The following is a 115,343-nucleotide window of genomic DNA, read 5'->3' on the forward strand; positions in this document are numbered from 1 at the left end:
GATCGTGCCATCGGCCATCACCAGTGCGAACGGCGCCAGCATCTTGAGCGACTGCTGATGCACGCGGTCCACGATGACCATGTCGGTGAGATGCTGCTGATCGACTTTCCAGCTCGCCTCGATCGCGGCATTGCCGAAACGGTCGGCACCCGACTGCTCGACAAAGGCCGGTGCGCCGGGATGAAGTACCAGCTTGCTGTTGTCGACGACGCTGTCAGCGTGGGCCATGCCGACGCCGAGCAACGTGGTCAGCAGGCATGCGGTGAGCCACGAAGCACGCAATGGAACCCCGTTTGCGGCTGGTGTCTTTATCACCGATGGATTGAAACGAATACGAGACATGGAAAACCTTCCTCTGTTGGTTCGACAACTGCCGCTCGCAGCTACCACGAGCGACAGGTTTTGCTGACCTTCCACAACATGCCGTCCGGAGTCGATCCGGACGGCAGCCATCATCAGAACTTCTGCTGGTAGCGCACATAGACATAGCGGCCGATGTCGTACGACGCGTTGTAGTTGTACGGCGTGTCGCTGCCCGATCCGTAGTAGCCGTAGACGATCGGCCCCTTGCGATTGAATACGTTGTTGGCACCCAGCGAGATGGTCGCGTTCCACGGAGCCTTCCAATACACCTGCACGTCGTTGAAGCTGACCGAGGGTACCTGCGTCTGCGGTTCGATGCCCACGCCTGGCGCGTAGTAATCAGGCAGCGTGCAGGGGAACTGGGTGGTCGTGGTAGGCGGCGGATAAGCGCAGGCGGCCTTGTACGGCGAGAAGTAACGCAGCGTCCAGCTGGCACCCACCTGGCGCCAGTCCCAGTTCAAGGTCACGCTGGAGCGCAAGCGCCACGCTGTGTAGAAATTGGCCGTGTTGCCCGCCGCGTAAATGACGTTCGAACCGACCGTCGGCAACTCGTTGAACATCGAAATGTAGGTGCCGTTCAAGCCCAGCTTGAACTTGCCGAACGCGGTCTCCGGCAACGCATAGCTGAAGGCGAAGTCGTAGCCGTGCTCCTTCTGCCAGCCGGCATTGGTTTCCAGGTTCAGCAGGTTGTAGATCTGGCCGGTACCGGCCTGACGCTGGAACTGGCCGCAGGCCGACGTGATGCTGTACTGGTAGCAATCCGCCAGCACCTGGTCGTTGCTGATGCCGGTGATCAGGTTGCGGATGTTGTAGCTCCACCAGTCGACCGAGGCATTGAAACCGGGCAGCCAGGACGGGCTGTACACCAGTCCGAGATCGCCGTTGTAGGAATGCTCAGGCCGCAGGTTGGGATTGCCGCCGGTGAAGTTGGTATTCGGCAAGGCACCGCTGCCGCCGGGGCCGGTGACCGGCACACCATTGCTGTCGGTCTGACGGAAATCGGCTGCGACGCCAGGGATGCCGCCATAGCCGCTCAGACATCGCTGCGCGACCACGGCACTGCCGCCGTAGGCACCCGATCCATACACGCTGTCGCAGGGGTCGGTGAACGTGCCAGCCAGGTAGCGTCCCTGATAGAGGTCGTTGACCGTGGGTGCGCGAAAGCCGGTACCGTAACTGGCGCGAACCAATACATCCGTGACCGGTTGCCAGGTCAGCTTGTACGAATCGTTGAGCGTGCTGCCGAAGTTGCTGTAATGGGAATAGCGTCGCGCCGCATCGATGCTGAGGCTCTGGATAGCGGGAAGATCCTTCAGCAGCGGCGCGTTGACCTCGACATACGCTTCGTTCAGATCGTAGCCGCCGCTGTTCGGCCCCACGCCACCGTCGGTGGAATAACCCGAATAGGCAAAGGCATCCGGATTGTCGTAACCGGACTCATCGCGATGCTGCACGCCGGTGGCGAAGGTCAGGTCGCCGCCGGGCAGTTCAAACAGGTTGCCGCCGAAATCGGCCACATAGGCCCGCTCGTCGCTGCCGTAAGTCTCGACACTGTTGATCAACAGGTACTTGAGCATCTGTGGTGTGATGCCGCCCGGACCGGCAAGCGGATTGAACGGAACGCAGCCGGCAATGACATTGCCTGGCGTACCGCACTGGACCACGCCATTGGAGCCCATGAACGATGGCCCCAGTGCGTTCGCCACGTTGATCAGGTTGAAATAACCCGTACGCGTGTTGACGCCCTTGATCTTGCTGTCGTACGTGTAGACGTCCCAGTTGAACACGTGGTCACCCACGCTGAAGTTGCCATCCAGGCCAAAGCTGTAGTGATAGTTCTTGGGATTGTTGTAACTGCGGTAGCTTGTTTCGGTGATCAGCCGCGCGACACTCAGCGCCTGCTGGCCGTACAACGGGTTGTAATAGCTGTACTCGGAAAGCATCGAAGGGAAATCACCATTCGATCCCATTCCGCTGTAGAACAGCGGTGAACCCGATTGCGCGGTCTCGTTGTCGATGTTGTAGCCAAGATTCATCTTGGCCGTGATGTTCGGCGTGATGTTGTAGTGGGCATCCAGATACAGGTTCTTGGTCTTGTCCGCCGTCTGCAGCATGTTGTTCTGACCGGCGTAGCTGTTGTAGTTCTGGTCGCCCGCATTCGCCAGGCTGGTCACGTCGCCGTTCGCGGCGTAGGTCGGACGCACGTAAGGGTGATAGTCGTTGATGTCGCGCGAGTTGCCGCCTGCATCGAGCACCAGCGGCCGCTGGCTGCCATCCGGATAGGTCACTCCGGCGGCATTGCGGATCATGCCGTTGGGACCGTACGAACTCAGCCCGAAATACGGATGTTGATCGGTCCACGGATAGGCGGAGAAATCGCGGTCGCCGGTCCACACCGCTGCCTGGTTCTGGTACGAGGCACTGAACACGATGCCACCCTTGTCCGTGCTCTTGCCGACCGTGAAGCTGTACTGGTTCTGCTGGCCGTCGCCATGCGGCATGTACTCGCCGTTGTAGGTGTCGATCTCGGCGCCGTTGTAGTTCTTCTTGGTGATGATGTTGATCACGCCGGCAATCGCGTCGGAGCCGTACACCGCCGAGGCACCACTGGCCAGTACGTCGATGCGTTCGACGATGGAAGTCGGAATCACGTTGATATTGGTGTAGCCGCCGTGGGCGGCGCCAATGCGCTGGCCATCGACCAGCACCAAGGTGCGCATCGCACCGAGTCCGCGCAGGTCGATGAAGGAGCCACCCTGGTTCGGACCAAGATCGCCGGGTGCCGACCGGCTCAGGTCAGGTGGTGCCATCGCCGACACGTTCTGCAACAGCTGTCCCACCGTGGCAAAGCCCTGCTTCTGGATGTCCGCGGCGGTGATGGTGATCACCGGCTGTGCAGCTTCCACATCCACACTGCGGATATTCGAGCCGGTGACGGTAACCTGCTTGAGGCTCACGGCCTTGTCCGGCACCGGTTGTTTTTCCACAGGCGTCTTGGTGGCCGTGGTATCCACGACGGTTGGTGAAGTATCGGTCTGCGCAAGCGCACACCCCGCAAACGCCAGGCTGCCCACCGCAAAGGCCACTTGCATCGCCATCAATGACTTGCCGATGGACGAAGCCAGCAACTTTCTGTTCCTGTCATCGGCAGTAAAAAATGTACTTTTCCCAGTTCGCATTAAACACCTCACCCGTATTCGCCATGGCACTGCACAGAAATGACCTCTCCCCTCTGTCGCAGGCCGGTCATGGATACCCGTGGAAAACTCCTGATTCCCACGAACTTGTTCGCACCTTCACCAAATTTCAGACGCAGTACTCCGTGCCGGACCAGATAAGGGTCCGGTTTGACTCCCTGCTTTTCAGTCAAGCCAGGCGGTGCACTCGAACCTGCGAGAGCAACGCCTCAACCGCCCGCCGTTCGACGAAACCGGTTTCCTCACCTTGCGCATTGGCTGCGCCGCAAGCGACGCCCAGACGCAAGGTCTCTTCCAAATTCATGCTCCGCGCCATGCCCACCGTCATGCCGGCCAGCAGGCAGTCGCCCGAGCCCACGGTGTTGTGCACTTGCGCCAGCTCGATCGCGGCGTGCCAGATGCCACTCGCATCGGCAGCCACCGCGCCCAGCGCACCCATCGTCACTACCGGCATTGCGACGCCACGCGCATGCAGTTCGCGAACCGCAGCCACCGCCGCAGCGAGATCGCCAATCGGGCGATCGAGCAATTCGGTGATCTCGTCGCGATTGGGTTTGACCAGAAAAGGTTGGGCCTGCACGGCGTGCTGCAGCAGCTCGCCACCGGCGTCGACCAGGCAACGTTTGTCGGCATCGCGCACATGCGCGGCCAGTTCGGCATAGGTGGTCGGCGAAAAGCCGCGTGGCAGGCTGCCGGACAGCACGATCAGGTCACTGTCATCGACGCCACGACGGAACGCGCGCAGCAGTGCTTCCTGCTGCGTACTGTCCAGCAGCGGCCCCTGCCCGAGGATTTCGGTGATCTGGCCGTTCGCGTCCTGCAGTGCGATGCAGGTGCGCAGGTTGTCGGCGACCTCGATGCCGTGGAACAGCACGCCGCGCTCGCACATCTGCCGACCGATCATGTTGCGATGTGCAGGATCGACCAGGCCGACCAGCTGCACGCGCTCACCCAGCGCGGCGATCGTCTGCGCCACGTGCAGGCCCTTGCCGCCGGGGCAGACCTGTTCGTCGAGTGCACGACTGACTTCGCCGGGACGCAGCGAGTCCAGCCGGATGAACCGGTCGATCGCCGTATTGAAACCGATGACCGTGATCACGGCACGTTCGCCAGCAAGGTGTGCACTTCCGACACGCTGGCCTGGCCGACCGTTCCGCCCGTGCGTCGCGTGGAAAGGCTGCCGCAGGCACTGCCCCAGCGCATGCAGTCATGCAGCGTCTGGCCGCGCAGCCACGCATGCAGAAAACCGGCGTCGAACGAATCGCCGGCGCCGGTACTGTCGACCGGATTGACGGCGAACGCTGGCACTTCGAGCAACTGCTCCTGATCCAGGCTGGCGCAGCCAAGCTGTCCGCGCTTCACCACGGTTTGCGTGCGTCCGTTGTCGAGCGCACGCAGACCGGCAAGCACGCTGTCGTGTCCGGTGATGGCCGCCAATTCCAGCTCGTTCGGCAGGAACAGGTCGACCTCGGTCAGCGTATCGAGCAGGTCGGACGCCCACGTCTGTTCTGGATCGAAGCCGGGATCGAGCGAAGTGCTCAGACCGGCGGCATGCGCACGCGCGAAGAGCGTGCGGCAGTCGGGCCGCAGCGCACGCTGCAGGTAGTACGAAGAAACATGCAGGTGATCGGCGCCGGCCAGCAACGCGTCATCCACTTCGTCCGCACGCAGCGCGGCGATCGCGCCGGGGAACGTCACCAAGGCGCGATCCTGCGGCGTCGACAGCGAGACGGTGACGCCGGTGCGCAAGGTCGCGTCCGGCTGCACCGCGGCGACGTCGATGCCCGCGGCGCGCAGTGCGTCGAGACAATAGGTACCCCAGCTGTCGGCTCCGAGTTTGCCGCGAAATGCAACCGGATTGCCCAGCCTGGCCAGCCCCATCGCACAGATCATCGAGGAGCTGCCTGGCGTCATGCAGAAGTCGCCGGCCAGCACTTCGCGACCAGGCGCGGGCAACGCATGGCAATGCTTGAAGACCAGATCGACGTTGATTTCGCCGACGACCAGGATGCGCTTCATGCGCCCTCTCCATGCCCATTTTTCGAGCTGCGCTCGCTGTGCATCGGAAAGTGCCCGACCACGCGTGTGAGCACACCCTGCGACGGCGTATCGGGCCTGCCGCCCAGCTCCAGGCAGCGGAAGAACGCGAGCAGTTGCCCGACGGCCACATCCGCCAGCAATGGCAGTGCATCGTCTGTCGTACCAAGCCCCGCCAACTCCACCGCTACGTCGTTCGGACCCAGCACATCAGCCGGGATGTGTTCGCCCACCAGCACCCGGGTTAGGCCCAGCTGTTTGCGCGACAGTTCGCGCAGCAGGTCGAGTTCGTACGCACGCACCGCCGGATCCGGCGACAGGAAGCCGACCACCAGGCTCTGCCCGTCGAGGCTGGACATCGGCCCATGGCGCAGGCCGAGATAAGTCTCCGCCATCGTGACCACCGCGCCACCGCTCATTTCCAGCATCTTCAACGCGGACTCATGAGCCGCGCCAAGCGCGCCGCCGCTGCCCAGATAGACGACGTTGCTGAATTCACCACGGGCAACCGCCGCGAGCGCATCCGCCTGCTCGTCGAAGACGTGCTGGACGCTGCGTGCCAGCCGGTTCACCGCGGCGATGGCGTCACTGTCTTGGTGCTGGACCAGACCTGCGCCGGCCAGCAACAGATTGGTGAAGCTGCTGGTCATCACCAGGCTGCGGTCATTGGTGCGTTCGTCGAGCACCAGAACGGTCACCCGGGGATCATCGCGGTAACTGGTGGCGAGCCTGCCATTGGCATTGCAGGTGATGACCAGATGGCGATAGTCAGGCGCATCCGCCAACAGGCGATCCACTACGCCGCAGCTTTCCGGGCTGTCGCCCGAACGCGCCAGCGAAATCAGCAAGCCGGCACCGGGCGGGAGCACACTGCGCCAATGCGTAAGCAAGGTGCCGGCTGCGATGGCCTGTGCCGGGATGCCCAGGCCGAGCTGCAGGGTGGGTGCAAGGCATTCGCCGATATACATCGAACTGCCCGAGCCGGTCAGCACGATATGGCTCGGCGGTGGCGTCAACGCAGCCTGCAACTGCTCCCGCCGTTGTGGACTGCGCAGCAAGTCGGCCGTAGCCACCCATGTCGCCGGTTGCTGCAGAATCTCGCGCAGGGTGTCGGCGTAGCCGCGCTCCTGCTGTTCTGCCAGAGGAAGCGACAGCAGCTCCCGCAGTCCGATCGAATCTTTCGTTTTATTTCTTAATTTTGACATTTTGCCAAATTCGATTGAATATGAAAGCATGTAGCTTCTGAACCGAGAGTATTCGAAATGAAACAAAGCTTGCAAGAGGTTTCGAACACTGGCAGCCAACTTTCCCGGCTCGCCCTGTCCCACGGCAAGCGCACCCGCCTGTGGCGGTTGCTGTACGGCCACGGCCCGCGCAACGGCAGCTTGCTGGTGCTGCCGCTGGATCAGGGACTGGAGCATGGTCCCACCGATTTCTTTCCCCACCCACCGGCCGTCGATCCGGGCTACCAGTTTGAGCTCGCCGCGGCCGGGGGCTTTTCTGCCATCGCGCTGGGCATTGGCCTGGCCGAGAAGTACATGGCCGAGTACTGCGGCCAGGTGCCGCTGATCCTCAAGCTCAACGGCAAGACCAATATCGCCAGCGACGCCGAGGCCACCTCGCCGCTGTTTGCCTCGGTCGAGGATGCCGTGCGCCTCGGTGCCGACGCAGTCGGCTACACCATGTATGTGGGTTCGCCGCGCCAGCATGACGAGTTCCGTCAGTTCGAGAAGGTGCGCCAGGATTGCGAGCGCTACGGCATGCCGCTGGTCATGTGGGCATATCCGCGTGGCAGCGCCGTCAATGCCAAGGGCGGCACCAACACGCTGTACGCGCAGGATTACGCTGCCCGCGTCGCGCTGGAGCTGGGCGCCGACATCGTCAAGCTGCACGAGCCCAACGACAGCGTGGCCAATGTGCCGGCGCCCTACGACAAGCTGCAGGAAGATGCTGGCGCCCGTTGCGCCCGCGTGGTGCGTTCGGCCGGCCGCACAATGGTGCTGTTCTCCGGCGGCGAGAAGAACGACGACGACGCGGCGGTGCTGCGCAAGGTCGAGTTCTACATGCAGTCCGGCGCCAACGGCGTGATGTTCGGCCGCAACATGTGGCTGCGGCCGTTTGATCAGGCGGTGGCGCTGACGCGGCAGGTGCATGACATCATGGCGAAATATCCGCGCTGACTTCCCCCTCTCTCCTTTGGGGAGAGGGCTGGGGTGAGGGGCCGATATGGCGAAAGCTCTCATCGAAAAGTGCTTTGATCTAGGGTTTTCGCGAGCACCCGCCCCTCACCTCAATCCTCTCCCCAGAGGGGAGAGGAAGAAAACCGAGACGACGCCATGACCCACCAAAAATCCTGCCTCTGCTGCGCGCCCCCCACAGGAGCTGGCACGGTTCGCATCGAAAGCAGCAAAAACCCGCTGCAGACCCAGCCGGATGCCGGCAAGAGCGGGCTGCGCCTGAAGGACTTCCAGCCGCGCAGCATGCTGCATGTGCCGAAGACGCACATCGAACGGCCGCGCTTCCCGGTGATCGACGTGCACGCGCACCTGACCTGGTCCAGCAACGTGCGCAACGGCATCTCGGTCGGCGAAGAGGTCACCCTGTTCGCCCAGCCCGAAGACTTGCTGCCTGTGATGGACCGCAAAGGCGTGCGCACCCTGGTGAACCTCACCGGTGGCGTCGGTGCCGGGCTGGAAAAGAGCATCCGCAGCTTCGACAAGGCTGCGCCGGGGCGTTTCCTCACCTTGACCGAACCGTCCTACGAACACTTCCCCGAGCCGAACTACGCGCAGTTGCAGGGTGACGCGATCGCGCATGCCAAACGTGTCGGCGCGCGTGGGCTGAAACTGCTGAAGACGCTGGGGCTGTATCTGCGCGAGCGGATCGACGAAGGTCCGTTGGTGGCGGTGGATGACCGTCGCTTTGATCCGATGTGGGAGGCATGTGCAGCGCACGACATGCCCGTGTTCCTGCATGTGTCGGATCCGGAGGCGTTCTTCCTGCCCACCGACGCGACCAATGAGCGCTACGAGGAACTGGCCAACCATCCGGACTGGTCGTTCTACGGTCCGGAGTTTCCCAGCAATGCGGAGCTGCTCGCTGCGCGCGACCGCCTGATCGCGCGCCACCCGAAGACCACCTTCGCGCTGCTGCACGTGGGCAACAACGCCGAGAACCTGACAGCCGTCGCAGCCTGCCTGGACCGTTTCCCGAATACCGTGATCGACATCAGCGCCCGCGTCGGCGAGCTGGGCCGCCAGCCGCGCATCGCGCAACGCTTCTTCGACCGCTACCAGGACCGCATCCTTTTCGGCACCGACGCCGTGCCGTCGCCGTATGGCGACGACGTGCCGCAGCAGCTGTTCGGCGACGAGCTGTACGAGATCTATTACCGCTTTCTGGAAACCGAAGACGAATACTTCGATTACGCACCGGCGCCATCGCCGCCACAGGGCCGCTGGTCGATCTATGGGCTGGGATTGTCGGACACGATTCTTCGCAAGATATACCATGACAATGCCGCCCGACTCCTGCATATCGACTCATGACCCAAGCCCCCATCGTTTCGCGCCGACTGCTGGTTGAAGAACGCCGCCGCCTGATCGTCGAACTGGTGGAACAACAGGGCCGCGCCACGGTGGAAGAACTGGCGACGCGCTTCAACACATCCACCGTGACGATCCGCGGCGACCTGGAAGCGCTCGCGCGCAGTTCGGCGATCGCCCGTTCGCATGGCGGTGCGTTGCCGGTTTCAGCGGCCACGAATGACACGCCGCTCAATATCAAGGAGACCCGCTGGCATGCGCAGAAGCTGCGCATCGGTCAGGCCGCGTCGAAGATGATCCAGGATGGCGAGACGATCATCCTCGACTCCGGCTCGACCACGGTGGAGATCGCCCGGCAGATCCGCCAGATGAAATTCGAATCGCTGACCGTGATCACCAATGCGCTGAACATCGCGATGGAATTGTCCGGCTTGCCGCAGATTCGCGTGATGATGCTCGGTGGCCTGTTGCGACAGACCTCGTATTCGCTGGTGGGGCCAGATGCCGAGCAGGCACTGGCGAAGCTCTCCGCCGACCGGCTGTTCCTCGGCGTCGACGGACTCGATCCCGAAGTGGGCGTGACCACGCCGGATCCGCTCGAGGCGGCGCTGAATGCGCTGATGATCCGCGTCTCACGGCAGACCATCGCCGTGCTCGATGCCAGCAAGCTGGGCCAGCGCAGCCTGTCGGTGATCACACCCGTACAGAACCTGCACATGGTGATCAGCGACAGCAGTGCGCCTGCCGAGACGGTCGAAATCCTGCGTGCCGCCGGCGTGCAGGTCATGCTGGTGTGACACTCGCGCGCGTGGATGGCAAGGATGGCTGACTGCCACCCCGCATCCCCTGCGCAGCCGTCGACAACATCTCGCGATCAGAACGTCAGCTTGTAACTGACCATGGCCATGTTTCCATCCTGGTACTGGTCGTAGTCCTTTTCGACATCCAGTTGCAGGCTGGATGTCGGCGAGAAACTCCAGTTGAGCGAAGTCGCGGCTACGCCGCCGTAGCGTGACAGGCCGATACCGCCCACCGGCGCCCATTGCGTCAGCCCGGTGAAGCTGGCGTCCGGTATCTCGCCGTGCATGGCGAGCGCCCGCTGCCACAGCAGCCGGGTCTGCCACGTCAAGGTGGTGCCACCATCGAGCGACCAGCGATGCATGGCACGCATACCCACGCCAGCCTGCCAGCGTTCGATGTTCTGCACATCGGACATCAGGCCGAAGCCATCCGCACCACCCTCGTTGAAGCCGTCACTCTGGATCTGCGCGTACTGGAGGTTCACGTAAGGAGTCAGCTGCGTGCCGCCCAGCGTGAGGCGATACCCGCTCTCGCCATAGGCCAGACCGTAGTGGCCGTTGCTGTCGCTGAACACCCTGGAAAAATCATTGCCGAGCTCGAGTTCGCGCTGCATGTTCTCGCGATAGCTGCCGATGCCGAAACGCCCCATCGTGTACCAGTTGCCGTCGACTACACCACCGTAGAGCATCCCTTCCAGTGCGTGGCTGTAGCCCTGATCGGCACTTTCGGCAAGCCGGCCCAGGCCCTGGGTTTGGCTCACGGCATAACCCATCACACCATTCACCCCGAAGCGGCTGTCCGCGCCGACCATGATGCCACTCAGGTCGTAGCCGACATCGCTATAGCCACTGCGCGACATGCTGCCCTGGGCGCCCAGGTGCTGGGTCCAGCCACCCGGCGCGGGTGCGTCGAGCAACTGGTCGAAACGACTGGACAGTGCCTCGGTGCCTGCATCGATAGCCTCGAACGTCATCGCCGCACTGGCCGCATGCAACTGCCCCGAAAGGCTGCTGAGCGAATTCTGCGCGGCAGCCAGCGTGGCCGATTGCTGCAGGCTCGCTGCGCCCGCGAAGAAACCGCTGGCGACTGCCTTGGAAGTCGTCGTCAGCGTGCCCTGCGTGAGCTGGCTGTCGAGCTGACCGAACGCGCTCTGCACGCGCTGCGCGGCGCCGTAGGAGGCCGCCGTGTAACTCGCGCCCTGTATCGCGGTGACATTCACCTGCTGCACATCGAGCCACGCATCGTTGGCGTCGTAATTGAGCGTGGAGGTCAGCATCACATTGGATGCCGTGTTCAATGCCGTGAACGTGCCGGTGAGACCTCCGTCGGCGGTCAGCACATTGGTATGCGAGCTGACCACATAGCCCGGATTGGTGCCGGTCACGTACAGATCACCGCCGCTCAGGCTGGCCGTGCCGGCGACATTCAGCGCCGAACCCAGCGACACCGCCAGCCGGCCGTTGCCCTGCTGCACATAGTTGCCTGCGACGTTGACATTGCTGCCGCTGATACCCAGCACACCGGCATTGGTCACGCTGCCGCCGACAGTCTGGGTGCCGCTCAGCGTGGCGCCGGCGCTGATGCTCACACTTGAGGCCAGCGAAACGGCGGTGAGCGTGCCACCCTGCACCTGGGTCAGACCGGCATAGCTCGATGGCTGGGTCAGGTTGAGCGTGCCGGTGCCCTGCTTGATCAACCCACCGGCGCCGGAGATCGGGTTGTTCCAGTTGGAGTTGCCGCTGAAACTGACCGTGACATCACCCCAGTTGAATTGCTCGGGACCGTTCACCGCCTTGCCGACATCCAGCTCGCCATAGCCGAAGGTCGGATTCGGTTGCGAACCACCAAGGGGGTCGGCGGTACCGAGCAGGGTCTGGCGCACCAGGTCATTGGTGAAATACGGGTAGGCCTGCCACACCAGTGCTGCCGCACCGGATACCTGCGGCGCCGCGAGTGACGTGCCCTCCACGATGTAATAGGTCGGGTTGGTGGTGCTGGCGAGGGTGTCCTTGTCCAGGACAATCACGTCGCCCGGCGCCGCCAGGCAGTAATTCATCGCAATGCCGCACTTGTCGGAATAACTCTCCAGTTGGGTCGGGTTGTTGCTGTTGACCGCCACCACGGTCAGCCAGCCTTTCGCCAGATCCGGCGCAAGACTGGGCAGCGCGGCAATCGTGCTGGGATTGGCTTGCGAGTCGTTGCCTGCAGCAAACACCACCAGGCCGCCCCAGGAATTGATGTAAGTGCTGTAGGCCGCATCGAAGAGTTGGGTGGTGGCTGTATCGGTGGAGCTCCAGGTGATGCCACCCCATGAGTTGTTCATCACCTTGGCGCCATTCGCGATCAGATCCGCGCTGACCTGGGGCAGCGGATCGGCCGAAGTGACCTGCGTCGGTGGCGTGGAACCGTTGTCGTCGCCAGCGTTGTCGGCGATGATCCGCGCCGACACCAGGTCGGCCCCCGGCGCAATGCCTCCCGGGAACTGGCCGAACGGTGCGCCCGCGGCGATTTCCGACACCCAGGTACCGTGGCCGACAACGTCATCGATGCTCAGGTTGTTCGTGCTCGGATCCACATAGGTCAACTCCTTCAGCACCCGTCCGGCCAGCGCCGGATTGCTGGCCATGATGCCGGTATCGACCACGCCGATGATTACGCCAGCGCCGGTATAGCCCTGGTTGTGTGCGACATAGGTATGGGTGATCGAAAGCTGCGCGTCGAGCGGCGGCTGCGGCACGCTCGACGACGACGGCGGTGCCGGCGCGGAAGGTGTCGGCTTGACGTTGCTGCTGCCCCCTCCGCCGCATCCACCGAGGCTCAACGCGACGCCGATCAACAACACCAGTTCGCGACAGTGCAGCTCATGCACGCCCGTATCCGCATGCGGCTTCATTGGCAACCTCACCCCAGCGCCGACTACCCCGCGAAGCCCACCGTGGCGCCTGACGCCGGTGAGGCCCTGTTCCCGCCAGTTTCGCACAACACCATCGCAACAATACGCGGCGCAGACGTTGCCCTGCCTCGTTTCCATCCCGGTTTGCCGTGCTTCGTGGCCGGCTGCGATAATCAGGCGGATATTTGCCGGGCGCTTGCGCCTTTTTCGCTACTTGAATTCTTGATCTTGCGGAGACCCCCATGTCGGATGTCAGCGTCGTCATTGCCGGTGCCAAGCGCACAGCCATCGGCTCCTTCCTCGGCCAGTTCACCGGCGTGCCTACGCCAAAGCTGGGCGCCACAGCGATCCGTGCCGCACTGGAGCAGTCCGGCGTAGTGCCCGCCGATGTCAGCGAAGTGATCATGGGCTGCGTGCTGCCTGCCAACCTGGGCCAGGCACCGGCACGCCAGGCGGCACTGGCAGCCGACCTGCCGGCCAGTGTCGGTTGCACCACGATCAACAAGGTGTGCGGTTCGGGCATGAAGGCCATCATGCTGGGTCACGACCTGATCAAGGCTGGCTCGGCGACCATCGTGGTGGCCGGCGGCATGGAGTCGATGACCAACGCGCCACACATGGTCAATGCACGTACCGGCATCCGTTACGGCGACGGCCAGCTGGTCGATCACATGGCGTGGGACGGCCTCACCAATCCGTACGATGGCAAGTCGATGGGTGTGTTCGGTGAGCTCTGTGCCGACAAGTATCACTTCACCCGCGAAGATCAGGATGCGTTCGCGATCGAATCGGTCAAGCGCGCGCAAGCTGCTCAGCAGAATGGTGCATTCGCGGGTGAAATCGTTCCCGTCACCGTGAGCGGCCGCAAGGGTGATGTACAGGTGGACACCGACGAACAACCCGGTCGTTCCGACATCGCCAAAATCCCGACGTTGAAGCCGGCGTTCCGCAAGGAGAACGGCACCATCACCGCGGCCAGCTCGTCCAGCATCTCCGACGGCGCTGCCGCACTGATACTGCTGTCGGCAGATGATGCAAACAAACGCGGCCTGCAGCCCTTGGCTCGCATCGTCGCCCACGCCACCCATGCGCAGGAGCCGCAGTGGTTCACCACTGCTCCGGTCGGTGCCATCCAGAAAGTGCTGGACAAGGCCGGCTGGAAGGTTGGCGATGTCGACCTGTTCGAGATCAACGAGGCATTCGCCGTGGTCGCGATGACACCGATGAAGGAGCTCGGCATTGCGCACGACAAGCTCAACGTCAATGGCGGAGCGTGTGCGCTGGGACACCCGATCGGCGCCAGCGGCGCCCGCCTGGTGGTGACCCTGCTCAATGCCCTCAAGACGCGTGGCCTCAAGCGCGGCGTGGCCAGTCTGTGCATCGGCGGCGGTGAAGCCACGGCGATCGCGGTGGAATGCATCGGCTGATGCGTCTATGACGCACGTCCCTTCCTGCGTCTATCATGACAGCCGGTTAAACCGGCTTGTCATGGGTACCGCGGCGTTACCATAAAGAAGTGGCGCAATTTCCACGAAAGCGTTATTAATACACGGCCAAATGGCATTCCACGGCATAGGAGATCCACCATGAAGTTTACGCGTACCCTTCTCGCCTCCGCGCTCGTCGCGTTGCTGGCGGCTTGCAGCAACGGCGCGCAGGATTCCGCGCAGGACGCCCAGAAGTCGGCTGATACCGCTCAGCAGGCTGCTGATACGGCTCAGCAGGCTGCTGCGGCTACGACCGCTGCAACCCCTGCTGCTGCTCCGGCTTCGACGGCTGCTGCTCCGGCCTCGACCGCCGCTGCTCCGGCTGCCGCCGGCACCGCTCCGAGTGCTGCTGACAGCATGAAGAGCGCCGCCAACAACGCTGCTGACGCCGCCGGCAAGGCTGCCGATGCTGCGAAAGATGCCGCTAGCGCTGCAAAGGCTGCCAGCGCGGGTCACTGATCCCGTCAGGCTTCCTAGAGAAACCAAACCGGCCGCGATCTGCGGCCGGTTTTTTTTCGTCCGGAGCAAAGCCACACCGATATTTCGGATCTCCAATGTCCGCCGCTATCATCGGTGGTTTGTTCATGCCTGCAGAGCTGCCCATGAGTGCCATCGTTTCGCAGATCGACCCGCGCTCGCCCGACTTCCAGGCCAGCAGTGCGCAGCTACGCAGCATGGTCGACGACCTGCAGCGTGAATTGATCCGCAGTGCGGAAGGTGGTGGCGCCAAGGCCCGCGAGAAGCACACCGCACGCGGCAAGCTGCTGCCGCGCGAACGCATCCGTGCCCTGCTCGATCCGGGCTCGCCGTTCCTGGAACTGTCCGCACTGGCCGCACATGGCATGTACGACGATGCAGCACCGGCTGCCGGCCTGATCACCGGCATTGGCCGGGTCAATGGCATCGAGGTGGTGGTGGTGGCCAACGACGCCACGGTCAAGGGTGGCACTTATTTCCCGATCACCGTAAAGAAGCACCTGCGTGCGCAGGAAGTGGCACTGGAGAACCGCCTGCCCTGCGTCTATCTGGTCGACTCCGGCGGCGCCTTCCTGCCGCTGCAGGACGAGGTGTTTCCGGACAAGGAGCACTTTGGCCGCATCTTCTACAACCAGGCACGCATGTCGGGCCTCGGCATCCCGCAGATCGCGGTGGTGATGGGTTCTTGCACGGCCGGCGGGGCCTACGTACCGGCCATGAGCGACGAGACGATCATCGTGCGTGAACAGGGCACGATCTTCCTCGGCGGCCCGCCGCTGGTGAAGGCCGCTACCGGCGAAGTGGTGGATGCGGAGACATTGGGTGGCGCGGATGTGCACACCTCCATCTCCGGCGTGGCTGACCATTACGCCGAGAACGATGCGCATGCACTCAGCATCGCACGCGATATCGTGGCCAGCCTCAACCGCAAGAAGGACATGCCGCTGGCGCTGCGTACGCCGGTCGAGCCTAAGTATCCGGCCGAGGAGCTTTACGGCGTGATCCCGCAGGACACGCGTCGCCCATTCGATATCCGCGAAGTGATCGCGCGCATCGTCGACGGCTCGGAGTTCCATGAATTCAAGGCGCGCTACGGCAAGACCCTGGTCACCGGCTTCGCGCATATCCATGGCTACCCGGTAGGCATCATCGCCAACAACGGCATCCTGTTCGCCGAGAGCGCGCTCAAGGGCGCGCACTTCATCGAGCTGTGCAACCAGCGCAACGTGCCGCTGGTGTTCCTGCAGAACATCACCGGCTTCATGGTCGGCAAGAAGTACGAGCAGGCCGGCATCGCCAAGGACGGCGCGAAGATGGTCACCGCCGTGGCCTGTTCGCACGTACCGAAGTTCACCGTGGTGATCGGCGGCAGTTTCGGCGCCGGCAACTACGCGATGTGCGGGCGTGCCTACGGTGCGCGCTTCCTGTGGATGTGGCCGAACGCGCGGATCAGCGTGATGGGCGGCGAGCAGGCCTCGTCGGTGCTGGCCACGGTGAAGCGCGACGGTATCGAAGCCGCTGGCAAGACGTGGAGCGCGGAAGAAGAAGAGGCCTTCAAGGCGCCGATCCGCGATCAGTACGAACGCCAGGGTCATCCGTATTACGCCAGCGCGCGACTATGGGACGACGGCATCATTGATCCGGTCGACACTCGCCGCGTATTGGGCCTGGCGATCTCCGCGTCGCTCAACACGCCGATCGAGCCGCAACGTTACGGCGTGTTCCGCATGTAGGCTGGCATGAGGTTGCGGTGAATCCTCTCACCGCAACCCTGCTTCAGGCTTGCGGATCCTGGCCACGCAGCCGCACATCGCCAGGCAGCATTTCGACTCGCTCGACGCTGGCTTCGCGCTGCGACTCGAAGAACCGCTGCACTTGCTGGCACACCGCCATGGTGTTCTCGCGGGCAATCGCCGAAACCAGGAACCACGGCTGGGTCCAGCCGAGTTCGGCAATGACCTTCTCTGCGGTCGCAGCGCGCTCATCCTCGGCCAGCATGTCGGCCTTGTTCAGCACCAGCCAGCGCGGGCGTTCGAGCAACTCCGGATTGAATTTCTCCAGCTCCAGCTCGATCGCGCGTACTTGCGCGGCCACGTCGGAACCGTCGATCGGTGCGATATCGACCAGGTGCAACAGCAGGCTGGTGCGCGCCACATGGCGTAGAAACTGGATACCCAGACCGGCGCCCTCGGAGGCACCCTCGATCAGGCCGGGAATGTCGGCGATCACGAAACTCTGGTCGGTACCCAGGCTGACCACGCCCAGATTCGGAACCAGGGTGGTGAACGGATAATCCGCTACCCGTGGGGTGGCCGCGGAAACCGCGCGGATGAAGGTGGATTTGCCGGCATTCGGAAACCCGAGCAGTCCCACATCGGCGAGCAATCGCAGCTCGAGCTTCAGCTCGCGCGCCTCGCCCGGCGTACCCGGCGTAGCCTTGCGTGGCGCACGGTTCACCGAGGTCTTGAAATGAATGTTGCCCAAGCCGCCCTTGCCGCCCTGCGCGACCAGCATGCGCTGGCCGTGGCCAGTGAGATCACCGATCACCTCGTCGGTATCGACGTTGGTGACCATGGTGCCGACCGGTACGCGAACGATGGTGTCTTCGCCACCTTTGCCGTACATCTGGCTACCCATGCCGTTCTGTCCGCGCTGCGCCTTGAAGCTGCGCTGATGGCGGAAATCGACCAGGGTATTGAGGCCTTCGTCGGCGACCAGCCAGACCGAGCCGCCAAAGCCGCCATCACCGCCATCCGGGCCACCGAACGGGATGAATTTCTCGCGGCGGAAGCTGATGCAGCCATTGCCGCCATCGCCAGCCTGGATCTTGATATTGGCTTCGTCGACAAATTTCATGGTGTGGATCCGGCGCTCTGGAATAACTGAAGAAGAATAACCGAGTGGTTCCTTCACAAAACAAAAGCCCCGCCGAAGCGGGGCCTTCGCTATCGCATCGCGAAAGGCTTACGCCTGCACGACGTCGACGAAACGGCGATTCTTGTCGCCGCGAACTGCAAACTGGACGGTACCGTCGACCAGCGCGAACAGCGTGTGGTCACGACCCAGACCCACGCCGGTACCCGGATGGAACTGGGTGCCGCGCTGACGCACGATGATGTTGCCGGCTTCGATTGCCTGGCCACCGTAGATCTTCACGCCCAGGTATTTCGGGTTCGAATCGCGACCGTTGCGGCTGGAACCTACGCCTTTTTTATGTGCCATGACTCAATGCTCCAGTGCTCAGGCGTTGATGCCTGTGATCTCGATTTCGGTGAAATGCTGACGGTGACCCTGCTGACGCTTGTAATGCTTGCGGCGGCGGAATTTGATGATGCGGATCTTGTCGGCACGGCCGTGCTTGCGCACGGTGGCGCTGACGGTGGCGCCTGCCACGATCGGTGCACCAACGGTGACCGACTCGCCGGAACCGACCAGCAACACCTGGTCAAAGCTCACGCTGGCGCCTTCTTCGGCGGTCAACAGCTCCACACGCAGGACGTCGCCCTGCATGACACGGTACTGCTTGCCACCGGTCTTGATGACTGCGTAACTCATGGGAATGCCCTTCTGTCGTTATTCTCTTGGGTATCGCCAGACCTTGAACGTGGTTGGCGAACCGCAGATTATAGCGACCATCCTTTGCACTGGTCAAATACTGACCAGCTCACAATCCCGCCGGAAGGCATCAGCAGCTAGTGCGCCGGCTTCGCCACTGGTGCCGGCGGGGTGGCTGCCGGAGTGGCAGGGCAGCGTCCATTGGCGTCCAGAGTGCCCTTCTGCTGCAGGCTCTTGATCATGACTTGACCTCGTTCACGCATCCATTGTTGACCGATTTTTGCACTCTCGGCCACCGTCAGCGGCATCTGCATGACCACTTTCTGACCCAATGGCGACTGGTAAAACTTCAGCAACCCTGCAATGTCCTCGGCAGTGAAATGGCTCTGATAGATTGGCACCATGCGGCTCAGCAACTGCTGTGCACCGCTGGTATCGATGAAATTCTGCCAATACGAGGCCGATACACAGGGCACTGCTTGCGCCATCACTCCAGCCATCTGGGAGTTCATCTGGCCATAGGTCTGGGCCAAGTGCATCACCTCGAACAACTGGCGTACCTGCTGCTCACTTGGCTGCGCAGCCATAGCCGGGCCCATCGAACCACAAGCCAGCAGCAAGCCCGCTGCAACCCCGATCCATTTACGCATGACAATCTCCTTTCGTCCCCGGTGGTCATGGCCGCCATGGCCCGAACCGTCATTTAGCCATAGCCGTTGCGACAAGGGAAAGCGGCGATTGCACCCGGCGATCACGGTTCATCCATGAACTATCCAAACTCCTTGGTATAGTAAAGGTTCCCCCCCACATCATGGCGTCATGGACACCATACGCATCCGCGGCGCGCGCACGCACAACCTCAAGAACATCGACCTCGACCTGCCGCGCGACCGGCTGATCGTGATCACCGGCCTGTCCGGCTCAGGCAAGTCCTCGCTGGCGTTCGACACGATCTATGCCGAGGGCCAGCGCCGCTATGTCGAGTCGCTCTCGGCGTATGCGCGACAGTTCCTGTCGATGATGGAGAAACCCGACGTCGATCATATCGAGGGTTTGTCGCCTGCGATCTCGATCGAGCAGAAATCCACCTCGCACAACCCGCGTTCCACCGTGGGCACGATCACCGAGGTGTACGACTACCTGCGCCTGCTGTACGCCCGCGTCGGTACGCCGCGTTGCCCGGACCACGGGATTCCGCTGGAGGCACAGACGGTGACCCAGATGGTCGACGCCACGCTGGCGCTGGATCCGGAAAAGCGTTTCATGCTGCTGGCGCCAGTGATCCGCGAGCGCAAGGGCGAGCATGTGCAGGTCTTCGACCAGCTGCGTGCGCAGGGTTTCGTGCGTGCGCGTGTCGACGGCACCGTGTTCGATCTCGACGCCGTGCCGCCGCTGACGCTGCGCCAGAAGCACACCATCGAGGTGGTGATCGATCGTTTCCGTCCGCGCGACGACATCAAGCAGCGGCTGGCCGAATCGTTCGAGACTGCGCTGCGACTCGGCGACGGGCTGGTGATCGTGGTCGACATGGATGACGCGAAGGCTCCGGAACAGCTGCTGTCCTCGCGTTACTCCTGCCCCGTATGCGATTACTCGCTGCCGGAGCTGGAGCCACGCCTGTTCTCGTTCAACTCGCCGGTGGGCGCCTGCCCTTCATGCGATGGTCTTGGCGTGACCCAGGTATTCGATGCCTCGCGCGTGGTCGGCCATCCGGAGCTGCCGCTGTCCGGCGGCGCCGTGCGCGGATGGGACCGGCGCAATGCGCACTACTTCCAGCTGATCCTGTCGCTGGCGGCGCATTACGGTTTCGACGTCGACACACCGTGGCAGAAGCTTCCAGCAGACGTCCAGAAGGCCGTGCTGCATGGCAGCGGCAAGGACAAGATCGCGTTCCGCTACATCACCGAGCGCGGCGGCAAGGTCACCCGCGAGCACGCGTTCGAAGGCATCCTGCCGAACCTGGAACGGCGCTACAAGGAAACCGAATCGCCGGCGGTGCGCGAGGAGCTGGCGAAGTACATCAGCGACCAGCCCTGCCCGACCTGCGATGGCCAGCGGTTAAACCGCTCGGCACGCAATGTGTTCGTCGCCGACCACGCACTACCCTCGCTCACCCATCGCTCGATCGACGACGCGCTGGCGTTCTTCGACACCTTGAAGCTTACTGGCTGGCGCGGCGAGATCGCAGTGAAGATCGTCAAGGAAATTCGCGAGCGGCTGAGCTTCCTCAACGATGTGGGCTTGAACTACCTCACCCTGGACCGGCAGGCCGATTCACTGTCCGGCGGCGAGGCGCAACGCATCCGCCTGGCTTCGCAGATCGGTGCAGGTCTGGTCGGCGTAATGTACGTGCTGGACGAACCCTCGATCGGTCTGCACCAGCGCGACAACGAACGCCTGCTCGGCACCCTGACTCGTCTGCGCGACCTCGGCAACACGGTGATCGTGGTCGAGCACGACGAGGATGCGATCCGCATGGCCGACCATGTGCTCGACATCGGCCCCGGTGCCGGCGTGCATGGCGGTGAAATCGTCGCGCAGGGCACGGTGAAGGACATCCTCGCTGCGCCGCGTTCGATCACAGGCCAGTTCCTCTCCGGCAAGCGCGCGATCGAAGTGCCGACCGAGCGACGCCAACCGAGCGACGCCGATTCGTGGCTGCATCTGAAAGGCGCCAGCGGCAACAACCTGAAGAACGTCGACCTGGCAATCCCGGCCAGGCTATTCACCTGTGTCACCGGCGTCTCCGGCTCCGGCAAGTCGACCCTGGTCAACGACACCTTGTTTCGCCTCGCCGCCACCGAATTGAACGGCGCCAGCACACAGCCGGCCGCGTACAAGTCGGTCAAGGGCATGGACCTGTTCGACAAGGTGGTCGACATCGACCAATCGCCGATCGGCCGTACCCCTCGCTCCAACCCCGCCACCTACACCGGCCTGTTCACCCCGCTGCGCGAAATGTATGCGCAGGTGCCGGAGGCGCGTTCGCGCGGCTACACGCCGGGCCGCTTCAGCTTCAACGTGCGCGGCGGCCGCTGCGAGGCCTGCGAGGGCGACGGCATGATCAAGGTGGAGATGCATTTCCTGCCCGACGTCTACGTGCCCTGCGACCTCTGCCACGGCAAGCGCTACAACCGCGAAACCCTGGAGATCCACTACAAGGGCCACACGATTGCCGACGTGCTCGACATGACGGTGGAGGATGCGCTGAAGCTGTTCGAGAACGTGCCAACGATCGCGCGCAAGCTCGATACGCTGCGCGCGGTAGGCCTGGACTACATCAAGCTTGGCCAGAGCGCGACCACGCTGTCCGGCGGCGAGGCGCAGCGCGTGAAGCTGTCCAAGGAGCTGTCCAAGCGCGATACCGGTCGCACGCTCTACATCCTCGACGAGCCGACCACCGGCCTGCACTTCCACGACATCGAACAGCTGCTCGATGTGCTGCACCAGCTGGTCGACCAGGGCAATACGGTCGTAGTGATCGAGCACAACCTCGACGTGATCAAGACCGCCGACTGGATCGTCGATCTCGGCCCGGAAGGCGGTGCCGGTGGCGGCCGCATCCTGGTTTCGGGCACACCGGAAACCGTGGCCGCCACGGCAGGTTCGCATACCGGCCATTTCCTCGCTCCGCATCTGAAGGTCACCAAGGCAGGCAAGGCTGCCCGCGCCCCGGAGGCCGAAAAGCGGGTCAAGGCGGCGACCAAGCATATTGCCTCCGCCGACAAGCACAGGCCTGTGCCACGGAAAAAGCGTTCATGAGTCCCCGCAAGTCATCCTCCAAGATTGTCGATGCACCTGCGGCGGATTCGATCGCTTCCGTCGATGGGCAGTCGCAGACAACTCTCGGTACGCTGCTGCACGTCGCATCGATCGGCGTGCGCTGGCGCGACCTTGACGCGTTCAATCACGTCAACACGCCAAAATAACCTCACCTACCTGGAAGAGTCGCGCCTGCAATGGCTGAGTCACGTGCCGGGACCGTGGTTCGACGAGCAGGCGATGCCGGTGATGGCTGCCAGCGAGGTGAATTACCGCCGCCCGATCGAATGGCCGGCGCAGCTTGAGGTGCAACTGTCCTGCGCACGTCTCGGCAACAGCTCGCTCACGATCGCCCATCGCATTGTCGATACCGCCAATACCAACCGGCTGTATTGCGATGGTCACGTGGTCATGGTGTGGATGAATCCGGCCACCGGCAAACCAGTGCCACTTCCGGCTTGCATCCGTGCGTCGGCCACGAGCAATCAGTGAACGAATGACGGTGGCATTGACGTAAGCATATGACGGCATCGACACCCGTCATGCCTGTGGGATGGCTATGATGGCTTCCTGCCCTTCGACGGAGTTCGACCGATGACGGCATTACACCACTCCAGCGCTCTCGCCATCGCCTGTGTCGCTGCCCTGGCTGGTATGACGCAGGCACATGCGGCAGACACCACCTCGCTCACCCTCTACCGCAGCGACAGTGCTGCGCTGTATGCCAGCAAGGGCGACGGCAGCGTGGATGAGGGTTACGCGGTAGCGCGCGAGCAGCGTGCACTCAATCTGACCACCGGCATTCACGACGTGGTGATCGGGGATCTGCCCGATTCTCTCGACCCCGAGGCACTCGCCCTCAGCTTCCCCGGCGGTGATGCCAGGGTGATCTCGCAACGTCTGCTGTTGGCACAGGGTGAAAACGCGGCGCTGACCGGACTGATCGGTCGCAGCGTGGATGTACTTGGCAATGATGGCCAGCCACTGGCCAGTGGCCACTTGCTGCGCGTCAGTGACGGCCTGCTGGTACGCAATGACCGCGGCGACACCACCCTGGTCAACCACTACGCAGCCGTACGCACCTCCGCTGGCGACTTCCCTGCCGGCTCCAGCCTGAGCCTGCGCGTGGATGCTGCCCACACCGGCCAGACCAGTGCCGTACTCAGCTATCCCACTTCGGGTCTGGGCTGGCGCGCGGCCTATGTGGCGACGCTGCAACCCGGTGGCGCATGCCGCATGCAGTTCGAATCACGCGCCAGTATCGCCAACCGCAGCGGACGAGACTGGCATGACCTGCAGCTCACCCTGATCGCCGGCGAACCGAACATGGCCAAGGCTTCGGCACCGCGGCCGATGATGGCGATGGCGCGCGGCTTCAACGCCAAAGCCGAAAGCGCCGAACTGCCGCAGCAGACTGGCCTCGCCGATTACCGCAGCTACACGCTGCCGGCTGCCGTCGACCTGCCCGATGGCAGCGTCAGCCAGGTACCGCTGTATGCCACTCGCGCGCTGGATTGCGAGCGCACCGCACTGTACGAGAACGGCAGTGCGTGGATGCCGCCGCAGCCGATGCTGAATCGTGATTTCAACCCCGGTGGCGGCAGCAGCATCATCAGCACCCTGAAACTGCAGGCGTTCGACAGCCTGCCGGCCGGCTATCTGCGCGTACTCACCGCCGACCGCAACGGCACCGCGCAATTCATCGGTGAAGGCCGCATCGACGACACCCCGAAAGGCAGCGACGCCACCATCACGCTGGGCACCGCGTTCGACCTGCGTGCCGAGCGCACGCGCACCAGCTTCAGCGTTGACAAGAACGGGCGCACACTGGACGAGGCGTTCCACATCAACCTGAGCAATGCCGGTGGCAGCACCCGCACTGTGACCGTACGCGAACATCCCAATCGCTGGCGCCAGTGGACGCTGGTGTCATCCAGCAACAAGCCCAGCCAGCAAACGCTGGACACGCTGGAGTTCCGCGTCGAGATACCAGCCAACGGCAAAGCCGTGCTGGACTACGCAGTGCGCTACCGCTGGACTGCCGACGAAAACCCACAGCCGTGAATCACCGAGCCGGAGCCACATCATGCTCAACCTGACCAACCACGAAAACATCCGCGAAATCCAGCTGGCCCGCCCGCCGGTCAACGCATTGAACCTGGAGCTGCTGCTCGCTCTGCGGGCCGCGATCGACGACAGCGTGCGCGACGGCGTGGGCGGCGTCGTGCTGTCAGGTGCGCAGGGATTGTTCTCTGCCGGCGTCGACGTGCCGGCCCTGCTCGGCCGCGACCGCGCCGGTGTGCGCGAATACTGGCGCGAATTCTTTGCACTCTGCGCCACTCTGGCTCGTTCGCCGATCCCGCTGGTGGCTGCCATCAGCGGCCACAGCCCAGCTGGCGGAGCAGTACTGGCGTTGTTCTGCGACTACCGGGTGATGGCCGAAGGCCCGTACCGGATCGGACTGAACGAGGTGCAGGTGGGGTTGATCGTGCCCGAAGCGATTCAGCTGGCGCTGCGCCGCGTGGTCGGTACCTATCGCGCCGAACGGTTGCTCGTCGCGGGCGCCATGATCGAATCGGCCGAAGCCCTGGCATGTGGCTTCGTCGACGAACTCACCGGTGTCGACCAGGTGGCCGTACGCGCCAGGCACTGGCTGGGTGAACTGCTGACGCTGCCAGCGCATGCCATGCTCGCTACCCGTACGCTGGCGCGGGCCGACTTGGCCGTGGCATATGCCGATCCGGACAAGCTGCCACTGGATGATTTCGTCGAGGCGTTCTTCCATCCGCAGACGCAGGCGGTGCTGCATCAGTTGGTGGCGCGACTCAAGAGCAAGAGCTGATCAGTTGTTGCGTGCCGGGTCAGCCCTTGGCCACCGGTCGTGCCGGGTCACTGATCCAGCCGCTCCATGACGGTGCGTACAGCCGCGAACCGTGCAGCCCGGCATGCTCCATCGCCAGCAAGTTGTGGCAGGCGGTGACACCGGAGCCACACATGTGTACCACTTGCGATGCTGCAGTGGCACCCAGCACGGCAACGAATTCGTCATGCAGCTGGGTGACCGACTTGAAGCGACCGTCGCTGCCCAGGTTGTCGGCAAACGGCCTGTTCAAGGCACCAGGTACATGGCCACCGACCCGATCCAGCGGCTCGACGTCGCCGCGATAGCGCGGTGCGGCACGTGCATCCAGCAACTTGCCCGCGGCGCCAGCGCGCACGGCGGCATGATCCAGCAAGACCTGCCCCGCGTCGAAGCCCAGTGACACCTGACTTGGAGTCCGCGCGGCCGACTCACCGGACTCGACCGGCAGGCCCGCCGCCAACCATGCGGCATAGCCGCCATCCAGCACGGCAACATGGCGCATACCCACCAACCGCAACAACCACCACAATCGTGCCGCAGCCAGCGCACCGCCGGCCGTGTCATAGCAGACCACCTGCAGGTCAGGCTGCCAGCCCCAGCGCGACAACAGCGCGCTGAACGCCTGCTCCAATGGCAGCGGGTGCCGACCCAGACCCTCAGTCTGGCGCGACAGATCGGACAGATCGTGATCGAGACTGGCGTACACCGCGCCCGGAATATGGCCGTCCCGATAGTCACGTGCACCCTTGTCAGGATCAGCCAGGTCGAAACGGCAATCGACGATCAGCACCTGCTGCGATGGCAGCGCCGCGAGGCTGGCAGCATCAATGAGCGTGGTGTACCTGGTCATGCGCAACCCATCCTCTGCAGCAGGTTGAACAGCATCGCGGCGGTGGCGCCCCAGATGCGGTGACCACCGTGGATGAACTCGACCATCGGTCGATGGTGGCCGCGAAATTCCATCGTATAGCGACGCAGGTTGGCCGGCTCCAGGAAGAACGCCAGCGGCACCTCGAACACTTCAGCCACTTCATCCGGCGCCGGATACAGCTGTGCGCCGGCGGCAATCTGCGCCACCACCGGCGTGATGCAATAGCCGCTGATCGTCTCGAAACAATCCAGGTAACCCAGCGGCGTCACCAGCGCACGATCGAGGCCGATTTCCTCTTCGCTCTCGCGCAATGCCGTGGTCAGTGCATCGCCGCCATCGGCGGGGTCGCTGCGCCCACCGGGAAATGCTACCTGGCCGGCGTGCGACTGCAGGTGGTCGGTCCGCACGGTGAGTACCAGCCTGGGCTGCACGCCTTCGCGCAAACCGACCAGCACGGCAGCCGGCTGACGCTGCGTGGTGCCGAGCAGTTCGGTCATGTCAGCATGGTTCCAGCCTGGCGCCATCGGTGGTGCCGATAGCGGGTGGAGCGCCTTGATGAGCGCCTCCATCATGACAACTCGCGGGCAGGCAGAATCACCTGCATGACATAACGCCTCTCGGCATCACTCATCACGCGCCAGCGACCGATTTCCTCGCCGGTGCGCCAGCAACCCACGCAATAGCCGCGCTCATCCAGCCGGCAGATGCCGATGCAGGGGGTTAGTGGAGGTGTTTCGGCAGGGCTCGGATCGTTCGGCATGCCCTGCCATGTTACCACCGCAGGATTCAGGGCCTGGCCGAATCAGGCTTGATCTCGAGCAGCTGAATTTCGAATACAAGCGCCTCGTTCGGGCCAATCCGCGGAAGCTGGCCGTCTTCGCCATAGGCCAGTTGCGGCGGAATCACCACCTTCCAGCGATCCCCCACATGCATGCGCGGGATCACGTCGCGCCAACCGGAAATGACTCCGTCCACCTCGAAACTCACCGGCGCGCCATGCGCCCAGGTGCTGTCAAACTCGGTACCGTCGACCAGCATGCCGCGATAGTTCACCACTACCCTGCTGGTCACGGTCGGGCTGACCGTGCCTGTGCCCTTGCTCAGCACCGCGTACTGGATGCCTGAGGGCAGTTGCACCACGCCCGGCTGTTGTCCGTTGCGCGCCATGAACTCGGCGCTCTTGCGTGCATTGGCTTCGGCAATCCGCTTGAATTCGGCCAGCGCATTCGCATGCATCTGCCGCTCGAGACTGCGCAGCTGCTCATGCATTTCCGGTACAGGTACCGTAGGCTGTCGCTTGGCATAGGCATCCTGGATCGCACGCATCAGGACCGCAACATCCACATCCGGTCGGCCATCGGCAAACTGGCTGCCGATCTGGTAGCCAATCGCATAAGAAAGCTTGGACTTGTCCAGCTTCACAGGCGCGCTGGCCATTGCTGCGCGATTCTGCGCATGCGCCATCCCACCCAGCAGCAAGGTGCCGAGCAGTACGCAACGCAGATATGTCATGCCTTTCTCCATCGGGCCGTTCTCTATCGCGACTGGCAATTCAGACGGTTCATCCTAAGCGGTTCGCGGGATTCGTGCAGCGGTCGCTGCTTCTGGCTTGAGAAACCCGCTGGCGACAAAGGTTCCCGCTGCTACCATCGCGCCCTTGCATCCATCAGGAGCCGTTCATGGCCTATCGCAACCTGGAAACCAGCAACCGCGGGGCGGTGCGCACTATCACGGTCAATCGACCGGACAAGCTCAACGCGCTGAATCGCGACACCCTCAACGAGCTGACCCTCGCCTTTGCGCAGGCCGCGCAGGACGATGCCGTGCGTGTGGTGGTGCTGGCCGGCGCAGGCGAAAAGGCATTCGTCGCCGGTGCCGACATTGCCGAGATGAACGGCTACACGCCGGTGCAGGCGCAAGGTTTCTCACGTACCGGACAGCGCCTGATGAGTTCGATCGAGCGCCTCGGCAAGCCGGTGATCGCACGCATCCAGGGCTTCGCCCTCGGCGGAGGCATGGAACTGGCGATGGCCTGCCACCTGCGCGTGGCCGGCGAAAAAGCGAAATTCGGCCAGCCCGAGATCAACCTCGGCCTGATCCCGGGCTTCGGCGGCACCCAGCGGCTGTTGCGCCTGGCCGGTCGCGGCGCAGCGCTGGAGCTGTGCCTTACTGGTGCCGTGATCAATGCACAACGCGCGTACGAACTGGGCATCATCACTCGCGTGGTCGCGCCCGAAGCGCTGGACGATGCCGTGAACACCTTGGCTGACCAGCTGGCGGCCAGCGCACCACTGGCCGCCGCCAGCATCCTCGACGCCGTACTGCAGGGCGGCGAGACCTCGATCGATCAGGGGCTGGAGTTCGAGACCCAGGGTTTCGCGCTGGCGTTCTCCACCGAGGACATGCGCGAGGGCACCTCGGCGTTCCTGGAAAAGCGCAAGGCGGAGTTCAAGGGACGCTGAACCTGCCAGAGCCAGAGCTGCATATCTGACCTGATCGCTGCGGGACGCAGCGATCAGTGCTCCCCGCGATACTTCTTCTCGCCCGCCGTGATGCGCAGATCGAGCCGGTTCTCGGGTGGCGCCAGCGGACAGGTGGCGAACGGCGTGAACGCGCACGGTGGGTTGTAGGCCTCGTTGAAGTCAAGGATCACCTTGCCATCCTTCGGCAACGCGGCGTACAGGAAACGTGCGGCGCCATAGGTCTCCTTGCCTGAAGTGCGATCGGCGATCACAAAGAACAGATCGCCACCAGGCTCCTCCTGATACGGCAGCAGCTCGTAGGTGTGGCCGTCGTGCTGGAACACTGCCTTGCCCGGCACGTCGACCTTGTCGATCGTGCCGATCACCGAACCGATCTCCAGCTTGTGCGGCGGGTCGAACGGCACCCAGGTGGCCACGATGTGCCAGGACGGATCGATCGGAAAATAGTCGATGCCGAGAAAATTTTTCCGCGTGATCGCGTCGCTGTCCTTGACGCGCAGCGCTTTGCGGCCGTCACGATCAATCACGTAGAAGTTCGCCGCGCCGAAACTCACCAGGGTCGGCGACGCGTCACCGGTGACATGTGCATCGTCGATCAACGCCGCTTCGGCCACGGCCTTGCCGTCGATCGTGGCCGCACTCCCTGTGGCCAGCACGATGTGCAGGGAGCCATCCTTCGCCAACTTCACCGTGCCGAGATGCGCCGGACCCGCCTTCAGTACGATGTCGTTGTTGGCCGCGCTGCCGACATGGTTGTCACCTTCTTTCAACCACTCCAGACCGGTCAGGCTCAGCCAGCCGTTCGGCGCAGTGAGCCGTTCCAGACGACCGCTCCGCCATTGCTGGATCTGCTGTTCGTAGGTCGCCACAGGGGTTGCGGCAGGTGTTTCAGCGTGCACGGCTACAACTCCGGAAAACAGGGCAATGGCAACAATGGCATGACGCAACATGGGCAGCGATCCGCGCGAGGCAGGAACTCCGAGTATGGCCGTCCGTTTGCTCACAGGGCAAGTCGTGTCGTCAGCGACCACGCATGAACAGTTTGTCGAGTTCGGCCACGCTCAGCTGAATCCAGGTCGGGCGGCCGTGGTTGCATTGACCGGAGCGTTCGGTCACTTCCATCTCGCGCAACAGGGCATTCATTTCGGGGATCGTCAGGCGCCGTCCGGCGCGCACCGAACCGTGGCAGGCCATGGTCGAGAGCAGCTCGTTCTCCAGCTCCTGCAGACGACGCGAACTGCCGTGCTGGGCCAGTTCGGACAGCACGTCACGGCTGAGCTGGCCGACATCCGCGCCTTCCAGCAGCGCCGGAATCCGTCGTACCACGATCGTCGCCGGACCACTGCGCGACAGCTCCAGGCCCCACTCGGCCAGCGCCTCCGCATGTTCCTCGGCCGCCGCGGCCTCCTTCGCACTGACCGCGACACTCATCGGCACCAACAACATCTGCGAACGCAAGTTGCTGCCAACCCGACCTGATTTCAGCTTCTCGTAGGTGATCCGCTCATGCGCCGCATGCATGTCCACCAGCACCAGGCCGTGCGCATTTTCGGCCAGCACGAAGATGCTTTTCAGCTGTGCGATCGCGAATCCGAGCGGCGGCGTTTCGCCCTCTTCCGTCGCCGGCATCGGCACATGCGCCACCGATGATCCCGGCGATTCACCAAGCAGAGCGGCATAACCGGCCAGTGGCGCATCGCGCACGCCCAAGCTCAGCCGACTCTGGCTGAACTGGCCGGACCACGCCGGCGTGCTGGATGGTGCAGGCGCCGTGGCGACGTATGGCTCATGCGAACCGTGTGCCGGTTCGGTTGTCGGCAACGTGTTCAGGCCCGCACGTGTCTGCGCCAACGCCTCATGCAGGGTGCGGAACAGGAAATCATGCACCAGCCGCTGCTCGCGGAAACGCACTTCGTGCTTGGCCGGATGCACGTTCACGTCCACACCAGCCGGATCGAGTTCCAGATACAGCACGAACGCGGCGTGCCGGCCGTGGAACAACACATCGGCATACGCCTGACGCACGGCGTGAGCCACGATGCGATCACGCACCAGCCGGCCGTTGACGTAGAAATACTGCGAGTCGGCCTGCGCGCGTGACGCCGTCGGCAAACCGACCCAGCCGGACAGATGCAGGCCGGCCATGGCGTGATCGATGCGCAGGCTCTGCGCCGGGAATTCCTCGCCCAGCACCTCAGCCACCCGCTGCAGCTCGGCCTGCTCATCGCGGGCAGCTTTCCACACGCGCACCGGCTTGCCGTTGTGGCTGAGCCGGAACTCCACTGCCCCGCGCGCCAGCGCCAGCGAATTCAGCAGGTCGTCGATATGCGCGAACTCGGTGCGCTCGGCGCGCATGAATTTCCGCCGCGCCGGCACGTTGTAGAACAGGTCGCGCACTTCGACGCTGGTGCCTTGCGGATGCTGCGCCGGGCGTGCTGCCTGAAGCTTGCCGCTGTCGACCTCGATGCGGAACGCAGCATCCTGCCCGCGTGTCCGCGAGGTCAGCGCGAAACGCGATACCGACGACACCGAGGCCAGTGCCTCGCCGCGAAACCCCATGCTGGCGACATGTTCCAGGTCGTCGAAGCTGCCGATCTTGCTGGTCGCGTGCGAGGCCACTGCGAGGGGTAATTCGTCGACATGGATGCCGTCGCCGTCGTCCCGCACGCGGATCAATCGCGCACCGCCGGCTTCGATATCCACTTCGATGCGGCTGGCACCGGCGTCGAGGCTGTTCTCGACCAGTTCTTTCACCACCGACGACGGCCGTTCGATGACTTCGCCGGCGGCGATCTGGTTGATGAGTTCGGGGGGTAGTACACGGATCACGTTCATCCGCGAACTTTAGCAGCGAACGCCAAGCGCACTGCGCCAACGAACGCGATCAGCTCGCCGGAATGGTCAGCATGGTGCCGGCGTGCACGGTATCCGTACTCAGCTGGTTGGCATTCTTCAGCGCACCGACACTGATGCCGTATTGGCGAGCGATGCTGCGCAGGCTTTCACCGCGGCCGACCCGGTGCAGGTCGCGCACACCGGCATCCGCGGGGGACGAGGGATTGCTGGCCAGCGTGGTTCCGGTCGCCTTGGCTGGCGTGCCACTGTCGTCGTCGTTGCCTGACTTGCCTGACGCCAACTGGATACCGTTGCGGCGCGCCGCCTGTGCCGCAAACCAGGTGCCTGGCGGCGGCGTGGACTCGAAATAGTTCTTCACGCCATCCATCACCGCCCCGGCCAGTTGCTTCTGGTGCGCCGGGTCGCGCAGCTTGCGCTCTTCGTCCGGATTGCTGATGAATGCCGTCTCGACCAGGATCGACGGTACATCCGGCGAACGCAGCACCACGAAGTTGGCACGTTCGACATAGCCGCGATGGGTCGGACCAAGCTGGCCCAACGCCTTGAGCACATTGCCGGCGACCACCTCGCTGGCCTGCATCGCCCAGCCCTGCTGCAGATCCAGCAGCACCTTGGCCAGTCCATCATCCTTGTCGTCAAGCGTGGTGCCACCGATCAGGTCGGCACGGTTTTCACGATCAGCCAGCCAGCGCGCCGCTTCATTGGTCTTGCCGCGCGGCGACAGTACCCAAACGGACGAACCCCTGGCGTCATCGCTGGTGAAGGAATCCGCGTGGATCGCCACGAACAGATCGGCATTGTTCTCGCGGGCGATCTCATAGCGCCGTTTGAGGTCAATGAAATAATCACCGTCGCGCGTCAGCACGGCCTTCATGCCCGGCTGACTGTTGATCTGTGCCGCCAAGTCGCGCGCCACGGCAAGCGTGACGTTCTTTTCCAGCGTGCCATCGGGACCATGCGCGCCCTGGTCCTTGCCACCATGACCGGCGTCGATCGCCACGATCACCTGACGCTGGCCATTCAGCATGGCTGCCGCCTGCTCGGTGACCGCCCGGCTGCTGTGCGAGGAACTGCTGCGACGCCGGGGCTCGGCCAGCACCGAACTGGACGAATCTGTCTGCCCACCATCAGTGTCTGGTTCAGCAGCCTTTGCAGGCACCTCCGGCTTCACCATGACCACCGCTTTCGTGGGGTTGCCGTTGCCCGGATAAAGATCGAGCACCAGCCGATAGTCCGTGCCATTGACCGGTTTCAGTACAAAACTCTTCAGACTGCTACCCGCTGCGACCTTCGCGGTCAGCTGGAGCCGGTCACCGATTCGGGCATGGCTCAGGCCACGCAACAACCCCTGGGCAACGGGATCGGCAAAGCCCCGCGCTGCCTCACTGCCTGGCAGATCCACCACGATCTGGTCATTGGCCTGACTGATGGTGTATTGCAGGGAATCGGTGATATCGAGCACCACACGGGTGTAGTCCGGGCCCGCCCAGACACGGGCACCTTTCAGCTCGGCCGCCTGCGCCGCCGACAGCGACACACCCGCCAGAACTGCGACGACGGCCCATCCACCCAGTTTGTTCAGGTAACCCCTCATGCGCCGCATTGAAGCGCAGACATTCGCCGAATGCAAGGCCATTTTCCCTTGTATATCCATAACCTGCGCTGCATTTGTCAGGTTGTATCAAGTTATTGAACGCAAGCCACGCATTTCGAACGGATCCTTGATGGCCTTTTGTGCGAAGAATTTCCCAGACTGAACAACTACTTGGCGATTATTCCGGTAGCCGTTGGAGTAGTCGCTCTCCGCGGACGGTAAAGGCCTGCAGCAAGGCACAGCGGCCGCTTCCGAAATAATCGAGCTGCAACTCCAGATCGGCGAGTGGCAGCGCACCCGTGCCGCGTTCGGGCCACTCCACCAGCACCAGCGCACTCGGATCACCCAGTGCATCCAATCCCAGCCATTCCAGCTCGCCGGGATCAGCAATCCGGTACAGGTCCAGATGCCAGGCTGCCTGCTGCCGCACCGTGTAGCCCTCGATCAGGCTGTAGGTCGGACTCTTGATGCGCTCACCCACTCCCATCGCGGTCAGCAAGGCCCGCGCAAAACTGGTCTTGCCAGCGCCGAGCGGACCATGCAGGTAAAGCACCAGGCCATCATCCAGCTCTGCTGCCAAGTGCGTGGCCAATGCGGTGGTGGCGGCCTCATCGGGCAGCGTCCAGCGCCGTTCGAGATCGAAACGGTCAGTCATGCAGATGCCCTGACAAGTTATTGCCGAGTGTACGCAACGGTGCCAGCAAGTCGCTGGCCAGCAATCCGCGTTCGCCCTGCTGCGCAGCCAGATCGCCGGCGCGCGCGTGCAGACCCACGCCGAGGCAGGCTGCCTGCCATGCCGTGCAGCCCTGCGCCAGCAACGCCGCGATGACACCGGTGAGCAGATCGCCCATGCCGCCCGAAGCCATCCCCGGATTGCCCCACGGACAGACGTCCAGACGTCCATCCGGATCAGCGATCAGACTGCCCGAACCTTTCAATACAACCGTGGCCGAATAACAGCGTGCCAGTTCGCGCACCGCCGAAAAGCGATCCCGTTCGACATCTGCCGTCGACACACCCAGCAGACGGCCTGCCTCACCGGGGTGCGGGGTCAGCACCGTCGGCACGGTGAACGTGCATGGTCTTTGCGCCAGCAGGTTCAGGCCATCGGCATCGAGCACCAGCGGCTTGTTTGCACCCAGTGTGGCCTGCCACAACGCATGCGCCCAGGTGTGCTGCCCCAATCCAGGCCCGAGTGCGAGTACGTTGGCTCGCTCCAGCAACGGCGCCAGGGCCTGCGTTTCATCGACGGCATGCACCATCAATTCCGGACGCGTGGCATTCAGCGCCAGCACGTGGTCGGCGCGGGTCGCCACACTGACCAGTCCAGCGCCAGCACGCAGCGCGGCCTCGCCGGCAAGGCGCACGGCACCCGCCATGCCGTGATCGCCGCCAATCACCAGTACATGGCCGTTGGAACCCTTGTTGGCATACCGTTCACGCGACGGCATCGCTTCGGCGACCAGCAATTGCGCATCGGGTTGAACACCAGCGTAGATGCTCTCAGGCACGCCAAGACCGGCCAGCTCCAGTACACCGACATGATCGGCAGCACGCCCGCTATGCAGGCCGCGTTTGTTGGCGATGAACGTCAGCGTGACATCCGCGCGAACCGCAGCACCCAGGCAATGACCACTGTCCGCATTCAATCCGCTGGGCACATCCAGTGCGAGCAACGGCTTGCCACTGGCATGCATGCTGTCGATCAAGCGCGCCACGGATGGCTCGAGAGCACGGTTGAAGCCAATCCCATATAGCGCGTCGACCAGCACCTCCACCACTGGCAGCCTCGATTCGGCATTCCACAGATGCACCTGGCCGCCAGCGGTTTCCCATTCATTGCGCGCCATGGCGGCGGCGCCATGGGATGCCGTGCCAATCGCCACGATCTCCACCTGCAGTCCCGCTTCGCGCGCCAGCACGCCCAGCAGGAAACCGTCGCCACCGTTGTTGCCAGGACCGCAGCAGATGCCGAGATGGCGAACCTGCGGCCAGTGCCGGCGCAGAATGAGCAGCGCCGCGCTGGCAGCCCGGCGCATCAGCTCATGGCTGGAGATACCCATGGCCGCGAGCGCAGCGCCTTCCATCTCACGCACCTGTTCGATGGTATAGAGCGCGCGGTTGTGCGAATGGGCTGGCATGCGCGAATTATAGGCATGACACACCTCTACAATAGACGGATGCCCATGGCTGATCTCCGCACCATTCCCGACTACGTCGCACTGGCCGGCGACATCAAGCGCTGGGCCGTCGAGCTCGGCTTTGCCGAAGCCGGCATCAGCGGCACCGATCTGGGCGAGGACGAGGAGCATCTGAAGCGCTGGCTCGACCAGGGCCATCACGGCGAGATGGAGTACATGGCCCGGCATGGCACCCGGCGCAGCCGTCCGGCCGAGCTGGAGCCGGGCACGCAACGCGTCATTTCGGTGCGCATGGACTACATCCCGCCAGGTACCGCGAACGCCTGGGGCGTGCTGGAAGATGGCGAGGCCGGCTACGTGTCGCGTTATGCGCTTGGCCGCGACTATCACAAGTTGATGCGCAACCGGCTGCAGAAGCTGGCCGAGCGCATCCACGCCGTGGTCGGCGACTTCGGCTATCGCGCCTATGTGGATTCCGCGCCGGTGCTGGAGAAGGCGCTGGCACGCAACGCGGGGCTCGGTTGGATCGGCAAGCACACTGTGCTGATCAATCGCCGCGCCGGTTCGTATTTCTTTCTCGGCGAGCTGTTCACCGATCTGCCTTTGCCGGTCGACGAGCCAGCCAGCGCGCACTGCGGCAGCTGCACCCGCTGCATCGAAATCTGCCCGACCCAGGCCATCCTGGGTCCTTACCGGCTGGATGCAAAACGCTGCATTTCCTATCTCACCATCGAACTCAAGGGCAGCATTCCGGAGGATCTGCGCGCGCCCATGGGCAACCGCATCTTCGGCTGCGACGACTGTCAGTTGATCTGCCCGTGGAACAAGTTCGCGCAAGACACCACCGAGCCTGACTTCGCCCCACGGCACAGCCTCGATGGCGCGAAACTGGTCGAGCTGTTCGCGTGGAGCGAGCAGGAATTCCTCAGCCGTACGGAAGGCATGGCGATCCGCCGCACCGGTTACGAAGGCTGGCTACGCAATATCGCGGTGGCACTGGGCAACGCGCCATCATCCGCCGAGGTGACTGGCGCGTTGCAGTCCCGTCAGGGAGATGCCTCCGACGTGGTGCGCGAACATGTGCAGTGGGCGCTGGACAGACATCGAAGCTGATGCGACCGCGCCGGATCGGGCGCAACGACGACGGCTCGGCGGAAGCGGATCAGGCGGTCGCCATCTGCTTGGGAATCGAGCGGTTGGTGTGCGAGATGCGATTGTCGGCATCCGCGTAGACCAGCGTCGGCTGGAACTGTTCCAGCTCCGCTTCCGACAGCTGCGCAAACGCAGCGATAATGATCAGATCGCCCGGCTTCGCGCGATGCGCGGCACTGCCGTTGACCGAGATGATGCCGGAGCCTTCTTCGGCACGCAGCGCATAGGTGACGAAGCGCTTGCCGTTGTTGATGTTCCAGGCGTGGATCTGCTCGTACTCGCGGATACCCGAGGCATCCAGCAGCAAGCCGTCGATCGCGATCGAGCCTTCGTAGTGCAGCTCGGCATGGGTCACCGTCGCGCGGTGGATCTTGGCCTTGAGCATGTTCAGGTGCATGACGTTCTTTCCAGCAGGGACAGCCCGCAGAGTTGGCAATTATCGAACCGATGACGTTGCACCGCAACATCATCGATGCCGATACCAATATGCGGCTGCCTCAATCGAACAGCAAGTTGTCGATCAGCCGGGTATTGCCCAGGCGTGCCGCGATCAGGGCGATCAGGCCGTCGCGCTGGCCTTCGGCCGGCTCGGCCAGGTCCTCGGCACGGCGAATTACCGCGTAATCGGGTACGAAACCGGCACGCATCAGGCGTGCCGCGGCAACCTGTTCAAGCGCACGCCAGGCATGGCCCTTGCCGAGCAATTCACGCATTTTCAGCAAGGTATCGTGGATCAGCGGCGCGCGCAGGCGTTCCTCGGCAGACAGATACTGGTTGCGCGAACTCAGCGCCAGGCCATCGTCGGCACGCAAGGTCGCTGCAGCCATCACCTTCACCGGCAACGCAAGGTCACGCACCATCCGTTCGATCACCTTCAGCTGCTGGAAGTCCTTCTGACCGAACACCGCCAGGTCTGGTTGCACCAGGTTGAACAGCTTGCACACCACGGTGGCCACACCATCGAAATGCCCAGGCCGGTGCGCACCTTCCAGTGTCTCGGTGATCTGCGGCACGCGCAGGCTGACACTGTATTCCGCACCAAACGGATAAATCGTCGCCACATCCGGCGCGAACAGCAGGTCGCAATCCTGCTCGGTCAATGCCGTCTGATCCTGCAGCAAGGTGCGTGGATAGCGCTCGAAATCCTCGTTCGGACCGAACTGGGTGGGATTGACGAACACGCTGGCGACCACCCGGTCGGTGCGTGCCCGCGCCAGCTTGATCAGCGACTGGTGGCCTGCATGCAGGTTGCCCATGGTCGGCACGAAACCCACCGTCTGGCCCTTGGAACGCCAGCCGCGAATCGCGGCGCGCAGGGCGGGTGCATCCTGGACGGTCTGCATGGTGCGTTGACTCGCTGATCAGTTGAAACAATGTTCAGGGGCCGGAAACGCACCGCTGCGTACGTCCTCGGCATAGGCAGCGATAGCCGCCGCCACCGAATCGCGCCCAACCAGAAAATCCTTGCTGAACTTCGGTCGCTTGCCCGGCGTGATGCCGAGCATGTCATGGATCACCAGCACCTGCCCGTCGCAATGCGGACCGGCGCCAATGCCGATGACCGGAATATCCACCGCCGCGGTCACCCGCTCGCCAAGACTGGTCGGCACGCCTTCGAGCACCAGCAGATCCGCGCCGGCCGCCTGCACTGCCCGCGCCTCGGCCAGTACATGATCGGCGGCGGCCTGTTCGCGGCCCTGGATACGGAAGCCACCGAACTTGTGCACCGACTGCGGCGTCAGCCCCAGATGCGCGCAGACCGGAATCGCGCGTGCGGTCAGCGCGGCAATCGCCTCAAGGATATGCGGTGCCGCACCTTCGATCTTCACCATCGCCGCACCGGCTTCGCCGACCAGCCGTGCCCCGGCTTCCAGCGCGTGGGCGACATCGCGATCGGCCATGAACGGCATGTCCGCGACCAGCAGGGTCGACGACAGCCCACGGGCCACCGCGGCGGTGTGATAGACCATGTGATCGAGCGTCACCGGCAACGTGCTGGCATGACCCTGCACCACCATGCCGAGCGAATCGCCCACCAGCGCGATGTCGACTCCAGCTGCCTCAAGCTGCCAGGCAAAACTGGCGTCATAGGCGGTGAGCATGACAATGCGCCGCCCCTGCGCCTTCATCGCACGCAGACCGGGCACGGTCACCGGCTTGCGTTCGGGAGTACTGGCGTTTTGCACGTACACGATGATTCCTGGGTGATGGCGGATGCCGATTATCCGGCGTGCCGCGAGAAACGCTCAAGGCAATCTTTCACAACCGGCCAGATCGAGCCGCGCCAGCTGTTCCGCCACCGTAACGCCCCCGGACAGCAGCAGCGCAGGTTCGATGTCATGCAGTGGCAGCAACACGAACGCACGTTCGGCCATGCGTGGATGCGGCAGGGTCAGTCGGGCATCGTCAAGTTGCACGCCATCGACATGCAGCAGATCCAGATCCAGCGTGCGCGGCCCGTTGCGTTCGGCACGCACACGACCGGCATGCTGCTCGATCTCCAGCAACGCATCGAGCAACGCATGCGGCGACAACGCAGTATCCACCTTCACCGCGGCATTGACGAACGATGGTTGCTCCAGCAATCCCCAGGGCGGCGTGCTGTACAACGACGAACATTGCAGCAGGCGCGTATCCGGCAGGCTCGCCAGTGCAGTCATCGCATCCAGCAACTGCTGCTGCGGATCACCCAGATTGCTGCCCAGCGCGATATAGGCCAGCGTCACGCGGAACCCGGTTTTTCGCCGGAGCGCCGGCGCCGCCGGCGCGGACGTGACGCCTTGCTGACCACCGGGACAGGCATGCTGTCACTGGCACTGCTGCCGCCACCTGCCGGCAACGCCGCCGACAGTACGTCCGGCGGCAACTGCTGCGCATGCGCCCACCACTGGCCCAGTTCGCGCATAGCCGGCGATTCATCCGCACGCAGCAACAGAAAGTCGAATGCCGCACGAAAGCGCGGGTGCGTCATCAGGCGGAACACACGCTTGCGCTGCACCTGCTCGAAGCGCGGCTGCAACGACCAGATCTCTTCCATCGTGAAGGTGAACCGGCGTGGGATCGCCACCCGCTGGCACTGTTCGCCGACCACCTGCGCAGCTGCGCGTGCCCAGGCTTCATTGCTGTCCTGACCACGTGCGATCGCCTGATGTGCCACATCGCGCACTTCGCCCCACAGCAATACCGCAAACAGGAACGCCGGCGTGACCGACTTGCCTTCGGCCACCCGGCTGTCGGTATTGGCCAGCCCGTGCTCGACGAGCGAGCGCAACGCCTCGTCACCACGCTTGAGCGCCCGCGCAGTCACCGGAAACAGGGACTTCAGCAGACCACACTGTTCCAGCATGCGGAAACTCTTCAGTCCGTTGCCGCTGAGGAACATCTTCAGCGATTCGTCGAACAGTCGCGCCGGCGCGGCCTCGGCCAGCAACGGCCCGAGACTCTCGAACGGCGCCATGGCAGCCGTGTCGATGCGCATGTCGAGCTTGGCCGCCAGTCGCGCAGCGCGCAGCATGCGCACCGGATCCTCGCGATAGCGGATGACCGGATCACCGATCAGCCGCAACACGCGATCATCCAGATCCTGCATGCCGCCGACGTAGTCACGCACCGAGAAATCGCTGATGTCGTAATACAGCGCGTTGGCGCGGAAATCGCGGCGTATCGCGTCCTCCTCGATCGTGCCCCAGATGTTGTCGCGCACGATGCGGCCATCGACGATGTGGCGATCACCTTCGCCGCCTTCTTCGCCGAGCCCCCGGAACGTCGCCACCTCGATGATCTCCGGACCGAACACCACATGGGCCAGGCGGAAGCGACGACCAATCAGGCGGCAGTTGCGGAACAGCCGTTTCACGTCGTCCGGCGTCGCGTCGGTAGCGACATCGAAATCCTTCGGCTGCAAGCCCAGCAGCAGGTCCCGCACGGCACCACCGACCAGATAGGCGGCATAGCCGGCCTCGTTCAGGCGATACAGCACTCGCAAGGCCGCCTTGCTGATGTTCTTGCGGGAAATGGAGTGCTGATCGCGCGGAATGATCCGCAGCGCTGGCTTGGTGTCAGTCCCTGATTCGAGGTTCAAGCAGTCAGAATCCTTGTGCGGTGAGTACGCTCTGGTGTTCAACGAATCGCACCGCCGATACCGCGCACGAGCAGAGCGTATGCGCATGGTGCCGGCTGATACGCGTCAAGCATTGCCGGACGAAACAATTCCGTTATACTAGCGCGCCTCGCAGGATAACGCTCCCTTCGTCTAGTGGCCCAGGACACTGCCCTCTCAAGGCGGGAACACGAGTTCGAGTCTCGTAGGGAGCACCACTACCTGTGCAATCATCCATGATTGCCGTTGCCTGGAAGAGTCTCTACAACCTGCGGCTCTTGGCCACTGGCTGGATTAGAAGCGGCCATCCATGGCCGCACTCTTCACAAGAGCCTTCCGACCGCCACCCATACAGTTGAATTGCCTCCATGACTTTCGTCGTCATCGACAACTGCATCAAGTGCAAATACACCGATTGCGTTGAGGTCTGCCCGGTCGATGCCTTCCATGAAGGCCCCAATTTCCTCGTGATCGATCCGGACGAGTGCATCGACTGCACCTTGTGCGAGCCGGAGTGCCCGATCAACGCGATCTATCCGGAAGACGATGTCCCCGCCGGCCAGGAAGCCTTCGTGGCGCTCAACGCCGAGCTGGCCAAGGACTGGCCGGTGATTACCGAGCGCAAGGACAGCCCGGCCGACGCCAAGGACTGGGAAGGCAAGCCGGACAAGCTCAAGTTGCTGCAGCGCTGAATCTCCACCATCCATAAACGGAAACGCCGCCCTCGAGGCGGCGTTTCCGTTTATGTTGCTGGCGATCAGCCGCCCAGATGCGACTTCAACGTGTCGATCACCTTGGCTACTGCGCCGACATTGCCCTGCGCACGGATTTCGCTGGCGTTCGTGCCGCTGCCGCCGATGCTTACCTGCACCTGGTATGAGGAGCCCGACGTACCACTGGAATCGCTCTTGTCGTGACTGAACATGCGGTGGAAAAAGCCTTTCTTCTTCGGCTGCTGTGCAATCGAGCTCGGAACGCTAAGGGTGTAACCATGGGCAGTATCGTCATGACTGACCACCTGACCCAGGCTGCCGCCCTGCAACACATCCCCCACTTTGCGGTACGTGTTGTCGACGCTGTCGGCCACCACGAAACCGTCGGTGATCTGGCCGCCGGCTTCATTGACGCGTGCAACTGCGCCGTTTGAGGTCGGCTGGTTCGCGCCAGGTGCCGGGATCACCAAGGCATCGCTGGTCGAAGGCCGATCCAGGGTGGGCGGGATCTCCAGCGGCGACTCCTGCTGGGCGGTGTCCCACGCCTTGTGCGTGCGGAACATGCCGCAGCCAGAAAGCAGCAGGCCGCTGAGGGCCACAGCCGACAAGGCCACGAGGAGGGAGGTTTTCTTCATGTAATGGGATTCCGTGAGTAAGTCAGGCAACCGTTCAACCGGCCGCAGTCGCCAAGGATGCCAGACTGGACAGCGCTTGGTGCAATCGGGCGCGATCCGGACCGTCGTTCAGTTCAACCAGGGGCAATCTCGGCAACGCCAATCCCAGCCCCAGCAATGGCAGACCAGCCTTGACCGCGATCGGGTTCGGCGCACAGTTGAGCGCCTGTACCAGTGGCTCAAGTGTCGCATGACACCGCGCCGTGGCGGCAGGGTCGCCACCCACGGCTGCATCGCACAAGGCTCGAAAAGCCTGCGGTACCAGATTGGCCACCACCGAGATCGTACCAGCCGCGCCCGCCAGCATGGCTTCGCCGGCACTCCCGTCGTCACCGGACAGATAGACGAAATCCGCGCGAACAAGTTCCGCCAGCGCCGAAATCCGTTCGCGATCACCGCGCGCTTCCTTGATGCCGACGATCGCCGGGTGCTCGCGCAGCCGGGCGACGGTCTCCGGCAGCAGGTCGCAACCGGTGCGGCTGGGCACGTTGTAAAGCAGGACCGGCAAGCCACCGTGCTCGGCCACTTCGAGGAAATGCAGGCGCAGGCCTTCCTGGGTCGGGCGCACGTAATAAGGTGTCACTACCAGCGCCGCATCGGCCCCCAGCACTCTGGCACGACGGGTCAAGGCAACGGTCTTGGCAGTACCCGCTTCGCCGGTACCGGCGATCACGGGTACGCGTCCGGCTACGCGCTCGACCGCAAACGCCAGCAGCCGGTCGAACTCGTCATGTTCCAGCATGTGTGCTTCGCCGGTGGAGCCGGCTACCACCAGCGCCTGCGTGCCGCCAGCAAGCTGATGGTCGAGCAACCGGCCAAACGCCGGCAGGTCGAGGGCACCGTCGGCCGCGAACGGGGTCACCAGCGCGCAGATGCTTCCGCGAATGTTCAAGACTCGATTCCGCTCCAGATCAAGCCGTACATGTTACTTGCCGCCTCGCAAGACGGGCAAGTAAGCCCGATCGGAGTAATCTCGGCGTTTCCGCATCATGCGGCATGCCGCCACAGGTAGAACCTTTGAAACCCACTTCCGTCCCTTCTGCCCCGACTGCGCGCGCAGGCAATGACAACCAGCTGCTGATCCAGGCGCTCACACCAGCAAGCAAATCGCCGCTGCTGGCACTGGCCAAGCGCATCGCCGACGCCGGCTGCAACCTGTCCGAGTCACGCGTGTCGACGATCGGTACGGAAATCTCGCTGATGCTGCTGGCCAGCGGCGCATGGGATGCGCTGGCCAAGCTGGAAACTGCCCTGACCAAGCTGGCCCGTGACGAAAGCCTGCGACTGGTGCACTACCGCACCGGCCCGCGCGAGAACAGCTCGCACCTGCTGCCATACCTGGTGGAAGTGGTGGCGGCCGACCGGCCCGGCATCGTGGCGCGTATCGTGGAATTCTTCACCCAGCACGGTATCAGTGTGGAGCAGCTCAATTCCACCCGCTATCAGGCGATGCAGACCGGGGCGGAGATGTTCCAGGCCCAGTTCACCATCGGCATCCCGGCGGAGATCCACATTGCCGCGTTGCGCGACGATTTCCTCGAGCTGTGCGACGGCCTGAATCTCGACGCCATCATGGATCCGGTGAAGTTCTGAGGATCGCGCGATCCGGGGCATCTGACAAGGACTGTTATCGGCGGGTACGCACGCGCTAGTCTTGCTCCCGGGACTACCGAGGAACCTTGCATTGCCGTCAGTGTGCCGATCCAATCCGATCGCTTTCTGCGCACCGCCCGCAGTGTTCATCGTCAGCCGGTTCCCATACCTCCCACTTCACATGCATGCGCAGCCGCTCTGCACGGCCGCGCAGGAGTAGTCATGCCCGAAATCGGCAAAAGGGTCCCCACACTCAACGGTGTCACCGGCGATGGCAGCGAGTTGAAGCTGGCCAGCCTGAAGGGACAATGGGTCGTGGTGTATTTCTATCCCAAGGACAGCACGCCAGGCTGTACCAATGAGGCGAAGGATTTTCGCGACCTTTATCCGAAATTCCACGAGCGCCATGCGCAAGTCATCGGCGTGTCACGCGATTCCGTAAAATCGCACGCTAGTTTTGCCGCGAAGCAGGAGCTGCCGTTCCCGCTGGTTTCCGATTCCGAAGAGACATGGTGCCAAGCATTCGATGTGATCCACGAAAAGGTGCTGTACGGAAAACGTCATCTGGGCATCGTGCGCAGCACCTTCCTGATCGACCCACTGGGGAAACTGGTCCACGAATGGCGCGGAGTGAAAGTGCCAGGCCACGCCCAAGACGTGCTCGACACCATCCCTGCCCAGTGACCGCCAAGCCATTCATGGCCTTCACCCGCATGGCGTGCCGGCAATCGGCCGGCGCTTCATGCCGTCATCACGCTCCCGCGATGCGTCGTGCATCGCGGCTCTTTCATCTCCCCACCAGCGAGGACACTTCCGCATGACCGGAAGCAAGCGCATCTACGCTCTCGACACCAACGTCCTGCTGCATGACCCGACCTCGCTGTTCCGCTTCGAGGAACACGACGTCTTCATCCCGATGACCGTGCTGGAGGAGCTGGACGAAAAAAAGAAAGGCGCTTCGGAAGTCTCGCGCAACGGCCGCCAGGTCAGCCGATTCCTCAACGAGCTGATCGAGCTGGGCAAGCAGCACGACCTGGGCGAAGGGCTGGAACTGAGCAACCCGCAGGGCATCAAGCTCAAGCGTGGCGGTTCGGTCGGCCGGCTTTACTTCCAGCACCGCACCAGCAGCAATGGCCACACCAAGGCCGACAACCAGATCCTGTCGGCGGTGATCGAACTGCGTGACCAGAATCCCGATCGCGCAGTGATCCTGGTCACCAAGGACATCAACCTGCGGATCAAGGCGAGCATCAACGGCATCGTCGCCGAGGATTACGAGAACGATCGTGCGCTCGATGATTTCTCCCTGCTCTACACCGGTTCGGCCGAACTGACCGAGGACTTCTGGGACCGTCATCCGGAAGTGCAGTCATGGACAGAGCGTGGGCGCACGTTCTACAAGGTGAATCGTCACGAGGAGGAAAACTGGCATCCCAACGAATGCCTGTTCCTGCCCGGCGAAAACAGCGTCGAGTTGCGCGTGCTGCATATCGACGACACCAGCGCCACGCTGGTGCTGCTGGACGACCATTCACACGCCAACCATCACGTCTGGGGCATCGGTGCACGCAACCGCGAGCAGAACTTCGCGCTCAACGCACTGATGGATCCGGACGTCGATTTCGTCACCCTGCTCGGCAACGCCGGCACCGGCAAGACCCTGCTGGCGCTGGCGGCCGGCCTGGCGCAGGTGATGGACCAGCAGCGTTACCGCGAGATCATCATGACTCGCGCCACCGTTTCGGTGGGCGAGGACATCGGCTTCCTGCCCGGCACCGAGGAGGAGAAGATGACGCCGTGGATGGGTGCATTGACCGATAACCTCGAAGTACTCGCGAACCCCGAGGATGGTGGCAGCTGGGGCCGCCAGGCCACCAACGACCTGCTCGCCTCGCGCATCAAGATCCGTTCGCTCAACTTCATGCGAGGGCGCACCTTCCTGTCGCGCTATCTGATCATCGACGAGGCGCAGAACCTCACCCCGAAGCAGATGAAGACCCTGATCACCCGTGCCGGCCCCGGCACCAAGATCGTCTGCCTCGGCAATGTCGAACAGATCGACACGCCCTACCTCACCGAAACCACCTCCGGCCTCACCTATGCGGTGGACCGCTTCAAGCAGTGGGAGCATTCGGCGCATATCACGCTGCGCCGCGGTGAACGCTCGCGACTGGCGGACTTTGCGGCGGAGTCGCTCTAAGTTCACCTCCGATGCAACGCATGCACCCACCGATCGCCCTCACCATCGCCGGCTCCGATTCCGGCGGTGGTGCGGGCATCCAGGCTGACCTGAAAACCTTCCACGCGCGAGGTGTGCACGGACTTTCCGTGATCACCGCCATCACCTCGCAAAACACCCGTGGCGTCAGCGCGGTGCACGCGGTACCGCTCACGCACATCCGCAGCCAACTCGCCGCGCTGTTCGATGACTTTCCGATCGCCGCGGTGAAGACCGGGATGCTCGGCAACGCCGCGATCACCCGGTTGGTGGCGCGCGAGATGGCTGCGCGCAAGCCGGCATGGCTGGTGGTCGATCCGGTGATGATCGCCACCAGTGGCGCACGCCTGCTGGACGAAGATGCAGTCGAAGCGTTGACCGAGGAACTGATCCCGCTGGCCGACCTGCTCACCCCGAACCTGCCCGAGGCCGAGGCATTGCTTGGCCATCCGATCAGAACCGCCGCGCAGTTCGACGCAGCAGGCGAGGCATTGCTGATGCTCGGTGCCGGCGCCGTGCTGCTCAAGGGTGGCCACGCCCAAGGCGATGAAGTGGTCGATCGCTACTACGATGCCCGCAGCGTGCTGGAACTGCGTCACCCACGATTGCCGCTGGAAGGTCATGGCACCGGCTGCACGCTGGCATCGGCGATTGCCGCCGAACTCGCCTGCGGGCGCTCGCCGCGTTCAGCCGTGCGCCGAGCAGTCGCCTACGTGCATCGCGCGCTGCAACGCGGCTACCGGCCTGGCGGCGGGGCCGCACATGTGCTGCAACACTGAATGACCTCCGCCGTGCAGCATCTGTCGCGAGTGAACGCCATGTGCGAGCGAGTAGAATGATCTCTTGACTGCTCCGCCATGGTTTTACTTGTCGACATGATCCTTGCCCCCCGTCTCGTCCTGCTGGCCCTGTTCGCCTTCTTTGCGCTATGCGTGCTGCTGGTGCATCTGCGCGGACGCGTGCGGCTGCGTTTCGATCGCCAGCTGGTCGACCACTCGGCAGTCTTCGCGCCATACAACCTGCTGATGTATGCGTTCTCAGCCGTGCCGGCGCGACCGATCCTGGACCGCCAGGGCTTCCCGCAACTGGATCTGTTGCAGGCGAACTGGCGAGCCATCCGCGACGAGGCGACGCACCTGTTCGACGAGGGTTATATACGCGCTGCCGCGAAGAGCAACGATGCCAGTTTCAACAGTTTCTTCAAGCAGGGCTGGAAGCGTTTCTACCTGAAATGGTACGGCGAACCGCTGGCCTCGGCCGAGGCGCTGTGTCCACAGACGGTGGCCTTGCTGAAGTCGATACCCAGCGTGAAGGCCGCGATGTTCGCGCTGCTGCCGCCAGGCAGCAAGCTCAATCCGCACCGCGATCCGTTTGCCGGTTCGCTGCGTTACCACCTTGGCCTGATCACACCGAACTCGCGGGACTGCCGCATCTTCGTCGATGGTGAGGAACATGCCTGGGGCGACGGCAAGGACGTGGTGTTCGACGAAACCTATGTGCACTGGGCCGAGAACAAGACCGAACAGACCCGGGTGATCCTGTTCGCCGACGTCGAGCGGCCGCTGCGCACGCGCTGGATGAATGCGATCAACCATCGGGTCGGCGCGTTCATGGGCAAGATCACTGCTTCACCGAACACCGAGGGCGAAACGGAGAAAACCGGTTTCGTGAACCGGCTGTTTGCGCTCAGCCAGCGCAAGCGCGGCACCGGCCATGCATTCAAGGTGGCCTTCAAGAGCCGCTACAAGAAGCTGTACAAGGCCTGCAAGTACCTCGGGATATTGCTGCTGATCTGGCTGATCTTCCTGGCACCATGGCCATTGTTCCGCTGAGCAGTCACATCGCGTGATCCTGGTGCGTCCTTGATGCATCAAGCCGACGGAGAACGCCATGGATCCGCATACCGCCCTGTTCCAGCAGCACCGCTCGCGCCTGTTCGGGCTGGCGTACCGCATGCTCGGTACACCGGCCGATGCCGAAGACGTGCTGCACGACGCGTGGCTGCGCTGGCACACACAGGATGCCGACGCGCTGGACGATGCCGAGGCGTGGCTGGTCACCGTGACCACCCGGCTGTCACTGGATCGCCTGCGCCGCGCCAAGACCGAACGGGCGCACTATCCGGGCCCCTGGCTGCCGGAACCGCTGATCGCGGAGTCCGAGCAGCCCGAAGCACAACTGGAGCGCGCCGAGAGCCTGACCTTGACCTTCCTGCTATTGCTGGAACGTCTGAGCCCCGAGGAGCGCGCCGCCTTCCTGCTGCGTGAAGTGTTCGATTACAGCCATGCCGAGACGGCTGCGATGCTGTGCATCGGTGAGGACGCCTGCCGCCAGCGCGTGCATCGGGCGAAGCAGCGGCTGCGCGAGGATCGCCCGCGCCAAGCGATGCCGAACATCGACACCCAGCGGCGTCTGCTCGAACGCTTCATGCAGGCGCTGCAGCAGCCCGACATGTCCACGTTGCGCGCATTGTTTGCCGAAGATGCCATGAGCATCGCCGACGGCGGTGGCCTGGCACGGGCCACCCTGCACCCGCTGCACGGTGCCGAGCGGCTGGCTCGGCTGTACATGCAGATTGCGCTGCAGCAGCAGCGCCACGGCGTACGCCACGAGATCCGCCAGCTCAATGGCGCACCGGCCCTGTTCGGCTGGTATGGCGACACGCTGGTCACGGCCAGCTGGATCGACGACGACGGCGAGCGCATCACCGCGATTCACTCGCTGCGCCACCCCGGCAAGCTCGCCCGGCTGGCGACTGTCACGAAATCGGCGGCATCCACGTCCTTGCATTGAACGGCCACTGCCGGCCGCACACTGCGAAGGAGAACCCCATGCCCCGCTTCAATGTCATCAAGCGCCCCAACGCCACCAAGCCGCTATTCGCCCTGGCCGAATACGTCAAGAACTGCGGCATCGAGCAAAGCCTGATCGAACTGGTTCTGATGCGCGCATCGCAGATCAACGGCTGCGCCTATTGCCTGGACATGCACAGCAAGGACGCCCGCGCCGCCGGTGAGACCGAGCAACGCCTGTACCTGCTGCAGGCTTGGCGCGAGGCGCCTTTCTACAGTGCACGCGAACGCGCCGCATTGGCTTGGTGCGAAGCTGTGACACGGCTCGACCCGATCCACGGCGTGCCAGACGAAGTCTACGAAGAAGCCCGCACCCAGTTCAGCGAGGAGCAGCTGATCGACCTCAACATGGCGGTGATCCTGATCAACAGCTGGAACCGCATCGCCATCCCATCGCGAGCCGACGTGAACAGCTACAAACCGGCAGCGCACTGAATCCACACCATGAAAAAGCCGCGGCGTATCGCGCCGCGGCTTTTTCGTATCAAGGCTGTTGAAACTCAGCCCTTGATACGCTTCACAATGGCATCGGCGAAACTGTCGGTGCTGCCGTTGCCACCGATATCCGGCGTCACGCTGGCCCGGTCGTCGGTCATGGTGGCGCGGATCGCCTGGCGCAGCTGGTCGCCCTTGGCAACCATGTCCAGATAGTCGAGCATGTCGGCAGCCGCCAGCAGCAACGCGCACGGATTGGCGATGCCTTTGCCGGCGATGTCCGGCGCCGAACCGTGTACCGCCTCGAAGATCGCCGCGGTGGTACCGATATTGTCGCCCGGTGCCAGACCCAGGCCACCAACGAGACCGGCGCACAGGTCGGACAGGATGTCGCCAAACAGGTTGGTGGTGACGATCACGTCGAACTGTTCGGGCTTCATCACCAGCTGCATGCAGGTGTTGTCCACGATCATCTCGTTGAACTCGATCTGCGGATATTCCTTGGCAACCTCGCGAGCCACATTGAGGAACAGCCCCGAACTGGTCTTCAGGATATTCGCCTTGTGCACCGCGGTGATCTTCTTGCGACCTTTCTTCACCGCCAGCTCGAACGCGTAGCGCACGATGCGGGTGCTGCCTTTGCGGGTATTGCGCGCGACCGACTCGGCGATCTCGCCGTCGGCGGACAGCGTCTGCCCCTCGGAGCGGTACGCACCCTCGGTGTTCTCGCGCACCGTGATGATGTCGATGTTCTCGTAGCGCGACTTGGTGCCCGGGAAGCTGACCGCCGGGCGCACATTCGCGTACAGGTCGAAATGCCGGCGCAGAGTCACGTTGATCGAGGTGAAGCCGTCGCCGATCGGCGTGGTCAGCGGGCCTTTCAGCGCCACCTTGTGTTCGGCGATCTTGTCCAGCGTCGCCTGCGGCAGCAGCTCGCCGTGCTTTTCCAGCGCGACCATGCCGGCGTCGACAAACTCGTAGCTGAGGCCGCAATCCAGCGCGTCGAGCACGCGCAGCGTGGCCGACATGATCTCCGGGCCGATGCCATCGCCGGGGATCACGGCAATTGTCTTGCTCATGGGGGAACTCCTGATAGCGGAAACTGACGAGCAGCACGTGCGGAGAGGTAGTGCCAAATGAAAACAGGCACGTGCTGAAACCGGTCAATTATCCCTGATAGCGCCCTACGCGAACAGGGCGAAGGCTTCGCAAGGCATTGCAAATACTCGCACGCAGCATTGCGAAAAGCCGCAGACGATCATGCCCTGGCGCGATCGTCCGGTTATCCGCCAAGGTGTTGGTTCAGGCGTGATCGGTGCAGGCGGCCGCATCGTTGCCGCTGCCCGACTCGAGCTGGTCGAGCAGATCCACGGCACGGCGCAGGTGCGGGATCACGATCGAGCCGCCCACTACCAGACCCACGCTGAATACCTCGAAGAACGCATCGCGCTCGACGCCGGCTTCCTTGCACTGGGCTACGTGATAGCTGATGCAGTCGTCGCAACGCAGTACCAGCGAGGCGACCAGGCCGAGCATCTCCTTGGTCTTCACATCGAGCGCACCAGCCTTGTAGGTCTGCGTATCCAGCGCGAAGAAGCGCCGCACGACCTGATTGTCCTCGGCCAGGATGCGCTCGTTCATGCGCTGGCGAAACGCGGTGAATTCGGCAAGCTTGTCGCTCATGCGCCCTGCTCCAGCAACTGCGTCAACTTGCCGCTGCGGTCGGCCGCCACCAGCTCGTCATACCCACCCACGAACTGGTCGTTGATGAAGATCTGCGGCACGGTGCGGTGCCCACCACTGCGTGCCAGCATGGCATCGCGCTGGACCGGGTCGGTATCGACGCGCACTTCGCTCCATTCCAGCCCCTTGGACTTGAGCAAGTTCTTGGCGGCCACGCAGTATGGGCATACGGCGGTGGAATAGACCTCGATCTTCGACATCACGACACTCCGGAACAACTGAAAAGGACCGCCTGAAAATGGGGTGCGCGGGCCAGCTACTCAAGCCGCGGCAGCCCCTTATTCAGGCACTGAACCAGCGCCGCCGTTGGCGGTCACAGTGCTATTGTCGCCTACCGATGACCATGACACCAAGACGACTGACTCCACGCCTGCTGACAGTCCTGATCAGCGCCGGGCTGGCCTGTAGCGCGGGCGCTCAGCAGGACGTGCGCCTGCCGGATCTGGGCAGTTCGGCGAATGCGCTGATCTCGCCACAAGAAGCGCAGGATTACGGCGACTCCATGCTGCGCCAGATGCGCGCGCTGGACATGGTGGTGGACGACCCGCTGCTGGACGATTACATCAACGACCTGGGTTACCGGCTGGTCGCCAACTGCGACAAGCCGAAGGACCACTTTGCGTTCTTCATCGCGAAAGATCCCGAGATCAATGCATTCGCCGCACCCGGTGGTTACATCGGAGTGAATTCCGGGCTGGTCCTGATTACCCAGGACGAGAGCGAGCTGGCCGGCGTGATCGCCCACGAGATCGGCCATATCACGCAAAACCATCTGCAACGCGCATTCGAGGATTCCAAGAAGGATGCGCCGTTGATGGCGCTGGTCCTGCTGGGCGCGATCGCCGCTGGTGCCGGCAGCCGCGGAGGCGATGCACCGATGGCCGTGCTGGCCGGCGGCCAGGGCCTGATTGCGCAGAAATCGATCAATTTCACCCGCAAGGACGAGATCGAAGCCGACCGCGTCGGCATCCAGACGCTGGCCAATGCCGGTTTCGATCCGAACGCAATGGCCGGCTTCTTTCAGCGCATGGAGGACGTGATGAGCGCCGACGCAGGCGGCATCGACGTGCCGGCGCTGCTGCAGGACCATCCGGTCACCAGCGCGCGCATCAGCGACGCCAAGGCACGCGCTGGCGCCCTGATCGCCGCCCAGAAGCTGCGCCCGTCCGGCAGCACCATGGATCGCAACCAATGGGCCAGGAACACGGCCCCGATCCCGTTCGTCAAGGATCCAAGCATCCTGAACCAGCCACTGGTATCGGCCAACCGCAAGGACACCTGGGCGTTGATGCGCGAACGCGTGCGCGTGCTGGCTGGCGACGCCCCCAAGCTGGCCATCTACTACGCATCCGGCCTGCAGAAACAGCATGGCTTCGACACCACAGCGAATCATTACGGTTACGCACTGGCCCTCATCCGCAGCGGTCGTGGCACCGCGGCGATCGATCAGCTGCAGCCCTTGCTGAAGTCATACCCGGACAGCCTGATCCTGCAGCTGGCATTGGCTGATGCCCGCCTTCAGGCCGGCCAGCGTGCCGCGGCGCTGGTCAGCTACAGCAGCCTGAATGCACAGTCGCCGCGCAACCGCGCCGTGGCACTGGCCTATGCCGAGGCCCTCACCCACAGCGGCGACACTGCCCAGGCCAGCCAGGCGGCGGACCTGTTGCGGCCCCTGCTGGACAATGCCAGCGAACCGGAGATCTACAGCGCCTATGCCCGCGCCAGTGAAAAGGCCGGCGACAGCATCCGCGCCGGAGAAGCTTTTGCCGACGCCAGCTACTACTCCGGCCGTCCGTTCGACGCGATGGAACAGCTCAAGCGTCTTCTCAAACGCACCGATCTCGACTACTACGCGCGGGTACGTATCCAGGCACGCATCGCCGAGCTGACCCCGTTGGTACTGGAACTGCACAAGCGCAGGATCAAGACCGACGACAGCCCCGACGGCCAGCAACAGTGGCAATCGCAGGACCACTGCACTGCCAGGCTGTGTTTAGGCCTGGGTGCCGGGCCTGCCGGCACCGGCCTGCCACCCTCGTGACGCCCTCCCGGCATGGATGTCATCGACACGTAACATTGATCAGCTGCAATATGTTCGTCATAAGCCAACGGCAGACCACGGCGTGCACAAACGCATCCTGATCGTAGAAGACGAAGTCTCGATACGCGAAATGATCGCCTTCGCCCTGCGCAAGGCCGGCATGGACGCGATGCAGGCGGCTGACGCCCGTGCCGCCCAGCTGGCGATTGCCGAGCAGGTACCCGACCTGATCCTGCTCGACTGGATGCTGCCCGGCACCAGCGGACTGGACCTGGCCCGGCGCCTGCGCAAGGAAGAGCTCAGCCGCGAAATCCCGATCATCATGCTCACCGCGCGTGGTGAGGAGATGGATCGTGTCAACGGCCTGGAGGCCGGTGTCGACGATTACGTGGTGAAACCCTTCTCCACCCGCGAACTGATCGCACGGATCAAGGCCGTGCTGCGACGCAGCCAGGGCGATGATGGTTCCGGCATGGTCGAACTGGGCAAACTGCGCATCGACGGACCGGCGCATCGGGTATTTGCAGGCGATGAAGCCGTGCCGATCGGCCCGACCGAATACCGCCTGCTGTATTTCTTCATGACCCACCCGGAACGCGTGTATTCGCGCACCCAGCTGCTCGACCACGTCTGGGGCGGCAGCGTCTATGTGGAAGAGCGCACGGTCGATGTGCATATCCGTCGTCTGCGCAAGACGCTGGAACCTTGGAAGTTGGAAGACATGGTGCAGACCGTGCGCGGCACCGGCTACCGCTTTTCGCTGAGTGCCTGATCCGCTCGACAGGCTTGCGATGGGCCCGGCTTTTGCCGATGCTGGGCTCCCGCCGTCCTGAGCCCACCGGCACTCCGTCCGCATGGCCCAACCTGCAGCACTCTCCTGGAAATTGCCTGCCTCTCTCGTGGCAGGCTTGTTCGTGGGCGCATTGCTGGGCTGGCTGGTACACGGACATCTTGCCAGCGGGGTCGCGATTGTCGCCGTGGCGGAAGTCGTCTTGCTGCTGACCCGAATCCGTCATCAAGTGCAGCCCATGATGGCGGTACCGGCTTCCGCCAGCCCTCTCCAGCATGACCGTTTCATGACGCGTTCCCGCCGTATTGCCTCCAGTCTGCGCGACTTGCGCAACGCCGCCAGCCAGTTGCCGGACGCCGTCGTGCTGCTCGATCAGAACCAGCAGGTGCGCTGGTTCAATCATGCCGCCGAGAATCTGCTGGGTCTGAGCCGGCCGAAGGATCGTGGCGTACTTCTGCAGCAGCGGCTGGCCACCTCGGACCTGTCCGACTGGTTGCGTGACGGCACCCTGGAGCCGCTCAATGACGTGTCTGCGCCGGGTCAGCCGGAGAGCCACCTCAACGTCAGCATGCTCCCGTTCGGCCGTCGCCAGCAGTTGTTGCTGGCCCGTGACATCAGCCATCTGACCAGACTTGAGCAGGTACGGCGTGATTTCGTCGCCAATGTCTCGCATGAGCTGCGCACGCCGCTGACCGTTATCCACGGCTATCTCGAATTGATCGATCCGGAAGATGTTCCCGAACTGGCGCCGGTGCTGAGCGAGATGCGCGCGCAGTCGAAGCGGATGGGCCAGATCGTCGAGGATCTGCTGGCGCTTTCCCGGCTGGAAACGCAGCACCAGATCGTGGACGAACGGGTGCAGATGGCTCCGCTGCTGGCCACCGTACGCAAGGAAGCCGAGGCGCTCAGCCAGGGCCGCCACAAGATCACGCTCGAATCCAGCGCGGAGGCGGATCTGCTCGGCTCGCCGAAGGATCTGCACAGCGCGCTGTCGAACCTGGTCAGCAACGCGGTGCGCTATACACCGACCGGCGGCAGCATCACCATCCGCTGGCAGCGCACATCCGACGGCGCCGCGTACTCGGTGAACGATACCGGTTTCGGAATTTCCGCCACGCATCTGGCCCGCCTCACCGAACGCTTCTACCGGGTCTCCTCCAGCCGCTCACGCGACAGCGGCGGTACCGGGCTTGGTTTATCGATCGTCAAGCACGTGATGAACCTGCACCAGGCACAGCTGCGGATCGAAAGCACGCCCGGTGCGGGATCCACCTTCACCTGCCACTTCAACCAGGCACGCCTGCTGACACCAGGTGGCAACGAGGAAGGTTGAGGGCCGCAGCGTTTCCTTGGCCGGCGCCTTGGGCCAGAATGAAGCATGCATCAACCATCCCCTGCCTCACCCAGCGAACCCGACCTGACTGCGCCCGGCCTGTACCTCAGCCGCGAACTGGCCGCACTGGAGTTCAATTTCCGCGTACTGGCCATGGCGCGCGATCCAGCCGTACCGCTGCTGGAACGGCTGCGCTACCTGAGCATCGTGGCAAACAACCTCGATGAATTCTTCGAAGTACGCGTGGCGATGCTCAAGCATCACCACGCCTTCGGCTCGGCGGCACCGGGACCGGATGGCCTGTCGTCCCTCGAGCTGCTGGCGCGCATCCGTACCCGTGCGCTGGACCTGGTCAGCGACCAGTACGCAACCTGGCAGGAGCAGCTTCGACCACAGCTGGACGCTGAGCAGATCCACATCCTCACCCGCAAGCAATGGAATCCGCGCCAGCGCCGCTGGCTGCAGGGCTATTTCGAGCATGAGGTGCTGCCGGTACTGTCGCCGCTGGGGTTGGACCCGGCGCATCCGTTTCCGCGCATCCTCAACAAGACGCTCAACATCGCCGTGGTGCTGAAGGGTCGCGATGCGTTCGGTCACGAAGGCCACATGGCATTGGTGCGGGCACCACGCTCGCTGCCGCGGATCATCCGCGTACCGGCCGAGGTCAGTGGGCCGGGCGAGCATTTCGTGTTCCTTGCCGAATTGCTGCAGGCCTTTGTCGACCTGATGTTTCCGGGCTTCAAGGTGGTCGGCTCGTATCAGTTCCGGGTCACCCGCAACAGCGAACTGATCGTCGAGGAGGCCGAGGTGCAGAACCTGGCCCTGGCACTCAGCGAGGAACTGGTCGGCCGCGGCTACGCGCGACCGGTGCGGCTGGAGATCGCCAACGATTGCCCGCAGGCGATCACCACGATGCTGATCCAGAACTTCCAGCTGGAAGAGACCGACGTGTATCGCTGCGACGGCCCGGTCAACATCATCCGCGCAGGATTGATCTACGACTGGCTGGACCGGCCGGAACTGAAGTTTCCGCGCTTCAACTCGCAGCTGCCGGCACCGCTCGAGAGCAGCCGCAACAAGTTCGAACTGATCGGCCAGCGCGACGTGCTGCTGCACCATCCATACCAGAGCTTTGCCGCGGTGATCGACCTGCTGCGCCAGGCCACCGCCGACCCGCAGGTGCTGGCGATCAAGCAGACGCTGTATCGCGCCGGCGAAGACACGCCGCTGGTCGATCTGCTGGTGGAGGCCGCACGCAACGGCAAGGACGTCACCGTCGTGATCGAGTTGCGCGCACGTTTCGACGAGGAGGCCAACATCCGCCTGGCAACCCGGCTGCAGGAAGCCGGCGTGCAGGTGGTGTATGGCGTGGTCGGCTTCAAGACTCACGCCAAGATGATGCTGATCGTGCGACGCGAAGGTGAGCTGCTGCGGCGTTACGTGCACCTGTCGACCGGCAACTACCACCAGATCAACAGCCGCACCTATACCGACATCGGCCTGATGACCGCCAACGCGGAAATCGGCGAGGACCTGCACAAGGTGTTCCAGCAGTTGTCCGGGTTGGGGCCGATGATCAAGCTGAAACGCCTGCTGCATTCACCATTCACGCTCTACACCAGCGTGATGACGAAGATCGAGCGCGAGACTGCGCATGCACAAGCCGGTCGGCCGGCACGCATCGTCGCCAAGCTCAACGCACTGAACGAGTCGCACGTGATCGAGGCGCTCTATCGCGCCTCGCAGGCAGGCGTGGAAATCGACCTGATCGTACGCGGCGCCTGCACCCTGCGACCCGGGCTACCGGGCATTTCCGAGCGTATCCGTGTGCGTTCGATTGTCGGCCGTTTCCTCGAACACAGCCGGGTGTACTGGTTCGCCAATGACGGCGATGCCGAGCTGTACTGCGCCAGCGCCGACTGGATGGAGCGCAACCTGATGCGACGGATCGAGGTGGCCTTCCCGATCCTCGATCCCGAACTCGCGGCACGGGTGTTCGAGGAAACCCTCGCCAACGGGCTGGCCGACAACACTCAGGCGTGGCTGCTCGACAGCAACGGCCGCTACACGCGTGCACAACCCGGCGGCAACCCACCGTACAGCGCGCAGCTGGGTCTGCTCGAAAGGTTCTGCAAGTGACCCGGTCCATGCTGATACGGCCTTTTATCCATTTCATGCGTATGTGCGGGAATCCGCGCCTCGCGATCCAGGGAGTGTTGGCGTGAGCCCAGCCGAACAGACACCCATCCGCGACGGCGAACTGATCGCAGCCGTGGACATGGGCTCGAACAGCTTCCACATGGTGGTGGCACGCATGGAACACGGCGAGCCACGCGTGATCGACCGGCTGCGCGATACCGTGCGGATGGCTGCCGGCCTGCGCGCCGACGGCACACTGGATGCGGAACGCCGCGCCCGGGCGTTGAATTGCCTGGCTCGTTTCGGCCAGCGCATCGCCGGCCTGCCCTCGATCCGGGTACGTGCGGTGGCAACCAACACCGTGCGTCGACTGGCCTCACCACAGGCGTTCCTGACCGCCGCCGAGGCCGCCCTCGGTCATCCGATCGAGGTCGTCTCGGGCCGCGAGGAGGGTCGCCTGATTTTCCTCGGTACCGCACACGATCTGCCCTCCTCGCGCGAGCCGCGCCTGGTCATCGACGTCGGCGGCGGCAGTACCGAATTCATCATCGGCCGCGGACTGGCGCCGTTGCACACCGAGAGTGTGCAGGCCGGCTGCATCGCCTCGACCCTGCGCTTCTTTCCGGGCGGCAAACTCAACCGCAAACGCTGGCAGCGCGCACGTAGCGAGATCGGCGTGCTGTTGCAGCAGTTTGCCGAGGATTACCGCGAATCGGGCTGGCAGGACGCGTACGGCTCGTCCGGCACCGCCAAGTCGATTGGCGCGGTGGTGCAGGCAATGAAGTTTTCCGATGACGGCATCACCCCGGCCTCGCTCGCTTCGCTGCGCGACGTGCTGATCGAACACGGCCAGATCGACACGCTCAAGCTGCCCGGCCTGGTCGAGGAACGCGCGCCGGTGATCGCCGGTGGCGTGGTGATCTTCGAGGCGGCATTTGCCGCGCTCGGCATCGAGCGGATGCGCGTGTGCGAGAGCTCGATGCGCGAAGGTCTGCTGTGGGATCTGCTCGGCCGCGCCGGCGGCAGCGACCCGCGTACTGCCAGCATCGACGCGCTGGCCACCCGCTACGGCGTGGATCGCGCGCAGGCACGTCGGGTGGAATCGACCGCCCTGATGTTCTTCGACCAGATTGCGCACTCATGGAAACTCGACGCCGATGCGCGCGAATGGCTGTCGTGGGCGTCCCGCGTGCATGAAATCGGTCTGGCCATCGCACACAGCCAACACCACCACCATGGTGCCTATATCCTGCGCCATGCCGATCTGGCCGGCTTTTCGCGGCAGGAACAGCAACTGCTGGCGGCGGTGGTCGAGATGCATCGGCGCAAGCCGGACCGTGCGGTGATCCTCGCGCTGCCGCAGCGCTATCGCCAGCTCGCCCGTTACACCACCGCTCTGCTGCGTCTGGCCGTACTGTTCCGCCGCGCCCGCCGCGCCGAATCGTTGCCGCCGATGCGGCTTGCAGCGAACAGCAAGTCCCTGCGACTGAAGCTGCCTATCGCCTGGCTTGAGCAGCACCCGCTCAGCGAAGCTGACCTGCAGCAGGAACAGGCGCCGATGGCGGAGCTGGGGTTGCGACTGGAACTCTCTGCCAGCTGATCGAAGCTCCGCATTCCCGAGCCACACCATGCCGCAGCCGCGTATCATGTGCGGACGTCCAGACTGTCTGATGCCCATGTTCAAGTCCCTGCTTGCCACCCTGCTGTTGCTCCTGCCGCTGACCCTGACGGCACAAACCGCCAAGCCGAAGCCGGCCGCCACGACGGCAACGCCGCAAGTACTGCTGCGTACCTCGCAAGGCGACATCACGCTGGAGCTGTATCCGGACAAGGCACCGAAGAGCGTGGCCAATTTCCTGCAGTACGTACGCGACGGCTTCTACGACGGCACCCTGATCCATCGGGCGATTCCCGGTTATCTGGTCCAGGGCGGCCTGTACACGCGCGACCTGCAGCCAAAGCGCACGCGCCCGGCGATCGTCAGCGAAGCCGACAACGGCCTGTCCAACCTGCGCGGCACATTGGCCGTCGCGCGTGGCGCCGATCCGAACTCCGGTACCGCACAGTTTTTCTTCAACCTGGTCGACAACCGCCGGCTGGATTTCGTCGGCAACCAGAGTGGCCTGACCTGGGGCTATACGGTGTTCGGCAAGGTGCTCAAGGGCATGGACGTGGTCGACAAGATCGCCGCCATGCCCACCCACGCGCTCGGCCCGTTTGCCGGCGACGTACCGAATCCGCTGGTGCTGATCGAGAGCGCGCACGTGATCGGCGAGGAGATACCGGTTCCAGCCGCCAGCGCCAGGGCACCTGCGGTAACGACACCGGCGACCAAGACCAACCGGAAACCCACCAAGCCCAACGGCAACGGTTGATCGTCACGATGGCAACGCTGTTCATCTCCGACCTGCATCTGGATCCGGCTCGGCCACAGATCACCACGCTGTTCGAAAACTATCTGGCCGGTGACGAGGTGCGCCACGCGGATGCGTTGTATATCCTCGGCGACCTGGTCGAAGCCTGGATCGGCGACGACGATGACGCCGAACTGCCGCGGCGCATCGCCGAAGCCACCCGCGCGGTGCACGACGCCGGCGTGCCGGTCTACTTCATGGTCGGCAACCGCGACTTCCTGCTCGGCGAGGCGTTCGCCCGGCGTGCCGGCATGACCCTGCTTGATGATGGCGCCGTGCACGGCGTCCAGGGTCGACGCACCCTGCTGATGCATGGGGACGTGCTGTGCACCGACGACGTGGCCTACCAGGCTGTGCGCCAGCAGGTACGCAACCCGCAATGGCAGGCGCAGATCCTGGCGATGCCGCTGGAGGCGCGTCGCGCCTTCGCCGCGCAGGCGCGTGAGGACAGCCGCAAACATACCGGCAGCACGATGGAAAGCATCATGGACGTGAATGCCGCAGCCGTGGCCAACGCCATGCGCCAGGCCGGCGTGACGCGGCTGATCCACGGACATACGCATCGCCCTGCAGCGCATGCCTTCGAACTCGACGGCCTGCCGGCCGAGCGAATCGTGCTCGGCGACTGGTACGAGCAGGGCTCGGTACTGCGAGTGACTGCAGATGACGTGGTGTTGCGCGGACTCGCGACCGCCTGACCGGGATATATCGCCTGATCGCTATCCGGCGACAGCCTCACATCAGCAGCGTGCGCACCTTGAGCAGGGCGACGATGAACGCGTCGATCTCCTCGCGCGTGTTGTAGAACGCCAGCGAAGCGCGCAGCGTGGCGGGCACGCCATAGAACTGCATCAGCGGGTGTGCGCAGTGATGGCCGGAGCGCACGGCGATGCCCTGCAGATCGAGCAGAGTCGCCATATCGGTGGCCTGCGCGCCCTCCAGCAGGAACGAGATCACTGGCTCCTTTTCCTTCGCCTCGCCGAAGATGCGCAGCCCGGGAATCTCGCGCAGCCGCTCGGTGGCATAGGCGAGCAGGTTCTGCTCCCATGCGTGGATCGCTTCGAAACCCACCGAATGGTAGTAGTCGATCGCTGCCGCCAGGCCGACGAAGCCTGCGATGTTAGGTGTGCCGGCCTCGAACTTGTGCGGCGGCGCGGCGAACGTGGTGCCGCTGAAACGCACCTCGCGGATCATCTCGCCGCCGCCGAAGAACGGCGGCATCGACTCCAGGTGTTCGCGCTTCGCCCATAGCGCACCGGTGCCGGTCGGGCCGAGCATCTTGTGCCCGGTGATCGCGTAGAAATCGCAGCCAAGCGCCTGCACGTCGACCGGCCGATGCGGCACGGCTTGAGATCCGTCGACCAGCAACGCGATGCCGCGCTTTTTGCACTCGCGTGCGATTTCGCGCACCGGATTGACCGTGCCCAACACGTTGGAGACATGGCTGACGCAGGCCAGCTTCACGTCCGGCGTCAGCATCTCGATGTACTTCTCGACGATCAGCTCGCCGCGCTCGTCGATCGGCGCCGCCTTGACCGTGGCGCCGCTGCGTGCGGCGACCAGCTGCCAGGGCACGATGTTGGCATGGTGCTCCATGACCGTGGTGAGGATCGCGTCGCCGGGCTGCAGCCGCGGCAGCGCGTAGCTGTATGCAACCAGGTTGATCGACTGGGTGGTGCCGGAGGTGAGGATCAGTTCGTTGCGTGACGTCGCATTGATGAAACCTGCCAGCTTGTCGCGCGCGCCTTCGTACGCCGCGGTGGCTTCCTCGCCGAGCTGGTGCACGGCACGCGCCACGTTCGCGTTGTGCTCGCGGTAGTGCGCGTTCACCGCCTCGATCACCGACAGCGGCTTCTGGCTGGTGTTGGCATTGTCGAGGTATACCAGCGGCTTGCCATGCACGCTGCGTGCGAGCAGCGGGAAATCCGCGCGGATGCGCTGAACGTCGAAAACCGTGGGAGTTGCGACTTGTGGTGCGGTCATCTTCGACGCTTCCATAGGTGGCTCCTTAGGTGGCTCCCTCCCCTGCCTGCCCCAAAGGGACTTCCTTCGGTCGCAGAGGAGGGTTGGAGTGGGGTCGCTCTTCGCAAGAGCGTCACCCCCTCCCGACCTCCCCCTGCAAACAGGGGGAGGAGAAAAATCATGCAGGCAATTGCGCGACCAACAGTCCCGACAGATGCTCGCGCAACGCCTCGTTCGGCAGATCATCCAGCACCGCGCGACAGAACGCGGCGGTGAGCAGCGCACGCGCTTCCGCCAGCGGAATCCCGCGCGAACGCAGATAGAACAGCGAGCGTTCATCGAGCTGACCGACAGTGGCACCGTGCGCGGCCTTCACCTCGTCGGCATAGATTTCGAGTTCCGGCTTGGTGTCGATCTCGGCGCCCGGCGACAGCAGCAGGTTCTTGTTGCTGAGGCTGGCGTCGCTGCCATCGGCACCGGGCGCCACCACGATCGCGCCACGGAACACGCCACGCGCGCGGTCGTTGGCCACACCGCGCCAGGTCGAGGTGGACCTAGTGTTCAACGCCTGGTGACGGATCGCCAGCTGGGTATCGATATGCTGGCGACCGTGCGGCATGAACACACCGCGGGTATCGAAGCATGCGCCGTCGCCGACCAGCTCGGCGCGCAGGTCGTGGCGCACCAGGGCACCACCGAGCTCCAGCGCATGCAGCATCGCGTGTGCACGCGCGTGCAGGCGCACGCTGCTGCGGCGAATCAGGCTGGTGGCAATCGCGACGTTCTGCACTACGGCGTGATGCAGTTGGGCGCCTTCGTGCAGTTCGATGTCGCTGACCACGGTGGCCAGCTGCGCCGGCTCGGCATCGGAAACATGCTGCTCGATCAGGCTCAGGTCGGCACCTTCGCCCAGCTCGATCACGTTGCGCAGGTGCCAGGCGAGTTCGACGTCGGCAGCGGCACCGACGAATACCAGCTGCACCGGTGCAGCGACCTTCACGCCAGCGGCAACACGCAGCATCACACCATCGGCAGCACTGGCGGCGTTGATCCGGGTAAACGCGTCTCCCACTTCGCGGGCATCACCGATCAAAGCCGGCCGCGACAGCACGAAGCGCAACGGCTCCGGGTCATCGTGCAATGCCTGCGACAGCGGCTGCAGGGTCAATCCGGCCGGCAACGCATCAAGTGCGGACAGATCGGCCCGGAACACGCCGTTGACGAAGACCAGTCGCGGTCCGTCGACACCGGGCAACGCGAACGTCGAGGCAGCCACCGCACGCAAGGCCGCACCATCATCGCCATGGGTAAAGCGGCGCTGGCCGAGCGCACGCAGGGCAGTGTATTTCCACGCTTCCACCCGCGTATCGGGCAGGCCGGCGGCGGCAAACGCCGCACGATTCTCATGCCTTGCCGCATCGAGCCAGGCGATGCCGCTGGCCGGCAGCGGCACATCGAGCAGGGACTCGACCAACGGCAGCGGTGCCGACTGGCTCATGCCGCGGCCCCCTCGCCGAGGCCGGCATAACCGTGTTCTTCCAGCTTCAGCGCCAGCGACTTGTCGCCGCTTTCGACGATGCGGCCATCGGCCAGCACGTGCACGAAATCCGGTACCACGTAGTCGAGCAGACGCTGATAGTGGGTGATCATCAGGAACGCGCGATCGGGCGAGCGCAGTGCATTGACGCCATCGGCGACATGTTTGAGCGCGTCGATGTCCAGGCCCGAATCGGTCTCGTCAAGGATCGCCAGTTGCGGCTCCAGCACCGCCATCTGGAAGATCTCGTTGCGCTTCTTCTCGCCACCGGAGAAGCCTTCGTTGACCGCGCGGTGCAGCAGCTCGTCGGAGATCTGCATCACCTTCAGCTTCTCGCGCACCAGCTTGAGGAACTGCATCGAATCGAATTCCTTTTCGCCACGTGCCTTGCGCTGCGCATTGAAAGCCGCGCGCAGGAAGTAGGTGTTGTTGACGCCGGGAATCTCCACCGGGTACTGAAACGCCAGAAATACGCCCGCGGCGGCGCGCGCCTCCGGCTCCAGCGCCAGCAGGTCGATGCCGTCATAGGTCACGCTACCGGAAGTGACCTCGTAGCCGTCGCGGCCGGACAGCACATTGCCCAGTGTCGACTTGCCAGCGCCGTTCGGGCCCATGATTGCGTGCACTTCACCCGCATTTACGCTGAGGCTGAGCCCCTTGAGGATTTCCTTGCCCTCGACGCGGGCGTGCAGGTTTTCGATGATCAGCATGCTCATTTCTTCTTTTTCTCGATCAATTGCAGGATGCACGGGCCATTGCCCATGATCGCGAGGTCACCATCGATCACACTGGATTTCGCGTCTACCGAGAGGTCACACAAGGCGGAAATCGGCGCTTTCGGCACATCGCCCAGCATGGTCGGGTCCGAAAGCCATCCGGCGCGCCAGGTCTTGGCGTCGGTGGAAAGGCGCAAGCCCCACGGCACGGTGTGCAGATCCACACTGACCAGGGGAATCGCCGCCTTCTTCTTCGTCACGCGATAGAGCGGCCCCACGGTGAAATGCCCCTGCTCATCCGTCACCGCCTCGTCCTTGAGCGCGTCGGGCGCGGGAACACCGGTGTCATTGAGCACATCGGCCAGTTGCACGTGGACACCTGGCACGGGAACACCTGCGCGGGTCACGGTACCGCTGATCTGCGGCGCGGTGAGATCGTGGTGCTTGACCGGAATGCAGCCGGAGAGTGCTGCTGCCGCAGCGATCATCAGCACGCTGGTAAGCAATTTCATGCTGTGGTTCCTTGGATTTTCCCGAGACATGGAGGGGTTGAGTATCGACAGGCTCATGACAGCGCCCGGACCAGAAGGTGCCTGCCGCGCTGCATGGCACTGCAGACCTTCATCAGCCCACCGCTCCTTCCAGCGACACTTCCAGCAGCTTCTTCGCCTCCACCGCGAACTCCATCGGCAGTTCGCGGAACACCTGCTTGCAGAAGCCGTCAACGATCATCGACACGGCGTCTTCCTCGCTGATTCCGCGCGAGCGGCAATAGAACATCTGGTCGTCGGAGATCTTCGAGGTGGTCGCCTCGTGCTCAACGATTGCGGTCGGGTTCTTCACTTCCATGTACGGGAAGGTATGCGCGCCGCACTTCTTGCCGATCAGCAGGGAATCGCACTGGGTGTAGTTGCGCGCGCCCTCGGCGCCCTTCTCCATCTTGACCAGACCGCGATAGCTGTTGGAACTGCGTCCGGCGCTGATGCCCTTGGCGACGATCTTCGACTTGGTGTATTTGCCGAGGTGGATCATCTTGGTGCCGGTGTCGGCCTGCTGGTAGTGATGGGTCAGCGCGACTGAGTAGAACTCGCCGACCGAGCGGTCGCCGCGCAACACCACGCTGGGGTATTTCCAGGTGATCGCCGAACCGGTTTCCACCTGCGTCCAGGAAATCTTCGAATCGTCGCCGCGGCAGTCGCCGCGCTTGGTGACGAAGTTGTAGATGCCGCCGACGCCGTTCTCGTCGCCGGGATACCAGTTCTGCACGGTGGAATATTTGATCTGCGCTTTTTCCAGCGCCACGAGCTCCACCACCGCCGCATGCAGCTGGTTCTCGTCGCGCTTCGGCGCGGTGCAACCTTCTAGATAGGAGACGTGGCTGCCTTCCTCGGCGACGATCAGGGTGCGTTCGAACTGGCCGGTGTTCTGCGCATTGATGCGGAAGTAAGTGCTCAATTCCATCGGGCAGCGCACGCCCTTCGGGATGAACACGAAGCTGCCATCGGAGAACACCGCCGAGTTCAGCGCGGCGAAGAAGTTGTCGCCGGTTGGCACCACGCTGCCCAGGTATTTGCGCACGATTTCCGGGTATTCGCGGATCGCCTCGCTCATCGAGCAGAACAGCACGCCGGCTTCGGCCAGTTGCTTGCGGAACGTGGTGCCGACCGAGACCGAGTCGAATACCGCGTCCACCGCCACGCCGGCCAGCGCCGCGCGTTCGTGCAGCGGGATGCCCAGTTTTTCGTAGGTTTCCAGGAGCGCCGGATCGACTTCGGCCAACGATTTCGGACCGGCCTTGGGCGCGGCGTAGTAGCTGATCGCCTGATAGTCGATCGGATCGATGTTGAGCTTGGCCCAGTCCGGTTTCGGCATGGTCAGCCAGTGCCGGTAAGCTTCCAGCCGCCACTCGGTCATCCACTCAGGCTCCTGCTTGATCGCAGAAATCTGGCGGACGGTTTCCTCGCCCAAGCCCGGCGGCAGGCCGGTCATCTCGATCTCGGTGACGAAGCCGGCCGCGTAACTACGGCCAAGCGCCTCAGCGACCTCGGCGTTGTCGCGAAGCGTGGTGCTGGCGCTGCTTTCGTTGATCATGCTGCTGTTCATTCGGTGGTGGCCTCGCCGGTTTTCACGGTGACCGCAATCTTTTGGCGCTGATTCAAGGAGGCTGACGGCAACGGCTTGAGCATTTCGGCCAGGCTGACTGCGCGCAGGGTTTGGTCCAGCACGCTGTTGATCCGCTGCCAGCTGCCGCGCACGCCGCACTGTGATTCGCGATCGCATTGGCCTTCGCCTGCGCTGCACTCGGTCATGCCGATCGGGCCTTCCAGTGCCTCGACAATTTCGGCCAGCGAAATCTCGCTGGCCGGTCGCGCCAGCCGATAACCGCCGTTGACACCGCGGAACGAGTCAACCAGCGCGGCGTGACCAAGCGCCTTCAGCAACTTGCTCACCGTCGGCAATTCCAGATGCGTTTCGTCGGCGATCTGCACCGTGCTGAGCACGTCATCCGGATGCGCGGCGATGCAGGTCATCACCACGGTGGCGTAATCGGTGAGTCGGCTGACGCGGAGCATGAATGCGCTCGGGCCCGGGGGCTTGAATCGGGACTAAAATGGTACTGATTTGGCGCCGTGTGGTCAATTCAACCGAACGCACCAATATCGGGCAATGCTCCTCGATCATCGCTCACTTATCGTGCATCGAACCCGATCGGTGCAATGCAAGCCACTGAAATCATGAGTCACGCCTGACCCTGACGCGATGGCACGCATCGTGCTGCATCGCAATAAGACACCATCATCAGGGAGCACGCCATGAAGTGGATTACGGCCATCATCAAGCCGTTCACGCTGGACGACGTGCGCGAGGCGCTGGCCGAGGCCGGCGTCCAAGGCATGACGGTGACCGAGGTGAAGGGCTTCGGTCGCCAGCACGGACACACCGAGCTGTACCGCGGTGCCGAATACGTGGTCGATTTCCTGCCCAAGCTGAAGATCGAGGTGGCGGTAGCCGACGATCGCCTCGACCACGCGATCGAGGCGATCAGCAACGCCGCACGCACCGGCAAGATCGGCGACGGCAAGATCTTTGTTGGCGAACTCGACCAGGTGATCCGCATCCGCACGCAGGAGGTCGATGCCGATGCGCTCTAAATCCTTACTCACCGCCGGCGCCGGCGTGGCCATCCTGCCTTTGTCCGCCGCCGCGCAAACCGCTGCTCCTGCCGTGCTCGACCACGGCGACACTGCCTGGATGATCGTCGCCAGCATGCTGGTGCTGATGATGACGATCCCAGGCGCTGCGTTGTTCTATGGCGGCATGGTGCGCACGAAGAACCTGCTCTCGGTGATGATGCAGTGCTTCGCGATCACTGCCCTCGTCACCGTGCTGTGGATGCTCTACGGCTACTCACTGGCCTTCAGCACCGAAGGCATGCATGCCGGCGTGACGAACTGGCATTCGTTCATCGGTGGCCTGGATCGCGTCATGCTCGCCGGGCTGAAACCCGACACGCTGTACCAGACGGTGCCGGAAAGCGTGTTCGTGATGTTCCAGCTGACCTTCGCAATCATCACCCCGGTGCTGATCATCGGCGCCTATGCCGAGCGCATGAAATTCAGCGCGATGCTGTGGTTCAGCGGACTGTGGCTGACCTTCGTCTACCTGCCGGTGGCGCACATGGTGTGGAGCGGCCCCGGCTCGCTGCTCGGTGACCTCGGCGTGCTCGATTTCGCCGGCGGCACCGTGGTGCACATCAACGCCGGCATCGCCGGTCTGGTCGCCTGCCTGGTGATCGGCAAGCGCCGCGGCTGGCCGCAGACCCACATGCCACCGCACAACCTCGGCTACACCGTGATCGGCGCCAGCCTGCTGTGGCTGGGCTGGTTCGGTTTCAACGCCGGTTCGGCGGTGGCGGCGAACGGCAGTGCCGGCATGGCCATGCTGGTGACCCAGATCGCCACCGCCGCCGCCGCGATCGGCTGGGTCACGGTGGAATGGGCCATCCATCGGCGCGCCAGCGTACTGGGCATCGCCTCCGGCGCGGTGGCCGGCCTCGTCGCGATCACGCCGGCGGCGGGAACGGCAGGGCCGGCCGGCGCCCTGTTCATCGGCTTCGTCGCCGGCACCGTGTGCTTCTTCACCGCCACGCGACTCAAGCACAAGCTGGGCTATGACGACTCACTGGACGTGTTCGGCGTGCACGCGATCGCCGGCATCATCGGCGCCCTGCTCACCGGCCCGTTCGCCGCGCCGACGCTGGGCGGCTTCGGCGCAGTGACGTCGCCACTGCTGCAACTGTGGATCCAGGCCAAGGGCGTGGGCTTCACCATCGTCTGGAGCGCGGTGCTCAGCTGGGGCATCCTGAAACTGCTCGACCGCACCATCGGGCTGCGCGTCGATGCCGAACAGGAACAGATGGGCCTGGACATCGCCGAGCACGAGGAGCGCGCCTACAACCTGACGTGACGCTGCCGAATGGACGGCGGCGGATCACATGCCGCCGTCCAGCGCCAAGCCGCCCTGCGACTGTGCCATGGGTGCGACACGGGCACGCGAGATGGCGGCAACTTCGTCACCAGTGGATGCTATCCATTTGCTACGCGGATCCCGGCATTTGCTGTGGTGCTGGTGAAGTCCACTGCGCCGCGCGGCGCTACTGCGAAGTGTTTGGTCGCAAACCGGATTCGCATGGCCTCGTCCCATTCCAGATCGTCGAGGTTGAGCGTGTCCTTGGTTTCGCGCACCAGGTAAAGGTGTTCCTCGCCGTCGCGTTCGAACACGATGGCCCAATCCGGCGAATACTCGCCCACCGGTGTTTTCACGCGGAAGCGGCGTGGCAGTTTGGTGAATAGCTTTACCGTGCCACGGTGGTTTTCCAGCAATTCGGCGAAGGATTTTTCCACCAAACTGTCGTAGTCCACGTAGTCGTGAAGGTTGGCGCCGTCGATTGGTGCCTCTGCCACTCCCGACGATGGCGTTGGCTGCCCTGGTACGGCCAGCGGCTTGTTCTTGGTTTCGCTATCCAGAAACACCACGTTGGCGTCCCACCAGTGGGCTTCGTCCACGGGAACGTACTCGATGTTTTGAACCATCTGTTCGATGACCGCAGTGCGGATCACATGGGCGACGATGCGCGCCCAGTATCCCGGATCATGGATGGCGCCGGCCCGATAGTGCGTCGGAATGGCCGACAAGATCGCCACTACGGTCGGCCGGGTCAGCTGCAGGGGAAACTTGCCGTGCTGGAGTTGGTCTTCGACCATCTGAACCACATTGGGCAACCGATGTCCAGCCAGAACCACGCGCTCGCCGGAGGTTTCCGCAACAGTCACATCAGTGGTGATGACCTTGCCGCGGTCGTCGTATACCAGATCTGCGCTCTGAACCACGTTGGCTCGCCGCTGGATGTTTCGCAGGTTGTCCAGGTGCTCGTGCGTGGCCACGGTCGCGGCCAGCGTGGCTTCGTCCACGCGCTCGATGCGATACACGGCCCGGTAACGAATACGCTGCCACAACGCGGCAAACTCGGGGCTTTGGAACTTGTCCGGCCGCAGGTGGATGGTAACGATGTGATCTTCGTTTTCCACGTCCGGCCGGTCGCCAGCACCGCCGTACTCGGCGTTGAGACCATCGCGAAACTCGCTGAAGCTCTCGTCCACCACCAAGGTCAGGCGGTTGGTCGCTTCGTCTTGCACGCGGTTGCCGTTTTGATCCACCGGCAGGCGCAGGCCGCGCCCGATTTGTTGCCGGCGCTCAGTATCGGATCGGGTGTGTCGCAGGAACCCGATCTGGAATACGTTCGGATTATCCCAACCTTCGCGTAACGCCGAGTGCGAAAAAATGAAAGCGCGCGGGTTGGTCAAATCCAGCAGTTTTTCCTTGTTGGTGATGATCTCGTCGTAGGCCCGCGCCTCGAACCCTTCTTCGCTCGCCTTGCCGCTGGTGTCCTTGTAAATCCCGGTCTTCGTTGATGGGAAGTAGTGGACACGCAATGTCGCCGGATCGGGCATGGCAGCGGCCGGTCGCCCGGATCGTGCCCATTCCTCGCGGAACAGCGCATCGAACATCGCCGGCAGGGTCGCGACGTTGCCGATGTAGTCGGCGACGCGCTCCACAAAGAACAGCGACAGCACTTTAAGGCCCTGCCCGCGCTGCTCCACATCCGCCTGTTTTTGCAGGTGTGCGCGGATGGTGTGGCGTACCTGATCGCGCCAGACCGACAAGCCGTCCACGCCCAAGGTTTGGCCAGTGGCCAGTGTTACGCCGTTCTCAAACCGCAGTTCCGACCGAGTCATGCTTTCAATGATGTAGCCCTGGTATTGGGCCAACCCGCCGCTTTCGTCCTGCACGTCGGTCCCCGGCGCCAACACCACGGTTTGGCGATCACCAACAGCCGCGTCGATGACCAGTTCGGCCAGCCAGCGCGTGGTCCCTCGCAGGGCTCTGGAACGGATTCCCATGAGGTGTAGGTATGGCTGACCGCTGGCACCAGCGACCACGCCCTTCACGCTCACGTGCTTCACCAAACCCAGTTCCGCCGCACGCTTGGCGGACAGGCGATGAACCAGGTTGTACGGATCGCGGTGCGTGGCGCTGTACCGCAGGGCCACCAACGGATTGAGGGTGGCAATCGTTTTCCGGCGTTTGGATGTACCCATGTTTTGGGGTTCGTCGATCAGCACCACCGGCCGCAGCTGGGCCAGTTGAGCGATCCCGGTGGCTTCTCTGTTCCAGAGGTTGGCCTGTTCCGGCGAGGCATACAAGGTATTGCTCGCTGGCTTGTCCAGCGAGCTGATGCCGGCCACCAGGAACTGCACGTTGGACGATGGGTCGGCGAAGTCCGGTACCGCCTGGCTGTCTCCCAGCACACGCCACTGGTAATCCAGGTGGGGGTACTTGGCCCGGAAGTGTTCGCGGGTCTGTTCAAAGGTCTTCACCACACCGGCCCGGATGGCCACGGTGTGAACCAGGATGACGAACTTCCGCACGCCGTAGGTCTCGGCCAAGCGCAGCGCCGTGGCAATGTAGACGTATGTCTTGCCGGTGCCCGTTTCCATCTCCACCGAGAAGTTGGGGAAGTCCCGGGGCTGTTCCAGCAGATCGGTTTCTTCCATCAGGATCAGGGTGTCCTGTACCTCGACGGTTTCCCGGGTGGTCACGGCCAGCAGATTCTGGGCCAGCACCGAGCGATCAAGCTGAAATCCGGCATGGCCGGCCGCGCCGGACGCTTGGCCGATCACCCCCTGAGGCGGTACCAAGGCGCCGCCCTCGAACAGATCCACGACGGATTCGATGGCTTGGGCCTGATGCGGCTGGTCGTCAAATCGAAACTTCATGCGCCAACCTTTCCAGCATGATGAGTTTCGAACGCAGCCGCGGGGCCAGCGTCAGAGTCAGGGCATCATCAACCCGATCCCCACGCAAGATCAGGGTGTCGTCACCCGTCTCGCGCAGTTTCACTGCCGCGGCTGTGACTGAGGTGAAACGATCCAGACAAACCAGCAGGCGCTCGCCAGCGGCGTTCTGGAAGGCGTACACGATCGCCCCGCCGGCTTCGGTGCGAGTCAGCATTTCGTCCAGTCGTGTGGCGCTGGCCTTGAGGGCTACTTCCCACGCCAAAGCGTCGGGACTCGCGTCGTCCTTCACTGGGGGCTGCCCGGCCTGGGTCAGCATCAGGGCGTACTGCGCGCTTTCGGCCTGCCCAGCCTGAGCCACGACCGGCGCTTCCACAGCCAGCCCAGTTTCCCGGGCGCGGAATACACGGAAACCCAATCCACCGCCGATCTCTTCCGCCGCCCGTCGCAGACGCTCGGCGATAATTTCGAAGATGGTGACGTAACCGGCGGCTATGGCGTTCCTGCCGGTTTCGGTGGTTTCGTCTGGTTTCTCCGGGCGCTGCACCAGTACCCAGTGTCGGGTTTTGCCGTCGCACGGGTTCTGCTCCCAAATAGCCTGACCTGTAGATCCGGAACCGGCAAAGAAATCCAGCACCAGATCACCATCATCGGTGATGGCATGGATCAGTCGAGCCAGCACGTCAGTGGCCTTAGGGTCGTCAAAGACCTCAGCGCTCATCAGGGTATTGAGCGCCGACGACGCTCCACTTCGATCACGGTAGAACGACGAAGCCGGCGCCCAGTATTCCTGCTCGTGCAGATATTTTTTAATACGGATTCGCTTGGCACGTCCGCTGGGATACAGCAGTCGTCCGGCTTGATCGAGTTGCTCCATACGAGTCAATTCGTAACGCCAGCCATTTTCTGGCGGCTCGTAGCCCTTGAAGTTGTAGATCAAGTTTTCGCGATAATTCGGACTGGAGCTGTTGTCCGAAGTCCACACACCGCCTTGGTCGATGTGGTTGTAGTGCTCGTGTTGCTTGGCAGGATTGCCTTCAGGCAGATCCTTGAACCACGCGCGCAGTTCTCCCTTGGCTGCATCGAAGGCGGTTCCGTGCTTTTCAAGCAGTCCCTTTTCCTTGGCATAGACCGCTTCCAATCCGGTCTTCCGTTCGCGCCAACGTATATCCAGATCTTTCAGTTGCTGGCGGTTTTTCGCATACACCAAGATGTAGTCCTGGCCGCCTGCAGTCAACTTGGCGTCACCTTTTCGACCTCCCTGCCACGTCATCATGTCCACAAAGTTTTCCGCGCCGAACACCGCGTCCAGCAGCAGCCGCAAGTGGTGAACTTCATTGTTGTCGATGCTGGCCAGGAACACGCCGTCCTTGCGCAGCAGGTGACGTGCCGCCACCAGGCGCGGGAACATCATGGTCAGCCACGGTGCGTGCTTCCGGCCCTTGGTTTCCTTCTTGCTGGTGGTCGCGCCCTGGTCGTCCACCTGGCCAGTGTCACGCAGGTATTCGGCCTCCGGAACCGAGAAATCGTCGTTGTAGGTGAAGGTGTCACCGGTGTTGTACGGGGGGTCGATGTAGATCAGCTTGAAGGCACCGGTGTAGCCGTTCTTCAGCAGCTTGAGCACCTGCAGGTTGTCGCCTTCGATCAGAACGTCCCGAGCGTCATCCCATCGCACCGACGCCTGCACATCCGGGATCAGCGTGGCCGTGGTCGGTGTGCGGGCGTCTTGCCGTGCCTGTTCAATACCTGGCCAGGAAAAAGCAAAAGCCGATTTGGTTTCTTCGCCCAAGCCAAGTGCATCAAGCAAGGCGATGCGGTCAAGTTCGCCATCGAGGAAGGCTGCAGGCAGAAGTTCTCGTAACTGCGCCAGTAGTTCCGTGTGCCCATCTGATGTTTCGGATGGTACGCAACGGACTTCGCTCAGGAGATTTTTAATCACCACCGAATCACTCCGCATCGAAGTGACTCAATGACGCAACACGCTTTGGCTTTGTACGTGCGCGGCCGCAGCTTGACCCTGTGTTGCCGCCTGGTTTTGGACTGTCCAGTCTTCGAGTAGTCGTAGTCCTCCACCAGCATTCCGGAAAGCATCTGGATGGCCTCGCCCTCCAGGGTCCTCTTCGCGTGCTGTCGCCCGCAGACAACGACCTCGGGCAACTGTTCGAGCAAGGACTTGGCCACGTAACACTCCCGAATTAACGTAAAACGTTAATAGTAATGAACTCACAAGGTGAATCGTAGTCCCGGCCGCCGCGTACCGTGCCGTGGCATGAGCGATCACCGAGCGGAATTCTCCAAGCGTCTTGCGGCAGCGATGCGGGCAAAGGGGTATGAACCGCGGCCGTCAGTGCTGGCCACGCAGTTCAACACGCGTTTCCGCGGCCCTTCCGTCACCTTTCAGACCGCTTCGCGATGGTTGAACGGACGAGCCATTCCGCAGCCAGACAAGCTAACCGTGCTCGCCGACTGGCTGCGCGTCGATCGCGGGCTCCTGGGTTTCGGTGAAGTGGAGTCCCGTCGCGGCGCCGGCAAGCACGTCAAGGAAGGCCCCGCTTCATACGAAGTGGATGAACTGGTCGACGCGATCCATGCGTTGCCGGCTGCGCACCGCCAACTGGTGCGTGATCTGGTTGCGGCGCTTGCCGGTACACTTTCACGCAAACGCTCCGCCTGATCGCTCCTGCCTCGACGCACGGCGCTACCCTGACGTACCCACTGCGCCCCTGCGACTCGCGCACCGCAAAGCACGCCGCTAAGCTGCATGCTGTTTCCGCTCCACCAGCAGCCATGACCCCTTCCAATAACCGCGCCATCACCCGCCTTGCCTGGGCACGCCAGACCCTCGGCAACCCCGATCTCACGATCGAGGCTGCCTCGGCCGACGCCAGCTTCCGCAGCTACTGGCGGACGCAGCATCGGGGTCAGAGCTGGATCGTGATGGATTCACCACCGGCGCAGGAAGATCCGCAGCCCTGGCTGGAGATCGGTGCGCGACTGTCCGCCGCTGGCCTGCACGTGCCAGCCGTCAAGGCACAGGATCTGCAGCAAGGCTTCCTGCTGATCGAGGATCTCGGTTCACAGTTGTACCTGCCGGCCTTGAACGACAATACGGTGGATGCGCTGTACGGCGACGCGATGGACGCGCTCCTGCGCATGCAGCGCGACGCAAACGTGGACGGCATGCAGCCATACGACCACGCGTTCCTGCAGCGCGAACTGGAGATCATGCCGGAATGGTTTCTTCGTCGACATCTCGACTACACGCCCGAGTGCGAGGAATGGGATGTGCTGGAATCGGCGTTCACCGTGCTGCTGCACAACGCGCTGGCGCAACCGCGCTGCTTTGTGCACCGCGATTACCACAGTCGCAACCTGCTGATCACGACAAGTCATAGTCCCGGGATCATCGACTTCCAGGGCGCATTGCACGGCCCGATCACCTATGACCTCGCCTCGTTGCTGCGCGACTGCTACATCGTGTGGAATCGCGCGCGTGTCGAAGCCTGGGTCGAAGGCTACCGGCGACGCCTGCAAGCTGCGAGCCTGATCGCTGCGGATGTCGACAGCCAGCACTTCCTGCGCTGGTTCGACCTGATCGGGCTGCAGCGTCACATCAAGGTGCTCGGCATCTTCTGCCGCCTTTGCTATCGCGACGGCAAGCCCGGGTATCTCGATGACCTGCCGCGCGTGTACGACTACGTGATTGACGTGGCCAGCCGTTATACCGAGCTGGCCGAATTCGTGATGCTGCTGCAGCGCTGCGTGGGTGAACGCGATTTGCGCCGCTCGGTGACTGCATGAAGCATGCGTTGATCTTCGCCGCCGGCCTCGGCGAGCGCATGCGGCCGCTGACCGACCATACAGCCAAACCACTCCTGCCTGTTGGCGGCAAGCCGCTGATCGTATGGCATCTGGAAAAGCTGGCTGCCGCCGGTGTGCACTACGTGGTCATCAACACCTCGCACCTGGCCGAACAATTCCCCGACACGCTAGGCGACGGCTCGCGCTGGGGTCTGCGCATCCGCTATGCCTACGAAGGCCCGACGCCACTGGAAACCGGCGGCGGCATGCTGAATGCGCTGCCGCTGCTGGGGCCGGAACCGTTCATCGGGGTGAGTGCCGATATCTGGAGCGAGTACGACTACGCCGCACTTCCAGCCGAGCCTGATGGCAATGCCCATCTGGTGATGGTGCCCAATCCCGATTGGCATCAGCGTGGCGACTTCGTACTGCGCCAGGGCAGTCTGCACGAGGACGGTGATGGTGAGCGCCTGACCTTCGGCAACATCGGCGTTTACCGTCCAGAACTCGTCCATGACTGTGCACTGGGTCGCTTCAAGCTCCTGCCGATCTATCAACAGGCCATGCGCGAACACCAGCTCGGTGGCGAACGCTACGACGGCGCCTGGTGGAACCTGGGTAATCCACAGCAGCTTGCCGAGCTGGATGCCCACCTGCGCGGCTGATCTGCTTCACTGCATCCGCCGTGCGCATCGGTTCACTCAAAAAGAAAGGCCCGGATGACCGGGCCTTGTATTCAGTTGCAACCGACTGCATGGCACTCAGGGACGTCGTGCCAACTCCGGATTTTCCTTGGTGACCGGCATCAGGTCCTGCTTCGACACACCGAGCCACAACAAGATCGGGCTGGCCACGAAAATCGAGGACAGCGTGCCGACCACGATGCCGATCAGCATCGTCACGGCGAAGCCGTGCACCGCCGGGCCGCCGAAGAAATACAGGGCGGCCATGGTGATGCCGGTGAACAGCGAGGTGATGATGGTTCGCGACAGCGTGTTGTTGATCGAGCGGTTGAGGATCTCCTCGGGCTCGGCCTTGCGTGCCATGCGGAACAATTCGCGGATACGGTCGAACACCACCACCTTGTCGTTGATCGAGTAGCCGATCACCGCCAGCACGGAGGCCAGCACGGTCATGTCGAACTCGCGCTGCACCAGCGCCAGGATGCCCAGCGTCACCAGCACGTCGTGGATTTCCGTCGCCACCGCGGCAATCGCAAAACGACGCTCGAAGCGGATCCACAGGTAGGCCATGATGCCGAGGATCACGAACACGGCCGCCACAGTACCGTCGCTGCGCAATTCCGCACCGACTTCCGCGCTGATGAACTCGTGACTCTTGATCTTCGCATCCTGCCGCGTGGCCTGCAGCATCTTGAGCACGTCATCGGAGATGCGATCCAGATTGACCTTGCCGCCTGACGCCTGTTCCGCCGCCACATCGTCCTTCGGCTGCATGCGGATCGACACTTCGCGGGTACCGCCCAGGCTCTGCACCACGGCATGGTCGAGACCACCCTTGGTCAGTGCCGCGCGCACATCGGCGATCTGCACCGGCTGGTCGTAGTCGACCACCAGCGAGACACCGCCGTTGAAATCCAGGCCGTAGTTTAGGCCCTTGGTCGCCACCAGCACGATCGAGGCGATCATCAGGAACAGGGCGATCGCGATGCTGTATTTGCGCATCCCGAGAAACGGGATGTTGCTGTCGTGATTGAAAATTTCCATGGTGGTTCCTTAGACCGACAGCGTCTTGAGCTTGCGGTGGCCGTGGATCAGCGCGGTGAACGCGTGAGTCAGCGTCACCGAGGTGAACAGCGAGGTCAGGATGCCGATCATCAGCGTCACGCCGAAGCCCTTGATCGCACCGGTGCCCATCGTGGTCAGTGCCAGTGCGGCGATCAGGTGGGTGACGTTGGCATCCAGAATGGTCGACCAGGCTTTCTCGTAGCCGGCACGGATCGCCGCATGCGGCGTCGAACCGTTGCGCAGTTCCTCACGCACTCGCTCGCAGATCAGCACGTTCGCGTCGATCGCCATACCCAGGGTCAACACGATACCGGCCACACCCGGCATGGTCAGGGTCACACCGATCAGTGACATCACCGCCAGCAGGATCACCAGGTTGAAGAACAACGCGATGTCGGCGACCAGGCCAAACAGCTTGTAGTAGATCGCCGCGGCCAGCAGCACCAGCGCCAGGCCCAGCAGCACTGCCTTGAAGCCCTTGTCGATATTGTCCTGGCCGAGGCTGGCGCCAATCACACGCTCCTCGACGATATCGACCGGCGCGGCCAGCGCGCCGCCCTTGAGCAACAGGGCCAGGTCGGATGCTTCCTTGGGGCTGGCCAGACCCGTGGTCTGGAACTGCTTGCTGAAAGCACCCTGGATGGTGGCGTCGTTGATCACCGATTCGGTGATCTTCGGTGTGCGCACTTCCTTGCCGTCGACCATCTTGGTCTCGGTGACGCGCTCCACATACACCACGGCCATCGGCTTCTGGATGTTGGCGTTGGTGAAATCGCCCATCTTCTTCGCGCCAGCCGCGTTGAGGGTCACGCTGACCATCGGCGTGCCGCTCTGCTGGTCGACACCCGAGGCAGCGTCCACCAACTCGTTGCCTGTCACGATGATGCGCTTGCTCACCAGCACCGGTATCTGGCTGCCGCGCATGTAGAACAGGTTGGCGTCCGGCGGAATGTTGCCGCTTTGTGCCGCCTGCTGCGCAGCAGGGTCTCCAGGCTGGCCGATGCCCGCGCGGTACTGCAGCGTCGCGGTGGCACCGATCAGTCGCTTCGCCTCGGCCGGATCCTGCACACCAGCCAGCTCGACCACGATGCGGCTGTCACCCTGCTGCTGGATCAGCGGCTCGGATACGCCCAGTGCATTGATGCGGTTGCGCAGTGTGCCCAGGTTCTGGGTGATCGTGTTGCGCGACAAGTCGCGCAGCTTTTCCGGCTTGACCGTGGCATTGAGCACGAAGCGGTCGCCAGTACTGGGGCCATTTGCCACCAGCAGGTCGGTGTATTCGTTGGCGATCGCATCGGAGGCCTTGGTACGGTCATCGGCCGAACGCAGGATCACCGCAATACCCTGGCCACGCACGGCATTGCGCGCCACCGACTCGTAATGGATGCTCTTGTCGTGCAGCAGGCTGCGGATATCGTCCGCATAGCTGTTCTCCTGCTTGTCGATGACGTCGTTCTCGTCGACCTGCATCAGGAAGTGCACACCACCCTGCAGGTCGAGGCCCAACGGCATCGAGCGCGCACCGATCGCGCGCAGCCAGCCCGGCACGGTGGACTGCAGCTTGAACGCCACCGTGTAACCGTCGCCCAGGGCTGCCTTGATCACATCGGCACCGCTCTTCTGTACGTCGGTATTGGCGAACGTCGCGAGCAGATGATCGCCCTGCACGCTCACCTCGCCGGCAACGACATGCTGCGCCGTCAGTGCGGCAGTGACTTTCTGCTGCACGGATTGATCGATCGGTGGCGCATCCCGGTTGGCGGTGACCTGCACGGCCGGCAACGGGATAAATGCATTCGGCAGCGCATAGACGATGCCGAACAGCATCACCAGTGCGACCAACGCGTATTTCCAGCGGGGAAAATCACTCATGCCCAGAATCCATCAAAGCCGCGGCAGTCCGCAGCGGTAACAACAATCGAGGAATAGTCACGTGCAAGACAGCAGTCGGACGGCAGCTTGCAACCAGACGATCAGACGGATTTCAGCGAGCCCTTGGGCAGCACCTGCTGGACCGAGCCTTTCTGCACCTTGACCTTCACGTTGGTCGCAATCTCGACCGTGATGAAGGTCTCGCCCACTTCGTCCACACGCCCGGCGATGCCACCGTTGGTGACCACCTCATCCCCCTTGGACAAGCTGGCGACCAGTTCACGATGCTCTTTCTGACGCTTCATCTGCGGCCGGATCATCAACAAATACATCGCGCCGAACATCACCACCATCAAGATGATCGTAAACATGCCGCCACCAGCTGGCTGCGCAGCCGCAGCCTGGGCGATCACCGGAGAGATCGGAAAACTCATCTATTTGTCTCGCAAGTTATGGCGCCAGCAGGAATTTCAGCTGAACGCCCGCTAAAAGATCCCCGATTATGCCATGCCCCCCTGTAACCGTGCACGACAGCCTCTGGCTTGGGCGCGGAACTGCGCGTCAGCTCCCTACTGTGGGCGACCGGGGCTTGTTGCAAGCCCCGCCCTGTGCCATCGAGCCTGCTGCCACTGCACGATGCCGCCGTAACTGGCGGCCAGTCATGACGACGCCGCACCACCAGATTGCCGCTGCGCGTAGAAGCCGGCAACAAAGGCATCCAGCGCGTGGCCGGCAATCGCTTCGCGCAGACCCGCCATCAGACGCTGGTAGTAGCGCAGGTTGTGGATCGTGGCGAGCTGGCTGCCGAGAATCTCGTTGCAACGATCGAGGTGACGAAGGTAGGCACGGCTGAAACCGTTGCTGCAGGCGTAGCAGTCGCAGCCCTCCTCGATCACGCGGGTGTCCAGCGCATACTTCGCATTGCGGATGCGCAGCGTGCCCTCGGCGGTGAACAGGAAGCCGTTGCGCGCATTGCGGGTCGGCATCACGCAGTCGAACATGTCGATGCCGCGGCGCACCGCTTCGACGATGTCTTCCGGCCGCCCCACGCCCATCAGGTAGCGCGGCTTGTCGACCGGCAGCAGCGGCACCGTGAAATCCAGCGCGTGGTTGCGCTCGGCCTCCGGCTCACCGACTGCCAGGCCGCCAACTGCATAGCCGTCGAAGCCGATGTTCACCAGCCCTGCCGCGGAGCGCTGACGCAGGTTCTCGTACACGCTGCCCTGCACGATGCCGAACAGCGCATTCGGCGGCCTTGAATCGACACGTTGCAGATCGTCAAACGCCCGGCGTGAGCGCTCGGCCCAGCGCAGCGAGAGCTCCATCGAATCGCTGGCCACCTTCTCGGTGGCCGGATACGGCGTGCACTCGTCGAAGATCATCGCGATGTCCGAATCCAGCGTCTTCTGGATCTGCATCGATACTTCCGGCGACAGGAACACCTTCGAGCCGTCCACCGGCGAGGCGAACGTCACGCCTTCCTCGGTGATCTTGCGCTTGTGCGCCAGCGAGAACACCTGGAAACCACCCGAGTCGGTGAGTATGGGTTTATCCCAGCCGATGAACTTGTGCAGCCCGCCGAACTTCTCGACGATCTCCAGCCCGGGCCGCAGAAACAGGTGGAACGTGTTGCCGAGGATGATCTCGGCACCGATCTCGGTGACGTCGCGCGGCGTCATCGCCTTGACCGAGCCATACGTGCCCACCGGCATGAATGCCGGCGTTTCCACCGTACCGCGGGCAAAGGTCAGGCGACCACGGCGGGCAGCGCCGTCGGTGGCGAAGAGATCGAAATTCATGGCAGTCATCCGCCCAGTTTAACCGCTGCCACTGCTCAACCGCCCTGCGGCAGGATCAGCATCGAATCGCCGTACGAGAAAAATCGGTAACCCTGCTCGACCGCATGCCGATACGCATCCAGCATGAACTCGCGCCCGGCCAGCGCCGACACCAGCATCAGCAGGGTCGACTGCGGCAGATGGAAGTTGGTCAGCAGCCCGTCGATGCTGCTGAAGCGGTAACCGGGAAAGATGAAGATCTGCGTCTCGCCGGCGAACGGATGCAGCTCGCCATCCTTGCTGGCGCTTTCCAACGCACGTACCACGGTGGTGCCGACGGCGATGACCCGACCGCCATTGGCGCGCGTGCGGCGGATCTGCCCGATCAGGTGCGCGCCGACATTGAGCCACTCGCGATGCATGCGATGATCCTTCAGATCGTCCGCGCGCACCGGCTGGAACGTGCCGGCGCCGACATGCAAGGTGATGTAGCCGAACTCGACACCGCGCTCGCGCAGCGTCGCCAGCATGGCCTCATCAAAATGCAGGCCGGCCGTAGGCGCCGCCACCGCACCCGGTTCGCGTGCGAACACGGTCTGGTAGCGCTCCAGGTCGCTGGCATCGGCGTGCCGTTCGATATATGGCGGCAGCGGCATCTCGCCGAGCTTGAGCAACAGTTTTTCCAGCGGCTCCGGCGCCTCGAAATGCAACCGGAAAAAGCCTTCATCGCGCCCCAGCACCACGGCATGGCTGCCGTCGGCCAGCTCGATCCGGCCTCCTTCCTTGGGCTTCTTGCTGACACCAAGCTGCACGGTCGCCTCGTGCGCGCCAGTGACCCGCTCGATCAGGATCTCTACGGCACCGCCACTGATCTTGCGTCCGTACAGGCGCGCCGGCAGCACGCGGGTGTCGTTGAATACCAGCAAATCGCCCGGCCGCAGGAAATCGGGAAGCTCGCGGAACATGCGGTCCTGCCGCGCCTGCGCCGGCACATCGAGCAGCAGCATCCGGCTGGCCGAACGCTCGGCCAACGGCGCCTGCGCGATCAGCTCGGGCGGCAGTTCAAAATCGAAATCGGACTTCTTCAAGGGAGACTCGGCCAACGCCCGCCAGCGAGCGGGCAACGGGGCATTATCCCGCAGCCGGCGCGCCGGGGCACGCCCACAAAAAAGCGCCGCCCCTCGCGGAACGGCGCCCAACTCATGCAGACATGCGGATTTTTCCGCTCAGCCCTTGACGCACAACACCTGACGCAACGTGTGCACCACCTCGACCAGGTCGGACTGCGCAGCCATCACCGCGTCGATCGACTTGTACGCCGCCGGCGACTCGTCGATCACCGCCGCGTCCTTGCGGCATTCGACGTGCGCGGTGGCCTCGCGGTGCTGCGCCAGGGTGATCTGCTGGCGCGCCGCGGTACGGCTCATCACGCGGCCGGCACCGTGGCTGCAGCTATGGAAGCTGTCCGGGTTGCCCTTGCCGCGCACGATGTAGCTGCACGTGCCCATGCTGCCCGGGATGATGCCCAGCTCGCCCTCGCGTGCGCTGACTGCGCCCTTGCGGGTGACCAGCAGTGATTCGCCATGATGCGTCTCGCGTTGCACGTAGTTGTGATGGCAGTTCACCGCCAGCTTCTCCAGCTGGAACTTCGGCAAGCGGTGGCGCATGTCCGCCAACACCCGCGCCATCATCGCCTCGCGGTTGGCGCGGGCGTAATCCTGCGCCCAGGACACCGCCTCCACATAATCGTCGAAAAGCGGCTCGCCCTCCATGAAGAAGGCCAGATCCCTGTCCGGCAGATGGAAACCGAGCACGCGATGCGCCAGTTCTTCGCGGGCACGCTCGATGAAGTAGCTGCCGATCAGGTTGCCGGTTCCGCGCGAGCCCGAGTGCAGCATCACCCACACGGCATCCGATTCATCCAGGCAAACCTCGATGAAGTGGTTACCGCCACCGAGCGTGCCGATCTGCTTGTCCAGCTTGTCGGTGCGGATCTTGCGATGCTTGGCCTTGATCGCATCCAGCCGCGCGACCAGTCCCGATTCGGCCAGGCACGTTTCGATGCTGTCCGGCAGTTGACGATGGTCGCCGCCGCGACCGTTGCCGACCGGCACGCCGCGCTCGATGCTTGAGCGCAGTTGCGCCAGGTTGTCCGGCAGGTCGTTCGCGCGCAGCGTGGTGCGCACCGCGGCCATGCCGCAGCCGATATCGACGCCGACCGCAGCAGGGATGATCGCGCCGCGCGTGGGCACCACCGAACCGACGGTGGCGCCCTTGCCCAGATGCACGTCCGGCATCACCGCAACCCAAGGGCCGACGAACGGCAACGCGGCGATGTTGCGCAGTTGCTCCTTCGCGGAATCTTCCAGCGGCACGCCGTGCACCCAGCCCTTGATTGGCGTGGCACTGCCTTCGGCATGCAGCAATTCGTAGTTTGAGGTACTCATGTTTCCTTCCTTGCATTGGGATCGTGGCGATCGCGTCCGTGCGCTCGCCACATGGTTACTGCTTCAGGCTGACCAACTGGTTCAGCACGCCGTCCAGGCCGCCGAACACGGTCAGCTTGTCGATCTTCTCGGTGACCTTCTCCAAAGCCTCCAGCTCCTTCAGGCGCATCAGCGTCGGGCTCTCCTCGATCAGGCGCGCGGTGTTGAGCAGCGAACGCGTGGCGTTCGCCTCCTCGCGCCGGCGGATCACGTTGGCCTGGGCTGCCTTTTCTGCCTGCACCACGCTGTTGAGGATCTCCTTCATCTCGCCCGGCAGGATCACGTCCTTCACACCGACACCGAGCACCTCCAGGCCCAGTTCGCTGACGCGGCCACGCACATACGCGAAGATGTCCGCATCCAGCGACGCCTTGTCACCCAGCAACTCGTCCAGCGTCTTGCCGGACACCGCCTTGCGCAGGCCGTACTGCAGCTCGCGATAGAGGTAGTCGCCGTACTTGGCCACCTTGGTACGCGCGGCGACCGGGTCGGTCACGCGCAGGCTGGCGGCCAGGTTCACGCGCAGACTCACCTTGTCGCGGGTCAGCAGTTCCTGACCCGACACCTCCAGCGACTGCACGCGCAGTTCGATCACCTCGGCCGCCACGTTCTTCTGGAAATTCCAGAACGCGTAGGCACCCGGGGCCAGCGTGCGGACCAGCTTGTTGTCGACGAACAACAGGCCCGCCGACTCCACCGGCACGTCCACAGTTACCGCGACCTTGCCGAGCACGCCAAGCTGGCGCAGACGGCTGGCCACACGTGCATCGATTTCCAGCGTGTCGACCAGCGACACCGCCTGCACCTCGATCGGCACCAGACCCTTCCAGTACAGCTTGCGGGTACCCGGCGCGAGCACGTCCTCCAGTTTGCCGTTCTTCAGCACCAGACCGACCTGCTGCGTGCCGATGTCGGCCACGGTGAAGCAATCGGCCAGCTCGCCGTCCAACTGCGCCATCAGCACCTCGGCATCCGCACCGACGTACTCCGGCTTTGCCAGGTTGTGCACGCTGACGGCCATGCGGCCGCGCGGGTCGATGTAGCGGTACACGCCCGCTGACAATACCTGCTGGAAACGACGGTTGCGATACAGCAAGCCGCGCTCGCCGTCGCCGATCACGACTTGCTTGATCCAGAACATGGTGATACTCCTTTTATTAATCCTGGTTTGATCCGTCAATTAATCCGGATGCACCGCCGGATCATTACGATGCTCTTCGTCCATTCAGATAATCGGGCCGCAAAAGACCCTCCCTCGCGGGATAATCAGCGCACTCGAAACCCGATGCATCGATTCAAACAAATAAGGCGGAAACGCCTCTTGACGATAATGGGGCGAAGCCAGCGTGCCTTGATAGGGAATCGAATATCTCGCTGAATACCTGCACTGCTCCGCAAGGCACTCCTCTCGACACCCGATCGCCCGACTTCGGGACGTAGGCCCGGCCCCGCCACCGCTGCGTTGCGTGACACACCGCCATCCTGGCTCGCATGTCGCGCACCGCACGAAGCGTTTCCTGGTCGGAACTTTCGTTCCTGGTCATGACGTGACAGGTCATGGTTTGGAGCGGGAGTCGAACCCGCGACACTCGGATTAACAGTCCGATGCTCTACCCATCTGAGCTATCCAGTGGTTGACGTACCGGATTCGAACCGGCGACCTGCAGGCTGCGAACCTGCTGCTCTACCGCTGAGCTAACGTCATCGTTGTGGAACACCGCCTTCCAGGCCCCGGCATACGCCGCCGGCAAAGCCGTGCGCACCGGATGGGCTTGAGCCCATACCGCTGGAGCCTGTTGGTTCGATGCTCCTGATTGCCGGCTGCTGCCAACCGGCAATAGATGTGGGCATTGATGCCCGATCTGTTGGTACCCGTTTCCCGCACAGCCCGCGTCGAAGCACCGGGACGCAGCGCACTTGCGCCTGTCGCAGCCGCGCCCCTGCTTCAGTTGCGAACAACCGGATGCTTCAGGGCGAAACGAATTCCGCAAAATTGGTTCGATACATGGGTATCCCTTGCAAACGCCAAAAACAAAACGCCCCCGGGTGTGGCGACCCGAGGGCGTTCGCGTTGCCTCGGGAGATCGGGGTGACCGATCTCCCAAAGGGATCAGTCGATTATTGGAAAACGGTTGCCAAGTCGTGCCTTTCATCGCGCATGAACAGGCCTGCATCGCGGCCTTTGCGCGATGTATATGGCTTGTTCAAGTTGACGGGGCAGAAGGACATGGAAAATTTCTTCATCGGATTATCGCCGGGATGGCGAAGGCGCGAACAATACGCGCATTGATTATCTGGTGCAAGCATTTTATTAATGCTTGGCAAAATTCCTATAACCAGCCCTTTTGCCGCGCCAACCGATACGCCTCGATGCGATTGGCAACACCGAGTTTACCGATCACCTCGGAAAGATAATTGCGCACGGTGCCATGTGACAGGTTCAGTTGTGCGGCAATATCGCCGGCAGACTGGCCTTCGCCGGCCAGCCGCAATACCTGGCGTTCGCGATCGTTCAGCGGGTCAGCTTCCGACCATGCTTCCAGCGCCAGTTGCGGGTCGATCGCACGGCCACCGCGATGCACGGTGCGTAACGCTTCGGCAAGATTTTCCGCCGGCGCATCCTTCAGCAAATAGCCGGACACGCCAGCATCCAGCGCGCGGCGCAGGAAACCGGGACGCGCAAATGTGGTGACGATGACGACCTTGATCGGCAGCTCCTGTCGCTGGATGCGCTGCGCCAGCTCCAGCCCGGTCAGACCGGGCATCTCGATATCGGTAACCAGCACGTCGGGTTTCAGTCGCTGCAGCTCGCGCCATGCGGCCTCACCATCGGCAGCCGAACCAAGCACTTCGATATCCGACTCCAGGCTGAGCAGTGCCGACAGCGCACCGCGCACCATCGCCTGATCCTCAGCCAGCAAGATGCGGATCATGCGACGCTCCTCATGCGCCCGTCGCAAGGCGCTGAAGCTGTCATGTGTATGGTCAACGATAGTGAGCTTTTCATGCAGCTGGCTGTCCGGAAACGGTTGTGGTCAATACTTCATTGATGGTCATGCTTGATGGCATGGATGACGTATCGACGAGCCGCAGAATCGGCACCGGTACAGCCACCTTCAACCGGGTTCCCTCACCACGCGACGATTCGATCGCCAACGTGCCACCCAGCGCACGCACACGCTCGCGCATGCCGCACAATCCATTGCCTTCGTTGTCGATGCCACCGCGGCCGTTGTCGATGATCTGCATGCGCACACTGGCATGATCGCGGACCCACTCGACCTGCGCGCGACTGGCATCGGCATGACGAGCGATGTTGGTGGCTGCCTCGCGCAATACCAGCGACAGGCCACGTTCAATGTCACACGGCAGATCGGATGGTGGCAGGCCATAGTCCAGATGTACTCGCGAGGATTCCAGCAGCAGTCGGGCCGCCGCCAGTTCGGCCGCCAGATCGGCGGCACGGATGCCGGTGACGGCACTGCGCACCTCGGCCAGCGCGTGGCGTGCAACCTTCTCGGCCTCCTCCACTTCGCGCCTTGCCGCCTGGACATCGCGATCGAACAATTTGCGCGACAACTCCAGTTTCAAGGTGATCAGTGACAGCGTATGCCCCAGCAGATCGTGCAAGTCGCGCCCGATCCGCTCGCGCTCCGCCGTCGCGGCGAGCCGACGCACCTCCTCATGCGAAAGACCGAGTGCAGCATTCTTCTCCTGGTTCATGTGCTCGACGGCGACAATCGTGCAGATGACGAAGACGGTGGCCGGCATGATCACCAGCAGTGCCTGCGGAAAGCCAATCCACCAGGCCAGCGCCACGTAGGCCGCGTTCAGCAGCAGCACCTGGATCGCATAGTTGCGAAACCGGCGTATGTCGCAATGGCCCAGCATCACACAGGCATAAACGAAATAGCTGAGGCCACTCGGATACCAGCGCAGCAAGCTGAAACACAGGACTGCCATACCCCACGCATACAAATGCGCCGTCCGACGGGAAGCCAGCTGGATCTTGGCGAACAGCAGCAGAAATACCGGGTACGAGCCCAGCGTGCACAGCAGCCAGGTTCTGGTGTAGCCGTTCAAGCCACGGTCGAACAACGGCGTGATGAAGATCCAGAACGACCACAACAAGTGCACGCTGTCGGCCCACGGCGACTTGCCCCGGCGAAGGTCGTCAGCTACGCCGGAATCGGGCGCCGGCGTGAACCATCGGGCAATGAAGTCAGGGATCATGGCGCAGCTTTCCGCTGATGGATCGGTTTGGACAGCATGCTACTTCAACCGTGCCGACGCAGGCGCCGTGCGGCCAGCAAAAGGAACGCCGCGGTGATTCCGAACAAGGTCAGTACATGCGGCAGCAACGTCCCCTGCCGCATGCCCACCGCGGCAAGCGCCAATTGATCGAGGTGATAGCTCGGCCACAGCGGCGCGATCTGTTGCAGGAACTTCGGCAGCATCGGCAGCGGAAACCACAGGCCGGACATGAACGACATCGGCAGATAGATCAGCTGCAGCATGCCGGGCGCGCCCTGACCCTTGATCAACGTGCCGACAAACATGCCCAGCGCACAGAACGGCAGTACACCGAGTGCGCCCGTGATTAACAAGGCACCCACCTGGGACAGGCTCAGCGTCACATGCCCCAGCAGCGTTGCCATGGCCAGCAGCAACAGGATGACCACGGTGGCAGCAGCCATCGCCATCAGCATCTTGCCCAACAGATAGGCACCTGGCGGCATCGGCAATGCGCGCTTGAACGTCAGCAGGCCACCGTCACGCTCCAGCGCCAGTGACACGCCGAAACCGAACAGGCCTGGACTCATCACGCCGAATACGCCGTAACTGGCCAGCAGATAACGGGCTGCATCGGGGCCATTCGACTTGGCCATCAGCACCCCGAACAGCAAGTAGAACATCGCCGGAAACAGCATGATCGGCAACATGAAGCTTGGTGCACGCATGTAGCGCAAGCACTCGCTGCGCGCCTCTTCCAGATAGGCGCCAATGACGCGACTGCGTGGCATGACGCTCGTCGTTCCCAGTTCTGTGACAGACATGACGGTTTCCATTTCAGGCAGCCTCGCGCTGGTCGGTGTCCGATGCCTCGTCGGCATCGCGGGTGAGTTCGGTGAATGCCTCGGCCAGGCCCGCACGATGCACTTCCAGTTCACACAGGTGGCGGTCGGCGTCGAGCAATCTGCGAACCACGACCTCGGCCTCGGCAGTGCCGATATGCAGGCGCTCGCCGTCCCGATGCACCTGGCCGACCTCAGGCCAGCTACGCACGGTGTCGACCGGCAACGCGCTCAGGCAGCGGATGCGCTTCATCGCCACCCGTGCGCGCAACTCGTCAACCGTGCCTTCGTGGATCATTCGGCCATGCGCCATCACACAGACACGGTCGGCCAGCGCCTCGGCCTCTTCCAGGTAATGCGTGGTCAGCAGCACTGCGCAGCCTTCGGCTAGCAGCTGACGGATCGCCGCCCACAGTTTCTGCCGCGCCTCGATATCCATGCCCACGGTGGGCTCGTCCAGGAACAGCAGCTCGGGCCGGCCGCACAACGCCAAGGCAAATTGCACACGCCGCTGCTGACCACCCGAAAGTTTCGCGTAGGGGCGCTTGAGCAGATCGGCGATGCCGGCCAGTTCGGCGGTTTCCGCCAGGGTGCGCGGCGCCGGGTAATAGCTGGCGGTCAGCCGCAGCAATTCGCCTACCCGCAGCGTTGCCGGCAGTTCGGCGTTCTGCAGCATCACGCCGATGCGCCGGCGTGCCTCGATTCGCTGCGGGTCCTGGCCAAACAGTTCGACCGCGCCGGCATCGGCACGGATCAGCCCCAGCAACAGGCCGATGGCGGTGGTCTTGCCGGCGCCGTTGGGACCGAGCAGCGCGAGCAGCTCGCCACGCTGCAGGCACAGGTCGGCGCCATCCAGTGCAGTGAGTGGGCCATAGCGTTTGACGGCACCGCCGAGGCGGGCAATCGGATCACGGGTATGTGAATCAGGGGAATGCGGCATGGGAACTCCTCCAGTGCCACCTATCCTGCGCGGGACCCGGTACGACAGGCAGTCGCTGGCGTCAGTCATCGGGGGTGACAGCCGTCACCCGCGGCATTGGCACGGGGTTACGGCCGCTGGCGCCGCAAGGTATCCTGTGAGGGATAAAACCGCCTGGCAGGTACTGCCATGACGGTACGAAACGTCTGAAAACATTGAGGAAGCGCCTCTTGCCTGCGTTTCCCGTCACGCATTCACTAATGTCCGCCAGTCCGGTACTGCATGCCAACTGACGGAGCTACGGAGGATTCATCATGGGTGTGATCAACCAGCTGCGCGAATTGCGCGATTTTGGCGGCAAACCGCGGACCGTCGGTCTGGATGACACCAGCATCGAGCGCATGGCTGCGAACGATCCCATGCTGGCCCAGGCGATCACCGAAGCCGTGGCACGCCATAGTGAGCTGCGCGCCGATCTGGCCGCGGCTGGTATGGGTGATTTCCTCAAGCTCGATGAAACCGAGCAACTGGCCCAGGTCCAGGCCGGCTTCGTCAACTTCTACCCGGACGATGCGATCAACCCGTATCTTGCAGCGGCTGCGCGCGGCCCGTGGATCGTCACCCTGAAGGGTGCCGTGGTGCACGACAACGGCGGCTACGGCATGCTCGGCTTCGGCCACAACGATCCGGCGATCCTCGAAGCGCTGAGCCGTCCGCAGGTGATGGCCAATGTGATGGCGCCCAGCGTGTCGCAGTTGCGCTTTACTGCTGCGCTCAACAAGGAGCTGGGCCGCACCCGCGGCGGCAGCCCGTATACGAATTATCTGTGTCTGAACTCCGGTTCCGAGTCGGTCTCGCTGGCCTGTCGCATCGCCGATGTCAATGCCAAGCTGATGACCGATGCCGGCGCCCGCTATGCCGGCCGCACGATCAAGCGACTCGCCGTGAAGGGCGCCTTCCACGGCCGCACCGACAAGCCGGCGCTGTATTCCGATTCCAGCCGCAAGACTTACCAGCAGCATCTGGCCAGCTACCGCCATGAAGACAGTGTGCTGACCATTGCGCCGTATGACATCGCGCAGCTGGAAGCCGTATTCGCCGACGCCGACAAGCACGGCTGGTTCATCGAGGCGATGTTCCTGGAGCCGGTGATGGGGGAAGGCGATCCAGGTCGCGCGGTCACGCCCGAGTTCTACAAGGCGGCGCGCGCGCTGACCGAAGCCCACGGAACCCTGCTGCTGATCGACTCGATCCAGGCTGGCCTGCGCGCACATGGCGTGCTGTCGATCACCGACTACCCCGGCTTCGAGAAGCTGCCGGCGCCGGACATGGAGACCTTCTCCAAGGCGCTCAACGCCGGCCAGTACCCGCTGTCGGTGCTGGCGGTCAGCGCCCGCACTGCCGGCCTGTACCGCAAGGGCATCTACGGCAACACCATGACCGCGAACCCGCGCGCGCTGGATGTGGCCCTGGCCACGCTGGGTGAACTGACCGACGAAGTACGCAACAACATCCGCGAGCGCGGCAAGGAATTCGTCGACAAGCTCAACGCGCTGAAGAACGAACTCGGCGGCATGATCACCAAGGTGCAGGGCACCGGCCTGCTGTTCTCCTGCGAACTGGCACCGGAATACAAGTGCTACGGCGCCGGCTCCACCGAGGAATACATGCGCGAGCATGGCGTCGGCGTGATCCACGGCGGCGTCAACTCGCTGCGCTTCACCCCGCACTTCAATGTCACCAGCGCCGAAATCGACCTGGTCGTGGCGCATGTGCGCAAGGCATTGCTGGAAGGCCCGCGCCGAGCCGAAGTCCGTGCAGCCTGAAGCCACCCGCGCCCCGGCCAGATCGCTGGATGGGGCGCGCGGATCACCAAAGCTCAGACCCTGAAGCGCGGATGCATGGCCGTGTGCGGGCATCTTCCGCCCCGCCATGCGCATGGCATAGACTGCCCCGGCCGGCACAACCGCCGGCCACCACTTCGGGAGGAAGCATCATGTCCATGCGTCTCAGCCTGCTTGCCGCCAGCGCCGTCCTGGCCTTCGCCACCACCGCCGCCTTCGCCGCGCCGCAGAGCACCGCCGCCGCTGGCAAGACGCTCACTTCGTCCCAGCAGAAGATGTCGGACTGCAGCAAGGCATCCAAGGGCAAGACCGGCGCCGACTACAAGAGCTCCGTAAGTGCATGCATGAAAGGCGACAGCGCTCCTGCGGCCAGCGCGTCGACTGCGGCCCCGCAGAAATTGACCTCGCAGCAGCGCATGGCCAAGTGCAACCACGACAACGCCGGCAAGAAGGGCGCCGACTACAAGAGTGCTGTCAGCGCCTGCATGAAGACCGGTAGCTGACGCTCGCGCGGCATCCGGAATCTGCTCCGATCCAAGGGCGCTGCCGTTTCGGCGGCGCCCTTTTCGCATCGGGAGCGCCTGCATCACCCCAGTCGGTCACGATCCGCATGAAAATCACCGAAGTCCGCCATCCGCTGATCCAGCACAAGCTCGGCCTGATGCGCCGTGCCGGCATCAGCACCAAGGAGTTCCGCGAGCTGGCCTCCGAGGTCGCCGCGCTGCTGACCTACGAGGCCACCAAGGACCTGGAAACCGTCGAGGAACAGATCGACGGCTGGGCCGGACCGCTGCAGGTGCACCGGATCAAGGGCAAGAAGATCACCATCGTACCGATCCTGCGTGCCGGCCTCGGCATGCTGCCTGGCGTGCTCGACATGATCCCTTCGGCCAAGGTCAGCGTCGTCGGCGTGCAGCGTGACGAGCAGACGCTGAAACCCATCGCCTATTACGAAAAGCTCAGTGGCCGCATGGACGAGCGCATCGCGCTGATCGTCGACCCGATGCTGGCCACCGCCGGCACCCTGATCGCCGCCGTCGACATGCTGAAAGCCGCCGGCTGCAAACGCATCAAGGGACTGTTCCTGGTCGCCGCGCCGGAAGGTCTCAAGCGCATCGAGTCGGCGCATCCGGATATCGAGATCTACACCGCCTCGATCGATGAGCGCCTGAACGAACACGGCTACATCCTGCCTGGCCTGGGCGACGCCGGCGACAAGATTTTCGGCACCAAGCAACTGCCGGCTAACGACTGAGACAGAAAGCCGCTCTTGCCGGAGCGGCTTCAAAAACTCAGTGACCGAAACGATCCGTGGCTTCCACCAGCTCGTGCAGGATGCCCGGCTCGAATGCCGAATGCCCGGCATCCTGCACGATGCGCAGATCGGCCTCGGGCCACGCACGATGCAGATCCCATGCGCTGCGCAGCGGACAGACCACGTCGTAGCGGCCCTGCACGATCACCGCCGGAATGTCGCGAATGCGATCCACGTTGCGCCGCAACTGATCGTCATGTGCGAAGAAGCCGCCGTTGACGAAGTAGTGGCATTCGATGCGCGCAAATGCCAACGCGAACTCGTCTTCGGCGCTGGATTCGATATGTGCGGGATCCTGCCACAGGAAACTGGTGGCGCCTTCCCACACTGACCACGCACGCGCGGCATCGGTACGCGTTTTTGCGTCGGCGCTGGTCAGGCGTCGATGGTAGGCGCTCATCAGGTCACCACGTTCGACTTCCGGAATCGCGTTGATGTAGGTCTCCCAGGCATCCGGGTACAGCGCGTCGCAACCCTTCTGGTAGAACCACTCCAGTTCCCAGCGGCGCAGCATGAAGATGCCGCGCAGCACCAGCTCGGTCACCTTGTCCGGATGCGTCTGCGCATACGCCAGCGCCAGCGTGGAGCCCCACGAGCCACCGAACACCTGCCAGCGGTCGATTGCCAGGTGCCCGCGCAGGCGCTCGATGTCGGCGACCAGGTCCCAGGTGGTGTTGTCGGTCAGTTCCGCATGTGGGGTGGACTTGCCGCAGCCACGCTGGTCGAACAGCACGATGCGGTAGACCGCCGGGTCGAAGAAACGCCGGCACTTCGCATTGGTGCCACCGCCCGGGCCGCCATGCAGGAACACCACCGGCTTGCCGGTCGGATTGCCGCTCTGCTCGTAGTACAAGGTGTGCAGTCCGGAGACCTTGAGCATGCCGCTGTCAAACGGCTCGATCTCGGGATACAACGAACGAAGCGGCGGCGACATGGTGGTTCCTCAACACGAACGAACAAGCCGCGTAGACTAACATGGGCCTCGTTTGCAGGCTCTCAGCCGTCCGCAAACAGCTTGCCCGGATTGAGGATGCCGTTCGGGTCAAACACCTTGCGCACACCCCGCATCAGGGCGATTTCCGCCACACTGCGGGTACTTTCCAGATAGGCCCGCTTGACCAACCCGATGCCATGTTCGGCCGAGATGCTGCCGCCGTGTCGCTGCAGGGTGGCTGCCAGCAACTTGGTGACGTGCTCGCACTGCGCAATGAACGCCTCTTCCGCCAGCTCTTCCGGCCGCAACACGTTGATATGCAGATTGCCATCGCCGATATGGCCGAACCAGACCACTTCGGTCTGCGGGTACTCACGCGCCAGGAGTGCCTGCATCTCGTGCAGAAAAGCCGGCACGGCACTGATTCGCACCGACACGTCATTCTTGTACGGTCGGCGCGACGCCAGGCTTTCGGTAATGCCTTCGCGCAATCGCCACAGCGCAGTCGCCTGCGCTTCGCTTTGCGCGATCACGCCATCGCTGACCCAGCCCTGCTCGAGAGCGTGTTCGAATGCTGCCAGCGCGGCGTCTTGCGCCCGTTCGTCGGCGGCATCGAACTCGGTCACCACGTAATACGGATAATCACCGTCGATGGCGCGCTGCGCGCCATGCGCCAGCACGTGATGCAATGCATGATCGGTGAAGAATTCGAATGCCTGCAGCGTCAGCCGCGCCCGGAACAACGCAAACACCTGCATCAGGGCATCCATGTCCGGCAACGCCAGCAGCATCACCTGCGACGGCGGCGGCGGGTCGGTGAGTTTCAGCGTCGCTTCCACCACGATGCCCAGCGTGCCTTCCGAGCCGATCATCAGCTGGCGGAAGTCGTAGCCGCTGGAGTTCTTGATCAGGCCGCGGTTGAGTTCAAGCAGCTCGCCGTTGCCGGTGACCACTTTCAATCCGGCAATCCACTCGCGCGTGTTGCCATAACGGATTACCCGGATGCCGCCGGCATTGGTAGCGATATTGCCGCCGATCGAGCATGAGCCGCGCGCGGCGAAATCAACCGGATAGATCAAGGCGTGACTGCGCACCACGTCATGCACGTGCTGCAGGATGATGCCCGATTGCACGGTCAGCGTACGATCCACCGCATCGAAATCCAGCACACGGTTCATCCGTTCCAGGCTCAGCACCAGTTCGCCATTCGCGGCGACTGCGCCGCCAGACAAACCGGTGCGGCCGCCCGAGGGTACGATGGCTACGGCATGCTCGTTGGCCCAGCGCACGATCACCTGCACCTCGTCGACGCTCGACGGCAATGCGATCGCCAGCGGTGCCGGTGTCCAGCGCCGGGTCCAGTCGCGACCGAAATGCTCCAGATCCTCCGCCGCCATGAGCAGACGCAGATCGGGCAACCGGCGGGAAAGGTCGGCAAGGCGGGCGTCGGACATGCAGGGCTCCAGAGTCTCCGCACAGCCTGCCAGCCGCATCGCGCCGCGTCCAGTGTTGCAATGCCGCAAATCCCTTCGGCTCTGGCATAGTAGGCATTCATTCCTACCCAGGCCGATCCATGCAGACCTCCTACCCTCGCCAAGACATCAAGGTGTTGCTGCTGGAGGGCCTCAGTGCCAGCGCGGTCGAAAGTTTTCATCGTGCCGGCTACAGCCAGGTTGAGGTGCATGCGAAATCGCTGCCGGAGGCCGAGCTGAAGGCACGCATTGCCGACGCACATATTGTCGGCATCCGTTCGCGCACCCAGCTCAACCAGGATGTACTGGCGCAGGCCAAGCGGTTGATCGCCGTGGGTTGCTTCTGCATCGGCACCAACCAGGTGGACCTGACCGCTGCACGAAAGCTCGGTGTGCCGGTGTTCAATGCACCCTACTCCAACACCCGCAGCGTGGCCGAACTGGTGATCGCCGAGGCGATCATGCTCTTGCGCGGCATCCCGCAGAAAAACGCACTGTGCCATCGCGGTGGCTGGACCAAATCCGCTGCTGGCAGTTTCGAGACGCGCGACAAGGTGCTCGGCATCGTCGGTTACGGCCACATCGGCACCCAGGTCGGTGTGCTGGCCGAAAGCCTGGGCATGCGGGTGATCTTCCACGACATCGAAGCCAAGCTTTCTCTGGGCAATGCGCGTGCGGTTTCGAGCCTGGACGAGTTGCTGGAACGCGCCGACGTGGTCACTCTGCACGTACCCGAAACGCCTGCCACGCAGCTGATGATCCGACGCGAGCAACTGGCGAAAATGCGTGCTGGTGCGATGTTGATCAATGCCTCCCGCGGCAGCGTGGTGGATATCGAGGCGCTGGCCACGGCACTGCGCGAGGGCCACCTGGCCGGTGCCGCAGTCGATGTCTTCCCGCTTGAACCCAAGGGCAACGACGACGCCTTCGTCTCGCCGCTGATCGGCATGGACAACGTGATCCTCACCCCGCACATCGGCGGCAGCACGCTGGAGGCGCAGGACAACATCGGCATCGAGGTTGCCAGCAAGCTGATCCGCTACAGCGACAACGGCTCGACCCTGTCGGCGGTGAACTTCCCCGAAGTCACCTTGCCCGAGCATCCGCACAGTCGCCGGCTGCTGCATATCCACCGCAACGTGCCAGGCACGCTGTCACGCATCAACGAACTGTTTTCAGCCAGCAACATCAACATCGATGCACAGTTCCTGCAGACCGACAGCGAGGTCGGTTATGTGGTGATCGACGTGAGTGCCGACGCCCAGCAGGCGAACGCACTGAAAGGACAGCTGGCAGCGATTCCCGGTACGTTGCGCAGTCGCGTACTGTACTGATCGGCATGGCGGCAGCCCGTGCGAATGCGCAGGCTGCCGCCACCCGGCCATTCGTACTCAGAGATAGTCAGCTGACGGGTTTGCCACGCCCTGCGGCAGCATTTTTGTTGCGGACCACCGGCTTCTTCACTGGCGTCTTCGCTATTGCAGGTGCAGGACTGTCACCATTCCCTTTGGTGGCATTCACCTTGCTCCTGGTGGCTGGTTTGCCGGACGCACGACGCTGCTCCGCACGATGCTCCTCGCGAAATGCCGCAGCATAGGCTTTCATCTCGTCGCGCAGCTTCGCACTGGTACCTGGTGCGCGATCGATGTGCTTCGCCATCCGCTCCATCAGCTCGTAGTCGTGATAGTCGCGATATGGCTTGAGATCGAGATCCGCCGGCACCTTGCTCAATCGCTCGTCACCGATCGACTTCACGTATTTCTGCATGAAGCGGTCGTACGCCTTCCAGGTGATGCGCTCGGCATTCACTGCCGCCTCTTCGGCCCGGGTGGCAATCTGGTGGGCATGCAGATAATGCAGGCCGAGTTGATCGATCAGCGTCTTCTCCACTTCCTCATGCAGGATCAGGAAACGATCCACCTCGATGGTACGGCCACGAAAGATGAAACTCTTCGGAAGGTGACGGTCGATGTAGATCGTCTTGCCGTCCTGGCTGTAGCCGGCAAGGTAGGGAATGTCGTGGTCGCGGTCCAGGTTCTTCACGCGGCGCAGGATCGCGTCCAACGCACGATCCAGCATCAACGCCGACACATACCAGTCGGGCGCCTTCAACTTGATGTGGGGTGCATCCGGGTGACAGCAGTTCGACGGCATACGCAACACCTCCGGGTGGGAATCCGGAGACAGCCTAGCGCGCCGTAGCCGGCAGCGTCGCGTGCGCACAAACGACAACGGCGCCCTCAGGCGCCGTCACGTGATCCTTGCGAATTGGTCGGGGCGGCCGGATTTGAACCGACGACCCTCTGCCCCCCAGGCAGATGCGCTACCAGGCTGCGCTACGCCCCGACTGTTCGGCAAGACGAGTAGTCTAACAGCTCACCGGGGCATGCCGGAAGCCATCGACGGACATGCGCAATCAGCGACGCAGCAGCGTCAGCACTTCTTCCAGTTCCATCCGCACCTGGCGCACGATCTGATGCGACATGCTCGCTTCCATCCGCGCCTGCGGACCTTCCAGCCTGGCGCGGGCGCCGGTGATGGTGAAGCCTTCGTCGTACAGCAGCGAACGGATCTGACGGATCATCAACACGTCGTGGCGCTGGTAATAGCGACGGTTGCCGCGACGCTTGACCGGGTTGAGTGCAGGAAATTCCTGTTCCCAGTAGCGCAACACGTGGGGCTTCACACCGCAAAGCTCGCCAACCTCACCAATGGTGAAGTAGCGCTTGGCCGGAATGGCGGGCAGTTCGGTGTTATTCCCTTGGTCCAGCATAGCCCTCGACTCTTACCTTGAGTTTCTGTCCTGGTCGGAACGTCACCACGCGTCGCGCGGAGATCGGAATCTCCTCGCCGGTTTTCGGATTGCGCCCCGGCCGCTGGTTCTTCAGCCGCAGATCGAAATTGCCGAAACCGGACAACTTCACCTGTTCGCCGTCTTCCAGCGCCCCGCGGACCACCTCGAAATAGGCGTCCACGAATTCCTTCGCCTCACGCTTGTTGAGGCCTACATCGAGGAAAAGCCGCTCGGCCATTTCCGCCTTGGTCAGCGCCATCTCATCCTCGCAGCTTTGCCTTGCATGATTGCTCCAACGCAACTATCGCTTCTCGTACGCAACGGTCCGCGTCGTCGTCAGTAAGGGTGCGTGAAGCGTCCTGTAAAATCAAGCCCATAGCGAGACTTTTTCGGCCCGATTCGACCCCTTTGCCACTGTAACGGTCGAACAGTCGGAGTTCTTTGAGCCGCTCACCCAGACTGCCGCGAACAGTTTGCTCAATCTGTGACCAGCTGATCTCTTCCGGCAGGTCCACCGCGATGTCCCGGCGTACCGCAGGAAATCGCGGAACCGGCTGTGCCTTCGGCAGGCGACGGGCCAGCAGCGGCTCCAGCGCCAGCTCCAGCACGTGCACATCAGCGCCCAGATCCAGTGCCTTGGCCAGCTGCGGGTGCAATGCGCCGAGATAACCGACCGTTTCCCCATCACGCGCCACGCGAGCTCCACGCCCTGGATGCAGCCATGCCGGCAGGCCGTCTGCATGCACCGACCAGCGCTGCGGCTCGCCACCCCAGGCAATCAGCGCATCGAGATCGCCCTTGAGATCATGGAAGTCCAGTGGGCGCGACGCTTCGCCCCATTGCTCGGCACGCACGCTGCCGCAGGCAACGATCGCGAGGCTCGGTGATTCGACGGGCGGATCGCCCGCCCCGAATACCCGCGCCACTTCGAACAACCGCACCCGTTCCTGCTGGCGCGCACGGTTATGCCGCAACGCTTCGATCAGGCCTGGCAGCAGTGACGGACGCATCACGGCCAGGTCGGCCGACAATGGATTCGCCAGTGGCACCAGCCGATCGGTGAAACCCCAGCGCGTCAGCAGCTCGGCGGCGACAAAGGACAGGTTCACTGCCTCGTAGTAACCGCGTGCGGCCAGTTGCTCACGCAGCGCCAATTCGTTGATGCGCGCTTCCGGCTCGATCGCCAGCTTCAGCGCGCCAGCGGGCGTGAGCGTGGGGATGTTGTCGTAGCCGAAGATGCGCGCGACCTCTTCGACCAGGTCTTCTTCGCGTTCGATGTCGAAGCGGCTGCTGGGCGCGGTGATCTGCCATCCATCCGCCCTGGATTCAACCTGCATGCCCAGTGCAGTGAAGATGCGCGCGACCTCGGCATCGGCCACGTCCACACCCAGCACGCGCTTCAGGCGCGCACGACGCAGCATCACGGCGACCGGCTTCGGCAAGTCGGCAAGATGCTCCGCGACCAGTACCGGTCCGGCGTTGCCACCGGCAATCGCCAGCAGCAGTTCGGTGGCGCGTTCCAGTGCGCGCCGCGGCAGCTCCGGATCGACGCCACGCTCGAAGCGGTGCGAGGCATCGGTGTGCATGCCGAGTTTGCGCGCACGGCCCATGATCGCCGCCGGCGCGAAATGCGCGGATTCCAGGAAGATGTTGCGGGTGGTGTCGGTGACGCGCGAATCGAAACCGCCCATCACGCCAGCCACGGCCAGCGCCTTGTGTTCGTCGGCGATCAGCACAAAGCCTTCGTCAAGCTTTGCCTCGCTGCCATCAAGCAACTTCAGCGTCTCGCCCGCACGCGCGTGGCGCACCACGATGTCGCCCTGCAGCGTGTCGTTGTCGAACGCGTGGAGCGGCTGGCCCAGTTCCAGCATCACGTAGTTCGTGACGTCGACCACTGCACTGATCGGGCGCAGGCCGGAACGACGCAGACGTTCGGCCAGCCATAGCGGGGTCCGCGCGGCAGGATCAATGCCTTCGACAATACGGCCGAGGTAGCGCGGCGCGTCCTTGCCCGCCTGCAGCCGAATGCCGCGCTTTGCGTCGCCCGTCACCGGAGCAGCCGTCTGCGCAGGCACCTTCACCGCACTGCCGAACAGCGCAGCTACATCGTGCGCCAGCCCCACCAGCCCCAGACAATCGGGACGATTCGGCGTGAGCTTCAGTTCGATGCTGGCGTCAGGCAGGCACAGGTAATCGGCCAGAGGCTGGCCTACCGGCGCATCCAGCGGCAATTCGAGCAAACCGGAGGCATCGGCATCGATGCCCAGCTCTTTGGCCGAGCACAGCATGCCGAAGGACTCGACACCCCGCAGCTTGGCGGCCTTGATTGCAATACCACCCGGTAGGCTGGCACCCACCGTAGCCAACGGCACCTTGATGCCCACGCGCGCATTCGGCGCGCCGCAGACGATCTGCAGCAACTCGCCCTGCCCCGCCTCCACCTTGCACACCTGCAGGCGATCGGCTTCGGGATGCTTTGCGGTGGCGACGATTTCGGCCACTACAACGCCGGCCAGGCCTTCACCCAGCACGGTCAGTTCTTCCACTTCCAGCCCGGCCATGGTCAGCGCATGGGCCAGTGCGGCGCGATCGGCCCTGATCTCGACCAGCTCGCGCAGCCAGTTCTCGGAGAATTTCATCGTGTCGTTTCCTGCCGGCGATCTATATACGAAGAATCAGGCGAATTGCTTCAAGAAGCGCAGATCGTTCTCGAAGAACGCGCGCAGATCGGAGACGCCGTAACGCAACATCGCAAAGCGCTCCACGCCCAGGCCGAAGGCGAAGCCGGTATAGCGCTCCGGATCGATGCCGCAGTTCGCCAGCACGTTCGGATGCACCATGCCGCAGCCCAGCACTTCCAGCCAGCGCGTCGAACCATCTGAGCCGCTCTGATCAGGCTCGGTCCAGCGGATATCCACCTCGGCCGACGGTTCGGTAAAGGGGAAGTAGCTGGGACGGAAACGCATTTCGAAATCACGCTCGAAGAACGCGCGAATGAACTCGGCCAGCGTGCCCTTGAGATCGGCAAAGCTGGAGGTCTCGTCGACCAGCAGGCCCTCGATCTGGTGGAACATCGGCGAATGGGTCTGATCCGAATCGCTGCGATAGACCTTGCCCGGCGCGATGATGCGGATCGGCGGCTGCTGGCCTTTCATCGAGCGGATCTGCACCGGCGAGGTATGCGTGCGCAACAGGCGCCCGTCACCGAAATAGAAGGTGTCGTGCATGGCGCGCGCCGGATGGTGCGGCGGGAAATTCAGCGCCTCGAAGTTGTGCCAGTCGTCCTCGATCTCCGGACCGTCGGCGCGCTGGTAACCGAGCCGCGCGAAGATCGCCGAGATACGCTCCAACGCGCGCGTGATCGGATGGATGCCACCACGCTCGCCATCGCGACCCGGCAAGCTGATATCGAGCTTTTCGGAAGCAAGACGATGATCCAGCTCAGCCTGTTCCAGCGTCTGCTTGCGCGCCGCCAGTGCATCGGCGAGGCGGTCCTTGACGCGATTGACCTCGGCACCGCGCGCCTTGCGCTCGTCCGGCGCCAGCGCACCGAGCGCTTTCAGCGCGGCAGTGACAATGCCGCTCTTGCCCAGCAGACCGACGCGCAACGCATCGAGTGCGTCCAGCGTATCGGCCTTGTCGATATCGGCCAGCGCCTGCGCGGCGCGGCTGTCCAGATCGTCCATCGATGCGATTCCGGTTAGCGATTCACAGAAACAAAAACGGGGAGGAGACGTTGGCCTCCTCCCCGCTTGATTCACATCATATCGTCAGCGCCGAGGCGCCAGCCGATCAAGCGGCCAGACTGGCCTTCGCCTTCTCTGCGATCACGCCAAACGCCTTGATGTCGTGCACGGCGATATCAGCCAGCACCTTGCGGTCGACCGTGATCCCGGCCTTGCTCAGGCCATTGATCAGGCGGCTGTAGGACAGGCCGAACATGCGCGCAGCAGCATTGATACGGACGATCCACAGGGCGCGGAACTGACGCTTGCGCTGCTTGCGGCCGATGTAGGCGTACTGACCAGCCTTGATGACGGCCTGGTTGGCAACGCGGAAGACCTTGCGACGGGCGTTGTAATAGCCCTTGGCACGACCGATAACTTTCTTGTGACGACGACGGGCGGTAACGCCACGCTTTACACGAGCCATGGTTTATCTCCTCGTCTTACAAGTACGGCAACATGCGCGCTACACCCTTGGTGTCGCACGCCTTCAGATGATTCGGCGCACGCAGACCGCGCTTACGCTTGGTCGACTTCTTGGTCAGGATGTGTGACTTGAAGGCGTGGCCGCACTTGATTTTGCCCGACGCGGTCTTGCGAAAACGCTTCGCCGCCGCCCGGTTGGTCTTGATCTTGGGCATGGTAATGCTCCATGTATGGAGTGCGCCTGTCATAAGGCGACCCCGGTTTCTGACTGATCTGGCGGTGATCCCATCCTCGACTGAGTCTGGACCACTCTTTCCGTCCTGCCGCGATCGGTTCACGACCCTTCCTGCGGGTCGAACCGGCGATTATACGGACTAAGCCCGCCGGATACCAGCGGTGGCGGAATCGGCATGAAAACGGCGACCCATGGGCCGCCGTTCGTTTTACTGCTTCTTCTTGGGGCCGATCATCATGACCATCTGGCGGCCTTCCAGCCGCGGGAACGACTCGATCTGGCCGTTCTCGCCGACGTCTTCCTGGATCTTCTTGGCCAGATTCTGGCCCAGATCCTGGTGCGACATTTCGCGACCGCGGAAGCGGATGGTGACCTTGACCTTGTCGCCTTCCTCAAGGAAGCGAAGCATGTTGCGCAGCTTGATCTGGTAGTCGCCCACGTCCGTGACCGGACGGAACTTCACTTCCTTGATCTCGACCTGCTTCTGCTTCTTCTTGGCGGCCTGCGCCTTCTTCTGGGCTTCGAACTTGAACTTGCCGTAATCCATGATGCGGCAGACCGGCGGGTCACCGTTCGGCTGGATCTCGACCAGATCCATGCCGGCTTCCTGCGCCAGCGCCAGTGCCTCGTCACGGGTCAGGATACCGAGCTGCTCTGCCTCGGCACCAATCACACGAACCCGCGGAACACGGATTTCCAGGTTACGACGGTTGCCCTTGTTGTCGGTGGTAGCGATACCACGATCCTCCAGAAGAAGTAATGAAACTGACCGATCGGCGCTCAGCGCCGGGTTTCGGTCACCAGTCGCTCAACGAAATCGGCCAGCGGCATGCTGCCCAGATCCTCGCCCGAGCGGGTACGCACGGAAACCGCACCCGTCTCTTTCTCGCGGTCACCGACCACGAGGAGATAAGGCACTTTCTGCATCGTATGTTCGCGGATTTTATAGCCGACTTTCTCGTTGCGCAAATCCGATTGTACCCGGAAACCTTTGTCGACAAGGGTTTGCGTCACCTGACTGACGTAATCGCTCTGCGCATCGGTGATATTGAGCACCACTGCCTGTATCGGGGCCAGCCACGGCGGCAGGAGGCCGGCATGGTGCTCGATCAGGATACCGATGAAACGCTCCATCGAGCCCACGATCGCCCGGTGCAGCATCACCGGATGCTGTTTCTGCGAGTGTTCATCCACATACTCGGCGCCCAGGCGCTCGGGCATCATGAAATCGACCTGCATGGTGCCGACCTGCCAGGCGCGGCCGATCGAGTCCTTGAGGTGATACTCGATCTTGGGTGCGTAGAACGCCCCCTCACCCGGCAACTCCTCCCACTCGACACCAGCCGCGCGCAGGGCGCGACGCAGCATTTCCTCGGTGCGATCCCAGAATTCGTCGGAACCGATGCGCTTCTCCGGCCGCAGCGCCAGCTTGATCGCCAGATCGGTGAAGCCGAAGTCGGCATAGACCTTCATCGCCTGCAGATGGAATGCGGTGACTTCCGCCTCGACCTGCTCGGGCGTGCAGAAGATGTGGCCATCGTCCTGGGTGAACGCACGCACGCGCATGATGCCGTGCAGCGCACCGGACGGCTCGTTGCGGTGGCAACCACCGAATTCGCCGTAGCGGATCGGCAGCTCGCGATAGCTGTGCAGACCGGTGTTGAACACCTGCACATGACCGGGACAGTTCATCGGCTTCAGCGCATAGGTGTGCTTCTCCGACTCGGTGAAGAACATGTTTTCGGCATAATTGTCCCAGTGCCCGGACTTCTTCCACAGCGACACGTCCAGCACCATCGGGCAACGTACTTCCTGGTAGCCGCTGCGCTTGTATACGCCGCGCATGTACTGCTCCACGGCCTGCCAGATCGCCCAGCCGTTCGGGTGCCAGAACACCATGCCCGGGCTTTCCTCCTGCTGGTGGAACAGGTCGAGCTGCTTGCCGATCTTGCGATGGTCACGCTTCTCGGCTTCTTCCAGCTGAAGCAGGTAAGCCTTCAGGTCCTTGTCGTTCAACCATGCCGTGCCGTAGATACGGGTCAGCATCGCGTTGTTGGAATCGCCGCGCCAATATGCACCAGCCACCTTCATCAGCTTGAACGCGCGCAGCCTGCCGGTGTTCGGCACGTGCGGACCGCGGCAAAGATCGGTGAATTCGCCCTGCGAATACAGCGACAGCGGCTCGTCGGACGGAATCGACTCGATGATCTCGGCCTTGTAGTTCTCGCCCATGCCGCGGAAGAACGTCACTGCCTCGTCGCGCGACTTCACGCTGCGCGTCACCGGCAGCTGTTCGGCGACGATCTTTTCCATCTCCGCCTCGATCTTCGGCAGATCGTCGGGCGTGAACGGACGCTCGTAGGCAAAGTCGTAGAAAAAGCCGTTGTCGATCACCGGGCCAATCGTGACCTGCGCACCGGGGTACAGGCGCTGCACGGCCTGCCCCATCAGATGCGCGGTGGAGTGACGCAGGATTTCCAGCGCCTCGGGACTCTTGTCGGTGACGATCTGCAGGCTGGCGTCGTGCTCGATCGGGAAACTGGCATCCACCAGCTGGCCGTCGACCTTGCCGGCCAAAGTCGCCTTGGCCAGACCGGCGCCAATCGAGGCGGCCACGTCTTGCACGGTAACGGGGTGATCGAACGGCCGCTTGCTGCCGTCGGGTAGCGTGATCTCAATCATGGGAACCATTCTCTGAAAAGCAAAAAAGGGCATCCGCCCTTCTTCGAATAAAAGCACAAGGCGTCGTAGGTATCAGCGGGAGCAGCTTGTAGTTGCCATGTCGCACACTCGGCCGGCGAAGCGCGGGCCACCTTAGGTCTTATGGATAATGTTGAAACGCTAGTTTAGCTCAAATTGCCTGTCAATCCTCGCCAATACGGCCATGCGGATAGGCCTTCAGCGATAGAATGAACGGGTCATCCCGAGGATCGTCCATGCGCATTCTGGTTACCGGCACCGCCGGCTTCATCGGCGCCGCCCTGGCGCAACGCCTGCTGGCACGCGGCGATGTGGTTTACGGCTACGACAACCACAACGACTACTACGATCCGGCGCTGAAGGAAGCACGGCTGGCGCGTTTCGCTGATCACTCGAACTACACCCATCAGCGCGCCGACCTCGCCGACGCTGCCGCGTTGGATCACGCGTTCGCCACATTCAAGCCGCAGCGGGTGGTGAATCTTGCTGCACAGGCCGGCGTGCGCTATTCGTTGCGGAATCCGCGCGCCTATGTGCAGAGCAACCTGGTCGGCTTCATCAACATCCTCGAGGTCTGCCGGCATGGTGGCGTCGAGCATCTGGTCTATGCCTCGTCCAGCTCGGTCTACGGCGCCAACCGCAAGCTGCCGTTCGCAGTGGAGGATGCGGTCGATCACCCGGTCAGCCTGTACGCCGCCAGCAAGAAGGCGAACGAGTTGATGGCGCATGCCTATAGCCATCTGTACGGCCTGCCCACCACCGGCCTGCGCTTTTTCACCGTATACGGGCCGTGGGGGCGACCGGACATGTCGCCGATCCTGTTTGCCGACCGGATCAGCCGCGGCGAACCGATCGACGTGTTCAATCATGGCAACCACAGCCGCGATTTCACCTATGTCGACGACATCGTCGAAGGTGTGATTCACGCACTCGATCACCCGGCCGAACCAGACCCCGGCTACAACGCCGAGCTACCGAACCCCGGTACGTCGAACGCCCCGTATCGCGTCTACAACATCGGCAACGACCAGCCGGTACAGTTGCTGCGCTTCATCGAGCTGCTCGAACAGCATCTCGGCCGCACCGTCGAAAAGCGCCTGCTGCCGATGCAACCGGGTGACGTACCCGATACCTGGGCCGACGTATCCGCGCTGCGCCGGGATGTCGGCTATGCGCCGAATACCAGCATCGAACAAGGCGTCGAGAAGTTTGTCGCGTGGTATCGCGAGTACCACGCCACGGATTGATGGCGCCGCTGAGGCAAGCCTCAGAATGGCTTGGCGATCACCAGGTAGATCACCCCGAGCAAGAGCAGCACAGGCAATTCGTTGAACCAGCGCAAGGTACGTGACGAGGGCAGCGCAGCACCCTTCTCGCTGCGCTTGAGCATGCGTCCGGCCCATATGAAATACGCAAGCAGCAACGCCACCAAGGTCAGCTTGGCATCGATCCAGTGCATCGAGGCAGTGACATTCTGCAACGCCTGCGGAAACACGCGCCAGCCCTGCCAGAGGGTCAGCCCGAACACGAACGCAATGCCGAACATGTTGTGGCCGAACTTGTACAGGCGCCGTCCCATCAGCTGCAGCCGCGCCTGCACGGCAGGTTCATTGGCCGACTCGGCCAGATTCACCAGGATCCGCGGCAGATAGAACACCGTGGCCATCCAGGCGATGGCGAACAGCAGGTGCAACGACTTGATCAACAGATAGGCCACGACGGGATACCAGCAGGCACTGCAGTGCGCAGCGATCACGATGATAGCGCGGGGCTGCCGGCTCACGCCGCACTGCGGCACTCAGTCCCTGGTCACACCGATCCGCTCCAGCAGCGCATGCAGCAACCGCTCCTGTTGCGCAGCGCCGAGCGGCGCATTGTGGCGATCTGTCAGCTGGAAGAAATCCTCCACGCGCTCGCCGAACGTTGCGATGCGCGCGTCGTGCACGCGCACTTCGGCGTGCAACATGACCTGCGCCACGGCAGCCAGCAGGCCGGGACGATCGGCGCCGATCAGGGCCAGCTGGGTGCGGTCGCCCGCCGCATGGAAACTGATTTGCGGGGTCATCTGGAAATGTTTCTGATGGCGCGACATGCCGCGTTTGCTCGGTTGCACGCCACTGGATTGCGTCAACGCCCGTTGCAACCGCTGCTGCAGTTCTTCCGCGCGGGCCGCACTGACCGGCTGCTGGCTGTCCGCATCCAGCAGCAGGAACGTATCCAGTGCCATGCCGGTCGGTGAGCTGAGGATGCGCGACTCCATCACCGAGAAGCGCAGGCGATCCAGCACGGCGGTGACGGTGGCGAACAGGCCGTCGCGATCGGGGGTATAGACAAACAGCTCGGTGCTGCCGCGTACCGACAACGGATGCACGGCAACCAGCGGCACCGCACCTTGCGCGCGCAGGATCGCGGCGGTCTGCCAGGCAATCTGTTCGGGCCGATGGCGCAGGAAGCTGAGTTGCGGGAAGTCCACCCAGACCCGCACGACATCGGCCTCGGCGTACCTCTCGTTCATCAACAGCGCCAGCGCATATTCGGAGCATTCGTGCACGCGCACACCGATGTCACGCGGCAACTCCACATCACTGCGCAAGGCATAACGGGTGGCGATGCACAGGTCGGACAGCAACCGATCCTTCCAGCCGTTCCACAATCGCGGACTGGTGCCGATGATGTCGGCAATCGTCAGCAGGTACAGCTGGCCCAGCCGCTCGCGGCTGCCGACCTGTTCGGCAAACCGGTGCACCACGTCCGGATCGGTGATGTCCTGGCGCTGTGCGGTGGTGCTCATCAGGAGATGCCAGCGCACCAGCCATGCGACGCGCTCGACATCGCCGGGCGGCAAACCCAGCCGTGTGCAGAAATCACGCGCCTCCTCCTCGCCCAGCACCGAGTGATCACCACCGCGACCCTTGGCGATGTCATGGAACAGCGCCGCCAGCAGCAGCACCTCCGGCGTCGGCAGTCCGGACCAGATTTCGCAACCCAGCGGAAACTCGCGCTGTGCCGCCGGGTCGGCAAACCGCGCCATGTTGCGCAACACGCGCAAGGTGTGTTCGTCGACCGTGTAGACATGGAAGAGGTCGTACTGCATGCGGCCGAATACCTTGCCGAAGGCCGGCAGGATCGCCGCCAGCAGACCGTGCCGGTTCATCCTCCACAATGCCTCCACCGCCGGCGCCCCGCGATGTAACAGTTGCCGGAACGCCGCCAGCACCTCGCGGTCATCCGCCAGCGCGTCACCATGCACGGCGGTGGCCTGGTGGATGCGTCGCATGGTGTCGGCACTGAAGCCGACCACATCCGGCTGATCCAGCCGCGCGATGAAAATCTCCACTAGCGCAGCGCGCCGTCGCATGAACAGCTGCGGGTCACGCGCCGCCAGCCGCTTGCCGTAGCGCACGAAGTCGGCGCCAACCGGTTCGGCCTCGCCCGGGGGCTCTAGCATTTCCTCGAAACGTTCGGCCACCTGCACACCGAGCCGCTCGACCTGGCTGGCCGCACGGTAATAGCCCTGCATGAACTGCTCCACGCCGAGGTTCTTCTCGTGCTCGTCCTCGAAACCCAGCCGGGCAGCGAGTGCCCGCTGATAGTCGAACAGCAACCGCTCCTCGGGGCGGCCGGCTTCCAGATGCAAGGCATAGCGATAGCGGCGCAGCGTGAGCTCGGATTGTTCCAGTGCCGCCTGCTCGGCCGGATCGAGCAGACCCTCGACCACCATCCCCGGCAGATCGTCCGCATGCGCCAATCGCCGCCCGAGCCAGCGCAGCGAATCGAGCGTACGCAGGCCACCCGGCCCGTCCTTCAGGTTCGGCTCAAGGTTGTAGGCAGTGTCGTCGTAACGGGCGTGCCGTGCATCACGCTCAGCCAGCCGCGCGGCCAGATACTCGCGCGGCGGCCATAGCGCCGGATCATCGACGATGGCACGCAGCCCGGCATCCAGCGCCGAATCACCGGCCAGCCGCCGCGCATCCAGCAAACTGGTGAAGACGCTGGCGTCCCGCGCTGCCAGCACGCTGCATTGGACAGGATTGCGCACGGCATGACCGACCTTCAGGCCGACATCCCACAGCGTGGCAAAGAACTGCTCCAGTGCGCGCAGTCGCGCCGGCTCGGGTGTTTCCACCAGCGCCAGCAGATCCACATCCGAATACGGAAACAACAGACCGCGACCAAAACCACCCACTGCGAACAGCGCCGTCCCGCTGACCTCGCCGAGACAGGCCATCCACACGTGCGCCACCACCCGCTCGACCGACTCGCCGCGCCGCCGTGCGAGCGCACTGGCGTCAGCGCCGTCCCTGAATGCCGTAGCCAGCGCCCGGTCGACGTCGCCCAGCAATTGCCTCAGCGCACGACGCGCCTCGGCGGACACACCCGAGCGCGGCACCGCCACAGGCAGGCGCGGCAGCGGTGGCATGCTGGAGCGAGGGGTTTCTATGATCACGAATTCCAGCGCAGATGAATCGCATCAGCTCAAAGGGCAGGACGTTGCCACCGCCACAAGACGCTAGCTCCAACGATACTTGTCCCTACCGCAATGGCCAGAGAGTAACCGGCAGGATTGTGCAGTCCCATGAAATCAGAAAGAAATATCAAGCCAGCAGCAATAACCAATTGCGCCGGCCAGACAACCCACAATCCGGAAAACGGCTTCGGAACGCGCAGGCCTTTCAGCCAGATCGCAACTGAGCATGCAGGAAGCCACAGGATGACGAGAAATATCACCAGCAGGGAAGCGAGAAAAAGGTAGTTCATGGGTTTCCCGCTTCCTTCCAGATCAGCCGATCAGGCGTCCGGCCACGCCGTGAGTATCTCGAAACCATCGTCGGTCACCGCAATGGTGTGTTCCCACTGCGCCGACAATGAATGATCCTTGGTCACCACGGTCCAGCCGTCCGGCAGCTGCTTGGTCTGCGGCTTGCCGGCGTTGATCATCGGTTCGATGGTGAAGGTCATGCCCTTCTTCAATTCCACCCCGGTGCCGGGCTTGCCGTAATGCAGCACCTGCGGCTCGTCGTGATAGACCTTGCCGATACCGTGGCCGCAGTACTCCCTGACCACACTGAAACCGGCCGCCTCGGCATGCTGCTGGATCGCATGACCGACGTCACCCAGCGTGGCGCCGGGGCGCACAGCGCGGATGCCGCACATCATCGCTTCGAACGTGGTATCGACCAGCCGCTTGGCCAGCACCGACGGCGTGCCGGCGATGTACATGCGGCTGGTGTCGCCATGCCAGCCGTCCTTGATCACGGTGACGTCGAGGTTGACAATGTCGCCATCCTTGAGCACCTTCCCTTCGTTCGGGATGCCATGGCAGATCACATGGTTGACCGAGGTGCACAGGGTCTTCGGAAAGCCGTGGTAGCCGACATTGGCCGGAATCGCCTTCTGCACGTTGACGATGTGCTCGTAGGCGAGCCGGTCCAGCTCTTCGGTGGTGACACCGGGCTTCACGTGTTCCTTCAGCATCGCCAGCACTTCGGCCGCCAGCTTGCCGGCAACACGCATGCCTTCGAGGTCTTCGGGAGTTTTGAGGGTAATGGCCATGATTTCGCCTAAATAGCGGCGTCAGTGCGGTTGTTCAACATCGAATTCGCCTGCAACTTGCCGCCTCGCCGGCGTACCGGCTATAATTTGGGAGTTTTGCTGACCTGACACGACCGTTTTGACGATCGTTGCAGCGCAAAGCGAACCGGGATTGTAACCGCCCCGCGGTACAACACCCAACCAACGCCACACACGTATCGGCACCGCCTTCGGGGTGCCGCGGCCTGCCCACCATTGAACCGGGCAAGTCGCGGTCGAAGCCGGGGATGCGTGGAGGTCCCAACCCCCAGGCCTTTCAAAGGCCCATGCAAGGAGTTACACCCATGGCACAAGTCACCATGCGTCAAATGCTCGAAGCCGGCGTCCATTTCGGTCACCAGACCCGTTACTGGAACCCCAAGATGGCTCCGTACATCTTCGGTGCGCGCGGCAAGATCCACATCATCAATCTCGAAAAGACCCTGCCGCTGTTCACCGATGCGATGAATTTCCTGTCGGGCCTGGCGCAGAAGCGCGGCACCGTGCTGTTCGTCGGCACCAAGCGCTCCGCCCGTGAGCCGTTGGCTGAAGAGGCTGCACGCGCCGGCATGCCGTTCGTCACCTCGCGCTGGCTCGGCGGCATGCTGACCAACTTCCGCACCGTCAAGCAGTCCGTGTCGCGCCTGAAGGAACTGGAAGCGGCCGAGACCGATGGCAGCTTCGAGAAGCTGGTCAAGCACGAAGTGCTGGCCCGTCGCCGCGAGCGCGACAAGCTGCAGGCTTCGCTGGGCGGCATCAAGGACATGAACCGTCTGCCCGACGCGCTGTTCGTGATCGACATCGGCCACGAAGACATCGCCGTGCAGGAAGCCAAGAAGCTCGGCATCCCGGTGATCGCCGTGGTCGACACCAACTACAACCCGGAACTGGTCGACTACGCCATCCCGGGCAATGACGACGCGATCCGCGCGATCCAGCTGTACGCCCGCGCTGCCGCCGACTCGATTCTCGAAGGCAAGGCTGCCGCACCGGCTGCCGCCCAGGGCGACGGCAACGACTTCGTCGAGCTGGACGAGGAAGGCAACCCGGTCGCCAAGATCGATCGCAAGCCGGCTCCGCGCCGTGACGCCGCCCCGAAGAAGGGCGCTGGCGCCCCGCGTCGCGACGGCGGCCGTGATGGTGGACGTGGTCCGCGCAACGATGGCGCGCCCGCCAAGTAAATCGTTACCTGCGCCGCAGTGTTTGATCGCTGCGGCGCATCCAAAGCCTTAGAGGAATACCGATGAGCAATATTTCCGCCCAACTGGTCAAGGATCTGCGCGAGCGGTCCGGTGCCGGCATGATGGAATGCAAGAAGGCGCTGGTCGAGAACAACGGTGACATCGAAATCGCGATGGAATGGCTGCGCAAGTCCGGCCTGGCCAAGGCTGACAAGAAGGCCAGCCGCATCGCTGCTGAAGGTCGCATCGTCGCTGCCCAGGCACCGGGCAAGGCCGTGCTGGTCGAGATCAATTGCGAGACCGACTTCGTCGGCAAAGATGCCAGCTTCCTGAAGTTCAGCGACACCGTCGCCGACGTCGCGCTGAATTCCGGTGCCGCCGACATCGACGCGCTGAAGGCTGCCGCCTACCCGGGTGCCAGCAACGTCGAGGAGGCCGCCAAGGTCCTGATCGCCACCATTGGCGAGAAGATCGACGTGCGCCGCATGGCCGTCGTCAAGAATGATGGCGTGATCGGCAGCTACACCCACGGCGGTCGCATCGGCGTGCTGATCGCGCTCAAGGGTGGCTCCGAGGAGCTGGCCAAGGGCATCGCGATGCATGTGGCTGCGATGAATCCGGCCTATGTCCGCGCCGATGATGTTCCCGCCGAATTCCTGGCCAAGGAAAAGGACATCGCGCTGAGCCAGATGTCCGACAAGGAAAAGGCCAAGCCGGCCGAAATCCTCGAAAAGATCGTCGCCGGCAAGGTCCACAAGATCATCGCCGAAGTCACCCTGCTCGGTCAGCCGTACGTGCTGGACACCAACACGACCGTGGCCGACGCGCTGAAGAAGGAAGGCGCCGACGTCATCTCGGTGGCCCGTCTGGCCGTCGGTGAAGGCATCGAGAAGGTCCAGGAAGACTACTTGGCCGAAGTGGCCAAGGCGATGCAGGTCTAAGCGACTTCCAGGCCATCAAGCTGGGAAAAGCCGCGGGAAACCGCGGCTTTTTTTGTGGGCGCAGCTCTTACGAATCACGCCGTCACACGATTTGGGCAACGGGAAGTTCCCAACCATTGCAGCGATAGCCCGACATCAGCGTTCCGGCAAGAGCCCGCTACCGCTACAATGCAGCGGTTTGCCCCACACAATCCGGAGATTCCATGAGCGACCAGCCCAAGTACCACCGCATCCTGCTCAAGCTCTCTGGTGAAGCACTGATGGGCGACGCCGACTACGGCATCGACCCGAAAGTGATCGGCCGGCTCGCCGACGAGATCATCGAGGTGCAGCGTGCCGGCATCCAGATCGGCGTGGTGATCGGTGGTGGCAACATCTTCCGCGGCGCCGGCCTCGCCGCCGCCGGCATGGACCGGGTCACCGGCGACCACATGGGCATGCTGGCCACGGTGATGAACGCGCTGGCGATGCAGGACGCGATCGAGCGGCGCGGTGGCTTTGCCCGCGTGATGAGTGCGATCCAGATCCATGATGTGTCCGAGGATTTCATCCGCCGGCGCGCGATCCGCCATATCGAGAAGGGACGCATCGTGCTGTTCGCCGCCGGCACCGGCAACCCGTTCTTCACCACCGACTCGGCCGCCGCTCTGCGCGCGGTCGAAGTGGGTGCCGAGCTGCTGTTGAAGGCGACCAAGGTGGACGGCGTGTATACCGCCGACCCGACCAAGCACCACGACGCCACCCGTTACGAGCGGCTCGGCTACGACGACGTGATCGAGCGCAAGCTGGCCGTGATGGACACCGCCGCGATCGCGCTGTGCCGTGATCACCAGATGCCGCTGCGCATCTACGACATGAGCGTGCCGGGCAGCCTGATGCGGATCATGCACGGCGAAGCGATCGGCACCCTGGTCGACGGCGGCTGAGCCAGCAGGAACCATCCACGGCGCCAGGCTGCAGTGGCCGGCGCTGCTATAATCGAATGTTGCAGATTCATCGGGACACGCCACATGCTCAACGACATCAAGACCGATGCCCAGACCCGCATGGGCAAGAGCATCGACTCGCTCAAGCACGACCTCACCCGCATTCGCACCGGTCGCGCCAGCACGGCGCTGGTGGACCACATCAAGGTGCCCTACTACGGCGCTGACATGCCATTGTCCCAGGTCGCCTCGGTATCGCTGGCCGATGCCCGCACGATCATCATCACGCCGTGGGAAAAGACCATGGTGGCACCGATCGAAAAGGCCTTGATGGCTTCAGACATCGGCATCACACCGACCACGGCTGGCACCGTGATCCGCCTGAACATGCCGGCACTCACCGAAGAACGTCGCCGGGAACTGGCCAAGCACGTCGGCCATGAAGGCGAGAACGCGAAGATCGCGATCCGCAACGTGCGCCGCGACGCCCTGCAGCAGGTCAAGGACCTGCTCAAGGAGAAACTCATTACCGAGGACGACGATCGCCGCGTCGATGACGAGATCCAGAAGCTCACCGACCGCGCCGTCAAGGACGTCGATGCCGTGGTGAAGGCCAAGGAAGAGGAGCTGATGGCCCTCTGATGCGGCCATCACCTTTCCTCATCCCATGACCAAGGCCAGGGCTTCGCAGGTTCCGCGCCATATCGCCATCGTGATGGATGGCAACGGCCGCTGGGCCAGGGCTCGCCACCGCCCACGCAGCTTTGGTCACAACGCCGGTCGCAAGGCTGTACGCTTGGCGATCGAGTCGTGCATGCGCGAAGGCGTGCAGGCACTGACCCTGTTCGCCTTCTCCAGCGAGAACTGGCAGCGGCCGCAGGACGAGGTCGGCGCGCTGATGAGCCTGTTCGTGCGCGCGCTGGACAAGGAAGTCGACGAGCTGCACGCCAACGGTGTGCGCTTGCGCTTCATCGGCGACCTGAATGCCTTCGACGAACCACTGCGCCGGCGCATGCAGGCATCGATGACCCGCACCGCCGGCAATGACCGGCTGCAGGTAAACATCGCCGTGAGCTATGGCGGTCGCTGGGATATTGTGCAGGCCAGTCGTCAGGCCGCCGAGGCCGTGGCTCGCGGCGAGCTGCGTGCCGACGAGATCGACGAGGCCCGGCTGAGCCAGTGGATGAGCCTGGCCGACCTGCCACCGCTGGATCTGTTCATCCGCACCGGCGGCGAATGCCGTATCAGCAATTTCCTGCTATGGCAGGTGGCGTACGCCGAACTGTACTTTACCGATACCCTGTGGCCGGACTTCGATCAGGCTTGCCTGCGTCGGGCCATCGAAGACTATGCCCGCCGCGAGCGCCGTTACGGTCGCACGGGCGAGCAGATTGCCGCCACACCTTAAGGATTCCGATGCTGCTACAGCGCACCCTCACCGCCCTGGTGCTTGCTCCACTGGTGATCCTGCTCATCCTGTTGCCATCGACAGCCCTCTTTGCGCTGATCACGGCAGCGGCGTTCATGGCCGCCTTGTGGGAATGGATCCAGCTCAGCGGGCTGAAAAATCCGGTGTGGCGCAACGCGCTGCTGGTCGTGGCGGCGAGCGTGTTTGCATTGCTGTGGTGGCTGCATGCCACGGCGTTGACGCCACTGTTGCTGGCGGCGGGCGTGGCCTGGTGGCTGCTGGCCTGCCTATGGCTGCGCCACTTCGCGTTCGGTGCGGCGCCCACTCGCGAAAACGTCGCGCTGAAATTGCTGGCAGGCGCGTTCGTGATCTTCCCCGCCTGGCTCGCGCTGCTGAGCATGCATGGCCGTGCATCGCACGGCCCGTGGTGGACCCTGCTCGCCCTGGTGATTGTGTGGGTCGCGGATATCGGCGCGTATTTCAGCGGCCGCAGCTTTGGCAAACGCAAACTCGCGCCCCAGATCAGCCCCGGCAAGACCTGGGCTGGCGCCTACGGCGCGCTCGTCGCCGGCGTGCTGGTCACCATTCTCGGTGGCTGGTTGCTAGACGTGCGCGGCGCCCAGTTGCTTGCACTGGGATTGCTGGCGGCGATCACGGTCGGCGCTTCGATCGTCGGCGACCTGCTCGAAAGCCTGATGAAGCGGCATGCCCAGGTGAAAGACTCGGGCACCATCATCCCCGGCCATGGTGGTCTGATGGATCGGCTCGACAGCGTGTTTGCCGCATTGCCGGTCTTCGCCACCGGTTTGCTGTTGCTGGGGCTTTGAGATGAAACGCGTCGCCGTCCTTGGCGCCACCGGTTCGATTGGCGGCAACACACTCGACGTCATCGCGCGTCACCCGGAGCGCTTCCGCGCCTCGGTGCTGACCGCACATCGTCAGGTCGAGGCACTGGCCGAGCTGTGCATACGGCATCGCCCGCAGCTGGCGGTGATCGCCGACCCCGCGCTGGAGGCCGAACTGGCACGCCGTCTCGGCGCCGCCGGCGTGCGCTGCGAGGTGGCCAGCGGCCATGCCGCGTTGACTGCCGCTGCCGCCGGTGAACTATGCGACACCGTGGTAGCCGCGATCGTCGGCGCCGCCGGACTGGACTCCACCCTGGCTGCGGCGCGCGCCGGCAAGCATCTGCTGCTGGCCAACAAGGAATCCATCGTGATGGCCGGCCCGCTGCTGCTGGCGGCAGTCGCTGCCGGCGGCGGCGCGCTGGTCCCGGTCGACTCCGAACACAACGCGATCTTCCAGTGCCTGCCGGGAGGCCGACCGGACCTGCGCGCCAGTGGCGTCCGCCGGCTGATCCTGACCGCTTCCGGTGGTCCGTTCCGCGGCCGCACCCGGTCGCAGCTGGCCGACATCACACCGGAGCAGGCCTGCAAGCACCCGAACTGGGTGATGGGCCGCAAGATCTCGGTCGACTCAGCCACCCTGATGAACAAGGGGTTGG

104 protein-coding genes, 4 tRNA genes and 2 pseudogenes (2 of these 110 only partly in view) are annotated in these 115,343 nt (G+C 63.4%); 45 read left to right on the forward strand and 65 right to left on the reverse strand.

The window, feature by feature from the left end; all coding sequences use genetic code 11:
• The 5 genes from B0E51_RS11565 to B0E51_RS11585 form a co-directional block, all read right to left on the reverse strand.
• Positions 1-342 carry the 5' portion of an enterotoxin gene (locus tag B0E51_RS11565; RefSeq protein ID WP_254424507.1) on the reverse strand. It extends 1,752 nt beyond the left edge of the window, so 342 of the gene's 2,094 nt are visible here — the first part of the coding sequence; it begins with the start codon at positions 340-342; the stop codon falls past the left edge of the window.
• A gap of 113 nt (positions 343-455) precedes the next feature.
• A complete protein-coding gene (locus tag B0E51_RS11570; RefSeq protein ID WP_168172633.1) occupies positions 456-3,491 on the reverse strand; it encodes a TonB-dependent receptor in 3,036 nt (1,011 codons plus the stop codon).
• A gap of 238 nt (positions 3,492-3,729) precedes the next feature.
• A complete protein-coding gene (locus B0E51_RS11575; protein WP_077445072.1) occupies positions 3,730-4,659 on the reverse strand; it encodes a 1-phosphofructokinase family hexose kinase in 930 nt (309 codons plus the stop codon).
• Positions 4,656-5,579 (reverse strand): sugar kinase, encoded by a 924-nt coding sequence (locus B0E51_RS11580; RefSeq protein ID WP_077445073.1) that lies wholly within the window; start codon positions 5,577-5,579, stop codon positions 4,656-4,658. The genes B0E51_RS11575 and B0E51_RS11580 overlap by 4 nt, the downstream gene beginning before the upstream one ends.
• Complete coding sequence (locus tag B0E51_RS11585) at positions 5,576-6,802, reverse strand: tagatose-6-phosphate ketose isomerase (protein WP_254424508.1); 1,227 nt, start codon at positions 6,800-6,802, stop codon at positions 5,576-5,578. Before B0E51_RS11585 ends, B0E51_RS11580 begins: the two co-directional genes overlap by 4 nt.
• 69 nt (positions 6,803-6,871) lie before the next feature.
• On the opposite strand from B0E51_RS11585, the gene B0E51_RS11590 reads away from it, so the two are divergent.
• From B0E51_RS11590 to agaR, 3 genes are all read left to right on the forward strand, one after another.
• The gene (locus tag B0E51_RS11590) at positions 6,872-7,777 is read left to right on the forward strand and encodes a fructose-bisphosphate aldolase (protein WP_254424509.1); all 906 of its coding nucleotides are present in this window, start codon (positions 6,872-6,874) and stop codon (positions 7,775-7,777) included.
• A gap of 156 nt (positions 7,778-7,933) precedes the next feature.
• Positions 7,934-9,145: an amidohydrolase family protein gene (locus B0E51_RS11595; protein WP_077445075.1), complete on the forward strand. Its 1,212-nt coding sequence runs from the start codon at positions 7,934-7,936 to the stop codon at positions 9,143-9,145.
• Positions 9,142-9,939 (forward strand): transcriptional repressor AgaR, encoded by a 798-nt coding sequence (gene agaR / locus B0E51_RS11600; RefSeq protein WP_077445076.1) that lies wholly within the window; start codon positions 9,142-9,144, stop codon positions 9,937-9,939. The genes B0E51_RS11595 and agaR overlap by 4 nt, the downstream gene beginning before the upstream one ends.
• Positions 9,940-10,016: 77 nt before the next feature.
• Here agaR and B0E51_RS11605 read toward each other — a convergent pair whose 3' ends face one another.
• A complete protein-coding gene (locus B0E51_RS11605; RefSeq protein WP_077445077.1) occupies positions 10,017-12,836 on the reverse strand; it encodes an autotransporter serine protease in 2,820 nt (939 codons plus the stop codon).
• 242 nt (positions 12,837-13,078) lie between these two features.
• On the opposite strand from B0E51_RS11605, the gene B0E51_RS11610 reads away from it, so the two are divergent.
• From B0E51_RS11610 to B0E51_RS11620, 3 genes are all read left to right on the forward strand, one after another.
• Positions 13,079-14,263 (forward strand): acetyl-CoA C-acyltransferase, encoded by a 1,185-nt coding sequence (locus B0E51_RS11610; RefSeq protein WP_077445078.1) that lies wholly within the window; start codon positions 13,079-13,081, stop codon positions 14,261-14,263.
• A 159-nt stretch (positions 14,264-14,422) separates the two neighbouring features.
• Positions 14,423-14,782 carry a hypothetical protein gene (locus B0E51_RS11615; protein WP_077445079.1) on the forward strand — a complete coding sequence of 120 codons (360 nt, stop codon included), beginning with the start codon at positions 14,423-14,425 and terminating at the stop codon, positions 14,780-14,782.
• A gap of 143 nt (positions 14,783-14,925) precedes the next feature.
• The gene (locus B0E51_RS11620) at positions 14,926-16,533 is read left to right on the forward strand and encodes a carboxyl transferase domain-containing protein (protein WP_077445260.1); all 1,608 of its coding nucleotides are present in this window, start codon (positions 14,926-14,928) and stop codon (positions 16,531-16,533) included.
• Between the two features lie 43 nt (positions 16,534-16,576).
• Here the strand turns inward: B0E51_RS11620 and cgtA are convergent, their stop codons facing one another.
• From cgtA to B0E51_RS11640, 4 genes are all read right to left on the reverse strand, one after another.
• Positions 16,577-17,656: an Obg family GTPase CgtA gene (gene cgtA / locus B0E51_RS11625; protein WP_077445080.1), complete on the reverse strand. Its 1,080-nt coding sequence runs from the start codon at positions 17,654-17,656 to the stop codon at positions 16,577-16,579.
• Positions 17,657-17,764: 108 nt separating this feature from the next.
• On the reverse strand, positions 17,765-18,022 hold the full coding sequence (rpmA, locus tag B0E51_RS11630) for a 50S ribosomal protein L27 (RefSeq protein ID WP_077442453.1): 258 nt from the start codon (positions 18,020-18,022) through the stop codon (positions 17,765-17,767).
• Positions 18,023-18,040: 18 nt separating this feature from the next.
• Entirely contained in the window at positions 18,041-18,355 is a 315-nt protein-coding gene (gene rplU / locus B0E51_RS11635; protein ID WP_077445081.1) for a 50S ribosomal protein L21, read from the reverse strand.
• Positions 18,356-18,492: 137 nt separating this feature from the next.
• The gene (locus B0E51_RS11640; protein WP_077445082.1) at positions 18,493-19,005 is read right to left on the reverse strand and encodes a DUF2059 domain-containing protein; all 513 of its coding nucleotides are present in this window, start codon (positions 19,003-19,005) and stop codon (positions 18,493-18,495) included.
• 169 nt (positions 19,006-19,174) lie between these two features.
• On the opposite strand from B0E51_RS11640, the gene uvrA reads away from it, so the two are divergent.
• The 4 genes and pseudogenes from uvrA (at position 19,175) to B0E51_RS11660 (ending at position 24,959) form a co-directional block, all read left to right on the forward strand.
• Positions 19,175-22,117, forward strand: a complete 2,943-nt coding sequence (gene uvrA / locus B0E51_RS11645) for an excinuclease ABC subunit UvrA (protein ID WP_077445083.1) — start codon at positions 19,175-19,177, stop codon at positions 22,115-22,117.
• Positions 22,114-22,609 (forward strand): annotated as a pseudogene (locus tag B0E51_RS11650) (thioesterase family protein). The gene uvrA and the pseudogene B0E51_RS11650 overlap by 4 nt, the downstream one beginning before the upstream one ends.
• 102 nt (positions 22,610-22,711) lie before the next feature.
• The gene (locus tag B0E51_RS11655) at positions 22,712-24,181 is read left to right on the forward strand and encodes a DUF4139 domain-containing protein (protein ID WP_077445084.1); all 1,470 of its coding nucleotides are present in this window, start codon (positions 22,712-22,714) and stop codon (positions 24,179-24,181) included.
• 22 nt (positions 24,182-24,203) lie between these two features.
• Positions 24,204-24,959: an enoyl-CoA hydratase/isomerase family protein gene (locus B0E51_RS11660; RefSeq protein ID WP_077445085.1), complete on the forward strand. Its 756-nt coding sequence runs from the start codon at positions 24,204-24,206 to the stop codon at positions 24,957-24,959.
• Positions 24,960-24,978: 19 nt separating this feature from the next.
• On the opposite strand, the gene B0E51_RS11665 is transcribed toward B0E51_RS11660, so the two are convergent.
• The 3 genes and pseudogenes from B0E51_RS11665 to B0E51_RS11675 form a co-directional block, all read right to left on the reverse strand.
• Positions 24,979-25,830, reverse strand: coding sequence for a sulfurtransferase (locus B0E51_RS11665; RefSeq protein ID WP_077445086.1), 852 nt, complete (start codon positions 25,828-25,830; stop codon positions 24,979-24,981).
• A pseudogene (locus B0E51_RS11670) lies at positions 25,827-26,611 on the reverse strand (DUF1289 domain-containing protein). Before B0E51_RS11670 ends, B0E51_RS11665 begins: the two are co-directional and overlap by 4 nt.
• A gap of 26 nt (positions 26,612-26,637) precedes the next feature.
• Positions 26,638-27,363 carry an FKBP-type peptidyl-prolyl cis-trans isomerase gene (locus B0E51_RS11675; protein ID WP_077445261.1) on the reverse strand — a complete coding sequence of 242 codons (726 nt, stop codon included), beginning with the start codon at positions 27,361-27,363 and terminating at the stop codon, positions 26,638-26,640.
• A gap of 167 nt (positions 27,364-27,530) precedes the next feature.
• On the opposite strand from B0E51_RS11675, the gene B0E51_RS11680 reads away from it, so the two are divergent.
• Positions 27,531-28,313 (forward strand): enoyl-CoA hydratase-related protein, encoded by a 783-nt coding sequence (locus B0E51_RS11680; protein WP_077445087.1) that lies wholly within the window; start codon positions 27,531-27,533, stop codon positions 28,311-28,313.
• 53 nt (positions 28,314-28,366) lie between these two features.
• On the opposite strand, the gene B0E51_RS11685 is transcribed toward B0E51_RS11680, so the two are convergent.
• The 5 genes from B0E51_RS11685 to B0E51_RS11705 all read right to left on the reverse strand — a co-directional run bounded on the left by B0E51_RS11685 (position 28,367) and on the right by B0E51_RS11705 (position 34,925).
• A complete protein-coding gene (locus tag B0E51_RS11685) occupies positions 28,367-29,284 on the reverse strand; it encodes a DUF1684 domain-containing protein (RefSeq protein ID WP_077445088.1) in 918 nt (305 codons plus the stop codon).
• A 70-nt stretch (positions 29,285-29,354) separates the two neighbouring features.
• Positions 29,355-31,169, reverse strand: a complete 1,815-nt coding sequence (gene mutL / locus B0E51_RS11690) for a DNA mismatch repair endonuclease MutL (RefSeq protein ID WP_077445089.1) — start codon at positions 31,167-31,169, stop codon at positions 29,355-29,357.
• A 49-nt stretch (positions 31,170-31,218) separates the two neighbouring features.
• Entirely contained in the window at positions 31,219-32,784 is a 1,566-nt protein-coding gene (locus B0E51_RS11695) for an N-acetylmuramoyl-L-alanine amidase (RefSeq protein ID WP_077445090.1), read from the reverse strand.
• Positions 32,785-32,962: 178 nt separating this feature from the next.
• Positions 32,963-33,439 carry a tRNA (adenosine(37)-N6)-threonylcarbamoyltransferase complex ATPase subunit type 1 TsaE gene (gene tsaE / locus B0E51_RS11700; RefSeq protein WP_143525904.1) on the reverse strand — a complete coding sequence of 159 codons (477 nt, stop codon included), beginning with the start codon at positions 33,437-33,439 and terminating at the stop codon, positions 32,963-32,965.
• A complete protein-coding gene (locus B0E51_RS11705; RefSeq protein ID WP_077445091.1) occupies positions 33,432-34,925 on the reverse strand; it encodes a bifunctional ADP-dependent NAD(P)H-hydrate dehydratase/NAD(P)H-hydrate epimerase in 1,494 nt (497 codons plus the stop codon). The genes tsaE and B0E51_RS11705 overlap by 8 nt, the downstream gene beginning before the upstream one ends.
• A 15-nt stretch (positions 34,926-34,940) precedes the next feature.
• Here B0E51_RS11705 and queG point away from each other — a divergent pair, with 15 nt between their 5' ends.
• Complete coding sequence (gene queG / locus B0E51_RS11710; protein WP_077445092.1) at positions 34,941-36,038, forward strand: tRNA epoxyqueuosine(34) reductase QueG; 1,098 nt, start codon at positions 34,941-34,943, stop codon at positions 36,036-36,038.
• 49 nt (positions 36,039-36,087) lie between these two features.
• Here queG and panD read toward each other — a convergent pair whose 3' ends face one another.
• The 5 genes from panD to pcnB form a co-directional block, all read right to left on the reverse strand.
• Positions 36,088-36,474, reverse strand: a complete 387-nt coding sequence (panD, locus tag B0E51_RS11715) for an aspartate 1-decarboxylase (RefSeq protein WP_077445093.1) — start codon at positions 36,472-36,474, stop codon at positions 36,088-36,090.
• Positions 36,475-36,574: 100 nt separating this feature from the next.
• A complete protein-coding gene (gene panC / locus B0E51_RS11720) occupies positions 36,575-37,420 on the reverse strand; it encodes a pantoate--beta-alanine ligase (RefSeq protein ID WP_077445094.1) in 846 nt (281 codons plus the stop codon).
• Positions 37,421-37,438: 18 nt separating this feature from the next.
• Complete coding sequence (gene panB, locus B0E51_RS11725) at positions 37,439-38,269, reverse strand: 3-methyl-2-oxobutanoate hydroxymethyltransferase (RefSeq protein ID WP_077445095.1); 831 nt, start codon at positions 38,267-38,269, stop codon at positions 37,439-37,441.
• A 54-nt stretch (positions 38,270-38,323) separates the two neighbouring features.
• A complete protein-coding gene (folK, locus tag B0E51_RS11730) occupies positions 38,324-38,803 on the reverse strand; it encodes a 2-amino-4-hydroxy-6-hydroxymethyldihydropteridine diphosphokinase (RefSeq protein WP_077445096.1) in 480 nt (159 codons plus the stop codon).
• Positions 38,800-40,158: a polynucleotide adenylyltransferase PcnB gene (pcnB, locus tag B0E51_RS11735; RefSeq protein WP_077445097.1), complete on the reverse strand. Its 1,359-nt coding sequence runs from the start codon at positions 40,156-40,158 to the stop codon at positions 38,800-38,802. The genes folK and pcnB overlap by 4 nt, the downstream gene beginning before the upstream one ends.
• Positions 40,159-40,318: 160 nt before the next feature.
• Between pcnB and B0E51_RS11740 the strand changes: the two genes are divergently transcribed.
• A tRNA-Glu gene (locus B0E51_RS11740) sits at positions 40,319-40,394 on the forward strand.
• A gap of 150 nt (positions 40,395-40,544) precedes the next feature.
• On the forward strand, positions 40,545-40,868 hold the full coding sequence (gene fdxA / locus B0E51_RS11745) for a ferredoxin FdxA (protein WP_077442435.1): 324 nt from the start codon (positions 40,545-40,547) through the stop codon (positions 40,866-40,868).
• A gap of 65 nt (positions 40,869-40,933) precedes the next feature.
• Here the strand turns inward: fdxA and B0E51_RS11750 are convergent, their stop codons facing one another.
• On the reverse strand, positions 40,934-41,524 hold the full coding sequence (locus B0E51_RS11750; protein ID WP_077445098.1) for a hypothetical protein: 591 nt from the start codon (positions 41,522-41,524) through the stop codon (positions 40,934-40,936).
• Between the two features lie 34 nt (positions 41,525-41,558).
• Positions 41,559-42,455, reverse strand: coding sequence for a 4-hydroxy-tetrahydrodipicolinate synthase (dapA, locus tag B0E51_RS11755; protein ID WP_077445099.1), 897 nt, complete (start codon positions 42,453-42,455; stop codon positions 41,559-41,561).
• 104 nt (positions 42,456-42,559) lie between these two features.
• On the opposite strand from dapA, the gene B0E51_RS11760 reads away from it, so the two are divergent.
• The 7 genes from B0E51_RS11760 (at position 42,560) to B0E51_RS11790 (ending at position 48,661) form a co-directional block, all read left to right on the forward strand.
• Positions 42,560-43,156, forward strand: a complete 597-nt coding sequence (locus B0E51_RS11760; protein ID WP_174570652.1) for a glycine cleavage system protein R — start codon at positions 42,560-42,562, stop codon at positions 43,154-43,156.
• A 222-nt stretch (positions 43,157-43,378) separates the two neighbouring features.
• Positions 43,379-43,840, forward strand: coding sequence for a peroxiredoxin (locus B0E51_RS11765; protein WP_077445100.1), 462 nt, complete (start codon positions 43,379-43,381; stop codon positions 43,838-43,840).
• Between the two features lie 133 nt (positions 43,841-43,973).
• Positions 43,974-45,356: a PhoH family protein gene (locus B0E51_RS11770; RefSeq protein ID WP_077445101.1), complete on the forward strand. Its 1,383-nt coding sequence runs from the start codon at positions 43,974-43,976 to the stop codon at positions 45,354-45,356.
• A gap of 20 nt (positions 45,357-45,376) precedes the next feature.
• Positions 45,377-46,153 carry a bifunctional hydroxymethylpyrimidine kinase/phosphomethylpyrimidine kinase gene (gene thiD, locus B0E51_RS11775; protein WP_077445264.1) on the forward strand — a complete coding sequence of 259 codons (777 nt, stop codon included), beginning with the start codon at positions 45,377-45,379 and terminating at the stop codon, positions 46,151-46,153.
• A 96-nt stretch (positions 46,154-46,249) separates the two neighbouring features.
• A complete protein-coding gene (locus B0E51_RS11780; RefSeq protein WP_077445102.1) occupies positions 46,250-47,206 on the forward strand; it encodes an aspartyl/asparaginyl beta-hydroxylase domain-containing protein in 957 nt (318 codons plus the stop codon).
• Positions 47,207-47,264: 58 nt separating this feature from the next.
• The gene (gene sigJ / locus B0E51_RS11785; protein WP_077445103.1) at positions 47,265-48,167 is read left to right on the forward strand and encodes an RNA polymerase sigma factor SigJ; all 903 of its coding nucleotides are present in this window, start codon (positions 47,265-47,267) and stop codon (positions 48,165-48,167) included.
• 38 nt (positions 48,168-48,205) lie between these two features.
• Positions 48,206-48,661, forward strand: coding sequence for a carboxymuconolactone decarboxylase family protein (locus tag B0E51_RS11790; RefSeq protein WP_077445265.1), 456 nt, complete (start codon positions 48,206-48,208; stop codon positions 48,659-48,661).
• A gap of 65 nt (positions 48,662-48,726) precedes the next feature.
• Here the strand turns inward: B0E51_RS11790 and B0E51_RS11795 are convergent, their stop codons facing one another.
• The 3 genes from B0E51_RS11795 to grxC all read right to left on the reverse strand — a co-directional run bounded on the left by B0E51_RS11795 (position 48,727) and on the right by grxC (position 50,604).
• On the reverse strand, positions 48,727-49,740 hold the full coding sequence (locus B0E51_RS11795) for an isocitrate dehydrogenase (RefSeq protein WP_077445104.1): 1,014 nt from the start codon (positions 49,738-49,740) through the stop codon (positions 48,727-48,729).
• A 223-nt stretch (positions 49,741-49,963) separates the two neighbouring features.
• On the reverse strand, positions 49,964-50,344 hold the full coding sequence (locus tag B0E51_RS11800; protein ID WP_077445105.1) for a carboxymuconolactone decarboxylase family protein: 381 nt from the start codon (positions 50,342-50,344) through the stop codon (positions 49,964-49,966).
• Positions 50,341-50,604 (reverse strand): glutaredoxin 3, encoded by a 264-nt coding sequence (gene grxC, locus B0E51_RS11805; RefSeq protein WP_077445106.1) that lies wholly within the window; start codon positions 50,602-50,604, stop codon positions 50,341-50,343. Before grxC ends, B0E51_RS11800 begins: the two co-directional genes overlap by 4 nt.
• 137 nt (positions 50,605-50,741) lie before the next feature.
• On the opposite strand from grxC, the gene B0E51_RS11810 reads away from it, so the two are divergent.
• The 7 genes from B0E51_RS11810 (at position 50,742) to B0E51_RS11840 (ending at position 59,819) form a co-directional block, all read left to right on the forward strand.
• Entirely contained in the window at positions 50,742-52,445 is a 1,704-nt protein-coding gene (locus B0E51_RS11810) for a M48 family metalloprotease (protein WP_077445107.1), read from the forward strand.
• Between the two features lie 82 nt (positions 52,446-52,527).
• Positions 52,528-53,217, forward strand: coding sequence for a phosphate regulon transcriptional regulator PhoB (gene phoB / locus B0E51_RS11815; protein ID WP_077445108.1), 690 nt, complete (start codon positions 52,528-52,530; stop codon positions 53,215-53,217).
• Between the two features lie 82 nt (positions 53,218-53,299).
• The gene (gene phoR, locus B0E51_RS11820; protein ID WP_077445109.1) at positions 53,300-54,568 is read left to right on the forward strand and encodes a phosphate regulon sensor histidine kinase PhoR; all 1,269 of its coding nucleotides are present in this window, start codon (positions 53,300-53,302) and stop codon (positions 54,566-54,568) included.
• Between the two features lie 45 nt (positions 54,569-54,613).
• Positions 54,614-56,707: a polyphosphate kinase 1 gene (gene ppk1, locus B0E51_RS11825; protein ID WP_077445110.1), complete on the forward strand. Its 2,094-nt coding sequence runs from the start codon at positions 54,614-54,616 to the stop codon at positions 56,705-56,707.
• An 82-nt stretch (positions 56,708-56,789) separates the two neighbouring features.
• Positions 56,790-58,307, forward strand: coding sequence for a Ppx/GppA phosphatase family protein (locus tag B0E51_RS11830; RefSeq protein WP_077445111.1), 1,518 nt, complete (start codon positions 56,790-56,792; stop codon positions 58,305-58,307).
• Between the two features lie 76 nt (positions 58,308-58,383).
• Entirely contained in the window at positions 58,384-59,082 is a 699-nt protein-coding gene (locus B0E51_RS11835; RefSeq protein WP_077445112.1) for a peptidylprolyl isomerase, read from the forward strand.
• 8 nt (positions 59,083-59,090) lie between these two features.
• Positions 59,091-59,819, forward strand: a complete 729-nt coding sequence (locus tag B0E51_RS11840) for a UDP-2,3-diacylglucosamine diphosphatase (RefSeq protein ID WP_077445113.1) — start codon at positions 59,091-59,093, stop codon at positions 59,817-59,819.
• Positions 59,820-59,856: 37 nt separating this feature from the next.
• Here B0E51_RS11840 and B0E51_RS11845 read toward each other — a convergent pair whose 3' ends face one another.
• The 6 genes from B0E51_RS11845 to B0E51_RS11870 all read right to left on the reverse strand — a co-directional run bounded on the left by B0E51_RS11845 (position 59,857) and on the right by B0E51_RS11870 (position 65,909).
• Positions 59,857-61,104 (reverse strand): cysteine desulfurase, encoded by a 1,248-nt coding sequence (locus tag B0E51_RS11845; RefSeq protein ID WP_077445266.1) that lies wholly within the window; start codon positions 61,102-61,104, stop codon positions 59,857-59,859.
• A gap of 157 nt (positions 61,105-61,261) precedes the next feature.
• Complete coding sequence (gene sufD / locus B0E51_RS11850) at positions 61,262-62,581, reverse strand: Fe-S cluster assembly protein SufD (RefSeq protein WP_077445114.1); 1,320 nt, start codon at positions 62,579-62,581, stop codon at positions 61,262-61,264.
• Entirely contained in the window at positions 62,578-63,330 is a 753-nt protein-coding gene (gene sufC, locus B0E51_RS11855) for a Fe-S cluster assembly ATPase SufC (protein ID WP_077445267.1), read from the reverse strand. Before sufC ends, sufD begins: the two co-directional genes overlap by 4 nt.
• Positions 63,331-63,332: 2 nt before the next feature.
• Positions 63,333-63,848 (reverse strand): carboxypeptidase-like regulatory domain-containing protein, encoded by a 516-nt coding sequence (locus B0E51_RS11860; RefSeq protein ID WP_077445115.1) that lies wholly within the window; start codon positions 63,846-63,848, stop codon positions 63,333-63,335.
• A 112-nt stretch (positions 63,849-63,960) separates the two neighbouring features.
• Positions 63,961-65,427 carry a Fe-S cluster assembly protein SufB gene (sufB, locus tag B0E51_RS11865; protein WP_174570654.1) on the reverse strand — a complete coding sequence of 489 codons (1,467 nt, stop codon included), beginning with the start codon at positions 65,425-65,427 and terminating at the stop codon, positions 63,961-63,963.
• Positions 65,428-65,435: 8 nt separating this feature from the next.
• The gene (locus tag B0E51_RS11870) at positions 65,436-65,909 is read right to left on the reverse strand and encodes an SUF system Fe-S cluster assembly regulator (protein ID WP_077445117.1); all 474 of its coding nucleotides are present in this window, start codon (positions 65,907-65,909) and stop codon (positions 65,436-65,438) included.
• A gap of 240 nt (positions 65,910-66,149) precedes the next feature.
• Between B0E51_RS11870 and B0E51_RS11875 the strand changes: the two genes are divergently transcribed.
• Together B0E51_RS11875 and B0E51_RS11880 are read left to right on the forward strand one after the other, a co-directional pair.
• Positions 66,150-66,488: a P-II family nitrogen regulator gene (locus tag B0E51_RS11875; RefSeq protein ID WP_077445118.1), complete on the forward strand. Its 339-nt coding sequence runs from the start codon at positions 66,150-66,152 to the stop codon at positions 66,486-66,488.
• Positions 66,478-67,803: an ammonium transporter gene (locus B0E51_RS11880; protein ID WP_143525906.1), complete on the forward strand. Its 1,326-nt coding sequence runs from the start codon at positions 66,478-66,480 to the stop codon at positions 67,801-67,803. The genes B0E51_RS11875 and B0E51_RS11880 overlap by 11 nt, the downstream gene beginning before the upstream one ends.
• Before the next feature lie 119 nt (positions 67,804-67,922).
• Here the strand turns inward: B0E51_RS11880 and B0E51_RS11885 are convergent, their stop codons facing one another.
• Both B0E51_RS11885 and B0E51_RS11890 read right to left on the reverse strand, forming a co-directional pair.
• A complete protein-coding gene (locus B0E51_RS11885) occupies positions 67,923-70,673 on the reverse strand; it encodes a DEAD/DEAH box helicase family protein (protein ID WP_077445120.1) in 2,751 nt (916 codons plus the stop codon).
• Positions 70,657-72,633, reverse strand: a complete 1,977-nt coding sequence (locus B0E51_RS11890) for a site-specific DNA-methyltransferase (RefSeq protein WP_254424510.1) — start codon at positions 72,631-72,633, stop codon at positions 70,657-70,659. The genes B0E51_RS11885 and B0E51_RS11890 overlap by 17 nt, the downstream gene beginning before the upstream one ends.
• A gap of 327 nt (positions 72,634-72,960) precedes the next feature.
• On the opposite strand from B0E51_RS11890, the gene B0E51_RS11900 reads away from it, so the two are divergent.
• The 3 genes from B0E51_RS11900 to murU all read left to right on the forward strand — a co-directional run bounded on the left by B0E51_RS11900 (position 72,961) and on the right by murU (position 75,157).
• Positions 72,961-73,365, forward strand: coding sequence for a hypothetical protein (locus B0E51_RS11900; RefSeq protein WP_077445123.1), 405 nt, complete (start codon positions 72,961-72,963; stop codon positions 73,363-73,365).
• Positions 73,366-73,478: 113 nt separating this feature from the next.
• Positions 73,479-74,492 (forward strand): phosphotransferase, encoded by a 1,014-nt coding sequence (locus B0E51_RS11905; RefSeq protein WP_077445124.1) that lies wholly within the window; start codon positions 73,479-73,481, stop codon positions 74,490-74,492.
• Positions 74,489-75,157, forward strand: a complete 669-nt coding sequence (gene murU / locus B0E51_RS11910; RefSeq protein ID WP_077445125.1) for an N-acetylmuramate alpha-1-phosphate uridylyltransferase MurU — start codon at positions 74,489-74,491, stop codon at positions 75,155-75,157. Before B0E51_RS11905 ends, murU begins: the two co-directional genes overlap by 4 nt.
• A 96-nt stretch (positions 75,158-75,253) precedes the next feature.
• Here the strand turns inward: murU and secF are convergent, their stop codons facing one another.
• The 13 genes from secF to B0E51_RS11975 all read right to left on the reverse strand — a co-directional run bounded on the left by secF (position 75,254) and on the right by B0E51_RS11975 (position 88,391).
• Positions 75,254-76,219 (reverse strand): protein translocase subunit SecF, encoded by a 966-nt coding sequence (gene secF / locus B0E51_RS11915; RefSeq protein ID WP_077445126.1) that lies wholly within the window; start codon positions 76,217-76,219, stop codon positions 75,254-75,256.
• 9 nt (positions 76,220-76,228) lie between these two features.
• On the reverse strand, positions 76,229-78,112 hold the full coding sequence (gene secD / locus B0E51_RS11920) for a protein translocase subunit SecD (RefSeq protein ID WP_077445127.1): 1,884 nt from the start codon (positions 78,110-78,112) through the stop codon (positions 76,229-76,231).
• 101 nt (positions 78,113-78,213) lie between these two features.
• Positions 78,214-78,546 carry a preprotein translocase subunit YajC gene (yajC, locus tag B0E51_RS11925; protein WP_077445128.1) on the reverse strand — a complete coding sequence of 111 codons (333 nt, stop codon included), beginning with the start codon at positions 78,544-78,546 and terminating at the stop codon, positions 78,214-78,216.
• Positions 78,547-78,771: 225 nt separating this feature from the next.
• Positions 78,772-79,920 (reverse strand): tRNA guanosine(34) transglycosylase Tgt, encoded by a 1,149-nt coding sequence (gene tgt, locus B0E51_RS11930; RefSeq protein ID WP_077445129.1) that lies wholly within the window; start codon positions 79,918-79,920, stop codon positions 78,772-78,774.
• A 26-nt stretch (positions 79,921-79,946) separates the two neighbouring features.
• Positions 79,947-80,978 carry a tRNA preQ1(34) S-adenosylmethionine ribosyltransferase-isomerase QueA gene (gene queA / locus B0E51_RS11935; RefSeq protein ID WP_077445130.1) on the reverse strand — a complete coding sequence of 344 codons (1,032 nt, stop codon included), beginning with the start codon at positions 80,976-80,978 and terminating at the stop codon, positions 79,947-79,949.
• Between the two features lie 138 nt (positions 80,979-81,116).
• The gene (locus B0E51_RS11940) at positions 81,117-82,337 is read right to left on the reverse strand and encodes an RtcB family protein (protein ID WP_077445131.1); all 1,221 of its coding nucleotides are present in this window, start codon (positions 82,335-82,337) and stop codon (positions 81,117-81,119) included.
• Positions 82,338-82,392: 55 nt separating this feature from the next.
• Positions 82,393-83,517 carry a slipin family protein gene (locus tag B0E51_RS11945; protein WP_077445132.1) on the reverse strand — a complete coding sequence of 375 codons (1,125 nt, stop codon included), beginning with the start codon at positions 83,515-83,517 and terminating at the stop codon, positions 82,393-82,395.
• A 417-nt stretch (positions 83,518-83,934) separates the two neighbouring features.
• Positions 83,935-84,007: transfer RNA gene (locus B0E51_RS11950), tRNA-Asn, on the reverse strand.
• Positions 84,008-84,080 (reverse strand) — tRNA-Ala (locus tag B0E51_RS11955).
• Positions 84,081-84,706: 626 nt separating this feature from the next.
• Complete coding sequence (locus B0E51_RS11960) at positions 84,707-85,309, reverse strand: response regulator transcription factor (protein ID WP_077445133.1); 603 nt, start codon at positions 85,307-85,309, stop codon at positions 84,707-84,709.
• 70 nt (positions 85,310-85,379) lie between these two features.
• Positions 85,380-86,609 (reverse strand): sensor histidine kinase, encoded by a 1,230-nt coding sequence (locus B0E51_RS11965; protein ID WP_077445134.1) that lies wholly within the window; start codon positions 86,607-86,609, stop codon positions 85,380-85,382.
• Between the two features lie 44 nt (positions 86,610-86,653).
• Entirely contained in the window at positions 86,654-87,433 is a 780-nt protein-coding gene (locus tag B0E51_RS11970) for an ABC transporter permease (RefSeq protein WP_168172634.1), read from the reverse strand.
• Positions 87,434-87,446: 13 nt separating this feature from the next.
• Positions 87,447-88,391: an ABC transporter ATP-binding protein gene (locus B0E51_RS11975; protein ID WP_077445136.1), complete on the reverse strand. Its 945-nt coding sequence runs from the start codon at positions 88,389-88,391 to the stop codon at positions 87,447-87,449.
• A 293-nt stretch (positions 88,392-88,684) separates the two neighbouring features.
• Between B0E51_RS11975 and B0E51_RS11980 the strand changes: the two genes are divergently transcribed.
• The 3 genes from B0E51_RS11980 (at position 88,685) to upp (ending at position 91,469) form a co-directional block, all read left to right on the forward strand.
• A complete protein-coding gene (locus B0E51_RS11980) occupies positions 88,685-90,196 on the forward strand; it encodes an aminotransferase class III-fold pyridoxal phosphate-dependent enzyme (protein WP_077445137.1) in 1,512 nt (503 codons plus the stop codon).
• Between the two features lie 170 nt (positions 90,197-90,366).
• Entirely contained in the window at positions 90,367-90,717 is a 351-nt protein-coding gene (locus B0E51_RS11985) for a PsiF family protein (protein WP_077445138.1), read from the forward strand.
• A 107-nt stretch (positions 90,718-90,824) separates the two neighbouring features.
• Positions 90,825-91,469, forward strand: coding sequence for a uracil phosphoribosyltransferase (upp, locus tag B0E51_RS11990; protein ID WP_077445139.1), 645 nt, complete (start codon positions 90,825-90,827; stop codon positions 91,467-91,469).
• A 37-nt stretch (positions 91,470-91,506) separates the two neighbouring features.
• On the opposite strand, the gene pip is transcribed toward upp, so the two are convergent.
• Both pip and B0E51_RS12000 read right to left on the reverse strand, forming a co-directional pair.
• Complete coding sequence (gene pip, locus B0E51_RS11995; RefSeq protein WP_077445140.1) at positions 91,507-92,463, reverse strand: prolyl aminopeptidase; 957 nt, start codon at positions 92,461-92,463, stop codon at positions 91,507-91,509.
• Between the two features lie 62 nt (positions 92,464-92,525).
• Positions 92,526-93,917, reverse strand: a complete 1,392-nt coding sequence (locus tag B0E51_RS12000) for an FAD-binding oxidoreductase (RefSeq protein WP_077445141.1) — start codon at positions 93,915-93,917, stop codon at positions 92,526-92,528.
• A gap of 119 nt (positions 93,918-94,036) precedes the next feature.
• Here B0E51_RS12000 and serA point away from each other — a divergent pair, with 119 nt between their 5' ends.
• On the forward strand, positions 94,037-95,269 hold the full coding sequence (gene serA / locus B0E51_RS12005) for a phosphoglycerate dehydrogenase (protein WP_077445142.1): 1,233 nt from the start codon (positions 94,037-94,039) through the stop codon (positions 95,267-95,269).
• A 67-nt stretch (positions 95,270-95,336) separates the two neighbouring features.
• Here the strand turns inward: serA and B0E51_RS12010 are convergent, their stop codons facing one another.
• From B0E51_RS12010 to thrS, 10 genes are all read right to left on the reverse strand, one after another.
• Positions 95,337-96,089 (reverse strand): hypothetical protein, encoded by a 753-nt coding sequence (locus B0E51_RS12010; protein WP_143525907.1) that lies wholly within the window; start codon positions 96,087-96,089, stop codon positions 95,337-95,339.
• A 115-nt stretch (positions 96,090-96,204) separates the two neighbouring features.
• A tRNA-Pro gene (locus tag B0E51_RS12015) sits at positions 96,205-96,281 on the reverse strand.
• A gap of 70 nt (positions 96,282-96,351) precedes the next feature.
• Positions 96,352-96,708, reverse strand: a complete 357-nt coding sequence (locus B0E51_RS12020) for a MerR family transcriptional regulator (RefSeq protein ID WP_007804493.1) — start codon at positions 96,706-96,708, stop codon at positions 96,352-96,354.
• Positions 96,689-96,988, reverse strand: a complete 300-nt coding sequence (gene ihfA, locus B0E51_RS12025) for an integration host factor subunit alpha (RefSeq protein WP_077445144.1) — start codon at positions 96,986-96,988, stop codon at positions 96,689-96,691. Before ihfA ends, B0E51_RS12020 begins: the two co-directional genes overlap by 20 nt.
• A gap of 1 nt (position 96,989) precedes the next feature.
• Complete coding sequence (gene pheT / locus B0E51_RS12030) at positions 96,990-99,368, reverse strand: phenylalanine--tRNA ligase subunit beta (protein WP_077445145.1); 2,379 nt, start codon at positions 99,366-99,368, stop codon at positions 96,990-96,992.
• A 36-nt stretch (positions 99,369-99,404) separates the two neighbouring features.
• Positions 99,405-100,415 (reverse strand): phenylalanine--tRNA ligase subunit alpha, encoded by a 1,011-nt coding sequence (gene pheS / locus B0E51_RS12035; protein ID WP_077445146.1) that lies wholly within the window; start codon positions 100,413-100,415, stop codon positions 99,405-99,407.
• Between the two features lie 106 nt (positions 100,416-100,521).
• Entirely contained in the window at positions 100,522-100,881 is a 360-nt protein-coding gene (gene rplT, locus B0E51_RS12040; protein ID WP_077445147.1) for a 50S ribosomal protein L20, read from the reverse strand.
• A 16-nt stretch (positions 100,882-100,897) separates the two neighbouring features.
• Positions 100,898-101,095: a 50S ribosomal protein L35 gene (rpmI, locus tag B0E51_RS12045; RefSeq protein ID WP_077445148.1), complete on the reverse strand. Its 198-nt coding sequence runs from the start codon at positions 101,093-101,095 to the stop codon at positions 100,898-100,900.
• A 228-nt stretch (positions 101,096-101,323) separates the two neighbouring features.
• Positions 101,324-101,866 carry a translation initiation factor IF-3 gene (gene infC, locus B0E51_RS12050; protein WP_083743671.1) on the reverse strand — a complete coding sequence of 181 codons (543 nt, stop codon included), beginning with the start codon at positions 101,864-101,866 and terminating at the stop codon, positions 101,324-101,326.
• A 29-nt stretch (positions 101,867-101,895) separates the two neighbouring features.
• Entirely contained in the window at positions 101,896-103,797 is a 1,902-nt protein-coding gene (gene thrS, locus B0E51_RS12055; protein ID WP_077445150.1) for a threonine--tRNA ligase, read from the reverse strand.
• A gap of 254 nt (positions 103,798-104,051) precedes the next feature.
• On the opposite strand from thrS, the gene B0E51_RS12060 reads away from it, so the two are divergent.
• The gene (locus B0E51_RS12060; protein WP_077445151.1) at positions 104,052-105,062 is read left to right on the forward strand and encodes an NAD-dependent epimerase; all 1,011 of its coding nucleotides are present in this window, start codon (positions 104,052-104,054) and stop codon (positions 105,060-105,062) included.
• Positions 105,063-105,082: 20 nt separating this feature from the next.
• Here the strand turns inward: B0E51_RS12060 and B0E51_RS12065 are convergent, their stop codons facing one another.
• From B0E51_RS12065 to map, 4 genes are all read right to left on the reverse strand, one after another.
• A complete protein-coding gene (locus tag B0E51_RS12065) occupies positions 105,083-105,532 on the reverse strand; it encodes a CopD family protein (protein WP_077445268.1) in 450 nt (149 codons plus the stop codon).
• Between the two features lie 81 nt (positions 105,533-105,613).
• Positions 105,614-108,235: a [protein-PII] uridylyltransferase gene (gene glnD, locus B0E51_RS12070; RefSeq protein WP_077445152.1), complete on the reverse strand. Its 2,622-nt coding sequence runs from the start codon at positions 108,233-108,235 to the stop codon at positions 105,614-105,616.
• A gap of 56 nt (positions 108,236-108,291) precedes the next feature.
• Entirely contained in the window at positions 108,292-108,573 is a 282-nt protein-coding gene (locus B0E51_RS19270; protein ID WP_143525908.1) for a hypothetical protein, read from the reverse strand.
• Between the two features lie 30 nt (positions 108,574-108,603).
• Positions 108,604-109,368, reverse strand: a complete 765-nt coding sequence (gene map / locus B0E51_RS12075; protein WP_077445153.1) for a type I methionyl aminopeptidase — start codon at positions 109,366-109,368, stop codon at positions 108,604-108,606.
• A gap of 323 nt (positions 109,369-109,691) precedes the next feature.
• Between map and rpsB the strand changes: the two genes are divergently transcribed.
• The 7 genes from rpsB to B0E51_RS12110 form a co-directional block, all read left to right on the forward strand.
• Positions 109,692-110,567: a 30S ribosomal protein S2 gene (gene rpsB, locus B0E51_RS12080; RefSeq protein ID WP_077445154.1), complete on the forward strand. Its 876-nt coding sequence runs from the start codon at positions 109,692-109,694 to the stop codon at positions 110,565-110,567.
• 62 nt (positions 110,568-110,629) lie between these two features.
• Positions 110,630-111,508: a translation elongation factor Ts gene (tsf, locus tag B0E51_RS12085; protein WP_077445155.1), complete on the forward strand. Its 879-nt coding sequence runs from the start codon at positions 110,630-110,632 to the stop codon at positions 111,506-111,508.
• A 203-nt stretch (positions 111,509-111,711) separates the two neighbouring features.
• Positions 111,712-112,434, forward strand: coding sequence for a UMP kinase (gene pyrH, locus B0E51_RS12090; protein ID WP_077445156.1), 723 nt, complete (start codon positions 111,712-111,714; stop codon positions 112,432-112,434).
• A gap of 84 nt (positions 112,435-112,518) precedes the next feature.
• On the forward strand, positions 112,519-113,076 hold the full coding sequence (frr, locus tag B0E51_RS12095) for a ribosome recycling factor (protein ID WP_077445157.1): 558 nt from the start codon (positions 112,519-112,521) through the stop codon (positions 113,074-113,076).
• Between the two features lie 25 nt (positions 113,077-113,101).
• Positions 113,102-113,842: a polyprenyl diphosphate synthase gene (uppS, locus tag B0E51_RS12100; RefSeq protein ID WP_077445158.1), complete on the forward strand. Its 741-nt coding sequence runs from the start codon at positions 113,102-113,104 to the stop codon at positions 113,840-113,842.
• An 8-nt stretch (positions 113,843-113,850) separates the two neighbouring features.
• On the forward strand, positions 113,851-114,669 hold the full coding sequence (locus tag B0E51_RS12105; RefSeq protein ID WP_077445159.1) for a phosphatidate cytidylyltransferase: 819 nt from the start codon (positions 113,851-113,853) through the stop codon (positions 114,667-114,669).
• 1 nt (position 114,670) lies between these two features.
• Positions 114,671-115,343 carry the 5' portion of a 1-deoxy-D-xylulose-5-phosphate reductoisomerase gene (locus tag B0E51_RS12110; RefSeq protein ID WP_077445160.1) on the forward strand. It continues 503 nt past the right edge of the window, so the window shows 673 of its 1,176 coding nt (coding positions 1-673); its start codon is at positions 114,671-114,673; the stop codon falls past the right edge of the window.

Source organism: Rhodanobacter sp. C05 (assembly GCF_002001165.1).
Classification (GTDB): domain Bacteria; phylum Pseudomonadota; class Gammaproteobacteria; order Xanthomonadales; family Rhodanobacteraceae; genus Rhodanobacter.

Bases quoted from the DNA above. Each gene is read 5' to 3' on its own strand.
- B0E51_RS11580 (WP_077445073.1), bottom strand. From the start codon at position 5,579: ATGAAGCGCATCCTGGTCGTCGGCGAAATCAACGTCGATCTGGTCTTC.
- B0E51_RS11585 (WP_254424508.1), bottom strand. From the start codon at position 6,802: ATGTCAAAATTAAGAAATAAAACGAAAGATTCGATCGGACTGCGGGAG.
- B0E51_RS11595 (WP_077445075.1), top strand. From the start codon at position 7,934: ATGACCCACCAAAAATCCTGCCTCTGCTGCGCGCCCCCCACAGGAGCT.
- agaR (WP_077445076.1), top strand. From the start codon at position 9,142: ATGACCCAAGCCCCCATCGTTTCGCGCCGACTGCTGGTTGAAGAACGC.
- B0E51_RS11605 (WP_077445077.1), bottom strand. From the start codon at position 12,836: ATGAAGCCGCATGCGGATACGGGCGTGCATGAGCTGCACTGTCGCGAA.
- B0E51_RS11610 (WP_077445078.1), top strand. From the start codon at position 13,079: ATGTCGGATGTCAGCGTCGTCATTGCCGGTGCCAAGCGCACAGCCATC.
- B0E51_RS11615 (WP_077445079.1), top strand. From the start codon at position 14,423: ATGAAGTTTACGCGTACCCTTCTCGCCTCCGCGCTCGTCGCGTTGCTG.
- B0E51_RS11620 (WP_077445260.1), top strand. From the start codon at position 14,926: ATGAGTGCCATCGTTTCGCAGATCGACCCGCGCTCGCCCGACTTCCAG.
- cgtA (WP_077445080.1), bottom strand. From the start codon at position 17,656: ATGAAATTTGTCGACGAAGCCAATATCAAGATCCAGGCTGGCGATGGC.
- rpmA (WP_077442453.1), bottom strand. From the start codon at position 18,022: ATGGCACATAAAAAAGGCGTAGGTTCCAGCCGCAACGGTCGCGATTCG.
- rplU (WP_077445081.1), bottom strand. From the start codon at position 18,355: ATGAGTTACGCAGTCATCAAGACCGGTGGCAAGCAGTACCGTGTCATG.
- B0E51_RS11640 (WP_077445082.1), bottom strand. From the start codon at position 19,005: ATGCGTAAATGGATCGGGGTTGCAGCGGGCTTGCTGCTGGCTTGTGGT.
- uvrA (WP_077445083.1), top strand. From the start codon at position 19,175: ATGGACACCATACGCATCCGCGGCGCGCGCACGCACAACCTCAAGAAC.
- B0E51_RS11655 (WP_077445084.1), top strand. From the start codon at position 22,712: ATGACGGCATTACACCACTCCAGCGCTCTCGCCATCGCCTGTGTCGCT.
- B0E51_RS11660 (WP_077445085.1), top strand. From the start codon at position 24,204: ATGCTCAACCTGACCAACCACGAAAACATCCGCGAAATCCAGCTGGCC.
- B0E51_RS11665 (WP_077445086.1), bottom strand. From the start codon at position 25,830: ATGACCAGGTACACCACGCTCATTGATGCTGCCAGCCTCGCGGCGCTG.
- B0E51_RS11675 (WP_077445261.1), bottom strand. From the start codon at position 27,363: ATGACATATCTGCGTTGCGTACTGCTCGGCACCTTGCTGCTGGGTGGG.
- B0E51_RS11680 (WP_077445087.1), top strand. From the start codon at position 27,531: ATGGCCTATCGCAACCTGGAAACCAGCAACCGCGGGGCGGTGCGCACT.
- B0E51_RS11685 (WP_077445088.1), bottom strand. From the start codon at position 29,284: ATGTTGCGTCATGCCATTGTTGCCATTGCCCTGTTTTCCGGAGTTGTA.
- mutL (WP_077445089.1), bottom strand. From the start codon at position 31,169: ATGAACGTGATCCGTGTACTACCCCCCGAACTCATCAACCAGATCGCC.
- B0E51_RS11695 (WP_077445090.1), bottom strand. From the start codon at position 32,784: ATGAGGGGTTACCTGAACAAACTGGGTGGATGGGCCGTCGTCGCAGTT.
- tsaE (WP_143525904.1), bottom strand. From the start codon at position 33,439: ATGACTGACCGTTTCGATCTCGAACGGCGCTGGACGCTGCCCGATGAG.
- B0E51_RS11705 (WP_077445091.1), bottom strand. From the start codon at position 34,925: ATGCCAGCCCATTCGCACAACCGCGCGCTCTATACCATCGAACAGGTG.
- queG (WP_077445092.1), top strand. From the start codon at position 34,941: ATGACACACCTCTACAATAGACGGATGCCCATGGCTGATCTCCGCACC.
- panD (WP_077445093.1), bottom strand. From the start codon at position 36,474: ATGCACCTGAACATGCTCAAGGCCAAGATCCACCGCGCGACGGTGACC.
- panC (WP_077445094.1), bottom strand. From the start codon at position 37,420: ATGCAGACCGTCCAGGATGCACCCGCCCTGCGCGCCGCGATTCGCGGC.
- fdxA (WP_077442435.1), top strand. From the start codon at position 40,545: ATGACTTTCGTCGTCATCGACAACTGCATCAAGTGCAAATACACCGAT.
- B0E51_RS11750 (WP_077445098.1), bottom strand. From the start codon at position 41,524: ATGAAGAAAACCTCCCTCCTCGTGGCCTTGTCGGCTGTGGCCCTCAGC.
- B0E51_RS11760 (WP_174570652.1), top strand. From the start codon at position 42,560: ATGCCGCCACAGGTAGAACCTTTGAAACCCACTTCCGTCCCTTCTGCC.
- B0E51_RS11765 (WP_077445100.1), top strand. From the start codon at position 43,379: ATGCCCGAAATCGGCAAAAGGGTCCCCACACTCAACGGTGTCACCGGC.
- B0E51_RS11770 (WP_077445101.1), top strand. From the start codon at position 43,974: ATGACCGGAAGCAAGCGCATCTACGCTCTCGACACCAACGTCCTGCTG.
- thiD (WP_077445264.1), top strand. From the start codon at position 45,377: ATGCACCCACCGATCGCCCTCACCATCGCCGGCTCCGATTCCGGCGGT.
- B0E51_RS11780 (WP_077445102.1), top strand. From the start codon at position 46,250: ATGATCCTTGCCCCCCGTCTCGTCCTGCTGGCCCTGTTCGCCTTCTTT.
- sigJ (WP_077445103.1), top strand. From the start codon at position 47,265: ATGGATCCGCATACCGCCCTGTTCCAGCAGCACCGCTCGCGCCTGTTC.
- B0E51_RS11790 (WP_077445265.1), top strand. From the start codon at position 48,206: ATGCCCCGCTTCAATGTCATCAAGCGCCCCAACGCCACCAAGCCGCTA.
- B0E51_RS11795 (WP_077445104.1), bottom strand. From the start codon at position 49,740: ATGAGCAAGACAATTGCCGTGATCCCCGGCGATGGCATCGGCCCGGAG.
- B0E51_RS11800 (WP_077445105.1), bottom strand. From the start codon at position 50,344: ATGAGCGACAAGCTTGCCGAATTCACCGCGTTTCGCCAGCGCATGAAC.
- grxC (WP_077445106.1), bottom strand. From the start codon at position 50,604: ATGTCGAAGATCGAGGTCTATTCCACCGCCGTATGCCCATACTGCGTG.
- B0E51_RS11810 (WP_077445107.1), top strand. From the start codon at position 50,742: ATGACCATGACACCAAGACGACTGACTCCACGCCTGCTGACAGTCCTG.
- phoR (WP_077445109.1), top strand. From the start codon at position 53,300: ATGGCCCAACCTGCAGCACTCTCCTGGAAATTGCCTGCCTCTCTCGTG.
- ppk1 (WP_077445110.1), top strand. From the start codon at position 54,614: ATGCATCAACCATCCCCTGCCTCACCCAGCGAACCCGACCTGACTGCG.
- B0E51_RS11835 (WP_077445112.1), top strand. From the start codon at position 58,384: ATGTTCAAGTCCCTGCTTGCCACCCTGCTGTTGCTCCTGCCGCTGACC.
- B0E51_RS11840 (WP_077445113.1), top strand. From the start codon at position 59,091: ATGGCAACGCTGTTCATCTCCGACCTGCATCTGGATCCGGCTCGGCCA.
- B0E51_RS11845 (WP_077445266.1), bottom strand. From the start codon at position 61,104: ATGACCGCACCACAAGTCGCAACTCCCACGGTTTTCGACGTTCAGCGC.
- sufD (WP_077445114.1), bottom strand. From the start codon at position 62,581: ATGAGCCAGTCGGCACCGCTGCCGTTGGTCGAGTCCCTGCTCGATGTG.
- sufC (WP_077445267.1), bottom strand. From the start codon at position 63,330: ATGCTGATCATCGAAAACCTGCACGCCCGCGTCGAGGGCAAGGAAATC.
- B0E51_RS11860 (WP_077445115.1), bottom strand. From the start codon at position 63,848: ATGAAATTGCTTACCAGCGTGCTGATGATCGCTGCGGCAGCAGCACTC.
- sufB (WP_174570654.1), bottom strand. From the start codon at position 65,427: ATGATCAACGAAAGCAGCGCCAGCACCACGCTTCGCGACAACGCCGAG.
- B0E51_RS11870 (WP_077445117.1), bottom strand. From the start codon at position 65,909: ATGCTCCGCGTCAGCCGACTCACCGATTACGCCACCGTGGTGATGACC.
- B0E51_RS11875 (WP_077445118.1), top strand. From the start codon at position 66,150: ATGAAGTGGATTACGGCCATCATCAAGCCGTTCACGCTGGACGACGTG.
- B0E51_RS11880 (WP_143525906.1), top strand. From the start codon at position 66,478: ATGCGCTCTAAATCCTTACTCACCGCCGGCGCCGGCGTGGCCATCCTG.
- B0E51_RS11885 (WP_077445120.1), bottom strand. From the start codon at position 70,673: ATGAAGTTTCGATTTGACGACCAGCCGCATCAGGCCCAAGCCATCGAA.
- B0E51_RS11900 (WP_077445123.1), top strand. From the start codon at position 72,961: ATGAGCGATCACCGAGCGGAATTCTCCAAGCGTCTTGCGGCAGCGATG.
- B0E51_RS11905 (WP_077445124.1), top strand. From the start codon at position 73,479: ATGACCCCTTCCAATAACCGCGCCATCACCCGCCTTGCCTGGGCACGC.
- murU (WP_077445125.1), top strand. From the start codon at position 74,489: ATGAAGCATGCGTTGATCTTCGCCGCCGGCCTCGGCGAGCGCATGCGG.
- secF (WP_077445126.1), bottom strand. From the start codon at position 76,219: ATGGAAATTTTCAATCACGACAGCAACATCCCGTTTCTCGGGATGCGC.
- secD (WP_077445127.1), bottom strand. From the start codon at position 78,112: ATGAGTGATTTTCCCCGCTGGAAATACGCGTTGGTCGCACTGGTGATG.
- yajC (WP_077445128.1), bottom strand. From the start codon at position 78,546: ATGAGTTTTCCGATCTCTCCGGTGATCGCCCAGGCTGCGGCTGCGCAG.
- tgt (WP_077445129.1), bottom strand. From the start codon at position 79,920: ATGACTGCCATGAATTTCGATCTCTTCGCCACCGACGGCGCTGCCCGC.
- B0E51_RS11940 (WP_077445131.1), bottom strand. From the start codon at position 82,337: ATGAGTACCTCAAACTACGAATTGCTGCATGCCGAAGGCAGTGCCACG.
- B0E51_RS11945 (WP_077445132.1), bottom strand. From the start codon at position 83,517: ATGTTCTGGATCAAGCAAGTCGTGATCGGCGACGGCGAGCGCGGCTTG.
- B0E51_RS11960 (WP_077445133.1), bottom strand. From the start codon at position 85,309: ATGATCCGCATCTTGCTGGCTGAGGATCAGGCGATGGTGCGCGGTGCG.
- B0E51_RS11965 (WP_077445134.1), bottom strand. From the start codon at position 86,609: ATGATCCCTGACTTCATTGCCCGATGGTTCACGCCGGCGCCCGATTCC.
- B0E51_RS11970 (WP_168172634.1), bottom strand. From the start codon at position 87,433: ATGTCTGTCACAGAACTGGGAACGACGAGCGTCATGCCACGCAGTCGC.
- B0E51_RS11975 (WP_077445136.1), bottom strand. From the start codon at position 88,391: ATGCCGCATTCCCCTGATTCACATACCCGTGATCCGATTGCCCGCCTC.
- B0E51_RS11980 (WP_077445137.1), top strand. From the start codon at position 88,685: ATGGGTGTGATCAACCAGCTGCGCGAATTGCGCGATTTTGGCGGCAAA.
- B0E51_RS11985 (WP_077445138.1), top strand. From the start codon at position 90,367: ATGTCCATGCGTCTCAGCCTGCTTGCCGCCAGCGCCGTCCTGGCCTTC.
- upp (WP_077445139.1), top strand. From the start codon at position 90,825: ATGAAAATCACCGAAGTCCGCCATCCGCTGATCCAGCACAAGCTCGGC.
- pip (WP_077445140.1), bottom strand. From the start codon at position 92,463: ATGTCGCCGCCGCTTCGTTCGTTGTATCCCGAGATCGAGCCGTTTGAC.
- B0E51_RS12000 (WP_077445141.1), bottom strand. From the start codon at position 93,917: ATGTCCGACGCCCGCCTTGCCGACCTTTCCCGCCGGTTGCCCGATCTG.
- serA (WP_077445142.1), top strand. From the start codon at position 94,037: ATGCAGACCTCCTACCCTCGCCAAGACATCAAGGTGTTGCTGCTGGAG.
- B0E51_RS12010 (WP_143525907.1), bottom strand. From the start codon at position 96,089: ATGCCGTCGAACTGCTGTCACCCGGATGCACCCCACATCAAGTTGAAG.
- B0E51_RS12020 (WP_007804493.1), bottom strand. From the start codon at position 96,708: ATGCTGGACCAAGGGAATAACACCGAACTGCCCGCCATTCCGGCCAAG.
- ihfA (WP_077445144.1), bottom strand. From the start codon at position 96,988: ATGGCGCTGACCAAGGCGGAAATGGCCGAGCGGCTTTTCCTCGATGTA.
- pheT (WP_077445145.1), bottom strand. From the start codon at position 99,368: ATGAAATTCTCCGAGAACTGGCTGCGCGAGCTGGTCGAGATCAGGGCC.
- pheS (WP_077445146.1), bottom strand. From the start codon at position 100,415: ATGGACGATCTGGACAGCCGCGCCGCGCAGGCGCTGGCCGATATCGAC.
- rplT (WP_077445147.1), bottom strand. From the start codon at position 100,881: ATGGCTCGTGTAAAGCGTGGCGTTACCGCCCGTCGTCGTCACAAGAAA.
- rpmI (WP_077445148.1), bottom strand. From the start codon at position 101,095: ATGCCCAAGATCAAGACCAACCGGGCGGCGGCGAAGCGTTTTCGCAAG.
- thrS (WP_077445150.1), bottom strand. From the start codon at position 103,797: ATGATTGAGATCACGCTACCCGACGGCAGCAAGCGGCCGTTCGATCAC.
- B0E51_RS12060 (WP_077445151.1), top strand. From the start codon at position 104,052: ATGCGCATTCTGGTTACCGGCACCGCCGGCTTCATCGGCGCCGCCCTG.
- glnD (WP_077445152.1), bottom strand. From the start codon at position 108,235: ATGCCACCGCTGCCGCGCCTGCCTGTGGCGGTGCCGCGCTCGGGTGTG.
- B0E51_RS19270 (WP_143525908.1), bottom strand. From the start codon at position 108,573: ATGAACTACCTTTTTCTCGCTTCCCTGCTGGTGATATTTCTCGTCATC.
- map (WP_077445153.1), bottom strand. From the start codon at position 109,368: ATGGCCATTACCCTCAAAACTCCCGAAGACCTCGAAGGCATGCGTGTT.
- rpsB (WP_077445154.1), top strand. From the start codon at position 109,692: ATGGCACAAGTCACCATGCGTCAAATGCTCGAAGCCGGCGTCCATTTC.
- tsf (WP_077445155.1), top strand. From the start codon at position 110,630: ATGAGCAATATTTCCGCCCAACTGGTCAAGGATCTGCGCGAGCGGTCC.
- pyrH (WP_077445156.1), top strand. From the start codon at position 111,712: ATGAGCGACCAGCCCAAGTACCACCGCATCCTGCTCAAGCTCTCTGGT.
- frr (WP_077445157.1), top strand. From the start codon at position 112,519: ATGCTCAACGACATCAAGACCGATGCCCAGACCCGCATGGGCAAGAGC.
- uppS (WP_077445158.1), top strand. From the start codon at position 113,102: ATGACCAAGGCCAGGGCTTCGCAGGTTCCGCGCCATATCGCCATCGTG.
- B0E51_RS12105 (WP_077445159.1), top strand. From the start codon at position 113,851: ATGCTGCTACAGCGCACCCTCACCGCCCTGGTGCTTGCTCCACTGGTG.